Source organism: Pseudomonas sp. FW507-12TSA (assembly GCF_058781435.1).
Genome location: NZ_JBYSWT010000001.1, coordinates 131,197 through 243,199, shown reverse-complemented (window position 1 = coordinate 243,199; position 112,003 = coordinate 131,197). Strand labels below are relative to the sequence as shown.

Annotated in this window: 101 protein-coding genes and 1 pseudogene (2 of these 102 running past the window's edge); 45 read left to right on the top strand and 57 right to left on the bottom strand. The window is 64.7% G+C overall.

All coding sequences use genetic code 11. The annotated features are described in order from the left end of the window. A protein-coding gene (locus AC3WK8_RS01145) for a hypothetical protein (protein ID WP_103324372.1) crosses the window boundary here: on the bottom strand, window positions 1–38 show its 5' portion. 148 nt of this gene lie to the left of the window's left edge; only the first 38 of its 186 coding nucleotides appear in the window; the start codon lies at window positions 36–38; the stop codon falls past the left edge of the window. Window positions 39–652: 614 nt separating this feature from the next. Here AC3WK8_RS01145 and AC3WK8_RS01140 point away from each other — a divergent pair. The 6 genes from AC3WK8_RS01140 to AC3WK8_RS01115 all read left to right on the top strand — a co-directional run bounded on the left by AC3WK8_RS01140 (window position 653) and on the right by AC3WK8_RS01115 (window position 8,246). Beyond that, the gene (locus AC3WK8_RS01140) at window positions 653–973 is read left to right on the top strand and encodes a hypothetical protein (protein WP_103324371.1); all 321 of its coding nucleotides are present in this window, start codon (window positions 653–655) and stop codon (window positions 971–973) included. Window positions 974–1,043: 70 nt separating this feature from the next. Further along, window positions 1,044–1,946: a LysR family transcriptional regulator gene (locus AC3WK8_RS01135; protein WP_103324370.1), complete on the top strand. Its 903-nt coding sequence runs from the start codon at window positions 1,044–1,046 to the stop codon at window positions 1,944–1,946. Between the two features lie 126 nt (window positions 1,947–2,072). After that, window positions 2,073–2,702 carry a glutathione S-transferase family protein gene (locus tag AC3WK8_RS01130; RefSeq protein ID WP_022641981.1) on the top strand — a complete coding sequence of 210 codons (630 nt, stop codon included), beginning with the start codon at window positions 2,073–2,075 and terminating at the stop codon, window positions 2,700–2,702. Between the two features lie 21 nt (window positions 2,703–2,723). After that, window positions 2,724–4,766 (top strand): pyridoxamine 5'-phosphate oxidase family protein, encoded by a 2,043-nt coding sequence (locus AC3WK8_RS01125; RefSeq protein ID WP_103324369.1) that lies wholly within the window; start codon window positions 2,724–2,726, stop codon window positions 4,764–4,766. Window positions 4,767–4,927: 161 nt separating this feature from the next. Next, the gene (locus tag AC3WK8_RS01120) at window positions 4,928–6,130 is read left to right on the top strand and encodes a DUF3142 domain-containing protein (protein WP_103324368.1); all 1,203 of its coding nucleotides are present in this window, start codon (window positions 4,928–4,930) and stop codon (window positions 6,128–6,130) included. After that, window positions 6,117–8,246, top strand: coding sequence for a hypothetical protein (locus AC3WK8_RS01115; protein WP_103324367.1), 2,130 nt, complete (start codon window positions 6,117–6,119; stop codon window positions 8,244–8,246). The genes AC3WK8_RS01120 and AC3WK8_RS01115 overlap by 14 nt, the downstream gene beginning before the upstream one ends. Before the next feature lie 107 nt (window positions 8,247–8,353). Here the strand turns inward: AC3WK8_RS01115 and AC3WK8_RS01110 are convergent, their stop codons facing one another. Further along, a complete protein-coding gene (locus tag AC3WK8_RS01110) occupies window positions 8,354–8,983 on the bottom strand; it encodes a LysE family translocator (protein ID WP_031320755.1) in 630 nt (209 codons plus the stop codon). Window positions 8,984–9,128: 145 nt separating this feature from the next. Here AC3WK8_RS01110 and AC3WK8_RS01105 point away from each other — a divergent pair, with 145 nt between their 5' ends. Then, window positions 9,129–9,602 carry an Lrp/AsnC family transcriptional regulator gene (locus AC3WK8_RS01105; RefSeq protein WP_085594606.1) on the top strand — a complete coding sequence of 158 codons (474 nt, stop codon included), beginning with the start codon at window positions 9,129–9,131 and terminating at the stop codon, window positions 9,600–9,602. Between the two features lie 60 nt (window positions 9,603–9,662). On the opposite strand, the gene AC3WK8_RS01100 is transcribed toward AC3WK8_RS01105, so the two are convergent. Genes AC3WK8_RS01100 through AC3WK8_RS01075 form a run of 6 tightly spaced genes read right to left on the bottom strand, consistent with a single transcriptional unit; the run spans window position 9,663 to window position 15,421 of the window. After that, the gene (locus AC3WK8_RS01100) at window positions 9,663–10,595 is read right to left on the bottom strand and encodes a phosphatidate cytidylyltransferase (RefSeq protein ID WP_053137755.1); all 933 of its coding nucleotides are present in this window, start codon (window positions 10,593–10,595) and stop codon (window positions 9,663–9,665) included. A gap of 1 nt (window position 10,596) precedes the next feature. Next, window positions 10,597–11,220 carry a lysophospholipid acyltransferase family protein gene (locus AC3WK8_RS01095; RefSeq protein ID WP_085594020.1) on the bottom strand — a complete coding sequence of 208 codons (624 nt, stop codon included), beginning with the start codon at window positions 11,218–11,220 and terminating at the stop codon, window positions 10,597–10,599. A 9-nt stretch (window positions 11,221–11,229) separates the two neighbouring features. After that, window positions 11,230–11,694, bottom strand: coding sequence for a hypothetical protein (locus tag AC3WK8_RS01090; RefSeq protein WP_085594022.1), 465 nt, complete (start codon window positions 11,692–11,694; stop codon window positions 11,230–11,232). Continuing rightward, a complete protein-coding gene (locus AC3WK8_RS01085) occupies window positions 11,675–13,030 on the bottom strand; it encodes a phosphatase PAP2/dual specificity phosphatase family protein (RefSeq protein ID WP_103324446.1) in 1,356 nt (451 codons plus the stop codon). The genes AC3WK8_RS01090 and AC3WK8_RS01085 overlap by 20 nt, the downstream gene beginning before the upstream one ends. Continuing rightward, the gene (locus tag AC3WK8_RS01080) at window positions 13,030–14,787 is read right to left on the bottom strand and encodes a bifunctional alpha/beta hydrolase/class I SAM-dependent methyltransferase (protein WP_103324366.1); all 1,758 of its coding nucleotides are present in this window, start codon (window positions 14,785–14,787) and stop codon (window positions 13,030–13,032) included. Before AC3WK8_RS01080 ends, AC3WK8_RS01085 begins: the two co-directional genes overlap by 1 nt. 10 nt (window positions 14,788–14,797) lie before the next feature. After that, the gene (locus AC3WK8_RS01075; RefSeq protein ID WP_103324365.1) at window positions 14,798–15,421 is read right to left on the bottom strand and encodes a CDP-alcohol phosphatidyltransferase family protein; all 624 of its coding nucleotides are present in this window, start codon (window positions 15,419–15,421) and stop codon (window positions 14,798–14,800) included. Window positions 15,422–15,667: 246 nt separating this feature from the next. On the opposite strand from AC3WK8_RS01075, the gene hflK (AC3WK8_RS01070) reads away from it, so the two are divergent. The 8 genes from hflK (AC3WK8_RS01070) (at window position 15,668) to cfaB (ending at window position 24,942) form a co-directional block, all read left to right on the top strand. Beyond that, window positions 15,668–17,608: a protease modulator HflK gene (gene hflK / locus AC3WK8_RS01070; protein ID WP_103324364.1), complete on the top strand. Its 1,941-nt coding sequence runs from the start codon at window positions 15,668–15,670 to the stop codon at window positions 17,606–17,608. Then, a complete protein-coding gene (gene hflC, locus AC3WK8_RS01065; RefSeq protein WP_103324363.1) occupies window positions 17,605–18,654 on the top strand; it encodes a protease modulator HflC in 1,050 nt (349 codons plus the stop codon). Before hflK (AC3WK8_RS01070) ends, hflC begins: the two co-directional genes overlap by 4 nt. Then, window positions 18,651–19,709: a protease modulator HflK gene (hflK, locus tag AC3WK8_RS01060; RefSeq protein ID WP_103324362.1), complete on the top strand. Its 1,059-nt coding sequence runs from the start codon at window positions 18,651–18,653 to the stop codon at window positions 19,707–19,709. Before hflC ends, hflK (AC3WK8_RS01060) begins: the two co-directional genes overlap by 4 nt. Then, on the top strand, window positions 19,706–21,607 hold the full coding sequence (locus AC3WK8_RS01055) for a heavy metal translocating P-type ATPase (protein WP_103324361.1): 1,902 nt from the start codon (window positions 19,706–19,708) through the stop codon (window positions 21,605–21,607). The genes hflK (AC3WK8_RS01060) and AC3WK8_RS01055 overlap by 4 nt, the downstream gene beginning before the upstream one ends. A 124-nt stretch (window positions 21,608–21,731) precedes the next feature. After that, window positions 21,732–21,983, top strand: coding sequence for a BufA2 family periplasmic bufferin-type metallophore (gene bufA2, locus AC3WK8_RS01050; protein ID WP_085594036.1), 252 nt, complete (start codon window positions 21,732–21,734; stop codon window positions 21,981–21,983). Window positions 21,984–22,045: 62 nt separating this feature from the next. Continuing rightward, window positions 22,046–22,891 (top strand): MNIO family bufferin maturase, encoded by an 846-nt coding sequence (bufB, locus tag AC3WK8_RS01045; protein WP_085594039.1) that lies wholly within the window; start codon window positions 22,046–22,048, stop codon window positions 22,889–22,891. Further along, on the top strand, window positions 22,882–23,664 hold the full coding sequence (locus AC3WK8_RS01040; protein ID WP_103324360.1) for an HvfC/BufC N-terminal domain-containing protein: 783 nt from the start codon (window positions 22,882–22,884) through the stop codon (window positions 23,662–23,664). The genes bufB and AC3WK8_RS01040 overlap by 10 nt, the downstream gene beginning before the upstream one ends. A gap of 90 nt (window positions 23,665–23,754) precedes the next feature. After that, a complete protein-coding gene (cfaB, locus tag AC3WK8_RS01035) occupies window positions 23,755–24,942 on the top strand; it encodes a C17 cyclopropane fatty acid synthase CfaB (RefSeq protein ID WP_085594043.1) in 1,188 nt (395 codons plus the stop codon). Window positions 24,943–24,951: 9 nt separating this feature from the next. On the opposite strand, the gene cls is transcribed toward cfaB, so the two are convergent. Continuing rightward, a complete protein-coding gene (cls, locus tag AC3WK8_RS01030) occupies window positions 24,952–26,391 on the bottom strand; it encodes a cardiolipin synthase (protein ID WP_085594045.1) in 1,440 nt (479 codons plus the stop codon). Between the two features lie 142 nt (window positions 26,392–26,533). Between cls and AC3WK8_RS01025 the strand changes: the two genes are divergently transcribed. Then, the gene (locus AC3WK8_RS01025; RefSeq protein WP_022641960.1) at window positions 26,534–27,058 is read left to right on the top strand and encodes a DUF3617 domain-containing protein; all 525 of its coding nucleotides are present in this window, start codon (window positions 26,534–26,536) and stop codon (window positions 27,056–27,058) included. A 16-nt stretch (window positions 27,059–27,074) separates the two neighbouring features. On the opposite strand, the gene AC3WK8_RS01020 is transcribed toward AC3WK8_RS01025, so the two are convergent. From AC3WK8_RS01020 to folE2, 7 genes are read right to left on the bottom strand one after another with little or no spacing between them, the layout of a single operon-like run. Next, window positions 27,075–28,409 (bottom strand): dihydroorotase, encoded by a 1,335-nt coding sequence (locus tag AC3WK8_RS01020; protein ID WP_103324359.1) that lies wholly within the window; start codon window positions 28,407–28,409, stop codon window positions 27,075–27,077. A 2-nt stretch (window positions 28,410–28,411) separates the two neighbouring features. Further along, a complete protein-coding gene (locus AC3WK8_RS01015; RefSeq protein ID WP_022641958.1) occupies window positions 28,412–28,972 on the bottom strand; it encodes a gamma carbonic anhydrase family protein in 561 nt (186 codons plus the stop codon). After that, window positions 28,962–29,405, bottom strand: coding sequence for a phosphoribosyl-AMP cyclohydrolase (hisI, locus tag AC3WK8_RS01010; protein ID WP_103324358.1), 444 nt, complete (start codon window positions 29,403–29,405; stop codon window positions 28,962–28,964). The genes AC3WK8_RS01015 and hisI overlap by 11 nt, the downstream gene beginning before the upstream one ends. Further along, window positions 29,402–30,286 carry a metal ABC transporter substrate-binding protein gene (locus AC3WK8_RS01005; protein WP_053133458.1) on the bottom strand — a complete coding sequence of 295 codons (885 nt, stop codon included), beginning with the start codon at window positions 30,284–30,286 and terminating at the stop codon, window positions 29,402–29,404. Before AC3WK8_RS01005 ends, hisI begins: the two co-directional genes overlap by 4 nt. Before the next feature lie 11 nt (window positions 30,287–30,297). Further along, window positions 30,298–31,164, bottom strand: a complete 867-nt coding sequence (locus AC3WK8_RS01000; protein WP_103324357.1) for a metal ABC transporter permease — start codon at window positions 31,162–31,164, stop codon at window positions 30,298–30,300. Next, window positions 31,164–31,832: a metal ABC transporter ATP-binding protein gene (locus AC3WK8_RS00995; protein ID WP_103324356.1), complete on the bottom strand. Its 669-nt coding sequence runs from the start codon at window positions 31,830–31,832 to the stop codon at window positions 31,164–31,166. Before AC3WK8_RS00995 ends, AC3WK8_RS01000 begins: the two co-directional genes overlap by 1 nt. Continuing rightward, window positions 31,832–32,725 (bottom strand): GTP cyclohydrolase FolE2, encoded by an 894-nt coding sequence (gene folE2 / locus AC3WK8_RS00990; protein WP_103324355.1) that lies wholly within the window; start codon window positions 32,723–32,725, stop codon window positions 31,832–31,834. Before folE2 ends, AC3WK8_RS00995 begins: the two co-directional genes overlap by 1 nt. A 129-nt stretch (window positions 32,726–32,854) precedes the next feature. On the opposite strand from folE2, the gene AC3WK8_RS00985 reads away from it, so the two are divergent. Next, window positions 32,855–34,075 (top strand): N-acetylmuramoyl-L-alanine amidase, encoded by a 1,221-nt coding sequence (locus tag AC3WK8_RS00985; protein WP_103324354.1) that lies wholly within the window; start codon window positions 32,855–32,857, stop codon window positions 34,073–34,075. Between the two features lie 7 nt (window positions 34,076–34,082). Here AC3WK8_RS00985 and AC3WK8_RS00980 read toward each other — a convergent pair whose 3' ends face one another. Beyond that, the gene (locus AC3WK8_RS00980) at window positions 34,083–34,457 is read right to left on the bottom strand and encodes a hypothetical protein (RefSeq protein WP_053133470.1); all 375 of its coding nucleotides are present in this window, start codon (window positions 34,455–34,457) and stop codon (window positions 34,083–34,085) included. Window positions 34,458–34,577: 120 nt separating this feature from the next. Between AC3WK8_RS00980 and dksA the strand changes: the two genes are divergently transcribed. The 4 genes from dksA to AC3WK8_RS00960 all read left to right on the top strand — a co-directional run bounded on the left by dksA (window position 34,578) and on the right by AC3WK8_RS00960 (window position 38,037). Then, complete coding sequence (gene dksA, locus AC3WK8_RS00975; protein ID WP_103324353.1) at window positions 34,578–34,982, top strand: RNA polymerase-binding protein DksA; 405 nt, start codon at window positions 34,578–34,580, stop codon at window positions 34,980–34,982. Window positions 34,983–35,012: 30 nt separating this feature from the next. Further along, the gene (gene zigA / locus AC3WK8_RS00970; protein ID WP_103324352.1) at window positions 35,013–36,221 is read left to right on the top strand and encodes a zinc metallochaperone GTPase ZigA; all 1,209 of its coding nucleotides are present in this window, start codon (window positions 35,013–35,015) and stop codon (window positions 36,219–36,221) included. Then, window positions 36,221–36,922, top strand: a complete 702-nt coding sequence (locus AC3WK8_RS00965) for a DUF1826 domain-containing protein (protein ID WP_103324351.1) — start codon at window positions 36,221–36,223, stop codon at window positions 36,920–36,922. The genes zigA and AC3WK8_RS00965 overlap by 1 nt, the downstream gene beginning before the upstream one ends. Window positions 36,923–37,074: 152 nt before the next feature. After that, a complete protein-coding gene (locus AC3WK8_RS00960; RefSeq protein WP_103324350.1) occupies window positions 37,075–38,037 on the top strand; it encodes a CobW family GTP-binding protein in 963 nt (320 codons plus the stop codon). Between the two features lie 30 nt (window positions 38,038–38,067). Here the strand turns inward: AC3WK8_RS00960 and AC3WK8_RS00955 are convergent, their stop codons facing one another. Then, window positions 38,068–38,457, bottom strand: a complete 390-nt coding sequence (locus AC3WK8_RS00955) for a DUF3301 domain-containing protein (protein WP_103324349.1) — start codon at window positions 38,455–38,457, stop codon at window positions 38,068–38,070. 117 nt (window positions 38,458–38,574) lie between these two features. Between AC3WK8_RS00955 and pdxY the strand changes: the two genes are divergently transcribed. Next, the gene (gene pdxY, locus AC3WK8_RS00950) at window positions 38,575–39,447 is read left to right on the top strand and encodes a pyridoxal kinase PdxY (RefSeq protein ID WP_022641947.1); all 873 of its coding nucleotides are present in this window, start codon (window positions 38,575–38,577) and stop codon (window positions 39,445–39,447) included. 12 nt (window positions 39,448–39,459) lie between these two features. Here pdxY and AC3WK8_RS00945 read toward each other — a convergent pair whose 3' ends face one another. Next, window positions 39,460–40,866, bottom strand: a complete 1,407-nt coding sequence (locus AC3WK8_RS00945; RefSeq protein WP_103324348.1) for an APC family permease — start codon at window positions 40,864–40,866, stop codon at window positions 39,460–39,462. A gap of 253 nt (window positions 40,867–41,119) precedes the next feature. Next, a complete protein-coding gene (locus AC3WK8_RS00940) occupies window positions 41,120–41,605 on the bottom strand; it encodes an acyl-CoA thioesterase (protein WP_031320745.1) in 486 nt (161 codons plus the stop codon). A gap of 351 nt (window positions 41,606–41,956) precedes the next feature. Here AC3WK8_RS00940 and AC3WK8_RS00935 point away from each other — a divergent pair, with 351 nt between their 5' ends. Further along, window positions 41,957–43,720, top strand: coding sequence for a cation:proton antiporter (locus AC3WK8_RS00935; protein WP_085594071.1), 1,764 nt, complete (start codon window positions 41,957–41,959; stop codon window positions 43,718–43,720). A 72-nt stretch (window positions 43,721–43,792) separates the two neighbouring features. On the opposite strand, the gene AC3WK8_RS00930 is transcribed toward AC3WK8_RS00935, so the two are convergent. The 4 genes from AC3WK8_RS00930 to uvrD form a co-directional block, all read right to left on the bottom strand. Continuing rightward, window positions 43,793–44,200 (bottom strand): SMI1/KNR4 family protein, encoded by a 408-nt coding sequence (locus tag AC3WK8_RS00930; RefSeq protein ID WP_053133490.1) that lies wholly within the window; start codon window positions 44,198–44,200, stop codon window positions 43,793–43,795. A 136-nt stretch (window positions 44,201–44,336) separates the two neighbouring features. Further along, the gene (locus AC3WK8_RS00925; protein WP_103324347.1) at window positions 44,337–45,212 is read right to left on the bottom strand and encodes a Tim44 domain-containing protein; all 876 of its coding nucleotides are present in this window, start codon (window positions 45,210–45,212) and stop codon (window positions 44,337–44,339) included. A gap of 179 nt (window positions 45,213–45,391) precedes the next feature. After that, window positions 45,392–45,832 (bottom strand): EamA family transporter, encoded by a 441-nt coding sequence (locus AC3WK8_RS00920; RefSeq protein ID WP_053133496.1) that lies wholly within the window; start codon window positions 45,830–45,832, stop codon window positions 45,392–45,394. A 90-nt stretch (window positions 45,833–45,922) separates the two neighbouring features. Next, window positions 45,923–48,106 (bottom strand): DNA helicase II, encoded by a 2,184-nt coding sequence (gene uvrD / locus AC3WK8_RS00915; RefSeq protein ID WP_085594073.1) that lies wholly within the window; start codon window positions 48,104–48,106, stop codon window positions 45,923–45,925. 246 nt (window positions 48,107–48,352) lie between these two features. On the opposite strand from uvrD, the gene AC3WK8_RS00910 reads away from it, so the two are divergent. Together AC3WK8_RS00910 and hexR are read left to right on the top strand one after the other, a co-directional pair. Next, on the top strand, window positions 48,353–51,217 hold the full coding sequence (locus tag AC3WK8_RS00910) for a putative bifunctional diguanylate cyclase/phosphodiesterase (RefSeq protein ID WP_103324346.1): 2,865 nt from the start codon (window positions 48,353–48,355) through the stop codon (window positions 51,215–51,217). A gap of 168 nt (window positions 51,218–51,385) precedes the next feature. Then, complete coding sequence (hexR, locus tag AC3WK8_RS00905) at window positions 51,386–52,252, top strand: transcriptional regulator HexR (protein WP_022641942.1); 867 nt, start codon at window positions 51,386–51,388, stop codon at window positions 52,250–52,252. Window positions 52,253–52,268: 16 nt separating this feature from the next. Here hexR and AC3WK8_RS00900 read toward each other — a convergent pair whose 3' ends face one another. Beyond that, entirely contained in the window at window positions 52,269–52,730 is a 462-nt protein-coding gene (locus AC3WK8_RS00900; RefSeq protein ID WP_103324345.1) for a hypothetical protein, read from the bottom strand. Between the two features lie 135 nt (window positions 52,731–52,865). Here AC3WK8_RS00900 and AC3WK8_RS00895 point away from each other — a divergent pair, with 135 nt between their 5' ends. Together AC3WK8_RS00895 and AC3WK8_RS00890 are read left to right on the top strand one after the other, a co-directional pair. Further along, entirely contained in the window at window positions 52,866–54,602 is a 1,737-nt protein-coding gene (locus tag AC3WK8_RS00895) for a hypothetical protein (RefSeq protein ID WP_103324344.1), read from the top strand. Window positions 54,603–54,722: 120 nt separating this feature from the next. Then, complete coding sequence (locus AC3WK8_RS00890) at window positions 54,723–54,935, top strand: PA3496 family putative envelope integrity protein (RefSeq protein ID WP_053133504.1); 213 nt, start codon at window positions 54,723–54,725, stop codon at window positions 54,933–54,935. Here the strand turns inward: AC3WK8_RS00890 and AC3WK8_RS00885 are convergent. After that, window positions 54,877–55,839, bottom strand: a complete 963-nt coding sequence (locus tag AC3WK8_RS00885; RefSeq protein WP_053133507.1) for a LysR family transcriptional regulator — start codon at window positions 55,837–55,839, stop codon at window positions 54,877–54,879. The two genes, AC3WK8_RS00890 and AC3WK8_RS00885, sit on opposite strands and share 59 nt — an antisense overlap. 189 nt (window positions 55,840–56,028) lie before the next feature. On the opposite strand from AC3WK8_RS00885, the gene AC3WK8_RS00880 reads away from it, so the two are divergent. Both AC3WK8_RS00880 and oadA read left to right on the top strand, forming a co-directional pair. Next, window positions 56,029–57,444 carry an acetyl-CoA carboxylase biotin carboxylase subunit gene (locus AC3WK8_RS00880; RefSeq protein ID WP_022641940.1) on the top strand — a complete coding sequence of 472 codons (1,416 nt, stop codon included), beginning with the start codon at window positions 56,029–56,031 and terminating at the stop codon, window positions 57,442–57,444. Between the two features lie 99 nt (window positions 57,445–57,543). Next, window positions 57,544–59,352, top strand: a complete 1,809-nt coding sequence (gene oadA / locus AC3WK8_RS00875) for a sodium-extruding oxaloacetate decarboxylase subunit alpha (protein WP_085594083.1) — start codon at window positions 57,544–57,546, stop codon at window positions 59,350–59,352. Between the two features lie 124 nt (window positions 59,353–59,476). Here oadA and AC3WK8_RS00870 read toward each other — a convergent pair whose 3' ends face one another. From AC3WK8_RS00870 to AC3WK8_RS00855, 4 genes are all read right to left on the bottom strand, one after another. Then, a complete protein-coding gene (locus AC3WK8_RS00870; protein WP_103324343.1) occupies window positions 59,477–62,584 on the bottom strand; it encodes an autotransporter family protein in 3,108 nt (1,035 codons plus the stop codon). Between the two features lie 160 nt (window positions 62,585–62,744). After that, entirely contained in the window at window positions 62,745–63,416 is a 672-nt protein-coding gene (locus AC3WK8_RS00865; protein WP_103324342.1) for a GNAT family N-acetyltransferase, read from the bottom strand. A 20-nt stretch (window positions 63,417–63,436) separates the two neighbouring features. Then, window positions 63,437–63,883: a GNAT family N-acetyltransferase gene (locus AC3WK8_RS00860; protein ID WP_103324341.1), complete on the bottom strand. Its 447-nt coding sequence runs from the start codon at window positions 63,881–63,883 to the stop codon at window positions 63,437–63,439. A 24-nt stretch (window positions 63,884–63,907) separates the two neighbouring features. Next, window positions 63,908–64,531, bottom strand: coding sequence for an FMN-binding negative transcriptional regulator (locus AC3WK8_RS00855; RefSeq protein WP_103324340.1), 624 nt, complete (start codon window positions 64,529–64,531; stop codon window positions 63,908–63,910). 104 nt (window positions 64,532–64,635) lie between these two features. Here AC3WK8_RS00855 and pdxR point away from each other — a divergent pair, with 104 nt between their 5' ends. Beyond that, a complete protein-coding gene (pdxR, locus tag AC3WK8_RS00850; RefSeq protein ID WP_103324339.1) occupies window positions 64,636–66,186 on the top strand; it encodes a MocR-like pyridoxine biosynthesis transcription factor PdxR in 1,551 nt (516 codons plus the stop codon). Window positions 66,187–66,224: 38 nt separating this feature from the next. Then, on the top strand, window positions 66,225–67,436 hold the full coding sequence (locus AC3WK8_RS00845; RefSeq protein ID WP_103324338.1) for a YeeE/YedE family protein: 1,212 nt from the start codon (window positions 66,225–66,227) through the stop codon (window positions 67,434–67,436). Window positions 67,437–67,578: 142 nt separating this feature from the next. On the opposite strand, the gene AC3WK8_RS00840 is transcribed toward AC3WK8_RS00845, so the two are convergent. The 4 genes from AC3WK8_RS00840 to AC3WK8_RS00825 form a co-directional block, all read right to left on the bottom strand. Further along, on the bottom strand, window positions 67,579–68,679 hold the full coding sequence (locus AC3WK8_RS00840) for a polyamine ABC transporter substrate-binding protein (protein ID WP_103324337.1): 1,101 nt from the start codon (window positions 68,677–68,679) through the stop codon (window positions 67,579–67,581). 12 nt (window positions 68,680–68,691) lie between these two features. Beyond that, on the bottom strand, window positions 68,692–69,723 hold the full coding sequence (locus tag AC3WK8_RS00835; protein ID WP_103324336.1) for a histone deacetylase family protein: 1,032 nt from the start codon (window positions 69,721–69,723) through the stop codon (window positions 68,692–68,694). Window positions 69,724–69,886: 163 nt separating this feature from the next. Further along, window positions 69,887–71,800: an ankyrin repeat domain-containing protein gene (locus tag AC3WK8_RS00830; RefSeq protein ID WP_085594097.1), complete on the bottom strand. Its 1,914-nt coding sequence runs from the start codon at window positions 71,798–71,800 to the stop codon at window positions 69,887–69,889. A 71-nt stretch (window positions 71,801–71,871) separates the two neighbouring features. After that, window positions 71,872–72,864 carry an AraC family transcriptional regulator gene (locus tag AC3WK8_RS00825; protein WP_085594100.1) on the bottom strand — a complete coding sequence of 331 codons (993 nt, stop codon included), beginning with the start codon at window positions 72,862–72,864 and terminating at the stop codon, window positions 71,872–71,874. 198 nt (window positions 72,865–73,062) lie between these two features. On the opposite strand from AC3WK8_RS00825, the gene AC3WK8_RS00820 reads away from it, so the two are divergent. Continuing rightward, the gene (locus AC3WK8_RS00820) at window positions 73,063–73,608 is read left to right on the top strand and encodes a hypothetical protein (protein ID WP_246195893.1); all 546 of its coding nucleotides are present in this window, start codon (window positions 73,063–73,065) and stop codon (window positions 73,606–73,608) included. Window positions 73,609–73,680: 72 nt separating this feature from the next. Here AC3WK8_RS00820 and AC3WK8_RS00815 read toward each other — a convergent pair whose 3' ends face one another. The 4 genes from AC3WK8_RS00815 to AC3WK8_RS00800 all read right to left on the bottom strand — a co-directional run bounded on the left by AC3WK8_RS00815 (window position 73,681) and on the right by AC3WK8_RS00800 (window position 79,636). Next, window positions 73,681–74,685: an asparaginase gene (locus AC3WK8_RS00815; protein WP_085594105.1), complete on the bottom strand. Its 1,005-nt coding sequence runs from the start codon at window positions 74,683–74,685 to the stop codon at window positions 73,681–73,683. 104 nt (window positions 74,686–74,789) lie between these two features. Beyond that, window positions 74,790–76,229: an alanine/glycine:cation symporter family protein gene (locus tag AC3WK8_RS00810; protein WP_022641923.1), complete on the bottom strand. Its 1,440-nt coding sequence runs from the start codon at window positions 76,227–76,229 to the stop codon at window positions 74,790–74,792. Window positions 76,230–76,608: 379 nt separating this feature from the next. Further along, entirely contained in the window at window positions 76,609–77,838 is a 1,230-nt protein-coding gene (locus AC3WK8_RS00805) for a hypothetical protein (protein ID WP_207245022.1), read from the bottom strand. A gap of 565 nt (window positions 77,839–78,403) precedes the next feature. Further along, a complete protein-coding gene (locus tag AC3WK8_RS00800) occupies window positions 78,404–79,636 on the bottom strand; it encodes a hypothetical protein (protein ID WP_085594109.1) in 1,233 nt (410 codons plus the stop codon). Between AC3WK8_RS00800 and AC3WK8_RS00795 the strand changes: the two genes are divergently transcribed. Further along, on the top strand, window positions 79,625–79,882 hold the full coding sequence (locus AC3WK8_RS00795) for a hypothetical protein (RefSeq protein WP_143494491.1): 258 nt from the start codon (window positions 79,625–79,627) through the stop codon (window positions 79,880–79,882). The two genes, AC3WK8_RS00800 and AC3WK8_RS00795, sit on opposite strands and share 12 nt — an antisense overlap. A 195-nt stretch (window positions 79,883–80,077) precedes the next feature. Here AC3WK8_RS00795 and AC3WK8_RS00790 read toward each other — a convergent pair whose 3' ends face one another. From AC3WK8_RS00790 to aspA, 17 genes and pseudogenes are all read right to left on the bottom strand, one after another. Beyond that, the gene (locus tag AC3WK8_RS00790; RefSeq protein WP_103326188.1) at window positions 80,078–81,037 is read right to left on the bottom strand and encodes a PDR/VanB family oxidoreductase; all 960 of its coding nucleotides are present in this window, start codon (window positions 81,035–81,037) and stop codon (window positions 80,078–80,080) included. A gap of 53 nt (window positions 81,038–81,090) precedes the next feature. Then, a pseudogene (locus AC3WK8_RS00785) lies at window positions 81,091–82,125 on the bottom strand (Rieske 2Fe-2S domain-containing protein). A 21-nt stretch (window positions 82,126–82,146) separates the two neighbouring features. Beyond that, the gene (locus AC3WK8_RS00780; protein WP_085594115.1) at window positions 82,147–82,374 is read right to left on the bottom strand and encodes a recombinase-like helix-turn-helix domain-containing protein; all 228 of its coding nucleotides are present in this window, start codon (window positions 82,372–82,374) and stop codon (window positions 82,147–82,149) included. Between the two features lie 26 nt (window positions 82,375–82,400). Further along, window positions 82,401–83,366 carry a VOC family protein gene (locus AC3WK8_RS00775; protein ID WP_103326189.1) on the bottom strand — a complete coding sequence of 322 codons (966 nt, stop codon included), beginning with the start codon at window positions 83,364–83,366 and terminating at the stop codon, window positions 82,401–82,403. Beyond that, window positions 83,363–84,859, bottom strand: coding sequence for an aldehyde dehydrogenase (locus AC3WK8_RS00770; RefSeq protein WP_085594120.1), 1,497 nt, complete (start codon window positions 84,857–84,859; stop codon window positions 83,363–83,365). The genes AC3WK8_RS00775 and AC3WK8_RS00770 overlap by 4 nt, the downstream gene beginning before the upstream one ends. Window positions 84,860–84,951: 92 nt before the next feature. Further along, window positions 84,952–85,755, bottom strand: a complete 804-nt coding sequence (locus AC3WK8_RS00765) for an aspartate dehydrogenase (RefSeq protein ID WP_103326190.1) — start codon at window positions 85,753–85,755, stop codon at window positions 84,952–84,954. Between the two features lie 10 nt (window positions 85,756–85,765). Next, window positions 85,766–87,448 carry a thiamine pyrophosphate-binding protein gene (locus tag AC3WK8_RS00760; RefSeq protein ID WP_103326218.1) on the bottom strand — a complete coding sequence of 561 codons (1,683 nt, stop codon included), beginning with the start codon at window positions 87,446–87,448 and terminating at the stop codon, window positions 85,766–85,768. Then, window positions 87,441–88,238 (bottom strand): SDR family oxidoreductase, encoded by a 798-nt coding sequence (locus tag AC3WK8_RS00755; protein ID WP_085594125.1) that lies wholly within the window; start codon window positions 88,236–88,238, stop codon window positions 87,441–87,443. Before AC3WK8_RS00755 ends, AC3WK8_RS00760 begins: the two co-directional genes overlap by 8 nt. A gap of 1 nt (window position 88,239) precedes the next feature. Then, window positions 88,240–89,073, bottom strand: a complete 834-nt coding sequence (locus AC3WK8_RS00750) for an IclR family transcriptional regulator (protein WP_085594127.1) — start codon at window positions 89,071–89,073, stop codon at window positions 88,240–88,242. Then, window positions 89,070–89,948, bottom strand: a complete 879-nt coding sequence (locus AC3WK8_RS00745) for an alpha/beta fold hydrolase (protein WP_085594130.1) — start codon at window positions 89,946–89,948, stop codon at window positions 89,070–89,072. The genes AC3WK8_RS00750 and AC3WK8_RS00745 overlap by 4 nt, the downstream gene beginning before the upstream one ends. 4 nt (window positions 89,949–89,952) lie before the next feature. After that, window positions 89,953–90,489, bottom strand: a complete 537-nt coding sequence (locus AC3WK8_RS00740) for a cupin domain-containing protein (protein ID WP_085594132.1) — start codon at window positions 90,487–90,489, stop codon at window positions 89,953–89,955. 12 nt (window positions 90,490–90,501) lie between these two features. Beyond that, a complete protein-coding gene (locus tag AC3WK8_RS00735; RefSeq protein ID WP_103326219.1) occupies window positions 90,502–91,266 on the bottom strand; it encodes an SDR family oxidoreductase in 765 nt (254 codons plus the stop codon). Further along, window positions 91,266–92,045 (bottom strand): ABC transporter permease, encoded by a 780-nt coding sequence (locus AC3WK8_RS00730; RefSeq protein WP_085594135.1) that lies wholly within the window; start codon window positions 92,043–92,045, stop codon window positions 91,266–91,268. The genes AC3WK8_RS00735 and AC3WK8_RS00730 overlap by 1 nt, the downstream gene beginning before the upstream one ends. A 29-nt stretch (window positions 92,046–92,074) precedes the next feature. Then, window positions 92,075–93,067, bottom strand: a complete 993-nt coding sequence (locus tag AC3WK8_RS00725) for an ABC transporter substrate-binding protein (protein WP_085594137.1) — start codon at window positions 93,065–93,067, stop codon at window positions 92,075–92,077. A gap of 31 nt (window positions 93,068–93,098) precedes the next feature. Then, entirely contained in the window at window positions 93,099–93,935 is an 837-nt protein-coding gene (locus AC3WK8_RS00720) for an ABC transporter ATP-binding protein (protein WP_256592375.1), read from the bottom strand. 435 nt (window positions 93,936–94,370) lie between these two features. Continuing rightward, on the bottom strand, window positions 94,371–95,096 hold the full coding sequence (locus tag AC3WK8_RS00715; RefSeq protein ID WP_103326192.1) for a hypothetical protein: 726 nt from the start codon (window positions 95,094–95,096) through the stop codon (window positions 94,371–94,373). A gap of 336 nt (window positions 95,097–95,432) precedes the next feature. Beyond that, window positions 95,433–96,857, bottom strand: a complete 1,425-nt coding sequence (gene aspA, locus AC3WK8_RS00710; RefSeq protein ID WP_068578453.1) for an aspartate ammonia-lyase — start codon at window positions 96,855–96,857, stop codon at window positions 95,433–95,435. 181 nt (window positions 96,858–97,038) lie between these two features. Here aspA and AC3WK8_RS00705 point away from each other — a divergent pair, with 181 nt between their 5' ends. The 5 genes from AC3WK8_RS00705 (at window position 97,039) to AC3WK8_RS00685 (ending at window position 100,943) form a co-directional block, all read left to right on the top strand. After that, window positions 97,039–97,956: a LysR substrate-binding domain-containing protein gene (locus AC3WK8_RS00705; RefSeq protein WP_022641920.1), complete on the top strand. Its 918-nt coding sequence runs from the start codon at window positions 97,039–97,041 to the stop codon at window positions 97,954–97,956. A 376-nt stretch (window positions 97,957–98,332) separates the two neighbouring features. Further along, a complete protein-coding gene (purE, locus tag AC3WK8_RS00700) occupies window positions 98,333–98,824 on the top strand; it encodes a 5-(carboxyamino)imidazole ribonucleotide mutase (protein ID WP_022641919.1) in 492 nt (163 codons plus the stop codon). 11 nt (window positions 98,825–98,835) lie between these two features. Continuing rightward, complete coding sequence (locus AC3WK8_RS00695) at window positions 98,836–99,918, top strand: 5-(carboxyamino)imidazole ribonucleotide synthase (protein ID WP_103326193.1); 1,083 nt, start codon at window positions 98,836–98,838, stop codon at window positions 99,916–99,918. A 106-nt stretch (window positions 99,919–100,024) separates the two neighbouring features. Next, window positions 100,025–100,270: a GlsB/YeaQ/YmgE family stress response membrane protein gene (locus AC3WK8_RS00690; RefSeq protein ID WP_022641917.1), complete on the top strand. Its 246-nt coding sequence runs from the start codon at window positions 100,025–100,027 to the stop codon at window positions 100,268–100,270. Window positions 100,271–100,406: 136 nt separating this feature from the next. After that, window positions 100,407–100,943, top strand: a complete 537-nt coding sequence (locus AC3WK8_RS00685; protein ID WP_103326194.1) for a DUF3299 domain-containing protein — start codon at window positions 100,407–100,409, stop codon at window positions 100,941–100,943. Between the two features lie 54 nt (window positions 100,944–100,997). Here the strand turns inward: AC3WK8_RS00685 and AC3WK8_RS00680 are convergent, their stop codons facing one another. Both AC3WK8_RS00680 and AC3WK8_RS00675 read right to left on the bottom strand, forming a co-directional pair. Further along, entirely contained in the window at window positions 100,998–101,897 is a 900-nt protein-coding gene (locus AC3WK8_RS00680; RefSeq protein WP_103326195.1) for a D-hexose-6-phosphate mutarotase, read from the bottom strand. A 56-nt stretch (window positions 101,898–101,953) separates the two neighbouring features. Continuing rightward, a complete protein-coding gene (locus tag AC3WK8_RS00675; RefSeq protein ID WP_003229628.1) occupies window positions 101,954–102,358 on the bottom strand; it encodes an acyl-CoA thioesterase in 405 nt (134 codons plus the stop codon). Window positions 102,359–102,845: 487 nt separating this feature from the next. Between AC3WK8_RS00675 and AC3WK8_RS00670 the strand changes: the two genes are divergently transcribed. The 7 genes from AC3WK8_RS00670 to AC3WK8_RS00640 form a co-directional block, all read left to right on the top strand. After that, window positions 102,846–104,135, top strand: a complete 1,290-nt coding sequence (locus AC3WK8_RS00670; RefSeq protein ID WP_178088058.1) for an MFS transporter — start codon at window positions 102,846–102,848, stop codon at window positions 104,133–104,135. A 177-nt stretch (window positions 104,136–104,312) separates the two neighbouring features. Continuing rightward, on the top strand, window positions 104,313–105,296 hold the full coding sequence (locus tag AC3WK8_RS00665) for a phosphate ABC transporter substrate-binding protein PstS (RefSeq protein WP_022641895.1): 984 nt from the start codon (window positions 104,313–104,315) through the stop codon (window positions 105,294–105,296). 179 nt (window positions 105,297–105,475) lie between these two features. Beyond that, window positions 105,476–107,761: an ABC transporter permease subunit gene (locus AC3WK8_RS00660; RefSeq protein WP_085594147.1), complete on the top strand. Its 2,286-nt coding sequence runs from the start codon at window positions 105,476–105,478 to the stop codon at window positions 107,759–107,761. Window positions 107,762–107,776: 15 nt separating this feature from the next. Then, complete coding sequence (gene pstA, locus AC3WK8_RS00655) at window positions 107,777–109,447, top strand: phosphate ABC transporter permease PstA (RefSeq protein WP_103326197.1); 1,671 nt, start codon at window positions 107,777–107,779, stop codon at window positions 109,445–109,447. Between the two features lie 94 nt (window positions 109,448–109,541). Then, window positions 109,542–110,375 carry a phosphate ABC transporter ATP-binding protein PstB gene (gene pstB, locus AC3WK8_RS00650; protein ID WP_016964959.1) on the top strand — a complete coding sequence of 278 codons (834 nt, stop codon included), beginning with the start codon at window positions 109,542–109,544 and terminating at the stop codon, window positions 110,373–110,375. Between the two features lie 118 nt (window positions 110,376–110,493). After that, entirely contained in the window at window positions 110,494–111,255 is a 762-nt protein-coding gene (phoU, locus tag AC3WK8_RS00645) for a phosphate signaling complex protein PhoU (protein WP_022641892.1), read from the top strand. Window positions 111,256–111,421: 166 nt separating this feature from the next. Beyond that, window positions 111,422–112,003 carry the 5' portion of a response regulator gene (locus AC3WK8_RS00640; protein ID WP_103326198.1) on the top strand. Its footprint extends 360 nt past the window's final position, so only the first 582 of its 942 coding nucleotides appear in the window; its start codon is at window positions 111,422–111,424; its stop codon lies beyond the right edge, outside the window.

Sequence of the window (112,003 nt, the reverse complement as noted above, 5' to 3'; positions counted from 1 at the left end):
ATCAGCAGCGGCATCAACAGGGGGTTGATCTTGTTCAAGGGGAACGCGCTCCATGCGGGGTAAATGGCCCCGGCGGCCTTGCCCCGGGCTGAGGTGGCGGCGAGTCTACCTCCGGTGGGCCGGTTATCGCAGGAATCCGCCACTCGCCGCGGATCTTCTGCAGGCTGGCCTTCTCTTGCCTGTGGCTCTTGCCCACCCGCGGGCTTTGTGAAAGCCGCGTTGGTTTCTGGCTGCGACAGTTTTAATTCTCTAGAAAATGTGATCGAACGGGGTTATTGGAAGCTGCGACAGTTTTGCGTTTCCTCAAAGCAAAGCTGAAGGCCCCGGAAAATGGGACCCTTTAGCGACAGTTTTTATTCACTAAATTCACCCGGCTGTAGATAACGGCAACTGCTGCAACCAACAGGGAGCCTGTCCAGGCTCCCTTTTTTGTCCATGCGCCTTTACCTCTCCCTGGGCTTTTTCACTGAACCCCATGGATTCACGCCGCTACCCGGGCTCTGGATAATCCCGGCCGGCCCCTGCCAAAAGACCTGCTTGAGTGGCGCAGGATCGACTTACGCCGGGTTTTCGCAAAAACTAGGCAGCTTCACAGCTGTTGCGCCCTGGCCTGCTCCCAGGTCGATACTTTTATCCAGCGGATGGAAAACCAATGAAGCTTCGCTTGATTCATGGATGGATAATCGTGCTGATCCTGGTTGTCCTGGGGCTGGGGACGCTGACGCCGGTGCTGTCCAATGGCCTGTTGCTGCTGATGGATCGGGACAACTTCATTCCGGCGGAGTCCTCGATCTGGACCTTTGAACCGACCCTGATCAACCAGGGCTCATCTTCCTACTGGGTGTACGGGGAGGATCGGCAGTACTACTTCTACTTTTCCTATGCTGAAGACCAGCCGTATAGGTTGATCGCCAAAAACAACCGGTGCCCGGGATTCCATCGGCACGATGTGCAGACCTGGTGCGCCCCCTGACGCCATGGCGGTGGATTATGCTGCTGGCTCGTGGCGCCCGTCGGCTGGGCGCCGCCATTCGAGATAAGCCATGGACAGATTTCAGGAAATGCAGGTGTTCGTCTGTGTCGCCCAGGAGCAGGGGTTCGCTGCCGCGGCGCGGCGCCTGAACCTGTCGGCGGCCAGCGTCACCCGGGCCGTGGCGGCCCTGGAGCAACGCATCGGCACCCAGTTGCTGGTGCGTACCACGCGCAATGTGCACCTGAGCGAAGCCGGGCAACGCTACCTGGAGGATTGCCGACGCATCCTCGCCGAGGTCCAGGATGCCGAGGCCTCGGCTGCCGGCATCCATGCCCAGCCCCGGGGCCAACTGAGCCTGACTGCGCCGGTGCTATTCGGCGAACTCTTCGTCACCCCGCTGCTGGTGCGCTACCTGCAACGTTATCCACAGGTCAGCGTCAACGCCTTGTTGGTGGATCGGATGGCCAACATGGTGGACGAGGGCATCGACGTGGCAGTACGCATCGGCGAGCTGCCGGACAGCGGCCAGCACAGCATCCGCGTCGGTGAGGTACGCCGGGTGATCTGCGCCTCTGCGGCATTCCTGGCCAACCATGGCCGACCGCAGCACCCCGAAGACTTGCGCCAGGCGCCGGTGATCGCTCCGTCTTCCATTGGCCAGGCGCGCAACTGGCAGTTCAACGTCGCCGGCCGCGCCTTGAGCATTCGCCCCGAGCCTCGCTTGCTGGTGAGCGCCAGCCAGGCCGCCATCACCGCCGCCGGCCTGGGGCTGGGCCTGACCCGGGTGCTGTCATATCAAGTGGCCGACAAGGTCGCGGCAGGGCAGCTGGAAATCGTCCTCGAGGCCTTCGAGCAGCCTCCCTTGCCCATCCATGTGGTGTACCAGGGTGGGCGCAAGGCGCCAGCGCGGGTGCGCAGCTTCGTCGATTTCGCGGTACAGGCCCTGCGCGAGCATCCATCGCTCAATCCTTGAGCAAGATTGTTTCATCAGATGAAATGATGGTTTGTGATTTCTGGTGATTCTGTTGTTTTTGCCCTGGCAGGAAGATAGCCCCTCCAGCGCGGCGCTTCGACCGTGCACCTGCCCGTGGAGTCGTCCATGTCCCAGCCCGCCATCAAGTTCTACAACTTTCCTCGCTCCGGCCATGCCCACCGCGTCGAGCTGATGCTGTCCCTGTTGGAGTTGCCGGTCGAAACGATTTTCGTCGACCTGGCCAAGGGTGCCCACAAGCAGCCCGAGTTCCTGGCCCTCAACGCCTTTGGCCAGGTGCCGGTCATCGACGACCAGGGCGTGGTGATCGCCGATTCCAACGCCATCCTGGTGTACCTGGCGCAGCGCTATGGCGATGGTCGCTGGCTGCCCACCGATCCAGTGGGAGCGGCGCAGGTGCAGCGCTGGTTGTCGGTGGCCGCGGGGCCGATCGCCTTCGGGCCGGCGGCGGCACGCTTGATCACCGTATTCGGCGCAACCTTCAACCCCGAGGAAGTCATCGCCCGCGCCCATGTCCTGCTCAAGGTCATGGACCAGGAACTGGCCGGCAGGCCGTTCCTGGTCGGCCAGCAGGCGACCATCGCCGATGTCGCCGGCTACAGCTACATCGCCCACGCGCCGGAGGGCAACGTGTCGCTGGCCGACTACCCCCATGTGCGTGCCTGGCTGGAACGCATCGAAGCCCTGCCGGGTTTCGTCGCCATGCCATCCACGGCGGCGGGCCTGAAAAGCGCCTGAGGCGCCCCGAGGGAGGTTTGCATGAGCACCCAGTCGCCCTGGCACGCCGGTGAACGGCAGTTGCAGGCCCAGGCCGGGGTGGCCGAGCGCATGGAAGCCTTCGGGGCCAAGGTCATCCGCCAGGCCATGCCCGACCAGCATCGGCAGTTTTACCAACAGCTGCCGTTCATCCTGGTGGGCGCGGTGGATGCCGATGGCAGCCCGTGGGCGAGCATTCTCGAAGGGCCCCCCGGTTTTGCCCGGGCCCCGCAGGACACCCGGCTGCGCCTGGACCGCCTGCCGGCCAGCGATGACCCGTTGCAGTTGCACGAGGGCGCGGCGCTGGGCCTGTTGGGGATCGAGTTGCATACCCGGCGGCGTAACCGCCTCAACGGGCAGATCGCCACCCTCGACGCCCAGGGGTTCGAGGTGAGGGTGCAGCAGTCCTTCGGCAACTGCCCGCAGTACATCCAGCTGCGCGAGCTGCAACAGGTGCCCCTGGGCGACCCCGCCAGCCGCCCGGCCCAGCATCACCGGGGCCTGGACGATGCGGCGCGGGCATTGATCGCTGCCGCAGACACCTTCTTCGTCGCCAGCTACGTCGATTTGGAGGGCCAGCGTTCGGTGGATGTATCCCACCGTGGCGGCCAGGCCGGTTTCGTCCGGGTCGAGGGCGATTGCCTGACCATCCCGGATTTCGCCGGCAACCTGCATTTCAACACCCTGGGCAACCTGCTGCTCAACCCTCGGGCCGGCCTGTTGTTCATCGATTTCCACAGCGGCGAGCTGCTGCAGCTCACCGGCTCCACCCAGATCATCCTCGACGGTCCACTGGTCAGTGCCTTCCAGGGGGCCGAGCGGCTGTGGCGGGTCAAGGTGGAGCGCATGGTGCGGCGCCCGGCGGCCTTGTCCCTGCGTGGGCCGTTGCGCGGGGTGTCCCCCAACAGCCTGCTGACCGGCTCCTGGCTCGAGGCCGAGGCGCGCCTGCGGGCCCAGGCCCTGGGCAAGCAATGGCGGCCGCTGCGGGTGGTGCGGATCGAGGATGAAAGCCGCAACATCCGTTCGTTCTACCTGGAACCGGCGGACGGCGCGGGCTTGCCGTCTTTCCTGCCCGGCCAGCACCTGCCGTTGCGGATCGGGCTCGACCCACAGCCGCTGATCCGCACCTACAGCCTGTCCAGCGCCCCGTCCGATGGATTCCTGCGCATCAGCGTCAAGCGCGAAGGGCGGGTGTCCAGCTACCTGCACGATGGGGTCGAGGTGGGCGACCTGCTGCACGCCAGGGCGCCCCAGGGCCAGTTCAGCATCGACCCCCACGGGCTGCGACCACTGGTACTGCTGGCGGCCGGGGTGGGTATCACGCCCTTGCTGTCGATGCTGCGCGAGGTGGTCTACCAAGGCCTGCGTACCCGGCGCATGCGCCCCACCTGGTTGTTCCTGGGCTCGCGCACTCTTGCCGAACAGCCCTTTGCCGGGGAGCTGCGAACCCTCGGTGAACAAGTCGGGGAGGCGCTGCAGGTGCTGCGCCTGCTTAGCCAGCCGGAGGCGACGGCGCAGCCGGGCGTGACCTTCGATCGGCAGGGGCGGATCGACACCCGGCTGGTGCTTGAGCATCTGCAACTGGATGACTACGACGCCGTGGATTTCGTGCTGTGTGGTCCCGGTGCCTTCACCCAGGCGTTGTACGACCAGTTGCGGGACCTGGATATCGACGATCGGCAGATCCATGCCGAGACCTTCGGTCCCTCGACCCTGCGTCGGCGGCCCGATGCCCAGGCCGTGCCGTTGCAGCAGCCGGCGGCGGCCACGAGCACGGTGCCGGTGCGCTTTGAGCGTTCTGGCCTGGTACATCACTGGCAACCCGCTGGCGGCAGCCTGCTGCAACTGGCGGAGCGCGCCGGCCTGCACCCGGAATTCAGTTGCCGGGGTGGTTCTTGCGGCACCTGCCAGACTCGCCTGCTCAGTGGCCAGGTCAATTATCCACAGCCCCCGGCGCAGTTGCCGGAAGCCGGGCAGGTGCTGATCTGCTGCGCGGTTCCCGCTGCTGTGGATAACTCATCTTCACCCCTGGTGCTGGACCTGTAGAACGAAGAAAAAAATCCTTCCCGACGATTGCCGCCAACCCGCCCCCTGCGTAGGCTGACGCGAATTTTCTCGCCGCTGCCGCAGGCTGCGGGTGGCGGTTGCCGGGCCTATCGACCCGGCGATGTTCCAGGGTTTTCAGCGTTAAAGGGAATCAACGATCCATGCTCCCCCGGGTTCTGCTCCGTCTCTGCGCCGTGTTCCTTTGCGGGCTGTCGCTCAGCGCCTGCCGCCGGGAGCAGGCGCCCGCGCTGGATCAACAGCTGTACATCTGGCAACGCCAGTGGACCCAGGCCCACGCTGCGGCCCTGGCGGGGTCCCGGGCAGACTTTTCCACAGTCCGGGTGCTGGCCTTGCAGGCTTTTCCACAGGCTGGCTGGAGTCGGGCGCGGATCGATGCCGATATGCTGCGCCAGGATGGCCGGCGGCTGATCGCGGTAGTTCGCCTCGATGGGCAGTTGCCAGCGCTGGACCAGGACGAAATCCTCACCCAGGTGCAGCAACTGCTGGCCGATTGGCAAGGGCAGGGCCTGGTCCTGGCCGGCCTGGAGATCGATCACGATGCCGCCACCGCGCGGCTGCCGGGTTATGCCGCGTTGCTGGCGCGCTTGCGGGCCCGGTTACCGGCGTCCCTGGCCCTGAGCATCACCGCGCTTCCGGCCTGGCTTGGCAGCTCTGAATTGCCGAGGCTGCTGGCCCAGGTCGATGGCAGCGTGCTCCAGGTGCATGCGGTGAGCGACCCGCGCAAGGGCCTGTTCGACCCCGGGCAAGCCGAGCAATGGGCCCGGCGCTGGGCGCAGGTCACCGACAAACCCTTCTACCTGGCTCTACCCGCCTATGGCGTGGCCCTGCTGGCAGGCGGTGAGGGCGCGCCGCTGGTGGAGAGCGAGGCGCCCATCGCCCAGCGCGGCGAACGTCGCGAACTGATGGCCGACCCCGAACAACTGAGCCTGCTGGCCAAGACCCTGCGCAACGATCCGCCGGCGCACCTGGTCGGCTTGATCTGGTTTCGCCTGCCGCTCAAGGGTGATGTCCGGGCCTGGAGCCTGGACACCCTCAAGGCGGTGGCCCGGGGCGAGGTATTGGCCAGCCGGCTGGACATCGGCCTGACTGAGCAGGATGGCTTGTTCGACATTCGCTTGAGCAACTCGGGCAACCTCGATCGTCTCCTGCCTGAACAACTGTCCCTGGCCATTGCCCAATGCGACGGATTCGACGGGCTGGGTGGCTATACCGCCCAGTTACGCGACGGCCAGCTGCTACTGACCCGCCAGCAGACCGGCCGCCTGGCGGCAGGTGGCACCCGGGCCGTGGGTTGGGCCCGCTGTACAAAAATTGACCAAGGAGCTGTGCATGTTCGTCCCTAGATCTCGCCACCTGTTGTGCCTGAGTCTGTTCCTGCCCCTGGCTCCGGCCCTGGCGTGCGGGCCGACTTTCCCCATGCGCCTGCTTGCGGACCGTCCGCAAACCCTGGCGGAACTGCCCGAAGGCAGCTTCAAGTTCGAGATCAGCCGCCTGGGCCAGGCCGTTGCCGGGCTCAAGCCGGTGGCCAAGGACGCCTTCAACTCCGACTACAGCCTGCCCGAGAGCTACGAGGTGCAGCAGCGTAACTGGGCGGAACAACAGGGGTTGGACGAGGCGCAGCGGACCCTGGTCGGCCAGTTGCGCAAGCTCGACGACGGCCGCGCCGCCGAGCAGCAGGGCGCCAGCTTGCCGGCCGAGATCCGCCTCTATACCGCCGGTGCGGTGGCTTTCAATGCCGGGGACAGCCAACTGGCTGCGGAGTATTTCCGCAAGGTGCTGGAGCTGCCGACTCAACAGCGCGCATTGCGCAGTACCTGGGCCGCCTATTCCCTGGGCCGGGCCTTTAGGTCCATCCATGCAGAAGCCAACGAACTGGACGAGCAGGGCCGGCGCGAGACCTTGCAGGCGGCGCGCCAGGCATTCATCCAGGCGCGCCAGCTGAGCGTCGACGGCTTCAGCGACCCGCTGGAACTGGGCATCGCCAGCCTCGGCGAAGAGGCCCGGATCCTCAAGGACCAGGGGGACTGGAGCCAGGCCATCGACCTGTATGCCAGCCAGAGCCTGCAGGGCTCGGAGGTTGGCTACAGCTCCCTGAAACAAGTGGTGAACGAGCTGGGCAGCCTGCCAGACGAGCAGTTGCTGGAGCAACTCAAGAAGCCTGCGGTGGCGCGCCTGCTCACCGCTTCGCTGGTGTCCCACCAGGGATGGTCCTTTGGCGAAAAGCCGGACTCCGAGCGCAACCTGATCAAGCTCTTGAGCCAGGGCACCGCCGGCAGTTTCGACAATGCCGACCGGCTGGCGGCGCTGAATTACCAGAATGGCGATTTCGCCACCACCAAGCTCTTGCTCGAGCACGCCGGCGATGGCGGCCTGGCCTGGTGGCTGCGGGCCAAGATGGCCGTGCGCGACGGTGACAAGGTGGCCGCCGCGGCCGCCTACGCCAAGGCCTCCGCGGCCTTTCCCCGGGATGAGAACTGGGGCTTTCGCGGCGACTACGATGGCAACTACGAAGACCTCAAGCCGGGCTGCCGGGTAGAAGGCGAAAGCGCCGTGCTGGCCCTGGAGCGTGGCGACTACGTGCAGGCGTTCGAGTTGCTCTACCGCAGTGGCGAGATCTACTGGCACGACGCGGCGACCGTGGCGGAGCGGGTGTTGACCGTGGATGAACTCAAGCGTTTCGTCGACGCCCAGGTCCCGGCGCCGCCACCGACGCCCAAGCAGGCGGACGACTACTACGAGCACTTGCCGATCGCCGCGCAGCTACGCGAGCTGCTGGGACGGCGCCTGCTACGCGAAGGCCGTTACCAGGAAGGCTGGGGCTATTTCGACAGTCCCGAGCGCCAGGCCATCGCCAAGGCCTACGGCGAGTATCGCGAGCGGGCCGAGTCGGCCTGGCTTCCTACCCGCCGTGCCGAGGCCTACTATCAGGCCGGCCAGTTGGCGCGGACCTCGGGCATGGAGATCCTTGGCTACGAGATGGGGCCGGATTACCACAGCCTCTGGGGCAGCTATAACCTGGAGATCCCACCGGTGCAGGCCGGGCCTTTCCTCAGCGCCGACGAAGTGCAGCGCCAGCAGGCCAGTACCGCCGAGCCTGATGTGCGCTATCACTATCGCTACGTGGCCGGGGAACTGGGCAACCGCGCGGCGGATTACCTGCCGCACACCAGCCAGGCCTTCGCTGCGGTGCTGTGCAAGGCTGCGCGCTGGACACGGGGCTCGGACCTGGAGATCGACTACTACAAGCGCTACGTGGAGCACGGGCCGTTCGTGGAGTGGGCCGGCAACTTCGGCATGAACTGCCAGGAGCCGGACTTCGGCAGCGCCAACAAGCGCTATGTGACCCAGTGGATCGACGCCACCCGCTCCAGCCTCGGGCAGCACAAGCTGGCCAGCGCCGGTGGCGCGGCGCTCCTGCTGCTGGGCGGCGCCTACCTGATCCGCCGCCGGAAGGCATAGCCGCCAGATCGGGTTGCGCGGTATGCCTGTTGGATCGCGGTGCCTGGTTTTAAGGGCGCTGCGCGCCAGGCCAGGTCGTACGGTTTGCCTGATGCCCTATGGCCAAATCAGGCTTGCTGGACGAAGGTCAGGCGCAGGGCGAAGCCGATCAGCAGGCTGCCGAACAGCCATTGCTGCAGGCGTTGCGCCGAAGGGCTGCGTTGCATCCAGCGACCCAGCCCGGCGCCGGCCAGGGCGTAGCAGCAGTCGAACAGCCCACCGACGCCCACCAGTAACACGCCCAGGGTAATGAACTGTGGCGCCACCGCCCCGGCCTGGGGATCGACGAACTGCGGCAACAGCACCGAGCAGAACAGCAGGGCCTTGGGGTTCAGCAGGTTGGTCAGCACTCCGCGCTGGATCGCCTGGCGCCAGCGCAAGGGCGTGGCCGCCGCGCCGCTGCCGTCCAGCGCGGGCAGCAGGTTGCTCCTCAGGCACTGGATGCCGATCCACAGCAGGTAGGCCGCACCGGCCAGGCGCACCACGTCGAAGGTCCAGGGCGCGGCCTTGAACAGCGCCGCCAACCCCAGGGCCGCCAGGGCCACATGGCAGCCCCGGGAGATGGCCAGGCCCAGGGCCGTGGCCAAGGCCTGGGCCTTGCCCTGGCGGGCGCCGGTCTGCAACAGCAGGATCATGTCGGGCCCGGGCAGCAGGTAGACCACCGCCAGGGCCAGGAAAAACATCCACAGTTGCGCCACCTTGCACCCCCATTCGTTGTCGAGTCGGTGCCCACAGTTTAGGGCTGGAGGGCAGGGCAGGTGCTTGCGTAATCAGCCAGCAAAGAAGCAGAAGTTGGCATAATCTTCCAGGATTCAGCCAAGGGACCAGCCAGATATGCCAAACATTAAACTCGACGCCTACGACCGCAAGATCCTCGCCGCCCTGCAGCGCGACGGCCGCCTGAGCAATGTGCAACTGGCGCAGGAGATCGGCCTGTCGCCATCGCCCTGCCTGCGCCGGGTACGGATGCTGGAGGAGGCCGGGGTGATCCGCGGCTACCAGGCGGTCCTGGCCCGGGATGAAGTGGGGCTTGGGCTGACGGTGTTCGTCGGGGTCAAGGTCGAGCGGCACAACGATGCGGAAGCCGAAGCCTTCCGCCAGGCGGTGTTGCAGTTGCCGGAGGTGATCTCGGCATTCCTGGTATCCGGCGAGTCGGACTTCCTGCTGCAAGTGGTGGTGCCCGACCTGCGGGGTTACGACCGCTTTCTTACCGGCCAACTGCTGAAGATCCCGGGGGTCAGCGATATCCGCAGCAACTTCGCGATCCACACGGTGAAGACTCCAGGCCCCTTGCCGCTGGGCCACCTGCCGGGCTGACCTGGTTCGTGGCGAGGGTGCTTGCGCACGCTCGCCACAGGGCAAGCTGCTAGTGCCCGGTCAGGTCCACCAGTAGCGCACCAGGTGGAAGAAGATCGGTGCGGCGAAGCACACCGAGTCCAGGCGATCGAGCATGCCGCCGTGGCCTTCGATCATGTGTCCCCAGTCCTTGACCCCGCGATCGCGCTTGATCGCCGACATCACGATGCCGCCGGCAAAACCCAGCAGGTTGATCAGCAGGGCGATGAGGAACGACTGCCAGATGCTGAACGGGGTGATCCACCACAGCGCGCCGCCGATCAGCGAGGCCAGCAGGATGCCGCCGACAAAACCCTCGACGGTCTTGGACGGCGACAGGTTGGGGGCGATCTTGCGCTTGCCGAAGAGTTTTCCACAGACGTACTGCAACACGTCCGAAAGCTGCACCACGATCACCAGGTAGGCGATCAGCAGCAGGTTGCGGCCCTCGTAGCCGGCGATGTCCAGGGTCAGCAGGGCCGGGACGAAGGATACGCAGAACACCGCGATCATCAGGCCCCACTGGACCTTGGAGGCGCGCTCCAGGAAGTGCGTGCTGTCGCCGCCCAGGGAGGCGAGGATCGGCAGCAGCAGGAACACGTACACCGGGATGAAGATCGAGAACAGCCCGTACCAGTCCGAGTAGATCAACAGGTACTGCAGGGGCAGGGCCAGGTAGAACGCCGCCACCAGCGCCGGGTAGTCGCTGCGCCGGGTCGGGGTCAGGGTCAGGAACTCGCGCAGGGCATAGAACGACACGGCATAGAACAGCAGGATCACCGCCGCGGTGCCCAGCCAGAAGGCGATGCCGATCACCAGCACCATCACCCACCAGGCGTTGATCCGCGCGTTGAGGTTGTCGATCACCGGGTTGGGGCTGCCCCGGGTACGCCACTTGAGGATCAATCCGATCAGCGAGGCCAGCACCAGGATGGCGCCAATGCCGCCGAACAACATCAGGGTCTGCTTATCCATTTCAGGCGTGCTCCGGAGCCAGGGCCAGCAGCGCGGCGCGGCTGCGTTCGAGAAAGTCTTCCTTGCTTTCGCCGTCTTCCACCGCCAGGGGCGCGCCGAAACTGGTGGTGCACAGCAGCGGCAAGGGCAGGAAGCGTCCCTTGGGCATGACCCGGTTGAGGTTGGCGATCCACACCGGGATCACCTCCACCTGTGGATAACGCTTGGCCAGGTGATACAGGCCGCTCTTGAACGGCAGCAGGCCATCTTCCGGGTTGCGTGTGCCCTCGGGAAAGATGATCAGCGAATCGCCCTGCCCCAGGGCATCGAGCATCGGCTGCAGGGGGTTGTTATCCACAGCCTCCTTGCGCTCGCGGTCGATCAATACGCCGTTGAACACCCGGTTGATGATGTAGCGCCGCACGCCGCTTTTCTGCCAGTAGTCGGCGCCGGCCACGGGGCGGGTCAGGCGTCGCAGTGCCGGCGGCAGCGAGGCCCACAGCAGCACGAAGTCGCCGTGGCTGCTGTGGTTGGCGAAGTAGATGCGTTGCACCGCCTGCGGCGCCGAGCCCAGCCACAGGCTGCGGGCGCCGGTGATGCTGCGGGCGGCGGAGGTGATGAGATTGGCAACCAGGGGTTCGAACATGGGCATTCCTTATCCGGCAAAGGCCAGCCAGGGGCTGATCAGGATCACGCTCAACAGCACCAGCACTTGGGTCGCCAGCAGCAGCGCCTGGCGCCGCAGCAGGCCCAGGGCACCCTGGCTGCGTTCGTGCCAGGGCCGTCCGCCGCGCTCGGCCGGTTGCAGGCCGAGCGCGCTCAGGGCCTGGTCCAGGGCGCGGGTGCTGTGCTCCAGGGAGGTCGGGGCATCGGCCACCCGCTGGAACAGGTCGGCATCGAAGGCCACTCGCAGTGCCAGGTACTTTTCCACAACCCCCAGGGCCACCAGGGCGAGGCTCAGCAGCAGCCCGGCGAGGGTGACGCTGGCGAGCAGGTACTGGCCCAGGCCATACAAGCCGCCGAGCAGCGTCAGGCCTGTGGATAACTGGTCCAGGGCCTGGCCTCGGCGCAGCAGGCTGGCGACGCTGTACAACTGCATGTCAGTGGTGAGCGCGGGCATGGGCTTGGCTCCTGGCGTTGGCCAGGCTTTCCAGGGCCTGGCGATGGGCGGCATGCAGGACGATTTGCGGCCGCGCCCTGCGCAGCTGGACCAGGGCGCTGTCTACCGTGGCCGCGCGTCCGCTGTGCAACAGCCAGGCGGCAATCGCCGTGGCGCTGCGCGAATAACCCAGGGCGCAGCACACCAGTAGCGGGCCGCACTGGCGCTGGCGCTCGATTGCCTGGGCCGCGGCCAGGCATTGGGCCGGGCTCGGCGCGCACAGGTCGAGCAGCGGCAGGCTCTGGTAGGCCGCCAGCGAGCGGCCGTCCAGGGATAGCTCGGCGCACAGGTCGAGCACCGCGGCGAACGGGCTGGCGCCCAGTTCGGCCGGCGTCGGCAAGCGTCCCAGCCAGACGTTATCCACAACCTGGTCCGGTTGTGGATGATTTCTTGTCCACAACCGCGAGTTGATCCACGCCGCTGCCAGGTAAGGCGCCAGCAGCCAGCGGGCGGCGGGGCTCAGGCGGCCATCGGCGCGTTTCTGGAAGCCGGCGGCATCCAGCAAGGCATAGTTCACCGCCACCAGCAGCAGCGCCACCGCCGGCCACAGCAGCCACAGGCCGATGCCGCCCCAGGCCCAGGCCGCCAGGGTGAATGCCGCAGCTCCCAGGGCATAGCGCAGGGCCAGTCGGCGGCGCTGCGGGTCATGGCTGAAGCGGGCGCTGGCCAGCGGGCTGGGACGATCCAGCGGCCACAACCAGACGCACAGCCAGCCGGCCAGGGCGCCTGTGGGCACATCGATGAAGTGGTGTTGATAAGTGGTCAGTACCGAAATCCCGATCAGCGCGAACCAGCCATGCACCAGCCAGCGCCAGGCTCCATGGATATGCCGCGCATAGCAGACCCACAGCACCACCAGCAGGGCGATGTGCAGGGACGGCGCCTGGTTGAAGGGCTTGTCGAAACCCGCCAGCACCGCGAACAACCAGCCGAACAGCCCGTCCAGTTCCGGCCGGGGGAAGGTGAACCGCAGCGGCCAGAGCAGGAAGCAACTGACGGCGATCACCTGGGCGCTGAGCAGGCGCAGGGCGTGGCGCTTGAGTTCGTCGCGGCTGCGCGGCAGCAGCAATGACAGGCCGTAGAGCAGGTCGATGGACCAGTAGGGGACGATGGTCCAGGCCCAGAACGGCATGTGTCGTTCCCAGTCGAAGACCAGGCTGGCGACGTCGTCGCGCTGCGCAGTGACCCAGGTGGCGAAGCCATAGGTGCCGAAGAACAACGGTGCCAGCAACAGCAGCCAGAGCACCGCGGGCTTGAGCAATCCGGGTTCGCGCGCCGGCAGGGCGCCTGTGGCCATCATTGCACCCGCTGCGCCAGGGATACGCTGAAGATGCCCCATTCATCCACGCGCATCGTCACCTTGCGAAAGCCTGCGGCCTCCACCAGTTGGTCCATCTCTGCCTGGGTCCGGCGGCGCATGACCCAGGCCTGGCCCTCGCGGTGGCTGGTCAGGGCCCGGGCGATCAGCTCCAGCTGCGGGTGCCAGGGCTGGCCGGTGTACACCAGGTAGCCGCCAGGCTCCACGGCGCTGGCCAGCCCGGCCAGGGAGTCGCCGACCATCTGGTTGTCGGCGAACAGCTCGTACAGGCCGGAAACCACCGCCAGGGTCGGCTTGGGGTCCAGGGCAGCGAGATCGTCACGATCGAAGGCGTTGCCTTTGACGAAGCGGGCGATGTCGCCCAGGCCCTTTTCCTGGATCAGGGCGCTGCCGTCGCGCACGTTGATGTCGCTGTAGTCGCGCAACAGGATCGATTCCGGCAGCGGCGCGACGCCTTGCAGGGCCTCGAGGATATAGCGGCCATGGCCGGCGGCGATATCGACGATGCGCACCTCGCTGCCTTGCCCACGCAGCTGTTCCATGGCCAGGCGCAGCAGTTCTTCCACATGCAGCTTGCGCTGGCGAATGCCGCGCCAGCCGATGGAGTTCAGGTAGTTCTGGTCGATCAAGCGCCCCACCGGGGTATGCCCGGTTGGGCGGTTGCGGTAGACGTAGTCCAGGGTGCTGCCGGAGTCGAAGCCGGTGTCGAACCCCAGCTTGACCCCCGCCGATAACTGGCTGCCCAGGCGCATGCTGGCGCGGGTGGCCCGCCAGTACAGGTCGCGCAGCGAGTTGCGCGGCAGCGGCGCGGCCAGGGCCTCGGATTCGGCGCAGGTGGCGCCCAGGCGGTCGGCGTCCAGCAGGGCAGGGCGCTGCAAAGGAAGGGTGAAGTTGTGCAGGATGAAACGGCGGATGCTGGCCATGGCCGGGGCGCGTTCCTTTTCGCCCAGGGTGTCGTGGAAGAAGCCGGGGAGGATGTGCTTTTCCTTGCGCAGGCTGCCCAGGCGCTCGAAGAACTGCTCCTGGGGCTTGCGATGCACCACGAAGTCGGCGCCGGAGATCAGCAGCTGGGTCGGCACCTGGATCGCCTGGGCATCGGCCACCACCCGGTCTGCCGCTTCATACAGGCCCAGCAGGACGTTGACCGAAATCGCCTTGGTGATCAGCGGATCGCTGTCATAGCTCTCGACTCGTTGCGGGTCGTGGCTCAAGAAGCGCGCCTTGACGTAGCTGTTGACGAAGACGTTGCCGCGAAAGCGCCGCATCAGGGCCAGGCCGGGACGGGCGAACGGTACGTAGAGCTTGACCTTGAAGGCCGGGGAGGCCAGCACCAGGGAGCGGATCCGCGGCGCGTAGTCGTGGACCCAGGTGGCGGCAATCACCGCGCCGACGCTCTGGGCCACCACGGCGATGTTTTCCTCGGCGATCTGGTGGGCGCTGCCCAGGTGGTCGCAGAAGGTCTGCACGTCGCGCACGCTGGTGGCGAAGCTCGGGCTGTCGCCCCGGGCACCCGGAGACTGGCCGTGGCCCCGGGCATCCCAGGCGAAGAAATCGATGTGCGGCAGGTCCAGCTCGTCCACCAGGTGGGCGATGCGCCCGGAGTGCTCGTGGCCGCGGTGGAACAGCATCACCGCCTGGCGCGGCTCGCCAGGAGCCACTTCGGTGGCTGGCCAGTGGCGGTAGAACAGTTCGACACCATCATGGGTCCGGAACGTCTGGTGTTGGGCTTCGCGCATAGCCATTTCCTTATGCAGAGGGAGCGTTGTGCTGAACTTCTTTGAGGCCCTGGCGGACCCGGTTGATCAGGGTGTAGACCAGCAAGGCGGCGACCAGCGCCAGCGCGGCGTTTATCCACAGGGCGCCGAGCCAGCCCAGGGCGATGCCGGTGGCCAGCACGCCGAGGACGAAGGCCCGGTCGCTCTTGCCCATGGGGCCGTCATAGCGTCGGGAGGCGCCGACCATCGGCCCCAGTACCCCGGCGTACTCGCTGAACAACGCCAGTAGGGTCACCGCCAGCACCAGCGGCAGGTTGACTCCGGGCAGCAGGGCGAAGGGCAGGATCAGGGCACTGTCGGCCACTACGTCGCAGAGTTCGTTGAGGTAGGCGCCCAGGCGCGACTGCTGGCCGAATTCCCGGGCCAGCATGCCGTCGATGGCGTTGAGCGCCATGCGCAGGATCATCCACAAGGGGATCAGGGCGAAGAGCCAGGCGTGGTTGGCGAACAAGGCCACCAGCGCGCCCACCAGCAGGGAAACCACCGCGGCCAGCACGGTGACCTGGTTGGCCGTGGTGCCGTTGGCGTAGAGGCGTTGCACCAATGGCCGCAGCAGGTTCTGAAAGCGTGGTTTGAGCTGGTAGATCGAAAGCATGATGGGACGTTTCCTTGTCGCACGCGGGAAGCAGGGCTGGATTATTGCCGTAAATGCAGGGGGCCGACATCACAAGTTGTGGCATTTGAGCAAACAGCGATCTTTCGGTTCTACGACGCACGCATTGGATGAAAAGACATGGCGGGCGACAAAAATTTCACCAGAACCGTTATACAGTAACGAGTTGTATCCAAAAATTTCGGCGGTGGGTCCCTCCACAGGGCCGGAGCAGAGCGGCGGGGTGGTATGCAGGTCGATCTTGAGACGCAAAGGGTGGATGTGGCCGGCTTGCCACGCTTCCAGCGCGCGGCGTTCCATGCCGGGCGTTTGCAGCGCTGGGGCGGTGGCCTGCTGGGGTTGGCGGTGTTGGGGCTGGTGGCGGCGCTGTTCGTCGATTTGTTCGCCGCGCTGACCCTTTGGCCAGTAGTGCTGGTGAACCTGTCCTGTGCCTTGCTGGTGGTAGTGGCGGGCCTGCAGTCGGCGTGCTGGGTGAGCCGCTGGCGGGAGGACGTGCTGGCGCCACCCACGCCGGTGGAGACGCCCGAGACGGCGCCTGCCGGGTTCTTCGCTGCCATCCTGGGTGCCCGTGCCCGGCGCCTGTTGCAGCAGATCGGCGCCCCGACCCTGTGGCTCGCTGGCTGGTCGCTGCTGGCCCTGTGCTGCCTGGCGCAGGTCTTCAACCTGGCGCTGCCCGCCACGGCCCTGGGCCTGAGCGCCAGTGTCTTCGCCGTGCTGCTGTTGTTGCTGGCTTTCGCCTTGCTGGTGCTGGAGCGCCAGCTGGCCCAGGAGCACCCGAGTGAATGGCCGGAGGCCGGGGCCGTGGCGCAGCTGCTGCGGGTGGCCATCCTGTGCTTGCTGGTGGGCGCCTTGTGCTTGTTGTTCGGCAGCGACAGCGCGCTGTGGCCGGTGCGCTTGGCGGTATTGATGGGCCTGTTGCCGGCGTTGGTGGCCGGCGAGTTGCTGCTACGGGCGCTGTTGTCGTTGTTCAGTCCCCGGCGTGAGGCCCTTGAGCCACGGCTGTTGGCCCATAGCTTCGTCGCCGACTTGTTGCGCTGGCCACCGCAACCGCTGCTCAGCCTGCAAAACGAACTGCACAACCGGTTCGGTATCGATCTGCGCCAGGTCTGGGCCTTTGCCTACATGCGCCGGGCGTTTCTGCCGGTACTGGGGCTGATCCTGGCGGTAGGCTGGTTATTGACCGGGGTTCATGAGATTTCGCTGCACAATCGCGGTATTTACGAGCGTTTCGGCAAGCCGGTAACGGTTTTCGGCCCAGGCCTGCACCTGGGTTTGCCCTGGCCCCTGGGGCGGGTGCTGACGGTGGAAAACGGCGTGGTCCATGAGTTGGCCACCAGCGTGGGCGAAACCCCGCAACCGATCGAACCGGCAACGGCGGAAGGGCCGGCACCGGCGATTGCCAATCGTTTGTGGGACGCCAGCCACGTGAATGACAAATCCCAGGTGATCGCCAGTGGCGATGACCACCAGCAGAGCTTCCAGATCGTCAACATGGATGTGCGCTTCGTCTACCGCATCGGCCTGGATGACGCAGCAGCGCTGGCAGCGACCTACAACAGCAACGATGTGCCGGCGCTGATCCGCAGTACCGCCAGCCGGGTACTGGTGCACGATTTCGCCTCGCGCACCCTCGATGGCCTGCTGGGCGAAGACCGCACGCGCCTGGCCGAGGATATCGGCCACGCGGTGCAGGCCGATCTGTCCAGGCTCGACAGTGGCGTGGAGATTCTCGCCACCGTGGTCGAGGCCATTCACCCACCGGCTGGTGCAGCCAATGCCTACCACGCTGTACAAGCCGCGCAGATTGGCGCCCAGGCGCTGATTTCCCGGGAGCGTGGAGCCGCGGCTGAACAAACCAACCAGGCGCAATTGCAGGCCAGCGAAGTCAACGACAAGGCGCGGGCCACGGCGCGTGAGATCCAGGCCGAGGCCCAGACGGCCGACCTGCGGTTCGCCGCCGAGCAGAAAGCCTACGCCGGTGCGGGCCAGGCATTCATCCTGGAACAGTACTTCGGCCAACTGATCCAGGGCCTGGGCAAGGCCCAGTTGTTGATCCTCGATCACCGTCTGGGCGGCGACAGTGCGCCAACCCTCGACTTGCGTACCTTCACCTTGCCCGCCGACCCGCTGGCGCCGCGTAAAGCCGCCCAGCCAGGAGCCGCCCATTGAGCCAGTCTTCCCATACCCATTCCCATGATGCGCATGCCGGTCACGATCACGATCACGGTCATCATCACCATCACGGGCATCACCACCATCACCATGGTGCGCCAGCAGAGGCGGGACCGTTTCCCTGGCGGCGCATGGGCTGGGCGGCGTTGCTGGTGGCATTCGCCCTGGCGGCGGCGAGCCTGGTCCAGGTGCGTTCCGGCGAAGCCACGGTGATCACCCGATTCGGCAACCCGGCCCGGGTCCTGCTGGAGCCGGGGCTGAACTGGCGCTGGCCGGCGCCCTTCGAAGCGGCGATCCCGGTGGACCTGCGCCTGCGTACCACGTCCAGTGGCTTGCAGGATGTAGGGACCCGCGATGGCCTGCGGATCATCGTCCAGGCCTATGTGGCCTGGCGGGTGCAGGGCGACCCGGACAATGTGCAGCGCTTCATGCGGGCGGTGCAGAACCAGCCGGACGAAGCGGCGCGGCAGATTCGCACCTTCGTTGGTTCGGCCCTGGAAACCACCGCCAGCAGCTTCGATCTGGCCGACCTGGTGAACACCGATGCCGGCAAGGTCCGCCTTGGCGATTTCGAAAGCCGGCTGCGCCAGCAGATCGACCAGCAATTGCTGTCCACCTACGGTGTGCGAGTGGTGCAGGTGGGTATCGAGCGCTTGACCCTGCCGTCGGTGACCCTCACCGCCACGGTGGATCGCATGCGCGCCGAGCGCGAAACCATCGCCACCGAACGCACTGCCGTGGGCAAGCGTGAAGCGGCGCAGATCCGTTCCGCTGCCGAGCGCGACGCACGCATAGTGCAAGCCGACGCCACGGTGAAGGCGGCTGATATAGAAGCGCAATCCAGGGTCGAAGCGGCGCAGATCTACGGCCGTGCCTACGCCAGTTCGCCACAGCTGTATAACCTGCTGCGCTCCCTGGACACCTTGGGCACGGTGGTCAATCCGAGCACTCGCCTGATCCTGCGTACCGATGCCGCGCCGTTCCGGGTGTTGGTGGACGGGCCGCCGAGTTTGCCGAACAAAGCGTCTGGAACGCGGCCATGAACAGCGTTCCACGTGGAACAAATCAATTGGACAGCCCATGGATCCAGGCGGGGCGCCTGGCATTCATCGGCCTGTATGTGGTGACCATCCTCGCTGCATTGGCTTGGGCCTTGTCCAACGTTCGCCAGATCGATCCGCAAGACCGCGCCCTGGTCATGCATTTCGGTGCCCTGGCCCGGGTGCAGAATGCCGGGCTGCTGCTGGCCTGGCCCCGGCCTTTCGAGCAGGTGGTGTTGTTGCCGGCCGCCGACCGGGTACTGGAGCGGCGCATCGAGGGACTGTTGCGCTCTCAAGCCGCAGTGCAAGGAGACCGGGTGGCGACCCTGGCCACGCCGTTGAACGATACCCTGGCCGGCTCGGGCTACCTGCTCACCGGCGACGCCGGCGTAGTGCAGTTGGACGTCCGGGTGTTCTACAAGGTCAGCGATCCCTATGCCTATGTCTTGCAAGGCGAGCATGTGCTGCCGGCCCTGGACCGCCTGGCGACCCGCAGCGCCGTTAGCCTGGCTGCGGCCCGCGACCTGGACACCATCCTGGTGGCGCGTCCGGAGTTGCTCGGCAGCGATCACCAGGCCGCCGAACGCCGTGAGCGGCTGCGTGGCGATTTGCTCCAGGGGATCAACCAGCGCTTGGCCGAGCTGGCCGCCACTGGCCAGGGCATAGGTATCGAAGCGACCCGGGTCGACGTGCAGTCGAGCCTGCCCGAGCCTGCGGTCAACGCCTTCAATGCCGTGCTGACGGCCAGCCAGCAGGCCGAGAAGGCCGTGGCCAACGCGCGTACCGAAGCGGAAAAACTCACCCAGGGCGCTAACCAGCAAGCCGACCGCAGCCTGCAAGTGGCCCACGCCCAGGCCAGCGAGCGCCTGGCCCTGGCCCTGGCGCAGACCGCCACGGTCCAAAGCCTGGCCCAGGAGCAACGCAATGGCAGCGACCCGCAGATGCTGCTGCGCATCTATCGTGAGCGCCTGCCGCAGATTCTGCGCCAGTCGGGCTCGGTGACGACGGTCGACCCCAAAGACGATTCCCGCTTGATCATCCAGGGAGCTGAACGATGACCGCTTCTACCCATGCGGCGCCTGCCAGCATGTTGACCAGCGCTGAACAGCGCAGCGCCGCCCGCCAACTGACCCTGGCCATGCTCGCCCTCGGCTTGCTGGGCCTGGGCCTGGCATGGCGCTGGCTGGCGCCCGAGCAAGTCGGTGTCAGCCAGTTGTTGCTGGGCGTTGCTTCCTTGCTGGTGGCCGTACCTGTGTTGCGTTCGGCCTGGTTCAGCCTGCGCTATCCGAGCCTGCACGGCATCACCGACCAACTGATCGCCCTGGCCATGCTCGGCGCCTGGGCCACGGGAGACCTGCTGACCGCCGCCTTGCTGCCGATCATCATGATCTTCGGCCATGTGCTGGAAGAGCGCAGCGTGATCGGTTCCCAGGAAGCCATCGATGCCCTGGGCCGCCTGACCCGCAGCCAGGCGCGGCAGGTACAGGCCGATGGCAGCGTGCAGGAGGTGGATAACGCCAGCCTCAGGACCGGCGACCTGGTGGAAGTGCGCGCCGGGGACCGGGTGCCTGCCGACGGCGTGGTGGTATCGGGCCAGGCGAGCCTGGACACCGCGCCGATCACCGGCGAATCGGTGCCACTGGAAGCGAGCGTGGGCATGCAGGTATTCGGGGGCGCGATCAATCTCGATGGCCTGCTGCGCCTGGAAGTGACTCGCACCGGCGAGGAGTCGACCCTGGGCAAGGTGATCGCCCTGATGCAGAGCGCCGAGCGGGCCAAGCCGCCGATTACCCGCCTGCTGGAACGCTATGCCGGCAGCTATCTGGTGCTGGTGCTGCTGCTGGCGGCGGTGACCTGGTTCATTACCAACGATGCCCAGGCCATGCTCGCCGTACTGGTGGCGGCTTGCCCTTGTGCGTTGGTGCTTTCGGCACCGGCTACCGCCATCGCCGGGATCGCCGTGGCGGCGCGGCACGGCATCCTGATTCGCAGCTCGGCGTTTCTCGAAGAGCTGGCGGACCTGACGTCCCTGGTGGTGGACAAGACCGGCACCCTGACCTTCGGCACCCTGCGCTTGCAAGCGCTGGACACCCCCCTGGAGGACCGTCGGGCACTGCTCAGCCTTGCCGCCAGCCTCGGCGCGGCCAGCAGTCACCCGGTCAGCCGGGCGCTGGCAGCACTGGTGCCGCCAGAGCAGCAGTGGACCCTTGGGGATATTCATGAGCGCCAGGGCCTGGGGGTGGTCGCGCGCACCGACGAAGGCCAGGCGGCCCTGGGCCGGCCCGAACTGTTCATCCAGTTGGGGATCGACACCAGTCCGGTGCCGACCCATGACGGGCCGATCGCCGGGTTGGCGCTCAATGGTGAGTTCCTCGGTTGGCTGTTGTTGGCCGACAGCGTCAAGCCCGAAGCGGCCCAGGCCCTGCAAGAACTGCGGGAGTTGGGGTTGGGCCGCCAGTTGTTGCTCACCGGCGACCGGCAAAGCGTGGCGGACAGCCTGGCGCGGGAGGTGGGCATCAGCGATGTCGAGGCCCAGGCTCTGCCCCAGGGCAAGCTCGAGCGTGTGCTGGGAGAGATCGACAAGGGCTTCCGACCCATGGTGGTCGGCGACGGTATCAACGATTCCCTGGCTCTCAAGGCTGGGGTCGTGGGGGTGGCCATGGGGGCGGGCGGTGCCGATATCGCCCTGGCCTCGGCCGACGTGGTGCTGATCGGCAGTGACTTGCGACGCCTGGGCACCTGCGTGCGCTTGAGCCGTGAATGCCGGCGTACCTTGCAGGCCAATGTGGTCATCGGCCTGGGCTGGACCCTGGCCATCGTCGCCTTCGCCGCATTCGGCTGGCTGGGAGCCGCGGGGGCGATGATCGCCGCCGTGCTGCACAACCTCAGCACCTTGCTGGTGCTGGGCAATGCCGGGCGCTTGCTGCGTTTCCAGGAGCCCCTGGCCAAGTCCTGACCAGGCGGCATTTGTTTTTATCCCGGCTGTAACGCCGGGAGCCTTCCTTTCTCTAGTGACATGACGGGGCTGCCCAGGCCGCCCCGGCACCACCCTTGCGATCGACTACTAGAGGAAACCCAAGATGAACATGAAGAAAACCGCTGCCGGCGCCGCCCTGGCTTTCGCTGCTGCTGGCTTGTTCGCCGGCGTCGCCACCCAGGCGATGGCTGCCGATGCCCAGGTGCACTGCTACGGCGTCAACGGTTGCAAAGGCCAGAACGACTGCAAGACCAAGGACCATGCCTGCAAGGGCATGGGCGCCTGCAAGGGCCAGGGCTTCAAGGTCATGACCCAGGCGGCCTGTGACAAGGCCGGCGGCAAGGTCGGCGAGTAAACGGCGATCGAGTGCTGCCGCGGTGGGGACGCCCGCTGCGGCCACTCGGCGAGGAGTTGGCGATGTCCGATGTTCCTTCTTGCCTGGGTTATGGCCTGGGCCTGCGCAGTGCCTATTACCAGCAGATCCTCGATGAGCACCCAGCGGTGGACTGGTTCGAGGTGGTTTCCGAGAACTTCATGGTCCAGGGCGGCAAGGCCCTGTATTACCTGGATGCCATCGCCGAGCGCTACCCCATCGTGATGCACGGGGTGTCGTTGTCCATCGGCGGCCCCCACTCCCTGGACCACGATTACCTGGCGCAGCTCAAGACGCTGGCCGGGCGAGTACGTCCTGCCTGGATCTCCGACCATCTGTGCTGGAGCCGGGGCAATGCCCATCACCTGCACGACCTGTTGCCGTTGCCCTATACCGAGGAAAGCCTGCACTACGTGGCCGGCCGGGTGCGTGAGGTGCAGGAGGTGCTGGAGCGGCCGCTGGTGCTGGAGAACGTCTCCAGTTATGTGCGGGCCGCGAACGACGAATTCAGCGAGTGGCAATTCCTCTCGGCCTTGAGCCAGCTCAGTGGCTGCGAGCTGCTGCTGGACGTGAACAATGTCTATGTCAGCTCGCGCAACCATGGTTTCGATCCCTGGCAGTTCATCAGGGGGCTGCCGCCCAAGCGAATACGCCAACTGCACCTGGCCGGCCACCAGGACCATGGCGACTACGTGATCGATACCCACGACCAACCAGTATGCGATCCGGTCTGGGCGTTGTACCAGCGCACCCTCGAACACCTGGGGCCGGTGGCGACATTGCTGGAGCGTGACGATCAGTTGCCGCCGCTTGAGCAGTTGCTCGCCGAACTGGGCAAGGCCCGGGAGTTGGGGCAGCAGGCCCTGGCCGGGAGGCAGCGATGCGCCTGAACGATTGGCAGCGGGCTTTCGAGCGCTATCTGCTGGGCGGGCAGCCAGTGGCCGAACAAGGGTTGCAGCGCAGCCTGGTGGGTGGGCCGAGCCTGGATGTCGCCAGCGGCCTGGCGATCTACCACCACGCCTATCGAGCCCGACTGCAGGAGGTAATGGATAGCGACTTCCCCAGCATCCGCCACGGGCTCGGCGACCAGCAATTCAGCGTTCTGGTCGCTGCCTACCTGGAGCGTTCGCCGTCCCGGCATTTCAGCCTGCGCTGGCTGGGGCAGGGGTTCGCCGACTTTCTCCAGGAGCATCTGCCGGCCGAGCAGGGCCTGCCCCTGGCTGAGCTGGCGCGCCTGGAATGGGCCTTCACCCTGGCGTTCGATGCCCCTGAAGCGGCGGTGCTGGATGTAGCGGCCATGGCGGCCCTGGTGCCGGGACAATGGCCCGGTTTGCAATTGCGCCTGGCGCCATGCGTGCAGTGGCTGGCGCTGCGCTACAACAGCCTGGCGCAGTGGCGGGCGGTCAAGGACCGGGCGGGTTTCCCCCTGCCTGCTTTACTTGAACAAGAGCAGGTTTGCCTGGTGTGGCGTGCGCAGCGGATCTGCCGGTATCGCAGCCTGGCAACTGACGAGGCCCGGGCATTGCGGGGCATGAGCGCAGGGCAGTGGAGTTTCGCGGAACTCTGTGCCGAGCTGGCCGTCATTTATGAAGAGGGAGCCCCATTGCAGGCGGTGTGCTGGCTGAAACAGTGGGTCGAGGATGGCTTGGTGCAGCACAGCTGATCATAGAAAACCGCTATCAGATCGATAGCCTGCTAATTTTCAGGGATGGTCTACCCTCATTCCAGACGTCTGAACAAGGGGGGATTTTCCATGCTCGCGCAACTTCCACCGGCCTTACAGAATCTGCAATTGCCCTTGCGGCTGCGACTTTGGGACGGCCATGAGTTCAATCTCGGGCCCGAGCCCAACGTCACCATCGTGGTCAAGGACCCACAGCTGGTCGCACAGCTCACCCACCCAAGCCTGGACGCGCTGGGGGGCGCGTTCGTCGAGGGCAAGCTGGAGCTCGAAGGCTCCATCAGCGAGGTCATCCGGGTCTGCGACGAACTGAGCCAGGCCCTGCTGGATGACGACGAAGGCGACCAGCCCGTGCGTTCGCTGCACGACAAGGCCACCGATGCCGCCGCCATTTCCTACCATTACGACCTGTCCAATGCCTTCTACCAGCTCTGGCTGGATAGCGACATGGCGTATTCCTGTGCCTACTTCGAGACCGGCAGCGAGACCCTGGAGCAAGCCCAGCAGGCCAAGTTCCGCCACCTGTGCCGCAAGCTGCGGCTGCAACCGGGCGACTACCTGCTGGACGTCGGCTGTGGCTGGGGCGGGCTGGCCCGCTATGCCGCCCGCGAGTTCGGCGCCAAGGTCTTCGGCATCACCCTGAGCAAGGAACAACTGGCCCTGGGCCGTGAGCGGGTCAAGGCCGAGGGCCTGGAAGAGCTGGTGGAACTGCAATTGCTGGACTACCGCGACCTGCCCCAGGATGGCCGCTTCGACAAGGTGGTCAGCGTCGGCATGTTCGAACACGTAGGCCACGCCAACCTGCCGGAGTACTGCCGGACCCTGTTCGGCGCCGTGCGTGAAGGCGGCCTGGTGATGAACCACGGGATCACCGCCAAGCACACCGACGGCCGCCCCGTTGGCCGGGGAGCAGGGGACTTCATCGAGCGTTATGTCTTCCCCAACGGCGAGCTGCCGCACCTGTCGATGATCTCCGCACAGATCAGCGAGGCCGGGTTGGAAATCGTCGATGTGGAAAGCCTGCGCATGCATTACGCGCGCACCCTGGATCACTGGAGCGAGCGCCTGGAGGACAACCTGGAGGCCGCGGCCAAGCAAGTGCCGGAGCAGGCGCTGCGGATCTGGCGGGTGTACCTGGCAGGTTGCGCCTACGCCTTCGCCAAGGGCTGGATCAACCTGCACCAGATCCTTGCGGTCAAAGCCCACGCCGATGGCAGCCATGAACTGCCATGGACCCGCGACGACCTCTACAACCCATAAGGGCCGTCTTCACAGGATCGGGGAAATCAGCCGCGCGACCCGCATGCCCAGTTGTTGCAGGCGGTGGGTCTGGCGGCTTTCTTCCTTGGCCACTTCCCGCGCCCTGGCGAAGTCGGCTTCCAGCATGTCCTGCACCTGAGTGGCGAAGCCTTCGTCCACGGTCAACAGCATCACTTCGAAATTCAGCCGGAACGAACGGTTATCCAGGTTGGCGCTGCCGATGGCGCTGATCTCGTTGTCGATCAACACCACTTTCTGGTGCAGGAAGCCGGGCTGGTAGCGGAACACCCGCACTCCGGCGCGCACCGCCTCGAAGGCGTACAGGCTGGAAGCGGCATAGACGATGCGATGATCCGGGCGTGCCGGCAGCAGGATGCGCACATCCACATCGCGCAATACCGCCAGGCGCAGGGCGGCGAACACCGCTTCATCGGGTATGAAATACGGACTGGTGATCCACACCCGCTCGGTGGCGGCGTGGATCGCCTCGACGAAGAACAGCGAGCAGGCTTCGTAGGCGTCGGCCGGGCCGCTGGCCAGCACCTGGCAGAGCACGCCGCCGTCGGGATAGGTGTCCGGCAGGATCAGCGGTGGCAGCTCGCGGGTGGCCCAGAACCAGTCTTCGGCGAATGACTCCTGCAGGCAGGCCACCACCGGGCCGCCGACCTGCACATGGGTATCGCGCCAGGGCGCCAGGGGCGGCTTCAGGCCCAGGTACTCGTCGCCCACGTTATGCCCGCCGACGAAACCCAGCATGCCGTCCACCACCACGATCTTGCGATGGTTGCGGAAGTTGACCTGGAAGCGGTTGAGCCAGCCGCTGCGGGTGGCGAAGGCGTGTACCTGGACTCCAGCGTCGCGCAGGGCCTGCACATAGCTGGCCGGTAGCGAGTGACTGCCGATGCGGTCGAACAGCAGGTGGATCGTCACGCCTTCCCGGGCCTTCTCCAGCAACAGGCGCTGCAGGCGCCGGCCCAGTTCGTCGTCATGGATGATGAAGAACTGGATCAGCACCGCCTTGTGGGCGCGGCGGATGGCATTGAAGATCGCCTCGAAGGTGGCATCGCCGTTGACCAGCAGCCGCACCTGGTTATTGGCCAGGCAGGGCATGCGCCCCAGCTTGGGCATGGCCCGCAGTGCGGCGTAGGCCTTGGACGCGCGGGCGGTGAGGGCTTCTTCGACCCAGGGCCGCCAGTTCAGGTCGTTGATGGCCTTGTGCATTTCCACGTTGGCCTGGCGCCGCGCCTGGATGTAGGCATCGAAAGTACTGCGGCCGAATACCAGGTAGGGAATCAGCGTCAGGTAGGGCATGAACAGTAGCGACAGGGCCCAGGCGATGGCGCCTTGGGCGGTGCGGACCGTGAGCACTGCATGGATTGCGGCGATCAGCCCGAGAAAATGCAGCAGTGCGATGAGATAACCGAAAGGGTGTGGGCCAAAATAATCCATGGGGCAGCCATGCTCCTGAAGATTCGATGCCGGGGTATCCGTTAACAGACCACGATCCTGAGCGAATGTCGCTATTTTCTTGCCCATGCAACGCCGGGCCCTGGCCGAAGTCTAACGGCCACTATTGTCTAGGAGTCATTCGATGAAACTTCGTTTACTGGGTTGGGCCTTGGCTGCGGGGTTGGCGCTGCCGGTGGTGGCGCAGGCGCAGGTGCTGCAGCCGGGCTTGTGGGAGCTGACCAGCAGCAACATGAAGATCGATGACCAGAACCTGCCGGACCTGTCGCTGATCCTCGGCCAGTTGCAGCAACAGATGACGCCGCAGCAGCGGGCCATGCTGGAAAAGCAGGGCGTGACCATGGGCGGCAAGGGTATTCGCGTTTGCCTGACCCCAGAGCAGGTGAAGTCCGACACCATCCCGCTGCAGGACCCGCAATCGGGTTGCCAGCAGCAAGTCACCGAGCGCAACGGCAACCAGTGGAAGTTTCGCTTCAGCTGTCCCAAGGCCCAGGGCAGTGGCGTGGCGAAGTTCATCAGCGACCGTGAATTCACCACCAACGTGATCGGCACCTTCAACGCCACCGGCATGCAGCAGAAAGGCAGCATGGATACCCGTGCAGTGTGGCTCGGCCAGGATTGCGGCACGGTCAAGCCGCGCGCTTCCTGAGCCCAGGGCAGGGCGGCTAGCGGGTGAAGCGCAGGGGCAAGCCCTGGCAATCCTCGTTCAAGCGGCCCTGGTGCCAGGCCAGCTGCCCGGAGACCAGGGTGGTACTCACGCTATGCCGCCAGCGCTGGCCACTGAAGGGCGTCCAGCCGCAGCGGGCCAGGATCGGTTGCTCGTCCACCGCCTGGCCTGACGGTTCCGGGCGAACCAGCACCAGGTCGGCCCAGTAGCCTTCTCGCAAGTAGCCACGGTCGGGAATGGCGAACAGGTCGGCCACCCGGTGGCTGGTCTTTTCCACCAGGGTGGTCAACGGCAGCACGCCGTCGGCCACCAGTTCCAGCAGCGCCGGTAGCGCGTGTTGCACCAGTGGCAGCCCGGCTGGGGCGCGGGTGTAGGGCAGTTGCTTCTGCGCCCAGGTGTGGGGCGCATGGTCGGTGCCGATGACATCCAGGCGCTGGCTGTTCAGGGCCTGGCGCAGGGCGTCGCGGTCAGCCTGGGACTTGATCGCCGGGTTACATTTGATCAGGTGCCCCAGGCGTGAGTAATCCCGGTCATCGAACAACAAGTGATGCACGCAGACTTCGGCGGTGATGCGCTTTTGTGCCAGGGGCCGGTCCTCGAACAGCGCCAGTTCCCGGGCGCTGGTCAGGTGCAGCACATGCAGGCGGGTGCCGTGGCGCCTGGCCAGGGCCACGGCCATGGATGAGGAGCGATAGCAGGCGTCGGCGTCGCGGATGCGTGGATGGGCGGCGGCGGGAATCTGTTCACCATACAACTGCTGCCAGCGTTGCTGGCGGACCTGGATGCTCGGCGTGTGTTCGCAGTGGGCCAGGAGAATGGTCGGCACCTGGCGAAACAAGCGATCCAGCACCTGGGGGTCGTCCACCAGCATGTTGCCGGTGGAAGCGCCCATGAACACCTTGACCCCGGCTACGGTAGTGGGATCGAGGGCGGCGATGATGTCGAGGTTGTCGTTGCTGACCCCGAAGTGAAAACCGTAGTTGGCCACCGAGTGTTTGGCCGCGCGGCGTTGCTTGTCTTCCAGCGCCTCGAGGGACAGGGTCGCGGGCGAGGTGTTGGGCATGTCCATGAAGCTGGTGATGCCGCCGGCCACCGCCGCCCGTGACTCGCTGTGCAAGCTGCCCTTGTCCGGCGCGCCGGGTTCGCGAAAGTGCACCTGGTCATCGATCATGCCCGGCAGCAGCCACTGGCCCTGGGCGTCGATCTCCAGCTCGGCGCTCAGGTGGTCGAGGCTGCCGATGGTTTCGATGCGACCGTTGTGCACCAGCAGGTCGGCCTCGAACTGTCGCCCTTCGTTCACCAGGCGGGCGTTGCGGATGAGGATTCGGCCCATGTTCAAAACTCGTTCTGCAGGGCCTTGTAGCCACGCACCAGGTCGACGTTGGTACGCGCCACGTCCTCGGAAAACTCCGAGGCGCTGACGCTCACCGGGGGAAACTGCCCGAGGTCGGTCTTGGGCCCGATACGGGTGGTGGAGGGTACGTAGAAACCCTGGGGCAGGTCGCGTCCGTCCACCACCGAGTTGTGACGCACTACGCTGCCGTCGCCGACCACGCAGTTGAACAGCACGCTGTTGAAACCGATGAACACCCGATCACCGACCACGCACGGACCGTGGACGATGGAGCGGTGGGCGATGGAGCTGTACTGGCCGATGGTCACCGCCGCGCCGGATTTGGAATGGATCACCACGCCGTCCTGGATGTTCGAATTGGCGCCGATGGTGATGGCTTCCATCTGGCCGTCGGCATCCACCTCGTCGGCGCGGATCACGGCATAGGGGCCGACGAAGACGTTCTCGCCGATCACCACCTTGCCGCAGATGATGGCGGTCTTGTCCACGTAGGCGGATTCGGCGATCACCGGCAGGTCGCCGGATGGGTTCTTACGGATCATGGCGCGGGTCCTTCAAGGGAGAACTGATGACTTCCACCGCGCCATCGCGAATGGCGTTGTAGAAACAGTTGGGGCGCCCGGTGTGGCAGGCCGGCCCGCTCTGCTGTACCAGCAACAGCACGGCATCGCCGTCGCAATCCAGGCGAGCCTCCACCAGGCGCTGGCGATGCCCGGAACTCTCGCCCTTGCGCCACAGGCAGCGGCGCGAACGCGACCAGTAGCAGACCTGGCCGCTGGCCAGGGTCTGGGCCAGGGCTTGGCGATTCATCCAGGCCAGCATCAGCACGGCGCCGGTATCGTGGCATTGGGCGATGGCGGCGATCAGGCCGTCGGCGTTCCAGGGCAGGGCATCGAGCACCTCGGTCAATGGCCAGCGGCTGCCCCGGGGTGCAGCTTCCAGGTCCAGCAGCGATAGCGGTGGAGTCGGGTTCATGGCTGGCTCAGGGCCTGGTACAGGGTGTCGAGATTGGCCTGGAACAGGCCGGTGAAGGTGCTCGCCGGGCCACTGGCGGCCAGCGCATCGGAATACAAGGTGCCGCCGATGCGCGCGCCGCTTTCTGCGGCGATCTGCTTGAGCAGGCGCGCGTCCTTGATGTTCTCCATGAACACCGCCTTGACCTTGGCTGCGCGGATCTGGGTGATCAGCGCGGCGACTTCCGCCGCCGAGGGCTCACGCTCGGTGGACAGGCCCTGGGGTGCGAGGAACTCGATACCGTAGGCCTGGCCCAGGTAACCGAAGGCATCGTGGGAGGTAACGATCCGCCGATTGCCCGGCGGCAGGGCGCCGAGCTTGGCCTTGGCTTCGGCCAGCAGCTGGTAGATGCGCTTGAGGTAGGCCTGGCTGTTGCGTTCGTAGTCGCTGCGATGGGCCGGGTCGGCGGCGATCAGCGCCTTGGTGATGTTGTTCACATAAAGTTCGCTGTTGGCCAGGTTGTGCCAGGCGTGAGGGTCGGGGATTTTCTCGCCGTCTTCTTCCAGGCTGCGCGGGATCACGCCACGGCTGGCGGTAATCACGGTGGCCGGGGTAGCGGTACTGGCGACCAGGCGGTCGAGCCAGGGTTCGAAGCCCAGGCCGTTCTTGATGATGAGCCGGGCACCGAGCAGCGCCTTGGCATCGTCCGGCGTGGGTTCATAGGTGTGGGCGTCTTCGTCGGCACCCACCAGGTTGCTGATCCGTACATGCTCGCCACCGACCTCGCGGGTCATGTCGGCGAGAATGCTGAAACTGGTGACCACGGCAATTTTGTCCGCCGCCTGGGCACTGGATAAGCACAGGGAGAGCAGCAGGCTGGACAGCACGAGTAGGGCGCGCATCGGCAAGAACCTCACAGGGATGAAGGCAGGGGCGGGCGGTGCAGCAGGCCGTGGACCGGACCGAACACCACCGACAGCAAGTACCAGCCGCCGGCTATCAGCACGATGGCCGGGCCGCTGGGCAGGGAGTAGTGGAACGACAGCAAGAGGCCGAGCCACACCGACAGGCAGCCCAGGGCTGCGCTGATACCGATCAGTGCTGGCAGGCGCCGGCTCCAGAATCGCGCAGCGGCGGCTGGCAGCATCATCAGGCCCACCACCATCAAGGCCCCGATGGCCTGGAAGCCGATCACCAGGTTGAGCACCACCAGGGTCAGGAACAGTCCATGGGCCAGGGGGCCGAGTCGGCTGACGCTGCGCAGGAACAGCGGATCGAGGGTATCCAGCAGCAGTGGCCTGTAGATCAGGGCCATGGCCAGCAGGCTGACGACCGAGACGATCAACATGCCGTCCAGGGTCGGCCCATCCACTGCCAGGGCTGAGCCGAACAACAGGTGCAGCAGATCCAGGCGCTTTCCGGCCAGTCCGAGAATCAACACGCCGGCGGCCAGGGAGATCGGGTAGATGGCCGCAATGCTGGCGTCTTCCCGTAGCCCGGTGCGCCGGGTGATCCAGGCCGCCAACCCGGCCATGCCCAGTCCCGCGCCAAGCCCTCCGAGGGTCAGTGCCGGCAGGCTCAGGCCAGCGAACCAGAAGCCCAGGGCCGCCCCGGGGAGAATGCCGTGGGCCACCGCGTCGCCAATCAGGCTCATGCGCCGCAGGATCAGGAACACACCCAGGGGAGCGGTGCTACAGGCCAGGAGCAGGCCGCCGAGCAAAGCTCGGCGCATGAACATGAACTCGTTGAAGGGCTGCCAGAGGTGGCTGATGAGGTGCATCAAGCCACCTGCCCGGGCGGGCTGTGGGTGATCAGCTCATGGCTGGGGGCGAACACACAGCCGCTGTGCTTGAGCAGCAGGGCCTGGGGAATATGCTGGCGCACCGCGGGCAGGTCATGGCAGACCACCACCAGGGTGCGGCCCTGGGCGTGCCAACGATGCAGGTGCTGCCAAAGCAGGGCCTGCCCGGACTCGTCGAGGGCGGCATGGGGTTCGTCCAGCAACAGCAAGGGCGCTTCGGTGAGGGTCAACCGGGCCAGCAGCGCGCGTTGCAACTCTCCGCCGGACAGGGCCATCAACGGACGTTTCTCCAGGCCTTGCAGCTGCCAGTCGATGAGCACCTCTTCAAGTTTGTACGCCCGGCGGGCAGCGCTCTCACGTTTGCCCCACAGGCCGGCGAGTACCAATTCCGCCAGGCTGATGGGGAACTGCCGGTCCAGGTGCTGTTGCTGGGGCAGGAAAGCCAGGCCGCCACGGCCGGGCTCGCTGCGCGCCACCTGTCCCGAGAGCGGCTTTTGCAGGCCGGCGAAGACTTTCAGCAAGCTGCTTTTACCCGAGCCGTTGGCGCCAATGATCGCGCTCAGGCTGCCACTCGCCAGATGCAGATCCAGCGGTGGAGTCAGGGGCTGGCCTGGCGGCCCCCAGCGCAAGGCGTGGCAGCGCAGCATCAGGCCTCCCAGTTCCAGCGGCTTTCCGCCACGGCGTCATGGGCGTGCAGGCTTTCTGCATGTACCACTCGCAGGGCGAAGGCGTTGATTCCGGGAGAGCGGCGCAGGGCCAGGTTGAGGCGGCGAGCGGCGTCTTCGCAGAACATCAGGTTCTGTCCGTTGGCCAGGGCAAAGGCCTGCTCGTCGGCCCGTTTGACGGCGGTTTGCACGGCGGTGCCCAGGGCGTTCTCGGCGTCGTCGATCACCGCGATCAGCGGTAATTCGTCGACGAAATTGTCCAGTTGCAGGCGCAGTTCAGCGTGGCTGCGCTGGCTGTGGGGCGTGGCGACGATGCCTTGGGACGACCCCAGCCAGGCCAGGACTTCGGCATGTTGCAAGGTCTTGTTGGCGAAGTCGTCGACGAATTGCTGCTGGATAAGCTGCCGCGCAAGCGCTGCAGAGCAGGGGCACGTTGAGGAATAGGGCACGTCGATTTTTAGTTCCACGTGGAACATCGCATTTTTTAAACGCGCTTCGATGCTCAGCGGATAGCGTTTCCAGCCAGCCAATGGGCTGACCAAGGCTGGGCGCTTGAGCAGCAGGTCCAGGTGAAGGCGCAGGTAGGCGTGTTGCGCCAGGCCTTCGTGGCTGTCGAGGAAGCGTTGCAGCACCCGGCGCAGCAAGGCCGGATTCAGGTTCTGCTGCTCCAGCATCTCCAGGGCCAGGTACAGGCGAGACATGTGGATGCCCCGGGCCTCGCCATCGTCGAGGCTGACCCCGGCGTCGGCCAGGGCGGCGGTTCGCTGGCCATCTATCACTACAGGTAAGGCGATGCCACACATGCCGACCCAGTCCAGTGGCAAGGCTTGGCGTGAGGCCTGCGCGGCGATATCCGGCAGAGTCAGCGCGTTCATGAGCAGGTCCGTCGTTGGAAAAGATTCGACATGTTATATTATAACAATACAGTCGATGAAAAGTTTTTCCTCAACGGTCATTCACCCTGCCTTGTGAGTACGGACGCTCCTTTATCTGCGGTAGTCGCCATGCATAGACGTCAATTGCTCAACCTGTTGTTGGCCGGTACGGCCCTGGTGTTCCCCTGGAGTGTCGGGGCTACGCAGATCCTAAGTGCGCGGCTGTGGAACTCCGCCGACAAGCTGCGCCTGGTGCTGGATCTGAGTGGCCCGGTGCACTACAAGACCTTCACCCTGAGCGCTCCCGAGCGGCTGATCGTCGACCTGAGCGGCGCGCGCCTGAATGGTGACTTCAGCCAGTTGGCCCTGGCCAACACGGTGATCCGCTCGATCCGGTCCGGACACTTCGGCCAGGGCGACACGCGAATCGTCCTCGACTTGAACCAGCCGGTGCAGCTCAACAGCTTCCTGTTGCCGCCCCAGGATGGCCAGGGTCATCGCCTGGTGCTGGATTTGGCCAGTAGTACCCGGGTCGCTCCCGGCATCGCCGCAGCCGCGGTCCCTGCTGCCAAACCCCAGGCCCCGGCGGACCGGGCCCATCCCAAGCGCGACATCATCGTGGTGGTGGACCCCGGGCATGGCGGCAAGGACCCGGGAGCCGTGGGCGCCAGGGGCGAGCGCGAGAAGGACGTAGTGCTGTCCATCGCCCAACTGCTGGCCAAGCGGCTCAAGCGCGAGAAGGGTTTCGACGTGAAGCTGGTGCGCAATGACGACTTCTTCGTGCCCCTGCGCAAGCGGGTGGAGATCGCCCGCAAGCACAAGGCCGACATGTTCATTTCGGTACATGCCGATGCCGCGCCGCGCCTGACCGCTTCCGGGGCCTCGGTGTTCGCCTTGTCCGAAGGCGGGGCGACGTCGGCCACTGCGCGTTTCATGGCCCAGCGGGAAAACGGTGTCGACCTGCTAGGGGCCAGCAGCTTGCTCAATCTCAAGGACAAGGATCCGATGCTGGCGGGGGTGATCCTGGATATGTCGATGAACGCCACCATCGCCGCCAGCCTGCAGTTGGGTGGCACGGTGCTCGATAGCTTGTCGGGGATCACCAGCCTGCACCAGAAGCGCGTGGAGCAGGCCGGGTTCGCGGTGCTCAAGTCTCCGGACGTGCCATCGATCCTGGTGGAGACCGGCTTCATTTCCAACAGTCGTGACAGTCAGCGCCTGGTGACCGCGCGGCACCAGCAGGCGATCGCCGATGGCTTGTTCCAGGGCTTGCAGCGTTATTTCGAGAAGAACCCACCGGTCAACAGCTACATGGCCTGGCTCCAGGAAACCAGGAGCCATCAGGCCTAGGCCGCCCTCAGCAACCAGTGATGCGGCTGCAGGTGAACTGCCCACGGCTGCCGCCGGAACTGGAGAACCGGTTGCGGGTGGTCCAGCCCACCCGTTGGCTGTAGCCGACCCAGGCCTCGCCGTCGGAGGCCAGGCCGGTGAAGAAGGTCAGCTGGCCGTAGCGGCTGCTGGTCTGGGCCCAGTAGCGCTTGCCGATCACTTCGAAGCCCCGCAGGTAGAGGGTGTTGCCGGCGGTGGCGACGCTATAGGCGTTGCCCAGCGGATCGACGCAGGCCAGCAGGTTGGCACTGCGGGTGCAGTTGGCCAGGCTGTCGGGGGCGGCGGCTGCGGCGTGGCCGGTGAGCAGCAAGCCGCAAAGCAGGGCAGGCAGGAATGGACGCATGGCGATTCTCAAGGCGGCAGGAGCGCAGCATCGCGCCCTTCGTCATGTCGGGCAAGAGAAGGTTGGCGAAATTGCATTGTTATAATATAACATAAAAACCAACCCGATCCGTGACCCGCCATGACTGAACAAGACCTGCTCGCCCAGCCCGATACGCACTACATGAACGAAGCCCAGCAAGGCTTCTTCCGCGAACTGCTGCTGGCACAGCGCAATGAATTGCAGGAACGCATCTGCGGCGAATTCGACCTGCTACGCGAGCAGGAGGTCCACAGCGACCCGGCGGATATCGGCAGCGCCGAGGAACAGCATCAATGGCAACTGCGCCTGCTGGAGCGGGAAAAGAAGCTGCTGGACAAGATCGATGAAGCCCTGGAGCGCCTGGTCCGTGGCGAATACGGCTGGTGCCGCGATACCGGCGAGCCCATCGGCCTGCGGCGCTTGCTGCTACGGCCCACCGCCACCTTGTGTATCGAAGCCAAAGAACGCCAAGAGCTGCGCGAACGCCATCAACGGGCGCTTTGAGCCAGCCGCGAACCTGATGAGGAACCACCCATGAACGAACGTCTTCCCGTTACCGTGCTGTCCGGCTTTCTCGGCGCCGGCAAAAGTACCTTGCTCAATCATGTGCTGCGCAACCGCGACAACCTGCGGGTGGCGGTGATCGTCAACGACATGAGTGAAATCAACATCGACGGCAGCGAAGTGCAGCGTGATGTCAGCCTCAATCGCGCCGAAGAAAAACTGGTGGAGATGAGCAACGGCTGCATCTGCTGCACCCTGCGCGAAGACCTGCTGGAGGAGGTGGGCAAGCTGGCCCGCGACGGCCGTTTCGACTACCTGCTGATCGAATCCACCGGTATTTCCGAACCGTTGCCGGTGGCGGAAACCTTCACCTTCCGCGATGAGTCCGGCCAGAGCCTGGCGGACATCGCGCGGCTCGACACCATGGTCACCGTGGTCGACGGCATGAACTTCCTGGTGGATTACCAGGCCGCGCACAGCCTGGCCTCGCGGGGGGAAACCCTGGGCGAGGAAGACGAGCGCTCGATCACCGACCTGCTGATCGAGCAGGTGGAGTTCGCCGATGTGATCCTGGTGAGCAAGATCGACCTGATCAGCAGCCAAGAGCGCCAGGAACTGCTGGCGATCCTGGCGCGGCTCAATGCCCAGGCAGAGATCATCCCCATGGTCATGGGCCAGGTACCGCTGGCGAAGATCCTCAATACCGGCCGCTTCGACTTCGAGCGAGCGGCCCAGGCGCCGGGCTGGTTGCAGGAGCTGCGGGGCGAACACGTGCCGGAAACCGAGGAATACGGTATCGCCTCCAGTGCCTATCGGGCCCGGCGACCGTTTCATCCACAGCGCTTCTTCGATTTCATCAACCGGCCCTGGAGCAACGGCAAGTTGCTGCGTTCCAAGGGCTTCTTCTGGCTCGCCAGCAAGTACCAGGAGGCGGGCAGCTGGTCCCAGGCCGGTGGCCTGATGCGCCATGGCTTCGCCGGCCGCTGGTGGCGCTTCGTGCCCAAGCAGCACTGGCCCCAGGACGAGGAAGGCACGGCGGCGATCATGCACAACTGGACTCCCGCCACCGGCGACTGCCGCCAGGAGCTGGTGTTCATCGGCCAGGACATCGATTTTGCCCAACTCACCGTCGAGCTGGACCAATGCCTGCTGGATGACGGGGAAATGGCCCTGGGCGTCGAGGCCTGGAGCTTGCTGGCCGATCCGTTCGGCCCCTGGCATGACGAGGAGGCCGCCTGATGCTGGCCTTGGGCGCGCCATTGACGCCGTTGGCCAGGCGTCCAGCGGCCTGGCCCCTGCTGGCCGGACGAGCGAGGGCGGCCCGGCGACCGGCGATCGGCTCGACCCCGGCGGTGCTGGCCGAAGTGCTCGCCGATGAGGTCAACCTCGGCCTCTGGCAGCGCCGGTTGCCGGCGCATATAGCAGATTTCGGCGAGCTGCTGCTGTCGTTGAACGAGCCGCTGGCGGAGTCCCTGAGCCTGGAATTGGCCGACGAGGACGCGGTGCCGAATTTGCGCGGGTTGGCGTCAGGGTTCAGCGACTTGCAGGGATATGACGGCTTTATCGCCGATGTTTCCTGGTTGGTCAGTGCTTTTTCCTGCCTGCTGGGCGCCCGCCGCGTAGGTTTGCGCTTGAGGGCGCTGGACAAGGCCATGTGTCCGCGTTTCCACGTCGATCATGTACCGATGCGCCTGATCACCACCTATGCCGGTATTGGTAGCCAATGGCTGCGCGAAGGCGCAATGGATCGCCGGCAACTGGGCCAACCCGAGGCTGAGCCCCGGGATCCGGTGCTGATCCAGCAGATCGCCAGCGGTGCGGTCGCGCTGTTCAAGGGGGAGAAGTGGCATGGCAACGAAGGCTTCGGCCTGATTCATCGCTCCCCGCAGCCAGCGCCCGGCGAGCGCCGGTTGATCCTGACCCTGGACTGGCTGGGCTGACAGGCCGCTGCCGCAGGTTGCGCAAGCTTCGGCGCCGGGGCTGTCCCGGCCCCCAGGCAGCTCCTATGCGCAGAAGGCTACGGGCGAGCGGATTTTCGCCAGGGCCGGGAAGGGCGTAGCATCGCTTCACGGCTTTTTCGGATTTCTCCCCCATGCTGCAGAACATCCCCACCCACGTGATTGCCGGGCCCCTGGGCGCCGGCAAGACCAGCCTGATTCGCCATCTGCTGGAGCAGCGGCCAGCCAACGAGCGCTGGGCGATATTGATCAACGAGTTCGGCCAGATCGGCCTGGATGCAGCCTTGCTCAGCCGTGATGACGACGGTATCGCCTTTGGTGAGGTGGCCGGTGGCTGCCTGTGCTGCGTCAGCGGTGCGCCGTTCCAGGTCGGATTGGGGCGTCTGCTGCGCAAGGCCCAGCCCGATCGGCTGTTCATCGAACCCTCTGGCCTCGGTCATCCGGTGCAACTGCTCAAGCAGCTGGCGCAGGCGCCCTGGCAAGGCGTGCTGGCTTTGCAGCCATGCGTGCTGGTGCTCGACGCCCAGGCCCTGGCTGCGGGCCAGCCGTTGCCGGCGGCGCAGTCGCAAGCGCTGCCCGAAGCGGGCCTGCTGGTATTGAACAAGGATGAACTGCTCAGCGCCGACGATCGGCTGCGGGTGCTGGAGTTGCTGCCGGGGCGGCCGCTGTTCTGGACACGCCACGCGGCTTTGCCGCTGGCCGAGCTGCCGGGGTTGAGCGTCACTGCCCAGGCTGCCCTGGAGCCGCCCGAGCTGCCCCATGGCCTGGCGCAACTACCGGCGGTGTGGAGTGATCCGACGCAGCCGATCTGCCTCAGCCAGGCCCAGGAGGATGGCTGGAGCATCGGTTGGCGCTGGCATCCGGGCCAGCAGTTCGACCTGGCGCGGATCGATCACTGGCTACAGAACCTCGATTGGCGTCGGGCCAAGCTGGTGATCCATAGCGCCGAGGGTTGGCGCTCGGGCAATGGCCTGGATAACTCGCCATTCAATTGGCTGCCCAGCGAGTGGCGGCGGGATTCGCGCCTGGAGCTGATCTTCGCAGAGCCTCAGGATGTGACCGCGCTGCAAGCCAGCCTGGCGCAGTGCCGCGTGTAGGGGCGCGAACGAGGGCTGTTCAAGAAGTGATCAGTTACGCTTGCGGTGCTCTTCGCGCCACTGGCTCAGTTCGATGATCTCGGCGCTGGGCAGTGGCTCCTTGACCTCAAAGGGATAGGGCGCCAGCTCGATATGCGCGCTATGGGCGCCGAATTGGGTGATAGTCCCCGAATGGCGGGTCTCGCCGGTCACCGTGAACTCGAAATTGTAGATCCGCGCCAGGCGCCGGCGGCCCTTGGCATCCTTGACGAAGCCGATGCGCTTGAGGGCCACGTTGCCGTCCAGCAGTTCGATATCGAGCCGGGCGCAATGCTGCTTGACCCGCTCCAGTGCCCGCTCGCGCAGGCCGTGGTTGTGCCACAACCAGGCAGCGCCGGTTGCCAGCAACATCAAGACAAAGATGTTTCCAAGGGTCAGCATGAAGGTGTGCTCCAACGAAGTGACATCAGCTTAACTGCGTCTCCGGTCTGTCGTACAGGCTGCGTTTAGTCGCATACTGCGCGGCTTGAATTCTCCCGGTTCTATGGAAAATCCTGCATGAAACGTACGCCCCACCTGCTTGCGATCCAGTCCCATGTGGTTTTCGGCCACGCCGGTAACAGCGCTGCGGTATTTCCCATGCAGCGGGTGGGGGTGAATGTCTGGCCCTTGAACACGGTGCAGTTTTCCAACCACACGCAGTATGGCCAATGGGCCGGGGAAGTGCTGGCGCCCAGGCAGATTCCCGAGTTGGTCGAGGGCATCGCCGCCATCGGCGAGCTGGGCAACTGCGACGCGATCCTCTCCGGCTACCTGGGCAGCGCGGCCCAGGGCCGGGCGATCCTCAGCGGCGTGGCGCGGATCAAGGCGGTCAATCCCAAGGCCTTGTACCTGTGCGACCCGGTGATGGGCCACCCGGAGAAGGGCTGCATCGTGCCGGAGGAAGTCAGCGACTTCCTGCTCGACGAGGCGGCGGCCATGGCGGATTTCCTTTGCCCCAACCAGCTGGAACTGGACAGCTTCTGCGGGCGCAAGCCGCAATCGTTGTTCGATTGCCTGGCCATGGCTCGCTCACTGCTGGAAAGGGGGCCCAAGGCCGTGCTGGTCAAGCACCTGGACTACCCCGGCAAGCTGGCCGACGGCTTCGAGATGCTGCTGGTGACCGCCGACGGCAGCTGGCACCTGCGGCGTCCGCTGCTGGCCTTCCCGCGCCAGCCGGTGGGGGTGGGCGACCTGACTTCGGGCCTGTTCCTGGCCCGGGTGCTGCTGGGCGACAGCCTGGTGGCTGCGTTCGAGTTCACCGCCGCGGCTGTGCACGAGGTGCTGCTGGAAACCCAGGCCTGCGCCAGCTACGAGCTGGAACTGGTGCGCGCCCAGGATCGTATCGCCCATCCCCGGGTACGTTTCGAGGCTGTGCCGATCGGCATTTGACCGGCCCCTGCCTCAGGCTTGCTCGGAGAATTGCACCGTCGGCGCCGGTTGCCGAAAGCCCCGGGTATGTACGGCCAGGTAACCCAGGCCCAGGGCGAACCAGGCCAGGCCGATGCCCAGGGTCAGGGCCGAGAGGCTGGTCCAGAGCCAGACGATCAGGCCAAAGCCGATCAACGGCAGCAAGCCGTAGCGCAGCAGGTACTCGGCGCTGCGTGGCTGGCCCTGGCCCAGGTGGCTCTTGATCACCGCCAGGTTGACCACGGAGAACGCCACCAGCGCGCCGAAGCTGATCATCGACGCCAGGGTGGTCAGGTCGATCACCACCGCCAGCAGCGATACCAGCGAAATCAGCACGATCGCCGTCACCGGCGTCTTGTAGCGCTCCGAGAGAGTGCCGAACACCTGTGGCGGCAGGATGCCGTCGCGGCCCATGCTGAACAGGATGCGCGAGACCGAGGCCTGGGACGCCAGCGCCGAGCCCGCTGCGCCAGCCACGTAGGTGGCGGTGAAGAACATTTCCAGGAAGCGTCCGCCGGTGCGCAGCATGACTTCGCTGGCGGCCGAGTCGGCGTTGTCGAAACGGCTGCCGGGCAATGCCAGCTGGCTGGCCATGGCCAGCAGGATGAACAGCAGGCCGGCGCCCAGGGTGGTGATGAGGATGGCCCGGGGGATGTCCCGGCGCGGGTCGCGGGTTTCCTCGGCCAGGGTCGACACCGCGTCGAAGCCCAGGAACGACAGGCACAGCACCGCCGCTCCCGCCATCAATGGCAACAGCCCGGGCTGGCTGCCATCGCCGCTCCACGGAGCGCCGAGGTCCAGCTCCGGGGCGCCGGCCAACTGGCGCACCACCAGGGCCAGGAACACCACGACGAATACCAGTTGGGCGCAGACGATCAGGTTGCTCATGCTCGATACCGAGCCGATGCCCCGGATGTTCAACAGGGTCACCAGGGCGATGGTCGCCACCACGAACACCCAGGCGGGCACGGCGGGGAAGGCCAGGTTGAGAAACAAACCGATCACCAGGTAATTGATCATCGGCAGGAACAGGTAGTCGAGCAGCAGCGACCAGCCGGCAAGAAAGCCGATTCCCGGGCCGAAGCTCAAGCTGGCATAGGAGTAGGCCGAACCGGCAATTGGATATTTCTTGACCATCACGCTGTAGGAGCGGGCGGTGAAGAGCATCGCCAGGAGAGTGATCACGTAGGCGGCTGCGGTACGCCCGCCGGTCATCTGGGTGACCACGCCGTAGGTGGTGAAGACGGTGAGCGGCACCATGTACACCAGGCCGAAGAACACCAGGGCCGGCAAGCCGAGGATGCGCCGTAGCGCGGTGCCCTGGGCACTGTGGGTGAAGTCGCCGAGATCGTTGGCAGACGACAGAGACGGACTGCTGGGCAGGGGATCGGCGCTGGGCATTGTTATTGTTCTCACGCGTTCGTTGGCTCGAAGGCTCCCGGGGCAGGGAGTGCGTTTGTGCCTTGCATGATGATTCTGGCAGCGCTATCGGGCCGGTATAACCCTCTAAGTGGTCAAAAAGGGATCGATATGGCCATTCGGGATGACCGCATATACGGCCTTGGGGAAATGGAGGCTGGAGCGAGGGGGGAGAGCGCTGGCTGTTCGGGGGCAGGGGGACCGTCCGTGGTCCGGCGGGATCAGCGGTTGGCGATCATGGGCCGTCGGCCTTGATCTCCTGGTAGCGCTTTTCCAGTTCCTGGCGGATCTGCCGGCGCTGCTGGGCCTGGATGTAGCGGCGCTTGCCGTCGGCGGTCTGTGGTTGCAGCGGTGGAACCGGGGCCGGTTTGCGCTGATCGTCCATCGCCACCATGGTGAAGAAACAACTGTTGGTATGGCGCACCGAGCGCTCCTGGATATTCTCGGTCACCACCTTGATGCCCACCTCCATGGAGGTGTTGCCGGTGTAGTTGACCGAGGCCAGGAAGGTCACCAGCTCGCCGACATGCACCGGCTCGCGGAAGATCACCTGGTCCACCGAGAGGGTCACCACGTAGCGGCCGGCATAGCGGCTGGCGCAGGCGTAGGCGACTTCGTCGAGGTACTTGAGCAGGGTGCCGCCGTGGACATTGCCAGAAAAGTTGGCCATGTCGGGGGTCATCAATACTGTCATCGACAGTTGGGCGTTTCCGGGTTCCATAGCACGCTCACGGGTCAGGGCAGGGGTTGCTGGAGCACCTCTCTCGGGCGCTTGCTCCAAAGGGATTTCAAGCCATCGATAACGGGACGCCGGTCTGTGCCGCGCCGTCACGCTCCGGTGGATCTGTTTCCATATATTGCACCGCCTTCCGCCTGGAAATCGCAGTGTTACCCTGCAAAACACCCGTTCCAGGGGTTTTTCATCGCTCTTGCAGAGCACTTTCTTTCGACAGATCGGACCTTTCTTTTTCAGGGATCACTGACAAGGCAGCGACTGACGCCAGCGCAGGCGGCTTTTCAAACGCTCTCCCCGAGGATGGCCCCCGTCCAACATTCAAGGAGAACCTAGGTCATGCATGCCATCAGTTTCATTCAGGACCTGGCCGTGATCATGCTGGTCGCGGGTGTGGTGACCGTTCTCTTTCATCGATTCAAGCAGCCGGTGGTGCTGGGCTATATCGCCGCGGGCTTCATCATCGGGCCCCATACCCCGCCTTTCGGGCTGATCCACGACGAGCAGACCATCAAGACCCTGGCCGAGCTCGGGGTGATCTTCCTGATGTTCTGCCTGGGGCTGGAATTCAGCCTGCGCAAGCTGTTCAAGGTGGGCGCCACGGCGTTCATCGCGGCGTTCCTGGAAATCGTCCTGATGATCTGGATCGGCTACGAGATCGGCCGCTGGTTCGACTGGAGCACCATGGATTCGCTGTTCCTCGGGGCGATCCTGGCCATCTCTTCCACCACCATCATCGTCAAGGCGCTCAACGACCTGAAGATGAAGAACGAACGCTTCGCCCAGCTGATCTTCGGCGTGCTGATCGTCGAGGACATCCTGGGGATCGGCATCATCGCCCTGCTGTCGAGCATCGCGGTCAGCGGCACGGTGAGTTCCGGCGAGGTGTTCTCCACGGTGGGCAAGCTGTCGCTGTTCATGGTGGTGGCGCTGGTGATCGGCATCCTGCTGGTACCGCGCCTGCTGGCCTACGTGGCGAAGTTCGACAGCAACGAGATGCTGCTGATCACCGTGCTGGGCCTGTGCTTCGGATTCTGCCTGCTGGTGGTACGCCTGGAATACAGCATGGTGCTGGGGGCGTTCCTGATTGGCGCGATCATGGCCGAGTCCCGTCAGTTGCTGAAGATCGAACGCTTGATCGAACCGGTTCGCGACCTGTTCAGCGCGATTTTCTTCGTGGCCATCGGCCTGATGATCGATCCGCAGATTCTCCTCCAGTACGCCTGGCCAATCGCGGTGATCACCGTGGCGGTGGTATTGGGCAAGATGCTGTCCTGCGGCATGGGCGCCTTCATCGCGGGTAACGATGGACGTACTTCGTTGCGAGTAGGGATGGGGCTGTCACAGATTGGCGAGTTTTCATTCATCATCGCCGCCCTTGGCATGACCCTGCAGGTCACCAGCGACTTCCTCTATCCCGTGGCGGTGGCGGTTTCGGCCATTACCACCCTGCTCACCCCCTACCTGATCAAGGCCGCCGACCCGCTGTCGTTGAAGCTGTCGGCGGTGCTGCCCAAGCGACTGAGCCGGGTGCTGGGAATGTACGGCGAGTGGTTGCGCAGTATTCAGCCCCAGGGCGAGGGCGCGCTGTTGGCATCGATGATCCGCAAGATCCTGCTGCAGGTAGGGGTCAACCTGGCGCTGGTGGTGGCAATCTTCTTTTCGGGCAGTTACTTCTCCAGGCGCATCGGCACTTACCTGCAGGACTGGATCAGTGATCCGGGCTGGCAGAAGGCGCTGATCTGGGGTGGTGCGCTGCTGCTGTCGCTGCCGTTCCTGATCGCCGCCTATCGCAAGCTCAAGGCGCTATCGATGCTGCTGGCGGAGATGGGGGTGAAGGCGGAAATGGCCGGGCGGCATACCCAGCGGGTGCGGCGGGTGATCGCCGAGGTGATCCCGGTCTTGTCGTTGCTGGTGATCTTCCTGCTGCTGTCGGCGTTGTCGGCGAGCATCCTGCCGACCCTGGAGCTGCTGGTACTGGTGACGATCGTGGCGGCGGCGGTGGTGGCGCTGCTGTGGCGCTGGTTCATCCGCGTGCATACACGGATGCAGGTGGCGTTGATCGAGACCTTCGACCAGAGCAAGGATGGTGGCGGGCATTGACCCTGCCTCTCGCCAGCAGGGCGCTGGCGAGGGATCCGGCGCCGCGACCGGGCTGGTCACGGCGTCATGGTTTCAGCTTTCCAGCCAGACGTCCCGCACCCAGTGCCACACCGATTCCCAGGAATCCTCGGTGATCAGCTCTTCCTCGCCGGACCACAGCACCACGGTGCCGTCTTCTTCTACGCAGTAGTAATCGTCACCGTCCTGGCAGATCGGGATCAGGTCCCGCGGCACGCCCATGTCCCAGGCGTTCGCCGCCACGTCGGGCAGGTAGGTGTGCGATTGCGGATCGGTGACGGTGACCGGCTCCAGGCTGCCGTAGACCACATCGCTGACCGTCAACAGGAACTCTTTGAAGACGAACGGGATATTGATGAACAGCTGTTCCTCGATTTCCACCAGCAGGTCTTCGTCCGGCAGCTCCAGGGGCACGGGTACCGGTTCGTTGGCTTCTCGGAGTTGTTCGATGACTTCTTCCACGGCCTGGGTCCTCTTAGCTCTATGGCGCGGTTGGTTGACGGCGGTTTATACAGTAGCTCGCTATAAGTGCAATCGGGAAATGCAAAACCCCGACCTGAGTCGGGGTTTTGCATTACAGCTGTGACAGCAGGATGAATCAGCCGTTCTGGCGGATACCTGCCACCAGCCAAGACTGGTTGTCGCCCTGGGCGCGTTCCATGTTCCAGCTTTCGCTGAACGCTTCGCCCTGGTCGAAGCGCGAAGTCTTCGATACACCGCTGAAGGTCAGGGTGGCGATGGTCTTGTCGGCACGGTCGTCCACGCCCTCGAGCTGCACTTGCAGGTTGTCGATGTAGGTCGACTGGAAGCCGTCGCCCAGGTCGGCGCGCTCCTGCTTGAGGAACTGCAGCATTTGCGGGGTCACGAACTCGGCGATCTTGTCCATTTCATTGGCGTCCCAGTGTTGCTGCAGGGACTGGAAGTGGTTGCGCGCGGCTTCGACGAAGCGCTCTTCGTTGAACCAGGCCGGAGCGTTGATCACCGGGCGTGCGGCCGGAGCCGCCGAGCCGCCGAAGATCGAGCCGCCGGCAGGCGCCTGGGGCTGGAAGGCTTCGCGCTGCATCGGCGCGTGGCCAGCCGGGGCGAACTGCTCCTGCTGCTTGCGACGACGGGCGGCGATGAAGCGGAAGATCACGAACGCGATGACCGCCATGATCAGGATGTCGAAGATCTGCATGCCCTGGAAGCCGCCGCCCATGAACATGGAGGCCAGCAGGCCGCCGGCGGCGATGCCGGCCAGAGGGCCGAGCCAGCGCGAAGCACCGCCAGCCTTGGCTGCGGCGCCCGCGGCACCGGCTGCGCCAGCGGTGGCTGCAGCGGCAGGAGCGCCCGGTGCGCTGGGGGCCGCCTGGCGAGTCTGGTGGGTCGGGGCAGCGCCGGCGCTTTTGCCGCCGCCGAAGCGCTTGGCGTTGGCGTCGAGGCTCATCGTCAGGCCGATGCACAACGCCATGGCGATGCTAAGAAAACGTTTCATAAAGGGGATTCCCATTTGTGGATGTCACGCGCGCCATATTGCACAGGTGACGTGTCAGTAGCGAGCGGCATAATGTTTCGGGCTTTTGCCTGGCCAGCTTGCTCCGGTCCGGCCTGGAATCATGCTCGCCGATATGGATTTGTCCGTATGAGGGCGGTCCGGTTCCATCCCGCAGTCGTTCAGCGACGAACCGCCAGCAGCACCACGCCGGCGGTGATCAGGCCGATGGCGCTCCACTGCCGCAGATCGAGCTTCTCTCCCAGCAGGGCCACGCCGATGACCGCGACGATCACCACGCTGAGCTTGTCCACCGGCGCTACCAGCGAGGCGGGGCCCAGTTTCAGCGCGCGGTAATAGCACAGCCAGGAAGCTCCGGTGGCCAGCCCGGACAGCAGCAGGAACAGGTAGCTCTTGGCAGAAATCGATTCCAGGGACTGATATTGGCCCGTTGCGTACAAAATCAAGGCCAGGCTCACCAGCACCACCCCGGTGCGCAGCAGGGTAGCGAAGTCGGAATTGACGTTCTCGATGCCGATTTTGCCGAAGATCGCCGTCAATGCAGCGAAAACAGCCGATAGCAGGGCCCAGAATGTCCACGATGAAAAAAAGCCTGAACCCATGCTCGTGCTTCCTTTATTGCGGTATGGGCCTGGCGTGCCGATGAAGGGGCAGGCTGCGCCTTCACCGGCATGCCGGTTCTTGCCGGGAGATTAGATGGCTTCCAGCTTGGCGTAGCCCAGCATCAGCCACTTGCTGCCTTCGCTGAAGTTCACCTGGACCCGGGCCTGGGCCCCGGAGCCTTCGAAGTTGAGGATCACCCCGTCGCCGAACACCGCGTGGCGTACCGCCTGGCCCAGGCTCAGGCCGGTTTCCGGGATCGCGCTGCCGCTGAACAGGCTGCTGGTGCTCTGGGACTGGCCGCCGCCGAAAGGCCGGCTGACGCTGTTGGACAGGCGCACTTCCTGGATCAGGCCCTTGGGTACTTCGCGTACGAAACGCGAGACCTTGTTGTAGGTCTCGCTGCCGTACAAGCGCCGGGTCTCGGCATAGGTCATGACCAGGTTCTGCATGGCCCGGGTGATGCCGACGTAGGCCAGGCGGCGTTCTTCTTCGAGACGGCCGGGCTCTTCCAGGCTCATCTTGTGGGGGAACAGGCCTTCTTCCATGCCCACCAGGAACACATAGGGGAATTCCAGGCCCTTGGCGCTGTGCAGGGTCATCAGCTGGATGCTGTCTTCGTGCTCGTCCGCCTGGGCGTCGCCGGCTTCCAGGGAGGCATGGCCGAGGAAGGCCGCCAGGGGCGTCAGGTCCTCGTCTTCCTCGGTGTTCTCGAAGTTGCGCGCGGCGCTGACCAGTTCCTCGAGGTTTTCTACCCGGGCCTGGCCTTTCTCGCCCTTTTCCGCTTCGTGGTAGGCAATCAGCCCCGACTGCTCGATCACCGTCTGGGTCATCAGGTGCAGCGGCATGTCCAGGGTCTTGGCCGCCAGGTTCTCGATCAGCTCCATGAAGGCCCCCAGGGCGCTGGCGGCGCGACCGGTCAGGCCTTTGTTGGCCACCAGTTGGCGCATGGCTTCCCACATCGACACATCGCTGTGGCGGGCATGCTCGCGGATCGCCTCGACGGTCTTCTCGCCGATGCCCCGGGCCGGTACGTTGATCACCCGCTCCAGGGCTGCGTCGTTGCCCCGGCCTTCCAGCAAGCGCAGGTAGGCCATGGCGTTCTTGATCTCGGCGCGCTCGAAGAAGCGCTGGCCGCCATAGATGCGGTATGGGATGCGTTCGCGCAGCAGGGCTTCCTCCAGCACCCGGGACTGGGCGTTGGAGCGGTAGAGAATGGCGATGTCGCTGCGGGCCAGGCCGGTCTTGAGCGCGCTCTCGATGGTTTCCACCACGTAGCGGGCTTCATCGTGTTCGTTGAAGGCGGCGTACAGGTTGATGGCCTCGCCATCGCCGCCATCGGTCCACAATTCCTTGCCCAGGCGCCCGGTGTTGTTGGCGATCAGTGCGTTGGCAGCCTTGAGGATGCCGGCGGTGGAGCGATAGTTCTGCTCCAGGCGGATCACCTCGGTGTCCGGGAAGTCGTCGGAGTACTGGTGGATGTTCTCGATCTTCGCGCCACGCCAGCCGTAGATCGACTGGTCGTCGTCGCCCACTACCATCAGGCTCTCGCCGCCCTGGGCCAGCAGGCGCAACCAGGCGTACTGCACGGCGTTGGTGTCCTGGAATTCGTCCACCAGCACATGGCGGAAGCGCTTCTGGTAGTGCGCCAGCAGGCCCGGGTGGTCGCGCCACAGGTCCAGGGCGCGCAGCAGCAGTTCGGAGAAGTCGATGACCCCCGCGCGCTGGCAGGCGGCCTCGTAGGCTTCGTAGATGCCGCGCATGGTGGCCAGGAACAGGTCGCCGCTGGCCTGGATATGCTGCGGGCGCAGGCCCTCGTCCTTCTGGCCGTTGATGAACCACTGGGCCTGGCGGGCCGGCCAGCGCTGTTCATCCAGGCCCAGGTCGCGGATCACCCGCTTGACCAGGCGTTGCTGGTCGTCGCTGTCGAGGATCTGGAAGGTCTGGCTCAGCCCGGCTTCCTGCCAGTGGGCACGCAGCAGGCGGTGGGCCAGGCCGTGGAAGGTGCCGACCCACATGCCCGCCGGGTTGATGCCCAGCAATTGCTCGATACGGTGGCGCATCTCGGCCGCCGCCTTGTTGGTGAAGGTCACCGACAGGATCGAGTGGGGCGAGGCGTTCTCGACCTGGATCAGCCAGGCGATACGGTGCACCAGCACACGGGTTTTGCCGGAACCAGCGCCGGCCAGGACCAACTGACGACCCAAGGAGGCCGCTACGGCCTGGCGTTGGGCATCGTTGAGGGAATTCAACAAGAGGGAGAGATCATCGCGCATCGGCGCATTCTAGGGGCGCGCGCCACACCGGGCAAACCCGGCTTCGCATTAGCCGATAAAACAGCCGTGGGGGACGACCGGCCAGTCACGGGCCACAGCCTCTGGCGCTTCTCGGTGCGAACCCTCGCGGGGCATTTACGGCACCGCCGGTTTTATCGATTTTATGACTTGGGGCAGTTTGGCTCGCGGCTTTGCTTGTGTATGCTCCGGCGACGTTTCAGGCTCACCATTATAAGAACACTGCCTATGACACCTATTCCCGACCTGTCGGGGCCTTTCATGGAGCCCCGGGTCATCCGCCAGCACTATGCCGTGGAGATGGCAGTGGAGCGCACGCGCTTGCTGTACCAGGGCTCGTTGCTGCCAACCCTGTTCATGCTGCTCAACGGCCTGGTCTGCACCTGGTTGCTGTGGAGCCCCGCGCGCTACCTGCTGCTGAGTGTATGGATGGTCTGGCTGCTGGCCCTGGTGGCCTTGCGGGTAATCCAGGTGGCGGCCTTCGATTCGGCGATACCCAGCCGCCAGGCGCAACCGGTGTGGCAACGCATGTTCCTGCTGGGCTCCACGGTCAGCGGCCTGACCCTGGCCTGCGCCGGCATCGCCCTGGTGCCCACCGACAGCTTCTTGCAGCAGGCCTGGGTCTTCGGCCTGATCGGCGCCGCGATCCTTTCCGCCAGCGTGGCCTATGCGGTCAGCTTGCAGGCTTTCCTGTCGTTCACCCTGCCGTGCCTGTTGCCGGCTATCGCCTACCTGTTCTGGGGCGGTGACGAGCAGCAGCGCGGCTGGGGCTGGCTGGGCCTGATCCTGCTGGCGTCCTTGAGCGTGGTGGCCTGGCAGGTCAATCGGCTGATCCAGCGCGGCCTGTTGCGGCGCTTTCAGAACCAGGCGCTGATCGAGCACCTGCAGGATGCGCAGAACCGCAGCGGCCAGCTCAATCGCGAGCTGGCCCGGGAGGTCGAGCAGCGCCGCAACGTGGAGGAGCGGTTGCGCCAGGCCCAGGCCGGGCTGGAGCAGCGGGTGGCCCAGCGCAGCCTGGAGCTGGACGCCGCCAACCAGGCCCTGGGCAAGAGCGAGGCGCGCCTGGCCCTGGCCCTGGAGGCCAGCGAACTGGGGCTGTGGGACTGGAACCTGCAGACCGACGAGGTCCACCACACGCAGCTCAAGGAGTTGTTCGGCCTGGAGCCGGGCGAAGTCACGGCGATGCTCAGCCACCTCAAGCCGCGCCTGCATCCCGAGGACCTGCCGGTGCTCAAGCGGGCCCTGGTGGAACATCTCAAGGGCCGCAGCGAGGATTACCTGGTGGAATACCGGGTGCTGCATGGCGCAGGCCACTGGGTCTGGGTCGAGGACCGTGGCCGGGCGGTGGAGCGCAGCCCCGAGGGCCGGGTCCTGCGCATGGTGGGCACGCGCCGCGATATCAGTGCCGACAAGGAGCAGGAAGTCCAGCGCAACCTGGCGGCCACGGTGTTCGAGGCCGCCAGCGAAGGGATCGTCATCCTCGACCCGGACTATGCGCTGATCGCCGCCAACCAGGCCTTCAGCCAGGTCACGGGCTTCCAGATCGAGGACATGCTCGGGCGCAACGTGGTGGAGCTGTCCTGCAGTCGCGATGCCCGGCGTCATTACCCGCTGATCCACCAGGCCCTGGAGCAGCACGGCAGCTGGCAGGGCGAACTGGTGGAGACCCGCAAGAACGGCGAGCTGTACCCGCAATGGCTGCAACTGAACGTAGTGCGCGACAAGCGGGGAAAAGTCCGGCATATCGTGGGCTTCTTCGCCGATCTCTCGGCCCGCCGGGAATCCGAGGAGCGCATGCGCTACCTCACCCACTATGACGAGCTCACCGGCTTGGCCAACCGCTCGCTGTTTCGCGAGCGCCTGCGCGAGGCCCACCAGCGGGTGCGCCAGGGCGGACGCAGCCTGGCGCTGCTGCATATCAACCTGGATCGCTTCAAGCTGCTCAACGATAGCCTGGGCCATGAAGTGGCCGACCAGCTGCTGCAGAAAATGGCCCGGCGGCTGGTCAATGTCCTGCCGGAAGCCGACACCATCGCTCGTTTGTCCGGGGACGAATTCGCCGTGCTGTTCGATGCCTACGGCAGCCTGTCGAGCCTGACCCGGGTCGCGACCCGGCTGCTGAGCAAGCTGCGCCTGCCGATCACCATCGAAGGCCATGAGTTGGTGGTCAGCGCATCCATGGGCATCAGCATGCTGCCGGACAGCGCCAGGGAAATCGCCGCGCTGGTGAGCCAGGCGAACATGGCCATGGCCCATGCCAAGCACCTGGGCGGCAATAACTTCCAGTTCTATACCGAAAGCCTGCAAGCCAGCACCCTGGAACGCCTGCAACTGGAAAACCAGCTGCGCAAGGCCATCGAGGATGACCAGTTGATGGTCTTCTACCAACCCAAGCTGTGCCTGGCCACAGGTCGGCTCAACGCCGCCGAGGCCCTGGTGCGCTGGGAACATCCGGTGCTGGGGCGGGTGCCGCCGGGGGACTTCATCGGCCTGGCCGAGGAAACCGGGCTGATCGGCCCGATCGGCGAGTTCGTGCTGCGCCAGGCTTGCCGCCAGGCCTGCCAATGGCGGCAGCAGGGCCTGGAGCCGATCCGGGTCTCGGTGAACCTTTCGGTGTACCAGCTGCGCCAGGGCAAGCTGGTGAGCCTGGTGCGCCAGGTCCTGGAGGAAACCGGGCTGGAGCCGCACCTTCTCGAGCTGGAGCTGACCGAAAGCCAGCTGCTGGACAGTGTCGAGCACATCATCGCGACCTTCCAGCAACTGCGCGACCTGGGGGTCAAGCTGGCCATCGATGACTTCGGCACCGGGTACTCGTCCCTGAGCTACCTCAAGCGCATCCCGGTGGACTACGTGAAGATCGACCAGGCGTTCATCCGTGGCCTGGCCGAAGGTGGCGAGGATGCGGCCATCACGCGGGCGATCATCGCCATGGCCCACGGGCTGTCCCTGAAGGTAGTGGCCGAGGGCGTCGAGGACCAGGCCCAGTTGACCTTCCTGCGTACCGAACAATGCGACGAAGTACAGGGTTACCTGATCAGCCGCCCGGTGGACGCCCAGGGCCTTGCGCTGCTGTTGCAGGCCCAGTCCTGCTAGCGGCCGGGGCTACGCGCAAAAACGGCTACATAAGGCGTAGCCGGCTGAATATGGGGGGTAGGCAGGTAATTTCCTGATGCATTGAGCAGGCAAAAAGGCGTTTCCTGTAGTATAACTACAAGCTCGCTACATCTCCCGGCACCTGCCGATAACCATGAGTCCCAGCCCTTGAACCTGTTGCAGCACATCGCCCAGTCTCGTCATCTGTTACGCAAATCGGAGCTCAAGGTCGCCGATCACGTGCTCCTCGATCCTGCGGCCGTGATGCACAGCTCCATGGCGGACCTGGCGCATAGCGTGGGTATCAGCGAGCCGACCATCGTGCGTTTCTGCCGGGCCATCGGTTGCTCGGGATTCCAGGACCTGAAGCTCAAGCTGGCGCAGAGCCTCGCGGCCGGGGCCAGCTTCGGCCAGTTCGCGATCCACGAGGACGACTCGGTCGCCGACTACAGCCTGAAGATCTTCGACACCACCCTGCATACCCTGATGGAGGTTCGCGAGAAGCTCGATCCGGTGGAGCTGCAACGGGCCGTGAGCCTGATGTCCCAGGCCCAGCGGGTAGAGTTCTACGGCTTCGGCGCTTCCGGCGCGGTAGCGGCGGATGCCCAGCACAAGTTCTTCCGCCTGCTGCTGACCGCGGCGGCCTATTCCGACCCGCACATGCAGGCGATGTCGGCGGTGACCTTGAAGCCCACCGACGTGGCGATCTGCATTTCCCAGTCCGGGCGCTCCAAGGACCTGCTGATCACCGCCAACCTGGTGCGCGAGAGCGGGGCCAACCTGATCACCCTGTGCCCGAGCCAGACGCCGCTGGCCGAGCTGTCGACGGTCAACCTGGCCATCGACGTGCACGAGGACACCGAGATCTACACCCCGTTGACCTCGCGCATCGCCCACCTGGTGGTGATCGACGTCCTGGCCATGGGCGTGGCCATGGCCCGTGGGCCGAGCCTGGTCAACCACCTCAAGAGCGTGAAGCGCAGCTTGCGCAGCCTGCGCCTGTCGCCCAAGGCGGTCAAAGCCCTGGACGACTGAGCCGGCAGCATCCCGCCTAGGGCAACTCGGCATCGTCCTGGTCGTCGAGGTCGTCCGGTTTCACTTCCGCCAGGGTCCCCGCCGCATTTTCGCTGAGGCTGCGGGCCTGGCCCAGGGCCGCATTGTCCGGCTGGAAGTCCAGCAGCCGTTGCGCCGCCAACAATTGCTCGCTGGCCTCCTCCAGCCGTACCAGCTCCTCGCCATAACCTTCGTAGTCAGTGTCGTCGTCCGACAGGTCGTCGATGCGCCGCTGCTTGGCGCTCAGGTTGGTATGGATTCTTTCCAGCAGATCCTGTTGCTCGCCGATTTCGTCGATGATTTCGTCGACGTCATCAGGGTCGGCCGCAGCGTCGGGCGCCGGCTCCTGGCTCCGACCGGCGGCGAGGGCGGCCAGGGCGGCGTCTTTGCCCTGGCTGAAGATCGTGGATTGCCTGGCAGGTGCTGCGCTGGGGGCTTTTTCGTGTTCGGGGGTGGTCATGGCGATGCTCTCCAAAAGGAAACAGGGATGGGTTTGTCCAGCTCGGTGCTGCGAGGGCGATAATAGAGAGCGGCTATTTTCCGGTTGACCGGAAATCCGGGGAGGCGATGTCCATTTTTCAGGGAGCGGCAGTCGATGGTCAGGATTCCAGCGTATTTTGAAGTCTTCGAGGTGTTGTGCTGGGGAGCAGGACTGGTTACTTGCACTGCCGATGGTTTTTCCGGGCTCAGGTCCTATGAGGCCAAGCAGAAGCTGTACTACCGGGAATCGAATGGCGTTAAGCAGGGATTGCTAGCGGATTTGCTCAGGTATCTGGTGCAGGATGACCAGGCGCTGGCCGCCAGGCTCCAGCACTATCTGAATCAATACGAGCATCTCTTCTCGATACTGAAATCACGCCCGATCATCACTTACCAGGACTACCCAACGGGAATAGCCCGGTTCCTGGATACGTGGGTGCTACCGCAACTGGCGGTACTCTTGCATCGGTTGGGTGACAAGCTCTCTCCTCGAACGACGCTCCATCATTTCCACACACTGCTGGTCAGCCACGGGGCTGGCGACCTGCAGGCTTGCTCCCTGAAGGCCTACGTAAAAAGCCTGGTTCCAGCCACGGTGGAAGCTGCGGATTTTTTCTATGCCCTGGATAAGACCAGCGACAAATCCCATAAGAAACTCTCCACGATCAACGCCGAGATCGAGAGCCTCGGGGCGGAGATTTCATCCAGCAAGCTGACCGCGGCGCAGCAGCAGGAACTGCTGGACACCATTGGCGGCGCGTACCGGGCGGCGACTGCCCTCAACCGTTTTTCCAAGATGTACAGCGCTGCCCAGGTCGATTCGAAGAGCACGTTGGTCGAACGTTTTCGTCATCACTACGAGGGTGTCTGCGAGCGTCGAAAGCCGGATCGCCTACTGGTTGCGCATATCGGACTGTTCAAGGGGTTCATTGCTTCCCGCTTGCTGGATGCCGATGGAAATCCTTACTTTGAGCACATATTCGATAACTTTTTTCAGCAGATCGCCGCCTGGTCGATCGAGGAATTCGAACCTCTCTACCAGCTTATCCTGGCCACTGAGGAAGTCCCCCGGGACCCCGTGGTGATCGAGCAGGCGTTCGCCAGGCTGCAACGGCATCCGGACTACCCGCTGTTCGCGGCCTTTGGGTTGCAGGTACGGGCCATCCTGGCCCTGGAGGCGTGTGAGACTGCGCGAGCCCTGGAGCTTTATCGGAGCGTCTTGCCGTACGCGGAAAAACAGCAGTTGGGGCATCTGGGGTTCTTCGCCGCGTCCTATGTCATTGCGCTTGAGATTTCGCAGGAAAAGCCCTTGCACTACGGATGCTTGAACCCCTGGATCAGCAAAAGAATTGAATCTGAGCGACAAATCCTTGAACTGCGCATGAACTTTTCCACGGTTTTTCTTTCATCCAATGACTCGCCTGAATGGCAGACCTCGCTACAGGCAGTGTTCTCTTCGATCAGGGAATTCAACAGCGATATGTCTGAACTGACCCGAGTTCCTCTCGAGAGTTTTTGCAACCCGTTGAAAAAGCTCGACGGATTCATGGAAGCGTTCTTCCAGTTGCTTGGAGAGGGGGGCGATGAGGCTCGGTTCGGCAAGCTGATCTGCAAGGCGATCAAGAGCAAGGACAGGGTGCGCTCGGTATTGAGCATGCACACCGCCACGCCCTATGAAGTGCTGCGCGATGAACGCCTGTACGCGCAAACGCTGTTCGGTGGTCCCAAGCTGTACTTCCAGCTGAACCCGCACTTGCATGCGTACTACCGGCTACCGGACGCCCACAAGAAACTCATCCTGCAGGCCCTGAATCCGGAACGTTACCAGCAAGACTCGCAACAGGCCGTTTGAGCCTGGGCAGCGCCGCTCGTCGGGCGCTGCAAGCTTCATCGTTCTGTTACCCCAGTGACGTACAACTGTCATCGGCCTGGCGCATCGTGAAGCCTCCGTACTCGCATTGGGAGACTCGAAATGGCCCGGCCTTACGAAGAGAGCAACAGCGCAGTCAAGACCCGTCGTCAGCAGGAAGACCAACGCCGCATGGAATTTCGTCGTGCGATCGAGCACCGCTTCGAGCTGCGACGCCTGCAACAGGAAATCAACGACTATCCCGAGCAGGATGCCGTCAACTACTGGCAGGCCGCTCCGGCAGCTTCCCGTCAAACCGCTCAACCAGCCCGCTGATCTGCACTCGTTCGCTGCGGATGAATCCCAGGAACGCATGCGCTACCGGTGACAGGCGCTTGGCCTTGGCCTGTACCAGGCACCAGCTGCGCAGCAATGGCAGCTCTTCGACCGGCAGCTCGATCAAGCCGCCGGTCGCCAACTCAAGGTTCAGGGCGTGGCGCGTCAGCAACGCCACGCCCAGACCCGCCCGAACGCATTCGCGCTGTGCTTCGGCCGATGACACTTCGAGGATCTGGGTGAAGTGCACGCGCTTCTCCTTGAAGTATTCCTCGCAGGCCAGGCGGGTGCCGGAACCCTGCTCGCGCAGCACCAGGGTGTAGGGCTCCAGGTCTTGCAGGCGCAGGGCTCCCATGTGGCTCAGGGGATGGTCCGGGGGCGCCACGGCAACGATCGGGTTGTTCAGGAATGGCAGGAATTCCAGTTCCATGTCCTGGGGCACCATGGACATGATCACCAGGTCGTCGCGGTTGTCGGAAAGGCGCCGGATCACCTGGGCGCGGTTGACCACGGTCAGTTGCAAGTGGACTTCCGGGTGCTGGCGCTTGAAGGCGGCGAACAGGTGCGGCACGAAATACTTGGCGCTGGACTCTACCGCCAGCTTGAGCTGGCCTTGCAGCGAGCCCTGCATGTCGGAGAGCTGCATATCGAGGTTCTCCAGGCGCCCGAAAATGTCCCTGCTGGCCCGTTGCAGGGCTTCGGCGGCTTCGGTCATGTAGAGCTTCTTGCCGACATAGTCGAACAGCGGCTGGCCGATCAGTTCCTCGAGTTGGCGGATCTGCAGGCTGACCGCCGGCTGGGTCAGGGACATTTCCTCGGCGGCCCGGCTGTAGGAGCGTAGATCGCAGACTTCGTTGAAGATCTGCAACTGGCGCAATGTCAGGCGCATCAGGGATTTACGCATGCTTCAAGGGCTCGCGCCGGGGCTGGAGGCAAAACTATAAGTCTTTACTTATGGTTATCCCAATAATTATTGATTTTTGTTAATCCCTTCGCGGAGCTAGTGTGTCGCTGCGACTGACTTGAAACATTTGGTCACGCGCCGACTCGGTCTAGCGGGTCGTTTGTTTCAACGGCTCAAGGGAAACTCCAAGTGATAAAAAAGATCCTGATTGCCAACCGTGGTGAGATCGCCGTACGAATCGTGCGTGCGTGCGCCGAGATGGGCATCCGTTCGGTGGCGATCTTCTCCGACGCCGACCGCCATGCGCTGCACGTCAAGCGCGCGGATGAAGCCCACAGCATCGGTGCCGAGCCCCTGGCGGGCTACCTCAACCCGCGCAAACTGGTGAACCTGGCGGTGGAAACCGGCTGCGATGCCTTGCATCCCGGCTACGGCTTCCTTTCGGAGAACGCCGAACTGGCGGATATCTGCGCCGAACGTGGAATCAAGTTCATAGGCCCGGCCGCGGATGTGATCCGTCGCATGGGCGACAAGACCGAAGCCCGCCGCAGCATGATCAAGGCCGGCGTACCGGTGACCCCGGGCACCGAGGGCAACGTCGCCGACATCCACGAGGCCCTGCGTGAAGGCGACCGCATCGGTTATCCGGTGATGCTCAAGGCCACCTCCGGTGGCGGCGGGCGTGGTATCCGTCGCTGCAACAGCCGCGAGGAACTGGAACAGAACTTCCCCCGGGTGATCTCCGAGGCCACCAAGGCCTTCGGTTCGGCGGAAGTGTTCCTGGAAAAATGCATCGTCAATCCCAAGCACATCGAGGCGCAGATCCTCGGTGACAGCTTCGGCAACGTGGTCCACCTGTTCGAGCGCGACTGCTCGATCCAGCGCCGCAACCAGAAACTCATCGAGATCGCCCCGAGCCCGCAGCTGACTCCCGAGCAGCGTGCCTACATCGGCGACCTGGCGGTGCGCGCGGCCAAGGCGGTGAACTACGAGAACGCCGGCACCGTGGAGTTCCTGCTCGCCGATGGCGAGGTGTACTTCATGGAGATGAACACCCGGGTGCAGGTGGAACACACCATCACCGAGGAAATCACCGGCATCGACATTGTCCGCGAGCAGATCCGCATCGCCTCGGGCCTGCCGCTTTCGGTCAAGCAGGAAGACATCCACCACCGTGGCTACGCGTTGCAGTTCCGGATCAACGCCGAAGACCCGAAGAACAACTTCCTGCCCAGCTTCGGCAAGATCACTCGCTACTACGCCCCCGGCGGCCCGGGCGTGCGCACCGACACGGCGATCTACACCGGCTACACCATTCCACCGTTCTACGACTCCATGTGCCTGAAGCTGGTGGTCTGGGCGCTGACCTGGGAAGAAGCCATGGACCGCGGCCTGCGGGCCCTTGACGACATGCGCTTGCAGGGGGTCAAGACCACCGCGGCGTACTACCAGGAAATCCTGCGCAATCCGGAATTCCGTAGCGGCCAGTTCAATACCAGCTTCGTCGAAAGCCACCCGGAACTGACCAACTACTCGATCAAGCGCAAACCCGAAGAGCTGGCCCTGGCCATCGCCGCCGCCATCGCCGCCCACGCAGGCCTATGAACAAGCAGCGGCAAGCGTTTAGCGACAAGCGCCAAGCTAGAGCCGATCGGCTTTTACTTGCAGCTGTCGCTCGCAGCTTGCCGCTATGAGGAGATACCAATGACTAAAAAAATCTTCGTTACCGACACCATCCTGCGTGACGCCCACCAGTCCTTGCTGGCTACCCGCATGCGCACCGAAGACATGCTGCCGATCTGCGACAAGCTCGACAAAGTCGGCTACTGGTCGCTGGAAGTCTGGGGCGGCGCGACTTTCGACGCCTGCGTGCGCTTCCTCAAGGAAGACCCGTGGGAGCGCCTGCGCCAGCTGCGTGCCGCACTACCCAACACTCGCCTGCAAATGCTCCTGCGCGGCCAGAACCTGCTGGGCTACCGCCACTACAGCGACGACGTGGTCAAGGCCTTCGTGGCCAAGGCGGCGGTCAACGGCATCGACGTGTTCCGCATCTTCGACGCCATGAACGACGTGCGTAACCTGCGCGTGGCCATCGAAGCGGTGAAGGCCGCCGGCAAGCACGCCCAGGGCACCATCGCCTACACCACCAGCCCGGTGCACACCATCGAGGCCTTCGTGGCCCAGGCCAAGCAAATGGAAGCCATGGGTTGCGACTCGGTGGCGATCAAGGACATGGCTGGCCTGCTGACGCCGTTCGCCACTGGCGAGCTGGTCAAGGCGCTGAAGGCCGAGCAGTCGCTGCCGGTGTTCATCCATTCCCACGACACCGCCGGCCTGGCCGCCATGTGCCAGCTCAAGGCGGTGGAAAACGGCGCCGACCATATCGACACCGCCATCTCCAGCTTCGCCTGGGGCACCAGCCACCCGGGCACCGAGTCCATGGTCGCGGCCCTAAAAGGCAGTGAGTTCGACACCGGCCTGGACCTGGAACTGCTGCAGGAGATCGGCCTGTACTTCTATGCCGTGCGCAAGAAGTACCACCAGTTCGAGAGCGAGTTCACCGCAGTGGACACCCGGGTACAGGTCAACCAAGTGCCGGGCGGGATGATTTCCAACCTGGCCAACCAGCTCAAGGAGCAGGGCGCCCTCAACCGCATGAACGAAGTGCTGGCGGAAATCCCGCGGGTGCGCCACGACCTGGGTTACCCGCCGCTGGTGACCCCGACTTCGCAGATCGTTGGCACCCAGGCGTTCTTCAACGTGCTGGCCGGCGAGCGCTACAAGACCATCACCAACGAGGTGAAGCTGTACCTGCAGGGTGGCTACGGCAAGGCTCCGGGCGAGGTCGACGAGAAACTGCGGCGCCAGGCCATTGGCAGCGAAGAAGTCATCGACGTGCGCCCGGCCGACCTGCTGAAGCCGGAAATGACCAAGCTGCGCGGCGAGATCGGCGCATTGGCCAAGTCCGAGGAAGACGTGCTGACCTATGCGATGTTTCCGGACATCGGCCGCAAGTTCCTCGAAGAGCGTGAAGCCGGGACCCTGGTGCCGGAAGTCCTGCTGCCGATCCCCGAGGCCGGCGGCGTCAGCAAGCCGGGCGGCGAGGGCGTGCCGACCGAGTTCGTCATCGACGTCCACGGCGAGACCTACCGCGTCGACATCACCGGTGTCGGCGTCAAGGCTGAAGGCAAGCGCCACTTCTACCTGTCCATCGACGGCATGCCGGAAGAAGTGGTGTTCGAGCCCCTCAACGAGTTCGTCGGCGGCGGCAGCAGCAAGCGCAAGCAAGCCAGCGCGCCAGGCCACGTCAGCACCACCATGCCGGGCAATATCGTCGATGTACTGGTCAAGGAAGGCGACGTGGTCAAGGCCGGCCAGGCCGTGCTGATCACCGAAGCCATGAAGATGGAGACCGAAGTCCAGGCGGCCATCGCCGGCAAGGTCGTGGCCATCCACGTGGCCAAGGGCGACCGGGTCAACCCGGGCGAGATCCTGATCGAGATCGAAGGCTGATCCACGGCCTTTATCTGCAACGTTTTACCTCGGGGAGGCTACGGCCTCCCTTTTTTTGCCTGGATTTCCTGGAACTGGCTGCCTGCCGGCGCGCTTGCGACCCCGCAGGCCGCCTGTGGCAGGTTCAGAAACTCATCTGCCACTGGCCCATCCAGCCATGGTTGCGGCTGTTGCTGCCGAACTCGCCGTTGTATCCAACGCTCAGGGTGTGCCGGGCGGAAAGCCCGATATCCAGCCCGGCCTCGACCATCAGGCTGTCACGGTCCAGGGCGCTGCCTTCGACCTTGAAGTCATCGCTGCCCAGCACGAAGGACTGACTGGTATCGCTTTCCAGCTCGCCGTAGGTATGGCGCCAGCCAAGGCTGGCCCGTGGCGTCAGGCTGATACCGTTCTGCAGTTGCTGCAGGTGGGCCAGGCGTACGCCGAAGGTGCTGCTGAAATTATCCTGGTTCTGTTCATTCACGATCAGCGAGGCCGGGCCACCTTTCTCGGTGTAGCGGTCACGGTGGTAGCGCTGGTAGCCCAGGCTGGCGAACGGCTCCACATTCAACCGGCCGCTGCCCAGGGTGTAGCCCAGTTCGACGAAAGCCTGTTGGCTGCTGGCGTCGTAGCTGCCCTTGGGCCTGTCGCTGAAACGGTCGAATTCGACGCTGCGCTTGTTATCGCCGTCATGCCGGCTATATGCCGCGCCCAGGCGCAGGGCCAGGGGACCATCCTGGCGCATGGCATAGGCGCCGATGTGCCAGCTGTGCAGCTTGCCGTCGAGGTCGCGGTTGCTCAGGTCGGTTTTCGAATAACCTCCGAGGATCCCCAGGCGCCACGCCGAGGACAACGACCAGTCCACTCCTAGCACGCTACCGTTGGTACGTTGCTCGAGGCCGGGGTTGCCGTGCTCGCCGTCGAGCTTGCCGTAGCCGCCCAGGGCTTGCAGCCATACCCGGCCACGAGCGTTGGGGTCGTTCAGGTTCCGTGCACTGCCGGGCACGCTGTTAGCGGCCAGGGTCGGGGTCTGCGTCGGGTCGAGCCCAGTCAGCAGGCCGGCGCCGCTGCCCAGTTGCCGCATGGTCGCGAGCATGCTGCTACCCACCTGAGAGCTGGCGTTGAGGGTGGCGATACCGAGGTTGGCGTTGCCACTGCCCGCCAGTTTTTCAATGGCCAGGCCGGCACTGCTTTCGCTGGTCAGGAGCAGGGCGTTATAGACGCTGTTCTCAATGTAAGGGCGGGGGAACCAGGGGCCGAAAACCGGGTCCCTGGGCCAGCCTCTCCAATCTCTCCAGCCGATGGAGTCGATGGCCTCCACCGCCCTGGCGCCATTGGCGGTGCGGGCGTATTCGGTGAAGCTCACGTTGTTGCGGGTGAGGCTCAGGTCCACGGTGTTCTGGCCATAGGTCAGGACTGGGTCGAGGAAGGCATAACCAAGCTGGAGGTCCGATTTGAAGGTACCGGTGATACTGCCAGCCTCCAATAACCGATATTGGCTGTGCCACGGGAATTGGTTTTGCCACGGATTTGGATTGCCGTAGTCAGGAGTGATCAGCAGCGATGCGCCGCTGAGATTGGCATTGCCACTGACCCTCACCGTGCCGACGCCTCCGGTAGCGTGGGGGGAGGCGACCCAGGTGGAGCCGCTACCCATGACCAGGTTGCCATTGACCTGCGGCCCACCCAGCTCCTTGCTGGTTTGCAGGGTGCCGTTGACTGTCAGGTTGCCGCTCGTGCCACCCCCGCGATACTGCGCGTCCTGATCGACCAGGACATCGCCGGCGATACCAACCTGGTTGGTCAATGTTGCATAACGGAAGACGTGGGCACCTTCGCTGAAGTCGCCTTTGCCGGTCAGTGTCCACTGGCCTTGGCGAACTTCCAGTACCTGGAAGTTGCGACTTTCGCCAAAGGTGCCGTCGCCGTATCTGTTGCCTTCACCCATGATCAGGGTGTTGCGGCCAGAACCGCCATCCACCAGGCCTTCGAAGCGACTGCCGGATTGAAGGCGCAAGATGTCGTCACCACCGCCCATGTCCAGGGCAAGGCCATTGCTACCGCTGATCAGGCCGCCGTTAATGACCTCGTCATTGAAGTCGCCAACGAACTTGACTCCAAAACCATCCAGGCCCTGGATGGTGCCGTAGTTGAAAACCCTGATGCTGGAAAATGCCGAGCCACCGTTGCCGTCATCGATCAGGATGCCGTTGTTGGCGCCACTGATAAGGGCAGGGGCACGGCCGATGGAGCCTGGATAAGCGGAGTTGAAGATGATGAAGCCACCTCCAGCGGAGATACCTTCGCTGGTGTTGGCTTGGCCATACTTGTTCAGGCCACTGGCTGCAGTCCCCTGGATGACGCCGTCGTTCCAGACTCCTGCACTCTTGCTGATCCTGATGCCATCGCCATCTGCATCGGGCTGCAAGCCATTGGCGCCACCGGTGATGACACCATTCAGATTGTTGCGCACATCGGCGTCGGCATCGCTGAAGACTCCTGCCCCATTGCGACCGGTGATGGCACCGTTGTTTTCGATCAAGGCATTCTTGCCTACGGCTATGCCATGCCGACCGCCAGAGATTACACCGACTCTGTTGTTTTCGATCCATCCCCTGGTTTCAGGGCCCAGGTCGATTCCATCGAATTCGTCGCCCGCATGATGAGCGTCGCCCGTGGAGATCTCTCCATAGTTTGTGATGCTGGTGGTGAACGTGGTTTTGATAGCGTCATTGAAGGTGGAGTGAATCACTCCACCTTTTTCGTTAGTGATGCGGGCATCCTTGTAGCGTTCCTCGCTACCGACCAGGTTGGCGCCTGCACCATTGAGTGAGGTGATGGTTCCAGAGTTCTTGATATTGAGATAATTGCTCGTGGAGTCCTGGCTATTGAAATGAATAGCATCATCGGCTCCCTGGATCAGGCCGCCTGCGTTATTCAATATTTGGAAGGACTTCGGCCAGGACGGTCGTTCAGAAGGTTCCATGTTGACCGCGCGGCCCTGGGTGGAAGTGATCTGGCCAGAGTTTTCGAGGGTCCACCCATACGGCAGGTGGCTGGTATCTGCATTCAGCGCTGTACCGCTGGCTGTAATGCTCCCCGAACGGGTCACCGTGACCCTTTGGTCATAGCCCAGTTTGGGCGCCTGAGTGACCGGGCTGTCGATCAGGAGTTCTGCCTGTACCGGGGCCGTCAGCCCGCTGGCGATGGTCAAGGCGATACTCAATGCAAGGCGATGGCGCGCAAAAAACATAGAAGAAGTCCCTTTCCAGAAGCGCGCTATCCTCCTATGTAGCGGTTTGCTATTACAAGGGCCATCAGCGTTGCCGCCGGTTATATTTTATCCAGCCCCTCCGGCCTCCGGGCATCGACGTTAGCGGTACCGTCCATGGCCCGAGGGTATGGCGCTCAAGCTACTCCCGGCACTGCGCCAGGCTCCTCAATTGCCCGTGTGGGCCCTGGTTGGCATCGCCCAGCCACTGCTCGAAACCCCTGGCGATGGCCGGCCATTCCGAGTCCAGGATCGAGAACCAGGCGGTGTCGCGATTCTGCCCCTTGGCCACCATGTGCTGGCGGAACACCCCCTCGAAACTGAAGCCCAGGCGCTCGGCCGCATAGCGCGAGCGGGCATTGGCGTTGTTGCACTTCCATTCCAGGCGCCGGTAACCCATGGCGAAGGCCTCCCGGGCCAGCAGGTACACCGCCTCGGTGCTCTTGGGCGAGCGCTGCATCGGTGCGCCGAAGGTCACGTGGCCGATCTCGATGCGACCATGGGCCGGGACGATGGACATCAGGCTGAGCACACCCTGGGCCTGGCCTGTGGCGAGATCGATCACAGTGAAGAAGTACGGGTCGCTGCTGCGTTCATGGCCTGCCAGCCAGGCGTCGAAGGCCGGGCGCTCGGGGTAGGGGCCGTAGGGCAGGAAGTCCCAGAGCACGGGGTCGGCGTCCGGGCCTTGCAAGGCCTGGAACAGCTCATCGCCATGGCGCGCCGGATCGAGTTTCTCCAGGCGGATGAAGCGCCCTTGCAAGAGGGTGGCCGAGGGGGCGGGGACGCCTTGCCAATCGGTGAGGGAAGTCGACATTCAATGGCTCCTGGGCAGGTTCACAGAGGTTTGCGGAACTGGATGAAGCCCGGGCGCTCGGCGATGCGCTCGTAGAGCTGGATGGCCGTGGCGTTGGTTTCGTGGGTCAACCAGTGGACCTTGGCGCAACCGTCCTGCTTGGCCTGGGCGTAGACGAACTCGATCAGCTTGCGACCGACCCCAGTGCCGCGCTGTTCTGGAGTCACCAGCAAGTCTTGCAGGTAGCAGGCGTTCTCGATGCTCCAGTTGGAGCGGTGGTAGATGAAATGCACCAGGCCCACGGCGCGTTCGCCATCCCAGGCCAGGGCGGCATGGGTCGGCTCGCTGGCATCCAGCAAGCGCTGCCAGGTGCTCTGGGTCACGGCATCCGCCAGTTCGGTCTCGTAGAACCGCAGGTAGGCCTGCCACAGGGGCAGCCAGGCGGCGTGGTCGGCGGCGGTGACGGTGCGGATCTGGATCTGGCTCATGAAGGCTCCTTGATTGTTGAAGTATTAGCGCATCAGGTGGGATAGCTGCTGGTCGCGCAGGTCGGTGCTGGCCGCCAGGCCCTCGCGGACCCCGGCCATGTCCCGGGCGTCACGGTTCTGGCTGAGCTTGCGCTTGCCCTCCAGGCGCTGGATCGGCAGGGCGAAACCGACGATGGCCTTGAGCATGCCGTCGATGTAGTCGGCGGGGGCGTCCTCGACCTTCCAGGGCTGCTGGCGGCCAGCTTCGTGGCGCTCGGTGAGGGCCCCGACCAGCTTGAGCAGGCGCTGCGGCTCGTGGAACACCTCGGCCTGGCCGTAGGCATGCACCGCCACGTAGTTCCAGGTCGGTACCACCTTCCCGTGTTCGGCCTTGCTCGGATAGAACGACGGGCTGACGTAGGCATCGCCGCCTTCGAAGATCACCAGCGCCTCGGCACCGGCAGCCAGCTCCGCGCATTGCGGATTGGCCTTGGCCAGGTGGCCGTAGAGGGTGCCATTGGCCCCTTGGCCGGCCTCCAGCAGCAGCGGCAGGTGGCTGGCCTGCAGGCCCAGGGCGCCACAGGTCACCAGGGTTGCCAGGCGGCAGTCATGGATCACCTGGTGCAGGCGGGAGAGGTCTTGGTCAGCGAAAGCGCGAGGTAGGTACATGTGGAAAATCCTTGGCGATTGGCTGCATCCTAGGCAGGCTAATGGTTCATGGTAAGAGCCATTTCCGTTCTATTTCATAGGTCCAATTCCCTGGGTACGCGCCAATGAACAGTGCCTTGCCTCCGCTGTCCTTCAACCCTGCCGGCATCGTGCTGGACCGCCGCCAGGGCCTCAGCCGCCAGCTCTACCAGGCCCTGAGCCAGCGGGTGCTGGACGGGCGCCTGGCTGGCGGTACGCGCTTGCCGGCCAGCCGTGAACTGGCCAGCGCCCTGGGCCTCTCGCGCAACAGCGTGGTCCGGGCCTACGACCAGCTGTATGCCGAGGGCTTCATCGAAGCACGGGTCGGCGACGGCACCTACGTGGCCCAGTTGCCGCAAACCCGATTGCCGGCCAACAAATTATCCACAAAAGTATCCACAGGCTTTTCAACAGGCTTACCCACAGACTTATCCACAAAATCCGCTGATTTAACTGTGGTTACATCCAGTGGATTGGTCTCAAACAGCACTTTGCAGCGCCTGCAAAAACATCATCTGAGCACCCATCCCAGCGGTCCGCCCCGAGCATTCCGGGTCGGCGTGCCGGCCTTCGACCTGTTCCCGTTCGAGGTCTGGGCCAAGCTGAATGCGGCTTTCTGGCGCAAGCCAGAGTTGCGCCACCTGTGCTATGGCGATTCGGCTGGCGAGGCGCGCCTGCGCAGCATGATCGCCGCCTACCTGCGCAGTACCCGGGGCCTGCAATGTACGGCTGAACAAATTGTGATCACCAGTGGCGCGCAACAGGGCATCAGCCTTTGTGCACAACTGCTGGTGGAGCACGGTGACCCCGTGGCTGTGGAAAACCCGGGCTACCGCGCCGCCGGCCACGCCTTCGCCATGGCCGGTGCACAACTGCACGGTATAGCGGTGGACCAGGAGGGCATCGATTGCCGCCAGCTGGCACAGTTGCACAATTGCCGCGTGGCCTATGTCACGCCGGCCCACCAGTACCCCACCGGGGTGGTCATGAGCCTGGCCCGGCGCCTGGAATTGCTGGCCTGGGCCGAGCAGACCCAGGGTTGGGTGGTCGAGGACGACTACGACGGCGAGTACCGCTACAGCGGTGCACCCCTGGCGCCCCTGGCGGCCCTGGATCGCCAGGGGCGGGTGATCTATGTCGGCACCTTCGGCAAGGTGGCCTTTCCGGCGCTGCGCCTGGGTTACCTGGTGTTGCCGCCGCACCTGGTACAGGCTTGTGTGCGGCTGCGGGCAGTGGAAATGCGCCACTCGGAAGTCAGTACCCAAGCGGTGATGGCCGAGTTCATGGCCGCCGGGCATTTCCAGAGGCATATCCGGCGCATGCGGCGCGCGGCCCTGAGCCGGCGCAATACCCTGCTCGAAGCCTGGCCCGAGGCCATCGAGGGGGTCGGGCCGCTGCCCGGGGTGACGGCGGGGCTGCACCTGACGGTGCGCGTCGACAGCCTGGCCCGGGAGCAGGAACTGCAGGCCCAGGCTGCCAGCGTCGATGTCGAGGTCAGCGCCCTGAGTCGTTACTGGTTGCCGGACAGCGTGACGCCCGAGGACCAGCGGGCCGGCCTGGTGCTGGGGTTCGCGGCGGTACCGGAAGCTGACATTCGTTCGGCCATGGCGCGCCTGCGCCGGGCCTGGCGGGTTTGACGGGTATACTTCCGGGCATTTCCCTTTCGAGACCCCCTATGAGCCAGTCCCTTTCCCTGGCGCCTGAACGCAAGTTCGGCGCGCCGTTGTTCGCCTTGCTGCTCCTGGTGGCCGGCGCCCTGTTCCTGCAAGTGGAGGTGGGCGCGCGCCAGGTATTGCTGTTGCTCCTGGGGGCGGCCCTGGGCCTGACCCTCTACCACGCGGCGTTCGGCTTCACCTCGGCCTGGCGGGTGTTCATCCGCGATCGACGTGGCGCGGGCCTGCGCGCGCAAATGGTCATGCTGGCGCTGGCGGTGCTGCTGTTCTTCCCGGCCCTGGGGGCCGGCACGCTGTTCGGCCAGCCGGTGACCGGCCTGGTGGCGCCGGCCGGGGTATCGGTGATCTTCGGGGCCTTCATCTTCGGCATCGGCATGCAGCTGGGCGGCGGTTGCGCGTCCGGCACCCTGTTCACAGTCGGTGGCGGCAACGCGCGGATGCTGGTGACCCTGGCGTTCTTCATCTGCGGCTCGCTGATCGCCACCCAACATGTGCACTGGTGGTTCGCCCTGCCTTCGCTGCCGCCGATCTCCATCGTCCAGAGCTTCGGCGTGGGCCCGGCCCTGGGCTTGAGCCTGTGCCTGTTCGCCCTGATCGCGATGCTGACCCAGGTCTTGGAAAAACGCCGCCATGGCAGCCTCGAAGCGCCCGTGGGCAGTACGCACCAGGGCTGGCGGCGCTTGCTGCGCGGTCCTTGGCCGCTGGTCTGGGGCGCGGTGGCCCTGGCCCTGCTGAACTTCGTCACCCTGGCCCTGGCCGGGCGGCCGTGGGGCATCACTTCGGCATTCGCCCTGTGGGGAGCCAAGCTCGCTGGCGGGCTGGGCCTGGATGTCAGCCAGTGGGTGTTCTGGCAAGGCGCGGCGAATGCCAAGGCCCTGGCGGCCCCGGTATGGCAAGACATCACCAGCGTCATGGACATCGGCATCGTCCTGGGGGCCTTGCTGGCGGCGGGCCTGGCGGGACGCTTTGCCCCGAGCCTGAAGATTCCCACCCGGTCCCTGGTGGCGGCGGTGATCGGCGGCTTGCTGCTGGGCTACGGTTCGCGCCTGGCCTATGGCTGCAACATCGGTGCCTATTTCAGTGGCATCGCCTCCGGCAGCCTGCACGGCTGGTTGTGGCTGGTGGCGGCCTTCATCGGCAATGGCGTGGGGGTGCGGTTGCGGCCCTGGTTCTTCGCCGAGGAACGGGCGCCCCAGGGCCTGACCGGCTGCTGATGGCTGGTGACGGCGAGGGAGCTTGCTCCCGCGCGACCGTGTAGCGCTCGTGAAGCGGTTCTTGCGGGATGTCAGGTACAGGCGGCTAGCCGGCCTTGGCTTGCTGCGCAATCCGCTGCGAGCAAGCCGCAGGGGGTAATGATCAGGTGCCCGACTTGATCTTGGTCCAGGCCCGGGTCCGCGCCCGCTCGGCATCACGGGGCAGCGGCCGGAGCGTATACAGGGTGTTCATGGCTGCTGCGGTGGGGTAGAGGTTGGGGTTGTTGCGGATCGAAGGGGCCACCAGCTCGGTGGCGTCCTTGTTCGGGTTCGGGTATCCGACAAAGTCGCTGACCGGGGCAATCACCTGGGGTTGCAGCAGGTAGTTGATGAAGGTGTAGGCGTCTTCCGGGTTCTTCGCGCCCTTGGGGATCGCCAGCATGTCGAACCAGATCGGCGCGCCTTCCTTGGGCAGGCGCATGTCCACGGTCACGCCGTTCTTGGCTTCCCGGGCACGGTTGGCGGCCTGTGAGAAACTCCCCGAGTAGCCCACCGCCACGCAGATGTCGCCATTGGCGATGTCGGCCATGTACTTGGACGAGTGGAAGTAGGTGATGTAGGGGCGGATCTTCATCAGCAGCGCCTCGGCCTTTTCGTAGTCCGCAGGCTTCTGGCTGTTGGGGTCCAGGCCCAGGTGCTGCAGGGCCAGGGGCAGGATCTCCGACGGCGAATCCAGCAGCGCCACGCCGCACTGCTTGAGCTTGCTGATGTTCTCCTCCTTGAAGATCAGGTCCCAGCTGTCCACCGGCGCCTGCTCGCCCAGGGCCGCCTTGACCTTGTCCGGGTTGAAGCCGATCAGGATGGTGCCGTACATGTAGGGCACGGCGAAGCGGTTACCCGGGTCGTTGGCCTCGATCAGCTGCATCAGCTTGGGGTCCAGGTGGTTCCAGTTGGGCAGCTTGCTGCGGTCCAGGGGCTGGAACACCCCGGCCTCGATCTGCTTGGCCAGGAACACGTTGGACGGCACCACCACGTCATACCCGGAGTTGCCGGTGAGCAGCTTGGCCTCCAGGGCTTCGTTGGTATCGAAGATGTCGTACACCAGCTTGACCTGGCTGTTCTGCGCCTTGAAGTCTTCCAGGGCCTTGGGGGTGATGTAGTCGAACCAGTTGTACACCCGCAGGGTGCGCTCCTCGGCGTGGGCGGCGGTGCCCAGCAGGCAGGCGCACAGGGCGGGAGCGATGAGGCGTTGGAGTCTTGGCATGTTGCGGGTTCCTTACTGGGCGCTCTGGAAGCCTTCGAGAACGTTGACGGCGTTGATGCCGATTTCCGCGACTGCATAACCGCCTTCCATGACGAACAGCGTCGGTTTGCCGAGGGCGGCGATGCGCTTGCCCATGGCCAGGTAGTCCGGGCTGTCGAGCTTGAATTGCGAGATCGGGTCTTCCTTGAAGGTGTCGACCCCCAGGGACACCACGATGACGTCGGCGCCGTAGCGCTCGATTTCCCCACAGGCCTGCTCCAGGGCCGCACTCCAGGCGTCCCAGCCGCTACCGGCGGCCAGCGGGTAGTTGAAGTTGTAGCCTTCACCAGCGCCTTCGCCGCACTCGTCGGCATACCCCAGGAAGAACGGGAACTCGGCTTCCGGATGGCCGTGGATCGAGGTGAAGAGCACGTCGCTGCGCTGGTAGAAGATCGACTGGGTGCCGTTGCCGTGGTGATAGTCGACATCGAGGATCGCCACCTTGCGCTGGCCCTGGTCGAGGAAGGCCTGGGCGGCGATGGCGGCGTTGTTCAGATAGCAGTAGCCGCCCATCAGGTCGCTGGCGGCGTGGTGTCCCGGTGGCCGGCACAGGGCGAAGGCGCTGTGGGCGCCGCGCTGGATCACCGCCTGGGCGGTCAGGGCGACCTGGGCCGCGCTGTAGGCTGCTTGCCAGGTGCCGGCAGTAATCGGCGCGCCGCCGTCGAAGCTGTAGTAGCCGAGCTGGCCGTGCAGGCTGCTGGGGATCACGCTGCGCAGGGTGCGTGCCGGCCAGGTGTAGGGCAGCAGGTCGCCGTCGATGCCCTTGGCTGCCCAACGCTCCCAGGCGCCCTTGAAGAACTCCAGGTACTCGCGGCTGTGGACGCGCTGGATCGGCTCCAGGCCGAAGTCCTTGGGCGCCTCCACCGGCCCCAGGTTGCGGTACTTCACTCGGTCCAGCACGTGGTCGGCCCGGGAGGGCATTTCGAAGCAAGGCATCAGTTGCCCGTCTATCAGTTCGCAACGGCCATGGTGCAGGTGGTGATCGTCCGAGTAGATCGTCAGCATTTTCTTGTTCTCCGCAGGCTGATTCGGTGGCTCACAGTCTTGCGGGGCGCGGGGTTTTGGAGAACGGCGGGAACGGCCAAAAGAGGATCGATATGGCCAGATTGCGTGACCGAAATTCGCCCCTGGAAGGGGCATGGCGCCCCATCGCGGGGCGCCACGTGTTTCAGCCTGCGGGCGCTGTCGGCACGAAGCGTTGCAGGACCTGGAGCATGTCCTCGCGTTTTTTCCGGGCGATGGCCTCCAGCAGCAGGGCGTAGCCCTTTTTCTCGCAGCGCTGGCCGACATTCGGGTCGGCACCTTTTTCCAGCAACAGGGTGAAGACCTCCAGGGTGTCTTGCTGGCTGACGACGCGCGACGTGTCGTCGGCGGAGATCTTGTCGGCCAGTAAAGTCAGCAGGCTCTGCCCCATGGGCTGGTTGTAGCAGGTACCCCCGCCATAGCTCAGGTTGAGGTTGGCACCGGCGTTGATCAACAGCTTCATGGCCGGATAGTTGTTGCCCCAGAAGGCCCGGTACAGAGCGGTTTCCTGGTCTTTTGCGGTGCGCAGGTCCAGGTTCTGCGGGTGTTGCAGCAGCCAGGTGAAGCCCTTGAGGTTGCGCTCCTGCTCCGCCAGTTGCATCAGCGGAGTGCGGCCTTGGTAATCCTGTTCGTCAATGGCGACCCCGGCTTGCAGCAGGAACTTCAAGCGTCCGCCCTGCTCGAGGTCGGGGCCATCCTTGAGGTCGCGGCGCATGGCCAGCATGGCCAGGGTGCTCCAGCGATACTGGCCGCTGGTATGGGCGCCGTTGGCCAGCAACAGCCGGGCGATCTCCAGATGCGGGGCATCCAGGGCATGCAGCAGGGCGCTGCGGCCATCCTCGGCCATGACTTCGCCGCTGACGCCACCGGCCAGCAGGCGCTTTACCTCGGCTTCGTCACCGGCGTGCGCCGCGGCCACCAACGGCCAGAAACCCTGGCACGCCTGTGGGTTGGCAGATTGCAGGCCCAGGCGCTGGAGCACCCGGGGCGGGATGCTCATCTGGCGTTGCAGGCGCATGCCGCAATACAGCCGATAACCTTCGATGGCCCGGCCCTGGGGAATGTTGTCCAGGGGCCGCTGTTCGAACAGCGCCCAGTCCAGGTCGGCCAGGTTGAGGTAGGTCGGCATGCGCGACATGTCTCGGCGCAGCACCTCCACCAGCCAGCCGCGGGCGACCTTCAGCTGGCCGGCCTCGCTGGCCCAGTAGGCGATGTCGTTGAGCAGGCCGGGGTATTCGCTGTGGTCGGTGGCGATGCTGCGGTAGTCATGAACCGCGAAGAAGTCCTCCACCTGGCGGATGCCCGGCCCTTTGTCCTTGGCCTTGCGCAGTTGCGCGTGGAGTTGGCGGAACTGCTTCCAGACAGCGTCCGCGTCCGCTGGCGGGACATAGGCCTTTAGGGTGATCGGGCCGCCGCCGCTGTCGAAAGGCCGGAACCACGGTGGAAACTTCTGCAGGGCTTGCAGCCATTGCTGTCCGGTTTCGGCACTGATGGGCTGCAGCGGAGTGAAGTCCATCTGCGTCAGGTCCTGGCGATGACTGATGGCCAGCAGCGTGCGCTGCGGATCGCGCTGGTCGATCAGCAGGTAGCGTTGGCTGAGGTTCCATTGCGGCGGCACCGAACAGTCGAAGTCCAGGGGCGTCAGGGTGATGCCGGTATCCAGGGTATTGCTGGGAGGCCAGTTGTCCGTGACCTGGATGTCATTGTCCGGCGACACGCAGTTGCGCAGATCTTCCGGGCTGAACAGCGCTATGGGCGGCGACTTGTAGATGCGCTGCCGGTAATCCAGGTCCTGGTAGGCGTTGAGGTAGAACAGCCCGCGATACTGGCTCAGCACGATCCGCGCCGGCAGCTTGGCCAGGCCCGGCAGCGCGAAGGGCTTGATCTGCAGGGTGGCGGTTTCCGGCTCGTCGAGGGCGAAGTGGCTGGACATCTCCCACCACTTGAATTTCGCCAGGTCGAATGCCTGGGCGACGGGTGCTGCGGCGAGCATCAGCAGCGCCAGGCCGACTCGACGAAGGCCGATATGCCTGGCGGCGCTGCCTGTGGATAGATTCAACGTTGCCGTCCCTTGCCGGTATGAAAGGCCGGCAATGTAATGCAATTGGCGCCTTCATGCCGGGGTTTGTGTCAGGGCCGGAACTGGCTCGGCGCCACGCCGCTCCAGCGGATGAAAGCATGGCGAAAGCTCGCGGTCTCGCTGAAGCCCAGGGCCTCGGCGATGCGGTAGATCGGCAACTGGTCTTCGCAGAGCATCTGCTTGGCTCGCTCGAAGCGCAGTTCGTCCAGCAGTTCCTGGTAGCTGCAGCCCAGGTCCTTGAGATGCCGGCGCAGGGTTCGGGCCGAGCAGTTCATCTGCTGGGCCAATCCGTCCAGGCCGGGAGCGGCGTCCAGCTGCGCCGCCAGCAACTGGCGGATGCGCCCGAGCCAGGCCTGGCGCCCGGTGAACTCGGTGTTCTGCTTGCGACAGCGCTCGGCCATGGCCTGGTGGGTGATGGCATCCGCCAGGGGCAGCGGTTGGTCGAGCCAGCGCCGGTCGAAGGCGAAGGCATTGCTGGCGGCATCGAACTCTAGGGGGCAGTCGAAGCGTTCGCGATAACGAGCCTGGTAGTCCGGTGCCGGATAGTCGAAGCGCGCGCCGATCAGCGGCAGCGGATGCCCCAGCAGGTCGTCGCAGATGACCTTCATCGAGACCAGGCAGAACTCGGTGTTGAACGCCGCCAGGGCCGGGCATTCGCGATAGTCGGCGGCCGTCAGCCAGATACGCGGTCCGTCGGCTTCCAGGGTCAGCTCGAAAAGTGTTCCCATCAGCGCCGGATAGCGCAGCGCCAGGCGCAAAGCGTCACCTAAGGTGGCACTGGTGAGCAGCGCGTAGCCGAGCATGCCGTAGGACGACACATGCATGCGCCGGCCCAGTTCCAGGCCGATATCGCGTTGCAAGGCCACGGCATTGGCGCACACCAGCATCTCCTGGCTGGTGGTGATGCGGGTGTCGGCGCGGCTCAGGTCGGTGGGGTTTATACCGCTGCCGGCCAACAACGCGCCGCCGTCCTGCCCCTGGTCCTTGAAGGTGTTGAGGATCAGGGAAACCGCATTGAGGGTGGTGAGGTGCGAGTGCAGCATGCGCAGATTCCGACCAGGGAAAGACCTTTGAGCGGAGCAAGTTGCATGCCGCCTTCGACAGGACCTGCGGTTTGCCAGCCAGCGGCATGGGGCATTTCGGGCGTTGCGTGGTTAGTGACTTGGCGCTTTGATTGGTGCAACCTGCCTGTCATTCACCGCCGGAGGTGGCGGTGCAGCAACCTCGATAAAGGATTATGTATGACCCTCACTCCTGCGCGTTCCCTGCTCCTGGTGTCCGGCTTGCTCCTGAGTTCGCTGTGCCTGGCCGAGACTGGACCAGGCAGCGAAAGCACCCTCAAGGACTCTGCCAAGTCAGCCGTCTCGTCAGCCATTTCGGCAGGCAAGAACCTCTTGGGTGGCGTCAGCGAAGGCGTGCTCGATGGTCGCCAATCGGCGCAAGGCGTCGACGGCGCCTCGATCATTTCCTCCCGCGAGCAAATGAAGGGTCGCGTCGACGTCCAGGTATTGAAGACCGAAGCCGTCGGCGACAGCTTCAACGTCACCCTGGGCTTCAAGAACAGCAGCGACAGCCAGTTGCGGCTGATCAACCTCAAGCAGACCGGTGCCCTGCTGGCGATCGACCAGGACGGTTATGCCAACAACCTGACTGTCAGCCTCGACAACCCGGATGAAGTCACCATCCCGGCCAAGGCGGCAGTGCGGCAGAAGTTCGTGTTCGAAGGGCCGATCGAGAGTTCGAGCTCGGTGCGGGTCTGGGGCCAGGATTACTCGGTCAAGAAGTAACCTGGCCGTCACCCTCTGTTCGTCATCGAGCCGGCAGCTAGCGCAGTAGCTACCGGCTCCCGAGCCTGAGCTTCAGCTCAGCTCGCCACACAGGTCCAGTTCGACCAGGCGCCGTACCTCGGCGGCCGGCAACCCGGCGCCCAGCAAGGCATCGAGCTTGCCGAAGGCGGCTTCGCGGGTCATGCCGCCGCCGGACAGCACGCCCACGCCGCGCAGGCGGCTGCCGGCCTCGTAGATATCCAGCTCGACCCCGCCTTCATGGCACTGGGTTACCGCCACTACGACGATGCCCTGGTCCTGGGCGCGCTTGAGGCTGGCCAGGAACGCCGGGTTGTCGCTGGGGCCGGTGCCGCTGCCGAAGCACTCCAGCACCAGGCCCTGGATGCCGCTGGCGAGCACGCCATCGAGCACGTCGGCGCCGATACCGGGGAACAGCGGCAGCACGCCGACCTTGGCCGGCTGCCGGGCCTGGCGGTAGTCCAGGCTTGGCGGGATGGCCTCGACCTGGGTGCCGCCACCCTTGCGCCGCAAGGCGGCGAACGGGTGCCGGCCGAAGCTGCGGATCTTCGCGCAGCGGGTCGGTGCCAGCAGCTCGCCATGGAAGTACAACTGCACGCCGGGCGCCAGGCCACGGCCGAGGGCCAGCAGGGCGCCGCTGAGGTTTTCCCAGGCATCGCTGTCGGGCACGCCGGCCGGCAGCATCGAACCGGTGAACAGCACCCGTGCCGGCAGGCCCAGCAACTGGAAGCTCATGGCCGCGGCGCTGTAGGCCAGGGTGTCGGTGCCATGCAGGATCAGCACGCTGTCGCAGCCCTCGCTCTGGACGGCCTCGACCACCGCTTCGCGCAGGCGCTGCCAGTACTCGGGGGTCATGTTGGCGCTGTCGATCAGCGGCGCCATTTCACGAAAGCGCCAGGCCGGTACCGGCAGGTCGGGACGGGTGTCGAGGTAGTCGCGCATCCGGGCTTCGAAGCCGGATGCCGGGGCCAGCCCGTCGGCACTGGCCTGCATGCCGATGGTGCCACCGGTGTAGAGCACCATGACGTGCTGGGCGGCAGGGTAGGTCGAAGGGTTCATGGGATTCTCCGAAACGGTGAGTTCCTGTGGGAGCGGGCAAGCCCGCTCGCACATTTATCGAACTGTAACCGACGGGTGCAGAGGATGCGCCCGTCGTTCACCCGTCAGCGTTGCGCTGTGGGCGCGCCTTGCGGCTCGGCCTGGGCGGCGGCCGCAGGTTCGGCGGGCCAGGCCTTCAGGTCCAGGTCCAGGTCGGCGAATTTGCGCGAGTCGAACACAGGCTGGTCGACGCCGGCGCGGCGCTGCTCGTCGTAGTCGCGCATCACGCGCATGCCGACCTTGAACAGCATGGCCAGGGCCACCAGGTTGACGAAGGCCAGGCAGGTCATGGTGATGTCGGCGAAGGCGAACACCGTCGACAGGTCCTGCATCGAACCCCATACCACCAGCGCCAGCACCAGGCCGCGGAACAGCATCAGCACGGTGCGGTTGCGGGTGAGGAACTGCAGGCTGTTCTCGCCCAGGTAGTAGTTGTAGAGGATGCAGGTGAAGACGAACAGCGACAGCGCGACGCTGACGAACAGCCGACCCCAGTCACCGACCACGGCAGCCAGCGAGTTCTGGGTCAGGACGATGCCGTCGCCTTCGAAGCCCGGGGTGTAGAAGCCCGACAGCAGGATCAGCAGTGCGGTGCAGGTGCAGATCACGAAGGTGTCGAGGAACACGCTGAAGGCCTGGACCACGCCCTGGGCGCCCGGGTGCTTCACGGCGGCCACGGCGGCGACGTTCGGCGCACTGCCCAGGCCCGCTTCGTTGGCGAACACGCCACGCTTCACGCCCATGACGATGGCGCTGCCGAGCAGGCCGCCGAAGGCCGGGTCGAGGCCGAAGGCGCTCTTGATGATGGTCTCCAGCATGGCCGGCACTTGTTCGATCTGGGTGCCGATCACGTACAGGGTCACGGCGATGTAGGCCAGGGTCTTGATCGGGACCAGCAGGTCGGACACCGCGGCGATGCGCTTGATGCCGCCGATGAAGGTGATGGCCAGCAGCAGCGCCAGGACGATGCCGGTGTGGCTAGGGTCGAAGGCAAAGGCGTCCTGCAGCGAATGGGTCACGGTGTAGGACTGCAGGCCGATGAAGGCGAAGCCGTAGGTGACCAGCAGCAGGATGGAGAACACCACCGCCATGCCTTTGAGCTTCAGGCCGTGCTGGATGTAGTAGGCCGGGCCGCCGCGGTACAGGCCGTCGCCATCGGCGCGCTTGTAGACCTGGGCCAGGGTGCATTCGAAGAAGCTGCTGGACATGCCCACCAGTGCGGTCACCCACATCCAGAACACGGCGCCCGGACCGCCCAGGGTCACGGCGATGCCGACGCCCGCGATGTTGCCTGCGCCCACCCGGCCGGCGAGGCTGAGCATCAGCGCCTGGAACGAGCTGAGCTGGCCGCCGCTGCTTTTCAGGCTGTCGCGGAACACCGCGAACATATGGAGGAAGTGGCGCAATTGAACGAAACGCGAGCGGATCGTGAAGTAGCCGCCGAGCCCGACAATGAGCACGATCAGCACTTTCCCTGAGAGGAAGTCGTTGATGACTTCGAGCATGGAGTATTCCTCGCTGTTTTTTGTGTAGGCAAAAGCAGAGCGGACAGAAACACCTTGTTACACCGCTGATTGCACGCACGGCAAAGCGGTGGGGCGAGTGTTCGTCCCGGTTCTCTATTCGCGGGTTGTTATTAGTTCGGGTTTCCCGTGGGTTGGAGCCTCGTTACCGACGGCTGTCCACGCGAAGAGGGGGCGCACTATACCGGTGCGCGGGCTTGCCGTCTGCATGTAGCGCGTCGAACCGAGGAACGGCAGGAGGGCGTGAGGCTGAATCGGTTCTTGTGAAATCTCCCCAAACCCTTGCGACAAGGGCCTGGAGAGAGGCTGCCGGCATGGCGGGCAGGCTTGCTCCCGTTCGTCCGCGCAGCGTTGGCGATAGTCAGAAGTAATAACCGATGTTCAGGTTGGTCCGGTAGTACCAGCGATTGCTGCCCGAGGACGTGGCGCTGGTGAAACCGCTGGCGTTTTCCGCGCCGCCATAGGGGTTGGCGTTCCTGGCCCAGGTCAGGTCGAGCCAGGCCATCACCGGCATTGCCAGGAACTGCGCGCCCAGGGTGAACATCTGCGAGTCGTCCCACTCGCGCTGGTCCTTGCGCATCAGGCTGTAGTCGCTGTAGAGCTTGATCTTCTTCAACTGGCCCAGCCGCGGGGTGTGGATGTCGTATCCCAGGTTCAACGCGCCCACGCTGGCGCGGGCGGCGATCAGGTAGGCCGGAGTCAGGCCGTTGCCCCCCATGAGCACCGAATGCTTGCTGACACCTGTGGGATTCTTCGGATCGAACTGGTAGCGGATGGCCTGGCTGGTCAGGGTCCAGGGGCCGTGGTTGACCACGGCATGCAGGCCCACGGCCCAGTAGTCACCGTTGTCCCGGGTGCTGGCGTTGTACAGCCGGGCGCTGGCCAGGGAGGCGCCGATCTCGGTTTTCCAGTCTCCCTGGGTGAGGGTCCTGGCCAACCGGGCATTGAGTTGATGGCGTTTCTCATTGTCCTGGCGCGATTGCACGGCGGCGATGGCGTTGTCGTCCAGGTCGGCGTAGCGGCCCACCTCCGGCGAATAGCGCAGGCTGCTCGGCAGCATGCGCGGGAAGTAGGCCAATTGCAGGTCCCAGTCCGCATCCTTGTAGCTGTACTTCAAGCCACTGCCGGCACTGGAGCCGTAGCCGAGGAAAAACGGGATGTGATAGCTCCAGCCGAACTGCGGGTAAGGCTCCAGCCCGAATGGCTTGAACGGTGCCCCCAGTTGCAGGCTGGCCTGGGGGCTCAGCCGGTAGCCGATGAAGCCGCGGTCGATGGAGCGCTTGCCATCGTCCTGGAACCAGTAGCCCAGGTCGCTGTAGAAGTCGCGGTGCCGGCCCTGGATATCCAGGCGGAAGGTATCGAACAGGAACCGGCCGTTGTTCTCGGTGGTGTCCCAGTGTTCGTCGCGGTAGTTGATGCGCAATGCGCCGCCGATATCCAGGCTGCTGTGACCATCCGCGCTGTTCCAGGAAACATGCGGGAAGGGCTTGTTGGCGGCATTGAGGCGCACCGGCTCGGAAGGTACGGGTTCGGCGGCGAAACCGCTGCAACCGATCATTGCCAGGCAGGCGCCCAGGACATGACGCTTCATCTTGACCTCTCCTTTGATAAGAGCCGCTCTTTTTCCGGCAAACCGCGCCATTGCCCGGGTTCGACGAGGGGCTGGGCGGTGGTTGGTTTTATCGGTGAACCGCTGTTTTCCCCATGAGCCGCCAGGGCCGTGAGCAGAAACCGTGCCAGTGGTTTTGAGTGCCCTGTGCTTTGAATTTATCTTTTAAAAACAATTGTTTAAATGCGAAACGCAAGGCTTGTACAGCCCTTGGAACATGCGCTGCCGGCGGTAACGGCGGCGGCTGCGCAAGTGCGTCTTTATTGCACCTTGGGTGCTACCCCGAGGGCTGGGCGTTTTGCCTGTGAACCAGCGCCGGACGAAGCACAGGCAAGAAAAAGGTCTGGTTCCCGGACCGGCCTGAAGACTTGGCCGGTACGCGGGCCTGGCGCCTGCATATAGCGCATCGAGCCGAGGAGTGGCAGGAGTACGGGACGCTGCATCGGTTCTTGTGAAAGCTCTCCAGACCCTTGCGCCCAGGGCCTGGAGAGAGGCTGCCGGCATGGCGGGCAAGCTTGCTCCCGTGCGTCCGCAGCGCTGGCGAGGGTCAGAAGTAATAACCGATGGTCAGGTTGGTCCGGTGATACCAGCGATTGCTGCCCGAGGACGTGGTGCTGGTGAAGCCGCTGGCGTTTTCCGCGCCGCCATAGGGGTTGGCGTTCCTGGCCCAGGTCAGGTCGAGCCAGGCCTTCACCGGCAGCGCCAGGAAATGCGCGCCCAGGGTGAACATCTGCGAGTCGTCCCACTCGCGCTGGTCCTTGCGCATCAGGCTGTAGTCGCTGTAGAGCTTGATCTTCTTCAACTGGCCCAACCGAGGGGTGTGGATGTCGTACCACAGGTTCAACGCGCCCACGCTGGCGCGGGCGGCGATCAGGTAGGCTGGACTGAGGCCGTTGTTACCCATGAGCACCGAATGCTTGCTGACACCTGTGGGGTTCTTCGGATCGAACTGGTAGCGGATGGCCTGGCTGGTCAGGGTCCAGGGGCCGTGGTTGACCACGGCATGCAGGCCTACGGCCCAGTAGTCACCGTTGTCCCGGGTGCTGGCGTTGTACAGCCGGGCGCTGGCCAGGGAGGCGCCGATCTCGGTTTTCCAATCGTCCAGGATGAAGGTCCTGGCCACCCGGGCGTTGAGCTGATGGTGTTTTTCATTGTCCTGGCGCGATTGCGCGGCGGCATTGGCGTTAGCACTCAGGTCGGCGTAGCGGCCCACTTCTGACGAATAGCGCAGGCTGCTCGGCAGCATGCGCGCGAAATAGGCCAATTGCAGGTCCCAGTCCGGGTCCTTGTAGCTGTACTTCAAGCCGTTGCCGGTACTGGAGCCGTAGCCGAGGAAAAACGGGATGTGATAATTCCTCCAGTCGAACTGCGGCGTGGCATCCAGCCCGAATGGCTTGAACGGTGCCCCCAGTTGCAGGCTGGCCTGGGGGTTCAACCGGTAGCCGATGAAGCCGCGGTTGATGGAGCGCTTGCCATTGTCCTGGAACCAGTAGTGCAGCTCGCTGTAGAAGTCGCGGTGACGACCCTGGATAGCCAGACGGAAGCTGTCGAATAACCAGCGACCGTTGTTTTCCGTGGTCTGCCAATGCTCGTCGCGGTAGTTGGTGCGCAATGCGCCGCCGATATCCAGGCTGCTGTGGCCATCCGCGCTGTTCCAGGAAACATGCGGGAAGGGCTTGTTGGCGGCATTGAGGCGCACCGGCTCGGAAGGTACGGGCTCGGCGGCGAAACCGCTGCAACCGATCACTGCCAGGCAAGTGCCCAGGGCATGACGCTTCATCTTGACCTCTCCTCTGCTAAGAGCCGCTCTTTTGTCCGGCAACCCGCGCCAGCCCACTGGTTCGGCGAGTGGCTGGGCGAGGTCGGTACTGGCGGCTTCAGGTCATGGGCGCTGGTTGGTTTTATGGGTGAAACGCTGTTTTCCCATGAGCCGCCGGGGCCGGAGCAGAAACTGTGCCAGTGGTTTGCAGTGCCCTGTGCTTTGGATTTGTCTTTTAAAAACAATTGTTTAGATACGGAACGCTAGGCTTGTGCAGCCCATGGAGCGAGCGCTGCCAGAAGTAACGGGCGAGGCTGGGCAAGTGCGTCTTTATTGCACCTTGGGTGCTACCCCGAGCGCTGGGCGTTTTGCCGGTGGACCAGCACCGGGCGAGGCACAGGCAAGAAAAAAGGCCGGTCCCCGGACCGGCCTGAAGCCTTGCAGTGAAGCCGGGGCGCTGCTCTACAGGTCCAGCACCAGGCGTTGGCTCTTGCAGCCGGAAACGCAGACCATCATCGAGCGGTTGGTCGCTCGCTCGGTCTTGCTCAAGACCGCATCACGGTGGTCGATCTCACCCTCCAGGACGCGAGTCTCACAGGAACCGCAGACACCCTCCTGGCAGCTATGGTCGATGTCGCAGCCAGCATCCAGCAGCACCTGCAACAAGCTTTGGCCAGAGCCGACCGCGAGGGTACGCCCGGATTTGCGCAGCTCCACGCTGTACTGGCTGCGGGCGTCTTCACTGGCGGCGATCTCGCCGGCACTGAAGCGCTCGATGTGTGCGTGGGCATAACCCAGGCGCTCGCAGGTATTTTCGAAGGCATCGAGCATGGGCGTCGGCCCGCAGCAATAGAAATGCGTGTCGCCCGGATAGCCGGCCAGGTAGTTCGCCAGGTCCGGGGGCAGGCCCTGCTCGACGTCGAAGTGATAACGCACCGTTGCCCCGAGCTGGTCGATGGTCGCCACCAGCGCCGCCTCTTCGCGGGAGCGGGCGCAGTAAAGCAATTCGACGGATTTTCCCAGGGCCAGCAACTGGCGCAACATGCAGTAGATCGGCGTGATGCCGATGCCCCCGGCCACCAGCACGCTGTGCCCGGCGCCAAGGTCCAGGGCGAAGTTGTTGCGTGGCGCCGAGATCGGCAACGTCATGCCTACCCGTAGCTCGCTATGGATGTACTCCGAACCACCGCGGCTGCTGCGATCGCGCAGGATGCCTATGTGGTAGCGGTCCTCGTCGCTGGGGGCGTTGAGCAGCGAGTAGCTGCGCACCAGGCCGTTGCCCAGGTGCAGGTCGATATGGGCGCCGGCCTCGAAAGCCGGGAACCGGGTATCGCCCACCGGCCGCAGCTCGATGCTGATGATGCCCTGCGCTTCATAGTGCAGGCTTTGCACCCGGGCGTTGAGGAGCGGGGATTTGCACATCGTTCACCTCTTTCAGGACGACGGTGGCGGGGTCGCTCCCCCGCCGGCCGGGCTCATGCCAGTTGCTTGGTATCGATCAGTTCCAGCTGGTCCTTGGCGGCGCTCTTCAGGTAGCGCCGCAAGCGCACCACGCCCAGGTCATGCTGGTAGAGGTTTTCCCGCTGGTTGGCGTCGGCCTCCATGAACTCCAGCAGCACCCGGTCCTGCTCCAGCACCACCCAGTGGCGCGCCTCCAGGCGGTTCTTGTAGAGAAAGCGCCAAGTGTCGCGCTGCCAGCCGGTCAGGGGCCGGCAGCGCCAGTGGAAGACTGCGGCCAGGCTGCGGCTGGCCGGGGTGTAGCTGCCGATGATGGTGAAGTTGCCACCCGGGCCGCCGGTCTTCGGATAGGGGATTTCCAGGCGTAGCCAGTGGCAGCCGTTGTCGAGGAACTCGGTCCAGTCGAAGTTGACCCCGCGCTGGCCTTCCTTCTCGAAGACGAAACCCTGTTCGGTATCGCGGGTGATGAAGCGTGCGGTCGCTTCGCCCTCGCTCATGGAGTGGGACATCTTGTGCAGGTAGGTGCCATGCATCGGGTCCATGACGTTGTCCAGCACATAGCGATAGTCGCCTTGCCATTCGGTGTAGCAGAGGAAGCTGCTCTATTCGGGGCTGCTCAACTGCTCCGGCAGCACCAGTTCCGGCGGCTGTTCCAGATGCGGGTCGCTGGCGTTGAACAGGAAGATCGCCCCGGCGGCCTCGCGGGTATGGAACATGCGTGTGGGCCGGCTGCCTTCCAGCTTGCAGCCCGGGCTGCCGGGTACCTTGAGGACAGTGCCATCGCAACGCACTTCGATGCCGTGGTAGGGGCATTGCAGGCGATCGCCCAGCACCGGCCCCTGGGACAGCGGTGCACCACGGTGTGGACAATGATCTTCCAGGGCATGGACGCTGCCATCGTTGTCGCGCCACAGGGCGATCTTGTAGCCCAGGCGGCGGATGGAAACCGGTTTGTCGCCCACCTGGTTCGCCGGCAGTACCGGGAACCAAAGGTCCTTCAGGCCATTGGCCAGGTGTTGTTCAACAGGATCGACGGTCAGTTGCAGGTTCATTTCTTATTGTCCTCCGAAGGGTCATTCGCCCAACCGCGCCATCAGGGTTTTATAGGCATCGGTCGTCCATTGGCCGCTGGTCAGCGGGCACGGCGGTCCGGCCTGGTCCAGATGCGCGAGCAGCGCCGGCAGTTCGCTGATGCCATTGCCGAAGGCGCGTTCGATGGAGTCTCCCAGCAGGTCTTCGAACGGCGTGCTGGGGCGCTTGCGAGCCTGGTGCGGCTCCAGGTACGGGGCAGGGGTGGTCATTGCATGGGCTCCTTTACAGGTTCTGCTCAGGTCTTGGGTTTGTCGGTCAGGAACTTGCCCTGGGGCGCCTCGACGTGCTGCTGGCGCCGGGTGTGGCCGTCGATGCCGCCGGCGATCGCCCATTCGGCGAACACCGTCGGGCCAGGTTCGAAGCTGCGCGGTTGCCATTCGCCGGTCAGCTGGTCTTCGTCGGCGTAGTACTCCACCAGTGCGCCGGCAGGGCTCTTGAAGTACCAGAAGAACGCCGATGAGACCGGGTGCCGGCCCGGACCGATCTCGGTGGCCCAGCCGCTGCGGGAAATGTGCATGCCGCCGCCGAACACCTCATGCACGTCGCGCACGGTGAAGGCCACATGGTTGAGTCCGGCCCTGGGGGCAGGCAGTTGCAGCATGAACAGGTCGTGGTGGCCACCTTCCTCGGCGCTGCGCAGGAAGGTCCCGCGGTTGGGGTAGCGATCCGAGGCCTCAAAGCCCAGGCGCTGGTGGTAGAAGGCTTCGCAGGCATTCACGTCAGTGACGAAGAACACCACATGGCCCACCTCGATCGGGGTCGCGCGTTCGTAGATCGGTGCCGGCTTGTTGATCCGTCCCTTGACCTGCCAGGTGTTGTGGCCGCTGCACTCGATATCCAGGGGGCGCTTGCGACTGACCTGCAGGCGGATCGCCAGGCCGTTGGGGTCGGTGCAGCCGATGCGGCCGTCGCCCTCGACGAACCCCGGATCGTTGGCGATGCGTTGCCGGTACAGATCCAGGTCGGCGGCGCAGGACACGCCCCAGACCACTTCGCGCACCGTGGACCCGGCCTCGATGGCCGCAGGCAGGGCCGGGTCGTCGAGATGTGCCAGCACCACCCGGCAGCCGTTGAGGGTTTCGAACACCGCCCGGTCGCTGCTCTGTTCGACCAGGTCCAGGCCCCAGTCGCTGAAAAAGCGCGTGCAAGTGGCGAGATCCTCGACCCCGTAAGTGACTTCGTCGATGCCAAGAACACTCATGGCGCTACCTCGCGCGACAGGCCGGCCCAGGCCAGCGGTTGTTGATTCATGCCCCAGTACAGGCTCTTCTGCTCCATGTACTGGAGGATTCCCAGGCGCCCCTTTTCCCGGCCCAGGCCGCTGTCACGCCAGCCACCGAATGGGGTGGAAATGGAGAATTGCTTGTAGGTGTTGATCCACACCGTGCCGGCCTGGAGCTTGCGCCCCAGGTCCCAGGCGCGTTTGTAGTCGCGGCTCCAGATGCCGGCGGCGAGGGCGTAGAGACTGTCGTTGGCTTGCTCGAGCAGCTGTGCTTCGTCGGTGAATGGCAGGGCCACCAGTACCGGGCCGAAGATCTCTTCCTGGCAGACCTGCTGGCGGTTGCTCAGGCCTTCGAGAATGGTCGGTGGGTAGTAGAAGCCCCGTTCGTAGGCAGGCCCGCCGAGGCGTTCGCCACCCAGGCGCAGGCAGCCGCCAGCCGCGAGGCCCATGGCCACGTAGCGTTCCACCGATTGACGGTGCTCGGCGCTGATCAACGGTCCCATCTGGGTCCGCTCGTCTGCCGGATCGCCGACCCGCAGCTGGCTCGCCGCGTCCACCAGCCGCTGCATGAACGGGTCGTACAGGTGTTGGGCGACGAACAGGCGCGAGCCGGCGATGCAGGACTCGCCCGAGGAACTGAAGATCCCGTACAGCACCCCGGCCACGGCATGTTCGAGGTCGGCGTCGTCGAGCACGATGGTCGGCGACTTGCCGCCGAGCTCCAGGGATACCGGCATCATCTTGTCGGCGGCGATATGGGCGATGTGCTTGCCGGTGCGGGTGCCCCCGGTGAAGGACACCCGCTTCACCAACGGATGCCGGGTCAAGGCGTCGCCCAGCAGCGAACCCTTGCCCGGCAGCACGCTGAGCAAACCCTTGGGGAGCCCGGCTGCATCGCAGATATGGGCCAGTTGCAGGGCTAGCAGCGGGGTGATTTCCGCCGGCTTGAGCACCACCGCATTGCCGGCGGCCAAGGCGGGAGCCACCTTCTGTGCCTCGCTGGCGATGGGCGAGTTCCAGGGGGTGATCGCCGCGATCACGCCCATGGGCTCGTACAGGCTCATGCTGACGAAGTCCCCCCGGGAAGGGGTGATGGTTTCCTCCAGGGTTTCACAGGCAGCGGCGAAGAACTGGAAGGTACCCGCGGCGCTGGCCACCAGGGCCCGGGTTTCATTGATGGGCTTGCCGTTGTCCTGGCGCTGCAATTGCGCCAGGTCCTCGCCGTGCTGGCGGATCAGCTCGGCGATGCGATACAGCACCGCAGCCCGTTCATGGGGTTTGCGCTGGGCCCAGCCGCTATGCAGGAACGCCTGGTGTGCGCCCTGGATCGCGTCTTCGACATCCTGCAAGTCGGCGGCATTGAGCCAGGCCACGACTTCGCCGGTGGCCGGGTAGCGGCTGGCGTAGCGTTCGCCCCGGCCAAGGCGCCATTGGCCGGCAATGCAAATGGGTAAAGACGAGTCTATGGACATAAAAGAACCTCGTTGTAAGCGGCAAGCGGCAAGCGGCAAGCGGCAAGCGAAAGCCAGGGCCGCGCGGTGCGTTCCTGCTTGCCGCTGCTTGTTCATATCGATATGCCATGGGCGTGATTGCCCAGGGCCCGGATGATGCTGTAGACCGTCAGCGCCGAAGTCTTGGGGTTGGCCGCCAGGGGCCTGCCCCGCAGGTTCAGCTCGAAGCCGCCGAAGGCGCCGCGGGCCTGGAACTGATGAACGTTCTCCTCGCTGTGGGGATCGGCGATCAGGGTCACCCGGGTGCGATCCAGGCCGATCCCGGCCAGGGACAGGGTGGCGGCGACGTTGGCGTTGCGTGGATACAGGCGCGCGGCTTCCCGGGCGCTGCCCTGGAAGATCACCGTGGCTTCGCTGATGTGCTCCAGGTCGCAGGCCTGTTCACCGGGCGTGTTCTTCCAGGCTCGCGGTGGCTTGCGTCCGGTGTAGTCCACCGAGTCCAGGCCACCGACCCTGGCCGCCGATAGCGCATCGATGCCGCCAATGGCTCCGGGCAACAGTTCGATGCGGGTATTGCCGCGTTCGGCCGCGGCTTCCAGGCGCTCCACCAGGCCCGGCTGCGAGAGCGCGCCCACCGAGACGATCAGGCAGGCGATGCCTTTCTCCAACGCCGGCAGTACATGTTCCTCCAGGGCCTGGTGCCCGGCGCATTCGAGCAACAGGTCGGGGCGGGCGTCCTCCGGCAGGGCGGTGACCACCTGGGGTGGGGACGAGCGCCGGGCCAGGCGTTGGCCGATCGCCTCTTCGGAGCCGGGCGGGACTATCACGCGCTCCACCAGCAGGTGCGGGTCTTGTTCCAGCAACTCCAGCACGCCGAGGCCAATGGCCCCGCAGCCGATCATGGTGATATGCAACATGGCGCGCTCCTCAGGCGTTGGTTTTCTGGGCTTGGGTTTCACTATTGGGCGGTCCGGCGAAGCAGGTGGCGAAATTGCCCACGCTGAGCATGTCGACCTCCAGCAAGAACGGGCCGGGTTCGCCCTGGGCCCGGTCCAGGGCCCCGGCGAAGTCCTTGAGGTCGCTGACCAGGGCGTGGCGCAGGCCGATGGCCGCGGCCAGCTGGCTATAGTCCGGGGTGTGCAGGTCGACGTAGCAGTGACGACTGCCGTAGATCGCGTCCTGGATATTGCGGATGACCCCGTAGCGCTGGTCGTTCATCAGCAGGATCACCAGGTTGACGCGCTCCTGGACCAGGGTCGCCAGTTCCCCGAGGTTGAGGATGAAGCCGCCATCGCCGGCCAGGGCGAAGACCTTGCGCCGTGGAGCATTGACCGCTGCGGCCACGGCGGCGCCAATGCCCATCGCCAGGCCCTGGCCGATGCCGCCACCGAGGGCGTGGATCCCGGAGCGCGGGTGACAGAGGGTCAGCAGGCGGTTGCCCCAGATGCTGTTGGACAGGGTCACGTCGCGGACCCAGGTGAAGTCGCGGCCCGTGCCGGCTTGCAGCTGCTCGACCATGGCCGAGTAGGGGCCCAGGTCCGCTAGCAGTTGCTGGCGCGAGGAGGCGCGTACCGCCTTGAGTTCGGCGAGGAATTGCGGGTCGCCCCGCAGGCGTCCCTCGAGCCGCTCGGCCAGGCCTTCCAGGGCCAGGGCGGCGTCGCCGCAGACGAACAGCTCGCTGGCGTAGCTGCGACCTTCGATGGCCGGGTTGGCGTCGATGCGCAGGATCTTGCGCGGCAGTTTCAGGCTGTACTTGAAGGTTTCGTTGCTGCGCAGGCGCGAGCCGGCGACCAGCAATGCATCGCAGCTTTGCAGGAACTGCTCGACCTGCTTGTTCTGCGAGAAGGCGCCCAGGCAGCGTTCATCGTCTTCGTTGACCACCCCCCGGCCCTGGGTCGAGGTGATCACGCCAAGACCGAGGTCCATCAGGCGCTTGACCTGTGGGCCGGCATGCCGCGCCCCGCCACCGAGCCACAACAGTGGACGCCGGGCAGTGGCCAGGCGCTCGGCCAACTGGTCCAGGGCTTCTACGGCGGGCACCGCCAACGCCACCGGCAATGGCGACAGGTCGGCGGGCATGGGAATCAGGCTCGCCTGGATATCGATGGGGATCTCCACGCTCACCGGGCCGGTGGGCGCGGTCAACGCGGTCTGTACCGCCAGCTTCAGGGTGCTCAGGGCGGTTTCCACGCTGCGCACGCGAAAGGCCGCCTTGGATACCGCCTTGAGCATGGTCAGCTGGTCGCGGGCTTCGTGGATGTAGGCCAGCTCCTGGTCCAGATAGGGAGTTTCGATCTGCCCCGTGAGATGCAGGAGCGGAGTCCCGGCGGTGAGCGCCTCCACCAGGGCGCCAGCGGCGTTCCCGGCGGCGGTGCCGGTGGAGGTCAGGCATACGCCCAGGCCGCCGCTGGCCCGGGCATAGGCGTCGGCCATGTTGGTCGCGCCGGCCTCGCCCCGGGCCATCACGAAGCGGATGTTGCCGCGCACGGCGAAGGCATCGAGGATCGGCATGTTGTGGATCGAGATCACGCCAAAGGCGGCCTTGACCTCGCATTGTTCGAGAAAGGCGGTGATGACGGCACCGACGGTGACCATGGGTTCGTTACGCATGACGGCAGAGGCCTCCGGAAACATCGATATGGCTGCCTGTGGTGTAGGCCGACAGGGGCGAAGCCAGGAACAGGATGGCTTGGGCCGCCTCGGTGGGCTGGCCCAGGCGTCCCAGGGGAATCTGTTTGCGCAGGGCCAGCTGGCTGGTCCATTGCTCCCAGTCGAGGTCGTGCTGCTCCCGGGCCTCGAAGCGCCGGCGCCACTGCGCGGACTCCACCAGGCCGATGAGGATGCCGTTGACCCGGATATCCTCGGGTGCGAACTCGGTGGCCATGGAGCGCACCAGGTTCATGACCCCGGCACGCGCCGCGGACGTGGCCACCATGTGCGGTTCCGGCTGGCTGGCCAGCAGCGAGTTGACGCAGACGATGGCCGCCTGGGGCTGGCTGGCCAGTTGCGGCTTGAAGGCCCGCACCGGGTTGATCACCGAGAAGAACTTGAGGTTCAGCTCCTGGTTCCAGGCGTCGTCGCTGGTCTGGGCGAAGGTCGACACCCGACCCTGGCCGGCGTTGTTGACCAGCACGCTGGCCGGCCCCAGGGTCTCAAGGCTAGTGCTGGCGAAGGCGGCCACGGCATCGGCGTCCAGGACGTCGCAGGCCTGGGCGAGCAACGCCGCAGTGGGGAAGCGCCGACGCAGGTGCTCCTCGGCGTTGGCCAGCCGATCCGGGTCGCGACCGCAGAAGGCGACCTTGGCGCCGGCTTGCAGCAACAGTTCGACGCAGGCCAGGCCGATGCCCGAGGAACCGCCGGTAACTATGGCTACACGGTCTTGCAGTCGATAAGGGTGCATTTCAATCCCTCATCAAGGCGGTGACGCGCGGCTGCCCGTCGTGGGCGGCGCTGTTGTAGTTGAGCAGGCGCGACAGCTCATCGGCGCTGCGGCGTACCTGCAGCAGCAATTCGTTGTAGTTCAGATGGCCGACCTGGATGGTGGGAATGGTCACGCCCAGGGCGGCGGCCGTGCTGCCGCTCTGATCGCGAACCGGTGCCGCGACGGTGGAAATGGTCGTTTCGAAGAAACCTTCGCCGCTGACGAAACCGCGCTGGCGGTCGGCCTGGACCATGTCGAACAGTTCCAGCACGGTTTTCGGCGTGCTGGGGGAGTGCTGCTCCAGGTGCTCTTCCGGGTACAGCTCACGCAGCTCCGCCAGGGACAAGTCCCCCAGCAGCACGCGGCCAAGCACCGTGGCATGGGCCGGCAGGCGGGTGCCGACGCTGACCGCGCTGGAGAACACCGAGGGCGGCGAGACCTTGGCCACATAGACGATCGAGCGGCCGTCACGCACCACCAGGTTGCTCGGGTAGTTGAGGCGGTCGCACAGGCGCGCCAGCAACGGTTGCCCCAGTTCGGTGAGCTCCAGGGACGCCAGGTACTCGAAGCCCAGGCGCAACACCGACATGCCCAGGCGGTACTCGTTGCCGTTGCGGGTGACGAACCCCATGGCCTCCAGGGTGGCCAGCAGGCGGAAGATGGTCGAGCGCGGCAGCGCCAGGCGCCGCGCCAACTCAGGCGCGGTAAGGGTACGGTTGCGCCGGCTGAATTCGCATAGCAGCAACAGGCCTCGTTCCAGGCCCGGGACGATGTATTTGTCCTGCGGGTCCTTCAGCAGATCCGAGTCGCTCATGGACAGTCACCTTTCAAGCAGGGAGTAAGGAGGGCAGCCAGGCGCCCGGCGACCTCATGGGGTCGTTCGATGGGGCTGGCGTGACCGGCGTCGGCGATGACCTGGAAGCTGGCCCCCAGTGCCTGGGCAATGAGCCGGCAGCTGACGACGGGGGTGATCTGGTCGACATCGCCGCAATGCACGGTGCATGGCATGGCGGGGGCGCCGTGGCGCAGCAGTTCATCGCCACAGAGCAACTCGATGGCCTGGCGATAACCCTGGGGATTGAGCCGGGCCATGTTCCACTGGGCCCAGGCGCGGGCCTGGGCCGTCGCCCTGGGCGAAACCAGGTCGGGGCCGCGCTGCTGGGCAAGGGCGGCCAGGCCCAGGTACTGCAACTGGTCCAGGCGCTGCTGACGCACTTCCCGACCCACTTGCATGCGTTGCGCCTCGCCATACCCCCGGGCCGGGCTGATCAGTGCCAGGCGCTCGACCCGGCGCGCGCCTTCGGTGCAGGCGTAGGCCAGGGCGGGCAACGCACCCAGGGAGTGACCCACCAGCAAGCAACGCTCGACCTGCAGCGCGTCGAGCATCTGGCCCAGGCGTTCGGCATAGTCCTCGGCCTTCGGGGCCGGGCTGGCCAGTGGACTGGATTCGCCGTAGCCAGGAGCATCCCAGGCGATCACCCGGGCGTGGCTGGCCAACTGCAGGGCCACCTGGAGCCAGGAGGCCGCCGTGGAGCCGATGCCGTGCAGCAGCACCACGACCGGACCCTGGCCGCACTCGCGCAGGGCCTGCTGGCCGCCGGGCAAGGGCAGGCGGCGCAGGGCGAAGTCGGTCTCCAGCCGAGCCTCCAGCTCGGCGGTGAGCGATTGGGAGCGATTAGCGCTATCCATGACCCTATCCGCGCTTGATCGAGGCCAGGGGATGCTCTGGCGGATAGGTGGGAGTGATGGGTTTCTTCGCGCCGAGCATCACGCACATCAGCGCGTCCTCGTCGCCGATATTGATTTCCTCGCGGTAGACCCCTGGCGGTACCGAGACCAGATCGCGCTCGTTAAGGATGGTTTCATACCGCTCGCCGTCCTTTTCCAGCACCAGCTTGAGCTTGCCGCGCAGGACGAAGAACACTTCCTCCACATCGATATGCAGGTGCGGCGGACCTTCGTGGCCAGCGGGAATGACCATGGTGGAGAAGGTGAAGTGCTCGGCCGCCACGGTATTGGCGTCGTTGTTCACCCCGGTGCCACCGGTGCCGATGTAGCGCATTTGCGCGCGCCGGTACTTGGGGTCGTAGTCGGCCTGGAACTTCAGCGCGTTCCAGTCGTACTTGCGGGTCTGGTAGCGGGCGATGCGGGTGTTCATCCAGCTTTCCAGGCTGGCTCCCGCAGGGCGGTCCCAGCTCTTGGCTTGATGGTTCGCGGATAGATCGGTCATGGCGGTCTCCATTCAGGGCATGACGAACCCGCCGTTGACCGGCAGGGTTTGTCCAGTGATGAAGCGGGCAAGGTCGGACAGCGCGAACAGCACCGCGCCGCTGACGTCCTCGGGAAGCTGAGCGCGCTGCAGGGCACGCTGGTCGCGGTACAGGAGGTGGCGGGCGGCAGGCACGTAGGCGGTGGCTTCCACCTGTACCAGGCCCGGGGCGATGGCGTTGACGGTGATTGCGTCGGCGCCCAGCTCCCGGGCCAGGCTGCGGGTCATGGCGATGATCGCGCCCTTGCTGGCGACGTAGGCCAGCAGGTTCGGCGCACCCCACAGCGGGGTATCCGAGGCCAGGTTGACGATGGCCCCGCGTCCACTGGCGCGCAGGGCCGGCAGGCAGCCCCTGGTCATCAGCCAGGTGCCGCGCACGTTGACCTGCATGACCTGGTCCCAGGTCTCGAGGCTCAGTTGTTCACAGCTCTTGCCGCCGGAGTCGGTGATCGAGGCATTGTTCACCAGGCCATCCAGGCCACCGAGCAGATCGATGGTCCGCGCGATGCATGCCTCGACGGCGACCGGGTCGGCCAGGTCCAGCGCCAAGGCGTGGACGTGCAGTTCCTGGCGGCGCAACTCGGCGGCGGCTTGTTGCACCTGCTGTTCGCGGATGTCGGCGATGACCACCCGGGCCCCGGCGCGGCCGATGGCCTCGGCGAAGGCGTAGCCCAGGCCGCGGGCTCCGCCGGTAACCAGGACTCGGCGGCCCTGGAGCAGTCCGGTCGAGGTATTCATCATTGGCTACTCAGCATGGCTTTGGGCAGGTAGTGCAGGACGCGCTTCTCGGCCCAGACCACGGCGCCGTAGGCCACCACCCCGATCAGGGTCAGCATGGCGATGGCGACGAACACCCCGGCGGTATTGCCCTGGCCTTCGGCGTCCACCAGCAGGAAGCCCAGGCCCTGGTTGCCGCCTACCAGCTCGCCGACGGTGACGCCGATCACCGCCAGGGTCGAAGCGATGCGCAAGCCGGAGAACAGTGCGGCCATGGCGGAAGGAAACTCCACCAGGCGGAAGATCTGCCAGCGGCTGGCGCTCATGGTGCGTACCAGGTTGATCATGTCCGGGTCGACGGTACGGATCGCCGACAGCACGTTGATCATCACCGGGAAAAACACGATCAGGATGGCGATCAGGATCTTCGGGTAGACGGTGTAGCCCAGCCACATCACGAACAGCGGCGCGAAGGCCACCTTGGGGGCGATCTGCAGGGCCAGGATGTATGGCGAAAGCACGGCCTCGGCGGTGGGCGAAAGCCCCAGGGACACGCCGATGGCCAGGCCCAGCAGGGCTCCGAGACAGAAGCCGACGATGATTTCCAGGGCGGTGAGCAGCGTGTGCTGCCAGAGGTTGCCGGTTTGCCACATCACCAGGCTTTCCTGAAGCACGCGGCTGAGCCTGGGCATGACGAATTCGGGCATTCCCAGAAGCCCCGGGCCCCATTGCCAGAGCAACAGGAACACCAGGAGCAGGGCGACGCTGCCGAGCACTGAGTTATGGGCAAGGGTTTTCATCCTGGTCGCTACCTCGAAGGTTCCGGCCGTCATTGCGCGGCCATGGGGCTGTCGATGAACTGATTGGTGTAGAGGTCCTCCAGACGTGGTGCCTGGCTGACGATGCCTTCGCTGACGTAGAACTGGCGTATCTGCTCCATGCGCTGCGGGTCGATATGCCCCAGTACCTGCTGGCTGGCGTAGACGTGCTCGACGTAGAGCCGCAGGACCCGCTCCACGGCCTCTTCCTTGCCGGCGTAGGCGGGTACCGCCTTGACGAAGACCCGGGCGGCGTCCCGAGGGTCCTGGATGACGTCGCGCATGCCTTGCAGGGTGGCCTGGACCACTCCACGCACCAGTTCCGGCTGCTCGCGGATCGCCTTGTCGGAGGCGAGGATCGCCTGGGCCATGCTTTCGAAGAGGGGAATCAGTCGCACCTCGACCCCGGCGTTCTCGACATTGGTCACCCAGTCCGGCGACGCCGCCATGGCCTGGGCCTTGCCGGCGGCGAACAGCTGCCAGACCCCGGAGGGGCCGGCGGCCTGGATGTCCACGTCGTTCTTGCCCAGGCCGACTTTGCGCAGGGAGGCGAGCAGGGAGTAGTAGATGTTGTCCGAGTAGGACATCACGGTCATGGTCTTGCCCTTCAGGTCGGCGATGCCGGCGATCCCGGCACCTCGTCGCGTCGCGACCTGGGCCAGCCCGCCGTTGCCCAGCAGCGCCACGGCCCGGACCGGGATGTCGTTGGCCCGGACCACGATGGAGGTCTCGCCCATGGCGCCGCCTATCAGGGCGTTGCCGGCACCGAGTTGCTTGGCGACATCGACTCCGCCCTTGGCGGCGATGAAATTCAGTTCGAGGTCATGGGCGGCGTAGTAGCCTTTCTCCTTGGCGATGATCCAGGGGGCGAAGGCCGGCAGGTTGGGCGGCGCCGGCAGCAGGTAGGTGACCTTCACCGGTGCGGCCAGCACTCCCTGGGCCAGGCTCAGGCCGAGCGCGATGGCTGCGGCCTGGGCGAATCTTTGAAGCAGCGACTTGGGCATGGGGAACTCCTGAAAGCGTTGCTGGGGTGGATCAATGCAATTCGAGGTCTTGGCCGACTTGCAGCAACTCCATCAGGCGCCCCACCAGTGGCCCGATCTGCGGCAACTTGCGGCGTTCCAGCGGGTTGTCCCGCAAGGGCAGGTCGATGGGGATTTCCTCGACGATGGTTCCCGGACGGGCGCTCATGACCAGCAGCCGGTCGGACATGGCGATGGCTTCGATCAAGTCGTGGGTGATGAACAGGGCGGTCTTGTTGCTGTCGGCGAGCATGCGCGCCATGTCTTGCTGCAGGATCATCTTGGTCTGGGCATCGAGGGCCGAGAACGGCTCGTCGAGGAACAGCACCTGGGGATCGACCGCCAGGGTCCGGGCCAGGGCCGCGCGCTGGCGCATGCCCCCGGACAGCTGGAATGGATAGTGTTCGGCGAACCCCTTGAGGTGGCAGCGTTCCAGCAGGTCGTTGGCCACTGTCGCGCGGGTGGCGATGTCCACGCCCTGGATCTCCAGCCCCAGTTCGACGTTGCGGCGGATGCTGCGCCAGGGCATCAGCAGATCCTTCTGCAACATGAAGGCGACCTGGCGTACGGGGCCGGTGACCGCTTCGCCGCCGACCAGGACTTCGCCTTCGCTGGGCAGGTAAAGGCCTGAGCCCATGTTCAGGAGGGTGCTCTTGCCACATCCCGATGGGCCGATGATCGAGACCACTTCGCCCTTGCGGATCTTGAAACTCACATTGCGAATGGCGAAGGCGGAATTGGATTGGCCTTTGTTAGGAAAACTCTTACCAACGTTTCGGAATTCTATTTCCGTAAGTCCCGGTTCTTCTCTAGGAAGTTGCGGATTGCATTGTTGGGCGACGGCATACATCTCTTTCACAGCCATGGGAATTATTCTCTGGTCTGTTTTTTAGGTGATACGCCGTTTAGTGCATGAACAATGCCAGTGAAATACTCTTCGGCTTGATAGTCTGGTTTGGCCTTTTATATCAATTGGTTGTGAGTTTTTAGTTGTATTTTTAATGTTTTATATATGAAACGCTGTTTATTATCTGGCACGAAAATTCCCAGCGCCGCGAGAAACTCTATGAATGGAGGTTGTTCCAGGTAACGCGATTTTATTAATTAATGGGTTATTTGTTTTATATGTGAAACGGCGCAAGTAAGAGTTCTTGATGTTGCAAGCTCAAAGAGTTGTCGGAGGGTAGTTGCCCATTGATGCGCATGAGCTGAACAAGAGGCGCTGGCAGGTTTCCAGCAGGCACTGGTCCAGATTCTGCATTGGCGCCCGCGGCGTGGCGCAGCTTCAGGCCGGGAATTGTTCGAGGTGCTCTTGCACCCACTGCACCAGGCGTTCGTCCAGCTGGGGCAGGTGTTGGCGATAGGCGTCCTGGCAGGCGCAGAACCCTGGGTCCTGGTTGATCAGGTTCGTCAGTTCGATTGGTGCTGTTGCGGGCTTGTGGACAGCGCGTAGGTGGTCTTGGCGCCGGCTGGCCTGCTCCAGGCTATCGGCGAGGGCATGTTGTTGGAGCTGGCGAAATTGGGCGAGGGCTTCGGGCAGGTGGAAGTACAGGGCGCTATCGAAGCCTTCCCAGCTTTCGTAGGCCAGCCACTCGTGGAGCACCATGAAGCAGCGCAGTGCTGGAGGCAGTTGCGCCAGCTGGTCGAAGTCCAGCCAGTATTGGCGGGGCAACGCCTGGGCGGTTTCGATGGCCTGGGCGATCAGGTCCACGGCCTGGCCCGGGTCCCGATGATGCTTGCGCAGGATGCGCTGGGTCAGGGTGAAGCGCGCTTGTTCTATAGCGTGCAGGGCGCGGTTCAGGTCGTACTCGGCGCCATGCAGGTACTCCCGGGCTTGTTCGGCGGGCAGGCCGGACTTTTCCACCAGCACCTGCAGCAGCTCAGTTTTGTAGAGCTCGGCTGCTTGCTGCGGATCGCCTGCGCAGCGTTCCAGCAGGGCCTGGGCGTGGCGCAGGCCGATGGGGATCAGGGCGCGTAGCTGTTGCAGGGCATGGGTGTGCGTCGGGTCCATCGACAGGGTGCCTCGGGGGTGGAGCGGCGGATTATCCACCGTGTTGGCCGATTGTGCTTGGTCAAAACCTGGATCGGTGGCCGTCGTCGCATGCGAGCAGCGTTCTTGCCGAGGGAATCGCGGTACCTGGTTTGCGGCCACTGCGGTGCCGTTCGCAGACTCGCGCTTGGCAGCGGCTACAGGATCGAGGCGCGGTTGGGGCGGGCGAGTGCCGTGGCAGGGAAAATCCCAGGCAAAAAAAAGGGCCTGGAGACGAATCTCCAAGCCCTCAAAAGGTGAGAGGTGTCTAGTCCCTCAACCTGGTGAGCGGTGTTGCATGTTTCGGTGTCGCGGCGGTTACGCCTTCAGCGGAACCAGGCGCGGGGCAATCATGTTTTCCGGACGCAGGATGTCGTCGAGCATGGCGTCGTCCAGCAGGCCTTCTTCGCGAACCAGTTCCAGTACGCCGCGGCCGCTTTCCAGGGCGATGCGGGCGATACGGGTGGCGTTTTCGTAGCCGATGTACGGGTTCAGCGCGGTGACCAGGCCAATGGAGTGCTCAACCAGCTCGCGGCAACGGGTTTCGTTGGCGGTGATGCCGGTGATGCAGTGCTCGCGCAGCATGTCCATGGCGCGTTGCAGCAGGCGGATCGAGTCGAAGATCTTGAAGGCGATCAGCGGCTCCATCACGTTCAGTTGCAGCTGGCCGCCTTCGGCCGCGATGGTCAGGGCCAGGTCGTTGCCGATGATCTGGAACGCCACCTGGTTGACCGCTTCCGGGATAACCGGGTTGACCTTGCCGGGCATGATCGAGCTGCCGGGCTGGCGCGCTGGTAGGTTGATCTCGTTGATGCCGGTACGCGGGCCGCTGGACAGCAGGCGCAGGTCGTTGCAGATCTTCGACAGCTTGACCGCGGTGCGCTTGAGCATGCCGGAGAACAGCACGAAGGCGCCCATGTCGGAGGTGGCTTCGATCAGGTCGGCCGCCGGGACCAGCGGTTGACCGCTGATGGTGGCCAGGCGTTGCACGGCCAGGTTCTGGTAGCGCGGGTCGGCGTTGATGCCGGTGCCGATGGCGGTACCGCCCAGGTTGACTTCGGTCAGCACTTCCGGCGCCAGGGTCTTCAGGCGGGCCAGGTCTTCACCCAGGGTGGTGGCGAAGGCATGGAACTCCTGGCCGAGGGTCATCGGCACGGCGTCTTGCAGCTGGGTACGGCCCATCTTCAGGACGTGGCTGAACTCTTCACCCTTGGCGGCGAACGACTGGATCAGGCTGTCGAGGCTGGCCAGCAGTGCGTCGTGACCCAGCAGCAGACCCAGGCGGATCGCGGTCGGGTAGGCGTCGTTGGTCGACTGCGCCATGTTCACGTCGTTGTTCGGGTGCAGGTACTGGTATTCGCCCTTGCTGTGGCCCATGGCCTCCAGCGCGATGTTGGCGATGACTTCGTTGGCATTCATGTTGGTCGAAGTGCCAGCGCCGCCCTGGATCATGTCCACCACGAACTCTTCGTGGAAGTCGCCGCGGATCAGGCGGGCACAGGCCTCGCTGATGGCCGCGTGCTTGGCCTCGCTCAGGTGACCCAGTTCGCGGTTGGCGTCGGCAGCTGCCTGCTTGACCATCGCCAGGGCCACGACCAGTTTTGGGTAATGCGAAATCGGAACGCCCGAGAGGCGGAAGTTGTTTACCGCTCGCAGGGTCTGGATGCCGTAATACGCTTGAGCCGGTACTTCGAGTACGCCAAGCAGATCTTTTTCTGTGCGGAAAGATGCAGCGGAGGACATGACGGAAATCATCTCGGTAGGGACCCGGTCAGTGCCGGGAGCGCTGCGAATCCTAGGGCTAAGGGAAATTTTGGGCCAATGCTGTTAAACACTGGCCTATGCATATTCGGCATAATGCCCGTGTGACGCCGCGTTGCCGGCAAGCGTGTGACCTAAAATGGTGCGTGTCCGGGAGGACGTGATGAATCTGGAAAGCAAATGGCTCGAGGACTTCAGTGCCCTGGCCGCCACCCGTAGCTTCTCGCAGGCCGCCGAGCGCCGCTTCGTGACCCAGCCGGCGTTCAGCCGGCGCATCCGCAGCCTGGAGGCCGCCTTGGGCCTGACCCTGGTCAATCGCTCGCGCACGCCGGTGGAGCTGACGGCCGCCGGCCAACTGTTCCTGGTGACGGCGCGCACGGTGGTCGAGCAGCTCGGCGAGGTGGTGCGCCATTTGCACCACCTGGAAGGCGGGCAGGGCGAGGTGATGCAGGTGGCGGCGGCCCACTCCCTGGCCCTGGGCTTCTTCCCGCGCTGGATCGCGCAACTGCGCAACGAGGGCCTGAACATTGCCACTCGGCTGGTGGCGACCAACGTCGGTGATGCGGTACACGCCCTGCGTGAAGGCGGCTGCGACCTGATGCTGGCCTTCTATGACCCGGACGCAGCCTTGCAGATGGATTCGGAAATCTTCCCTTCGCTGCACCTGGGGCACACCGAGATGCTTCCGGTCTGCGCCGCCGATGCCCAGGGCAAGCCGCTGTTCGACCTGGAGGGCGAGTCCAGCGTGCCGCTGCTGGCCTACAGTGCCGGAGCCTTCCTCGGGCGCTCGGTCAATTTGCTGCTGCGCCAGCGCAACCTGCGATTCACCACCGTCTACGAGACCGCCATGGCCGATAGCCTCAAGAGCATGGCCCTGGAAGGCCTGGGCATCGCCTGGGTCCCCCAGTTGAGCGTGCGCGCCGAGCTGGCCCGGGGCGAACTGGTGGTGTGCGGTGGTGCGCAGTGGCACGTGCCGCTGGAGATTCGCCTGTACCGCTGCGCCCTGGTGCGCAAGGCCAACGTGCGCCTGCTGTGGCGCAAGCTGGAGAGCGCCGCGGGGCAGGGCACGAGCAACCCGTGACCTTGTAGCCGCTGCTGAGCCGGCGAGGCTGCGACAAGGCCTGCTGGGCCTCCGGGTAGATGGCCGGCTGGACCTTTCTGCGATCGCTGCGCGCCTTTGCGCAGCCTGCGGCAGCCGCTACGAGAAACCGCCAGGGTCGCAGGGATTTCCAATGCGGGGCGGCTGACTTCAAAGTCAATAAAACCGGGCCTTTGGGCAAAAAAGGCCGGGGTGTCGCAGGTGGTCGGTGAGCGTGCGTTGCGAACATTTTTTTGGGTATACTGCGCGGCCTCCAGCCGGTTCGCCTGGCTAGAATTCGTACAACAAGCCACGCCATTCGCGTGGCTTGTTGTTTTTTGACGCGCCTGCGGGCGCCCAGAGAGAAAGAGGCACGACGATGAGTGCACTGGTTGGCGTGATCATGGGCTCCAAGTCCGATTGGTCCACCCTTAGCCACACCGCGGATATGCTGGACAAGCTCGGCATTCCCTACGAGGTGAAGGTGGTTTCTGCACACCGCACCCCGGACCTGCTGTTCCAGTACGCCGAAGAAGCCGAGTCGCGCGGCATCGAGGTGATCATCGCCGGCGCCGGTGGCGCGGCCCACTTGCCGGGCATGTGCGCGGCCAAGACCCATCTGCCGGTGCTGGGCGTGCCGGTGCAGTCCTCGATGCTCTCGGGCGTGGATTCGCTGCTGTCGATCGTGCAGATGCCCGCTGGCATCCCGGTGGCGACCCTGGCCATCGGCAAGGCCGGTGCGATCAACGCCGCCCTGCTCTCGGCGAGCATCCTGGGCGCCAAGCACCCGCAGTTCCATGCGGTGCTGAAAAAATTCCGTGCTGAACAGACAGACAGCGTCCTGGACAATCCAGACCCGCGCGTCGCCTGAGGTCGTTGACGATGAAGATCGGTGTAATCGGTGGCGGCCAGCTGGGCCGCATGTTGGCCCTGGCGGGAACCCCGCTGGGAATGAACTTCGCTTTCCTCGACCCGGCCCCGGATGCCTGCGCAGCCGCCCTGGGCGAACACCTGCGGGCCGATTATGGCGACCAGGACCACCTGCGCCAGCTGGCCGACGAGGTGGACCTGGTGACCTTCGAATTCGAGAGCGTGCCGGCCGAGACCGTGGCCTTCCTGTCGCAATTCGTGCCGGTCTACCCGAGCGCCGAGGCGCTGCGCATCGCCCGTGACCGCTGGTTCGAGAAGAGCATGTTCAAGGACCTGGGGATTCCCACCCCCGAGTTCGCCGACATCCAGTCCCAGGCCGACCTGGACGCCGCAGTGGCGCACATCGGCCTGCCGGCGGTGCTCAAGACCCGGACCCTGGGCTACGACGGCAAGGGCCAGAAGGTCCTGCGCAGCGCTGCCGATGTCGAGGGCACCTTCGCCGAGCTGGGCAGCGTGCCGTGCCTGCTGGAAGGCTTCGTGCCGTTCACTGGCGAAGTCTCGCTGATCGCCGTGCGTGCCCGTGATGGCGAGACCCGTTTCTACCCGCTGGTGCACAACACCCACGACAGCGGCATCCTGCGCCTGTCGGTGGCCAGCAGCGATCACCCGTTGCAGGCGCTGGCCGAGGATTATTCCAGCCGCGTGCTCAAGCAACTGGACTACGTGGGTGTGATGGCGTTCGAGTTCTTCGAGGTGGACGGCGGCCTGAAGGCCAACGAAATCGCCCCGCGGGTGCACAACTCCGGGCACTGGACCACCGAAGGCAGCCAGTGCAGCCAGTTCGAGAACCACCTGCGGGCGGTTGCCGGCCTGCCGCTGGGCTCCACCGCCAAGGTGGGCGAAAGCGCGATGATCAACTTCATCGGCGAAGTACCGCCGGTGGACCAGGTGATCAGCATCGACGACTGCCATCTGCATCACTACGGCAAGGCCTTCAAGGCCGGGCGCAAGGTCGGCCATGCCAACCTGCGCTGCGCCGACCAGGCGACCCTGCAGGCGCAGATCCTCAAGGTCCAGGCGCTGGTCGCCAAGTAACAAATCCACCGGCTGGCGGGAACCTTCGTTTCCCGCCGTTCTCTGATAGCAGGATGCCAAGGCGCTGACTAGGCTTTGGTTTACCCACTCCTACAGAGGAACAGCCATGGGCATTATCGGAACCATTTTCATCGGCTTGATCGTTGGTCTGCTGGCGCGTTTCCTCAAGCCGGGAGACGACAGCATGGGCTGGATCATGACCATCCTGCTGGGTATCGGCGGTTCGCTGGCGGCCACCTACGGCGGCCAGGCGCTGGGTATCTACCAGGCTGGCCAAGGTGCCGGTTTCTTCGGGGCGCTGGTGGGCGCGATCGTGCTCCTGGTGATCTACGGCTTCATCAAGAAGAACTGAGCCGGTGCGTCGGTCCCCCTTCGCCGCTCGCGCGGAGGGGGCGATTTTCTTCATCTGAAACTTCAACGCAGCCCATGGTTTGGGTACTAGAATGCCCGCCTTCTTCCGTCCTTTCCCTTGACCGAGCCCCACCCTCATGCGTCGTCTCTTGTTGACCCTCGTTCTGCTGGGCTGCGGCCTGGTCCAGGCTGCCGAACTGCCGGAAACCGACTGGCTGGAACTGATGCCCAAATCGGACCAGAAAGCCCTGGAACAGATGCCGGAAATCGATCACAACTCGCCTGAAGCCAACGGCACCTTCACCCAGAAAGGTGGCTTGAAGCAGAGCAAGGGCCTACCAGCGGTGATGTATTCGACCAAGACCGTGGCGGCCATGAACGGCAAGCAGATCCGCATCGGTGGCTACCCGGTGCCATTGGAGGCCGATGCCAAGGGTCACAGCACGCTGTTCTTCCTGGTGCCATACCCGGGGGCCTGCATCCACGTGCCGCCACCTCCGCCCAACCAGCTGGTGCTGGTGCGTTTTCCCAAGGGCGTGAAGCTCGATGATATCTACACCCCCCTGTGGGTGACCGGCACCCTGAAGGTCGAGAAGGTCAGCAACGATCTGGCGGACGCCGCCTACGCCCTGGACGCGGCGAAGGTGCGGGTAGTGCAGGATTCGGATCTGTAGCCGATAGGAGGGTTGGCTGCGGGGAAGGAGCGACTCCTTCCCCATGGCCTGCAGTCAGAGCGCGAGGCTGTCGATGCTCACGCTCAAGGTGTGGCTGGCGCCGGGAGCCAGGGTCACGATGTCGTCCATGACGTTGGCGGTCTCGATGCACAGCATGCGCTGCCAGCCATCGTCGGCCATGTCGCTGAACTGCGCGGCGCGAGCGATCCATGGGTTCCAGATCACCGCAGTGCGCGAGCCCTGGCTGGCCAGGCGGATGCGCCGCTGCCACTGCGGGTCGACGATCGCCAGCTGCGCCGGCGCATCCAGGTAGATGCGGTCGGTCTCCCCGGCAAAATGCAGGTCGCCGTCCTGGCGCTTGGTCGTCCAGTCTTCCAGGGTCTCGATGTAGTCCAGCCCGTCCACGCCCTCGACATGCACCTGGCGCACGTCGCTGACCGCGAAGTAGCTGTGCAGCGCCTGGCTGATGCTGACGCTTTGATTGCCCAGGTTGTGGCTGCTCAGGCTGATGTGCAGTTGCTGGTCGAGGCGGATGAGCAAGCTGGGCTCCACCTGGTGCGGCCAGCCGGGAAAACCTCCGGCGGGGCAGGGCAGGTGCAAGCGCACCAGCAGGCTGTCGCCTTCGCTCTCGATGCCTTGCAGTTCCCAGTCGGTGGCGCGTACCAGGCCGTGGGCCGGTGCCGCGTCGTCGCCCTGGCGCATGGCCTGCACGCTTTGCGGATTGCGCGCGAAGTTGCCGAACCACGGCCAGCACACCGGGACGCCGGCGCGGATGCTCTTGCCGGTCTTGAACTGCGCTTCTTCGTTCAGCCAGATCAGCGGCGGTTGCCCGGCCACCTGGTAGCTGAGGATGTGCGCGCCCTGCTGGGCCACCAGCAGTTCGGCATCGCCGTGGCGGATGCGCCAGCAGTTCAGTTGGTCCAGTTGTACTGTTTCAACGTGGGGCGTAGGCATGGCGGTTCTCGTTCAGAAGGCTTGGGCTGCCATGGACTTCCAGGCAGCCTGCGGGTTCAACGTGCCCTGGGCGGGACCGAGCGGGTACGACCGCTGCCGTCGATGGCGACGAACACGAATACCGCCTCGGTGACCTTGCGCCACTCGCTGGACAGCGGATCGTCACTCCACACTTCCACCATCATCTGGATCGAGCTGCGGCCGATCTCCAGGGTCTGGGTGTAGAAGGACAATTGCGCGCCGACGGCCACCGGTACCAGGAACGCCATGCGATCAATGGCCACGGTGGCTACCCGGCCACCGGCGACGCGACTGGCCATGGCGGTGCCCGCCAGGTCCATCTGGGCCACCAGCCAGCCGCCGAAAATATCGCCGAAACCGTTGGTTTCACGTGGCAGGGCGGTGATTTGCAGGGCCAGGTCGCCTTGCGGGATTGGATCTTCTTGTTCGAGCTCTATCATGCCGAGGGGCCTCTGACCCGTGACGCTTCATGGGTACTTCAGGTGAATAGCCGTCTTCAGGAAAAACGATTCAGCCCGAACATACTACGTTCGTCACGTTCTTTCGAAGGCGTGCTAGCGGGAAACTCTGCGAAACCGGCTGCTCATGCACAGGAAGAAGCATTGCGCGCCGGGCACCTGGAGTGGGGCATGCACTGGTATTCCTGTCTGGTCTTGCTGGCGCCGGGCGGTTGCCGGCGGTCATGAGTACAACGACGTTTTCGCACAACAACCCTTGCCGGGAGCGGCTTTGCGCGCCGGGCCCTGCGAGTATATCGGTCGATAGACTCCGCGACGACCCGTCTGGTTCGCAATTTTGTGCGTCATTTGTGCGTCGCTGTGTAGGTATTCGAACAATTTGCTATCGTGCCGAACCTGCCAGGCCCCAACCAGAGCTGTTGCGGCTTCCAGAACCAACTAATAAGAGAAGCCCCTTGCCATGACCACTGTGCCCTCCAGCGCCGCGCAAGCAGCGCCTCCCGCTCGTCCCTTGACTCGTAGTGACTACAAGACTCTTTCGCTGTCCGCCCTGGGCGGCGCGCTGGAGTTCTATGACTTCATCATCTTCGTGTTCTTCGCCACCGTGGTGGGCAAGCTGTTCTTCCCGGCGGACATGCCCGAATGGCTGCGCCTTATGCAGACCTTCGGCATCTTCGCCGCGGGCTACCTGGCCCGGCCCCTGGGCGGGATCGTCATGGCCCACTTCGGCGACCTGCTGGGGCGCAAGAAGATGTTCACCCTGAGCATCTTCATGATGGCGGTGCCGACCCTGATCATGGGCCTGCTGCCCACCTACGAGCAGATCGGCCTGTGGGCACCGGTGCTGCTGTTGCTGATGCGGGTGATCCAGGGTGCGGCCATCGGTGGCGAAGTGCCCGGGGCCTGGGTGTTCGTTTCCGAGCACGTACCGGCGCGGCACATCGGCTATGCCTGCGGCACCCTGACCTCGGGGCTGACTGCCGGCATCCTCCTGGGCTCGCTGGTGGCCACGGCCATCAACAGCATCTATACCCCGGAAGAAGTGACGGCCTATGCCTGGCGCGTGCCGTTCCTGCTGGGCGGGGTGTTCGGCCTGTTCTCGGTGTACCTGCGTCGCCTGCTCCACGAGACCCCGGTATTCGCCGAGCTGCAACTGCGCAAGGCCCTGGCCGAGGAGCTGCCGCTGCGGGCGGTGCTGCGTGACCACCGCGGCGCGATCCTGATCTCCATGCTGCTGACCTGGCTGCTGTCGGCCGGGATCATCGTGGTGATCCTGATGACCCCCACCGTGCTGCAGACGGTCTACAAGTTCTCGGCGATCACCGCCCTCGAGGCCAACAGCCTGGCCATCGTGTTCCTGAGCCTGGGCTGCGTGCTGTTCGGCAGCCTGGCCGACCGTTTCGGCGCCGGGCGGGTATTCGTCTTCGGCAGCCTGCTGTTGCTGGCCTCGTCCTGGGTCTTCTACCACGTGCTGCAGGACAACCCGCACCTGCTGTTCCCGCTCTACGCCCTGACCGGCCTGTGCGTCGGCCTCGTCGGCGCGGTGCCCTACGTGATGGTGCGGGCCTTCCCGGCGGCGGTGCGCTTCAGCGGTCTGTCGTTCTCCTACAACCTGGCCTACGCGATCTTCGGCGGGCTGACGCCGATGGTGGTGACCTGGATGCTCAAGAGCAGCCCCATGGCCCCGGCCTACTACGTGGCGATCATCTGCGGCATCGGCCTGCTCTCGGGGCTGTACCTGTGGAAGAAGGGGCGCTGAAACCTGCTGCGACACCTGCATGAACGGCGCATGGCGGCGCTTGTGAAAAAAAGGCCAGCTCGCGAGTCTCGTGATGCTGGCCTTTCATCTAATTGTCATATTCCGGACATAGAGTGTTCACACGGCCTACAGATACTTGGCCCCGACTTAACACACCCTATCTGCTAGGAGTAAGGCATGAAACTGAAGCGTTTGATGGCGGCAATGACCTTCGTCGCCGCTGGCGTTGCGACTGCCCACGCGGTTGCCGCTGTCGACCCTGCTATCCCGAGCTACACCAAGACCACTGGTGTGTCGGGCAACCTGTCCAGCGTCGGTTCCGATACCCTGGCCAACCTGATGACCCTGTGGGCCGAGCACTACAAGAAAGAATATCCGAACGTAAACATCCAGATTCAGGCCGCTGGCTCCGCCACCGCGCCACCCGCGCTGACCGAGGGCACCTCCAACCTGGGCCCCATGAGCCGCAAGATGAAGGACACCGAGCTGGCCGCCTTCGAACAGAAGTACGGCTACAAGCCAACCGCCATCCCGGTTGCCGTGGACGCCCTGGCCGTCTTCGTGCACAAGGACAACCCGATCCAGCACCTGACCATGGAACAGGTCGACGCGATCTTCTCCTCGACCCGCCTGTGCGGTGCCAAGGAAGAAGTGAAGACCTGGGGCGACCTGGGCGTGAAGGGCGACCTGGCCAACAAGCCAGTGCAGCTGTTCGGTCGCAACTCGGTATCCGGCACCTACGGCTACTTCAAGGAAGAAGCCCTGTGCAAAGGCGACTACAAGCCTAACGTCAACGAGCAGCCAGGTTCGGCTTCGGTCGTGCAGTCCATCAGCTCCTCGCTGAACGGCATCGGCTACTCGGGCATCGGCTACAAGACCGCCAGCGTGAAGACCGTGGCCCTGGCCAAGAAAGGCAGCAGCGACTTCATCGAAGACACCGAAGAAAACGCCCTGAACGGCAAGTACCCGCTGTCGCGCTTCCTGTACGTCTACGTCAACAAGGCCCCGAACAAGCCTCTGGCCCCGCTGGAAGCCGAGTTCGTGAAGCTGGTCCTGTCCAAGCAGGGTCAGGAAGTGGTCGTGAAGGACGGTTACATCCCACTGCCAGCCAAAGTCGCCGCCAAGGCCCTGGCTGACCTGGGTCTGAAAGAGGGCGCATAAGCCGCCGCCGAAGGTCCGGCCTGGCCGGACCTTCTTGCAGCAGCCGGCCACTGGGTCAACTGCCCCGGCCGGCTCCTGTCACCTCCATTTTCTGTCCGCTGCCGGCCCAGCCATGCGGCGGATTTGTTGCGTCACTGCATTGTCATCTTTCTGTCATACAGGATCGCTAGGGTGTGCGCATGAATGATCTGGCCAATTCCACCATGACTACGACTTCTCCCCCCAAGCGCATTGACTTCAATACGCCTGAACTGCAACGCAAGCGCCGCATCCGTGCGCTCAAGGACCGCCTGACCCGTTGGTACGTCCTCGTCGGCGGCCTGGCCGTCCTGGCGGCGATCACCCTGATCTTCTTCTTCCTGGCCTACGTCGTCGCCCCGCTGTTCCAGGGCGCCGAGCTGACCTCCAAGGACCCCCTGACGCCCGCCTGGATGCAAGACGCCGGCAAGCCCCTGATGTTCTCCCTGGAAGAGCAGAACCAGGTCGGCATGCGCGTTTCCGACAAGGGCCAGGCGCTGTTCTTCGATATCGATAACGGCGCCGAGCTGCGCAAGGTCGACCTGCCGATCCCTGCGGGCACCCGCGTCACCTCCATCGGCAAGGACCAGCCCGGTATCCCCATGGTGGTGGTCGGCTTGTCCAACGGCCAGGCCCTGGTGTTGCGCCACACCTACAAAGTCAGCTACCCGGATGGCAAGAAGACCATCTCCCCGGCGATCGAATACCCCTACGGCGAAGCCCCGATCACCCTCAATGCAGAAGGCGGCGCGCTGGAGCACGTCAACCTCAACGCCAGCGATACCACGCTGGTGCTGGCCGGCTCCACCGGCTCGCAGCTGCATGTGCTGAAGCTCTCGCGCGAAGAAAACATGATGACCGGCGAGGTCACCAGCGAGCAGAGCGCCATCGACCTGCCGCAGATGACCGAACCGGTCAAGGCCATGTACATCGACCCACGCCAGCAGTGGCTGTACGTGATCAACGGTCGCGCCCAGGCCGACGTCTTCAGCCTGCGGGACAAGAGCCTCAACGGTCGCTACAAGCTGCTGGAAGACGCCAACACCGAAGTCACCGCCAGTGCCCAATTGGTGGGCGGTATCTCGCTGATCATCGGTACTTCCAAAGGTGGCCTGGCCCAGTGGTTCATGGCCCGCGACCCGGACGGCGAGCTGCGCCTGAAGCAGATCCGCACCTTCCAGATGGGCACCGCGCCCATCGTCGAAATCACCGCCGAAGAGCGCCGCAAGGGTTTCGTCGCCCTGGACGCCGCCGGCAAGCTCGGGGTCTTCCACAGCACCGCCCACCGCACCCTGCTGGTGGACCAGGTGGTGGATGGCCAGGGCCTGTTCGGCCTGTCGCCTCGCGCCAACCGGGTGATCGTCGAGGCCGGTGGCAAGCTGCAACCCCTGGTGCTGGACAACCCGCACCCGGAAGTGTCCTGGAGCGCGCTGTGGAGCAAGGTCTGGTACGAGAACTACGACGAGCCCAAGTACGTCTGGCAGTCCACGGCGGCCAACACTGACTTCGAGCCCAAGCTGAGCCTGTCGCCGCTGACCTTCGGCACCTTGAAGGCCGCCTTCTACGCCATGCTGCTGGCGGCCCCGCTGGCCGTGGCCGCGGCGATCTACACCGCCTACTTCATGGCCCCCGGCATGCGCCGCAAGGTCAAGCCGGTGATCGAGCTGATGGAGGCGATGCCGACGGTGATCCTCGGCTTCTTCGCCGGCCTGTTCCTGGCGCCCTATGTCGAAGGCCACCTGCCGGGCATCTTCAGCCTGCTGGTGCTGCTGCCGATCGGCATCCTGGTGGCCGGCTTCACCTGGAGCCGGCTGCCCGAGTCTCTGCGCCTGAAGGTGCCGGACGGCTGGGAGAGCGCGATCCTGATCCCGGTGATCATCCTGGTCGGTTTCCTCTCGCTGTACCTGAGCCCGTTCATGGAGAACTGGTTCTTCGGCGGCGACATGCGCATGTGGATCTCCCACGACTTAGGCATCACCTACGACCAGCGCAACGCCCTGGTGGTGGGCCTGGCCATGGGCTTCGCGGTTATCCCGAACATCTACTCCATCGCCGAAGACGCCGTGTTCAGCGTGCCCCGTGGCCTGACCCTGGGCTCCCTGGCCCTGGGCGCCACCCCATGGCAGACCATGACCCGCGTGGTGATCCTCACCGCCAGCCCGGGCATCTTCTCGGCCCTGATGATCGGCATGGGCCGCGCCGTGGGCGAGACCATGATCGTGCTGATGGCCACCGGCAACACCCCGGTCATGGAAATGAACCTGTTCGAAGGCCTGCGCACCCTGGCGGCCAACGTCGCGGTGGAAATGCCGGAATCGGAAGTCGGCGGCAGCCACTACCGCGTGCTGTTCCTCTCGGCGCTGGTGCTGCTGTTGTTCACCTTCATCATGAACACCCTCGCCGAGCTGATCCGTCAGCGTCTGCGCAAGAAATACTCGTCGCTTTAAGAAAGGTAGAAGTCTGTGAAACAGAACTCCCTCAAAGACTGGTTCAAGAGCGGCGCCCCCGGCGTCTGGATCAGCGGTGGCGCAGTGTCCATCGCGGTCATCATGACCATCGGCCTGCTGGCGGTGATCGCCGTGCGCGGCCTGGGCCACTTCTGGCCGGCGGACCTGGTGCATGCCAGCTACGACGTGCCTGGCCAGGCCAATTACCTGGTCGTCGGTGAAGTGGTGCAGAAGGAAGAAGTGCCTCGGGCCCGCCTGAAGAGTGCCGGCTTGCCGGTGCCCGACCAGGGCCCCGAGTTCATGACCCGCGAGTTGCTCAAGGTGGGCAACCGCGACCTGAACGGCAGCGATTTCACGTGGATCGTCGGCGAATGGCTGACCAACCAGAGCTACCCCAAGGAACTGATGGCCATCGAGCGCCGTGAGTGGGGCAACTTCTACGGCTACCTGGTCAACGTCAAGGAAAACGGCAAGGTGGTCGCCGAGGGCGAAGCCGCCTGGCCCGAGCTGCAGGCGCGGATCGACCGGGTGAACAAGCTGGCGACCCAGCTCAAGAGTCTGGAGAAGTCCGACATCGGCGCGATCAACGCCGGCCTGGAGCGCATCCGCCTGCACGGTCGCAAGCTGGAACTGGCTGGCAAGCTGGACGCCGCCGCCCAGGCCGACATGGATGCCGAGCGCGCCGAACTCAACGCCCGCTACCAGGACATCGAGGCCCGCTTGAGCGAGCTGCATACCCAGTTCAACCGCGACAGCCTGACCGCCCGCGATGCCAACGGCAAGGAAGTGGAGATCGGCCTGGGCAAGGTGGTGCATGCCTACCAGCCGAACGCCATGGGCACCTTCACCAAGGTTGGCTTCTACTTCAGCAAGGTCTGGGAGTTCCTCAGCGACGACCCACGGGAAGCCAACACCGAGGGCGGGATCTTCCCGGCCATCTTCGGCACCGTGATGATGACCCTGATCATGGCCATGATCGTCACGCCGTTCGGCGTGCTGGCGGCGGTCTACCTACGTGAATACGCCAAGCAGAACGCCCTGACCCGGGTGATCCGCATCGCGGTGAACAACCTGGCGGGCGTACCGGCTATCGTCTACGGCGTGTTCGGCCTGGGCTTCTTCGTCTACGTGCTGGGCGGGTCCCTGGACCGCCTGTTCTTCCCTGAGGCACTGCCGGCGCCGACCTTCGGTACCCCGGGCCTGCTCTGGGCATCCCTGACCCTGGCGCTGCTGGCGGTGCCGGTGGTGATCGTGGCCACCGAGGAAGGCCTGGCGCGGATCCCGCGGACCGTGCGCGAAGGCTCCCTGGCCCTGGGCGCGACCAAGGCCGAGACCTTGTGGAAGATCGTCCTGCCCATGGCCAGCCCGGCGATGATGACCGGCATGATCCTCGCCGTGGCCCGTGCCGCCGGCGAAGTGGCGCCGCTGATGCTGGTGGGTGTGGTGAAGCTGGCGCCGTCGCTGCCGGTGGATGGCAACTACCCGTACCTGCACCTGGACCAGAAGATCATGCACCTGGGCTTCCATATCTACGACGTCGGCTTCCAGAGCCCCAACGTCGAGGCCGCGCGGCCGCTGGTGTACGCCACCGCGTTGCTGCTGGTGCTGGTGATCGCCGTGCTCAACCTGTCGGCGGTATGGATCCGTAACCACCTGCGCGAGAAGTACAAGGCGCTGGATAGCTAAAGCCATTAGCCACAAGCGGCAAGCTACAAGCCGCTTTTGCTCAAAACTTGCGGCTTGCAGCTAGAAGCTTGCAGCTACGAACGGAGTGAGACCCATGCAACACGAAACCCATACCCACGGCATCAACATGTCCGCCCTGGGTCGCGACAAGCAGAGCTTGAGCCTGGAGCAGGAAACCGTGGCGATCGAAGTGCCCGGCCTGAGCCTGTTCTACGGCGAGAAGCAAGCGCTGTTCGACGTCAGCATGAACATTCCCAAGCAGCGCGTAACCGCCTTCATCGGCCCGTCCGGCTGCGGCAAGTCGACCCTGCTGCGCACCTTCAACCGCATGAACGACCTGGTGGACGGTTGCCGCGTGGAAGGCGCCATCAACCTGTACGGCAACAACATCTACCGCAAGGGCGAGGACGTGGCCGAGTTGCGCCGCCGGGTGGGCATGGTGTTCCAGAAGCCCAACCCGTTCCCCAAGACCATCTACGAGAACGTGGTCTATGGCCTGCGCATCCAGGGCATCAACAAGAAGCGCGTGCTCGACGAAGCCGTGGAGTGGGCACTCAAGGGCGCGGCCCTGTGGGATGAGGTCAAGGATCGCCTGCACGACTCGGCCCTGGGCCTGTCCGGTGGTCAGCAGCAGCGCCTGGTGATCGCCCGCACCATCGCCGTGGAACCGGAAGTGCTGCTGCTGGACGAACCCTGCTCGGCCCTGGACCCGATCTCGACCCTGAAGGTCGAGGAACTGATCTACGAGCTCAAGTCCAAGTTCACCATCGTCATCGTGACCCACAACATGCAGCAGGCGGCGCGGGTCTCGGACTACACCGCGTTCATGTACATGGGCAAACTGGTGGAATTCGGCGACACCGACACCCTGTTCACCAACCCGGCCAAGAAACAGACCGAAGACTACATCACCGGACGCTATGGCTAGGAGCAGCTACAAGCCGCAAGCTTCAAGCGGCAAGACAGAAGCGGTAGGCGATATCCGGATCAATATTTAACTGCTTGAAGCTTGCGGCTTGAAGCTTGCAACTTTCGCGGAGCGAACCATGATTTCGAAGGAAGGCTTAACCCATCACATCTCTCAGCAGTTCAATGCCGAGCTGGAAGAGGTGCGCAGCCACCTGCTGGCCATGGGCGGGCTGGTGGAGAAACAAGTCAATGACGCCGTCACCGCGCTGATCGAGGCCGACTCCGGGCTGGCCCAGCAAGTGCGCGAGATCGACGAGCAGATCAACCAGATGGAGCGCAACATCGACGAGGAGTGCCTGCGCATCCTCGCCCGGCGCCAGCCTGCGGCTTCCGACCTGCGCCTGATCATCAGCATCTCCAAGTCGGTGATCGACCTGGAGCGCATCGGCGACGAAGCCACCAAGATCGCCCGTCGGGCCATCCAGCTGTGCGAGGAGGGCGAGGCCCCGCGTGGCTACGTCGAAGTGCGGCATATCGGCGACCAGGTGCGCAACATGGTGCGTGACGCGCTGGACGCCTTCGCCCGGTTCGACGCCGAACTGGCCCTGTCGGTAGCCCAGTACGACAAGATCATCGACCGCGAGTACAAGACCGCGCTGCGCGAGCTGGCCACCTACATGATGGAAGACCCGCGCTCTATCTCGCGGGTTTTGAGCATCATCTGGGTATTGCGCTCGCTGGAGCGGATCGGCGACCACGCGCGCAACATCTCCGCGCTGGTGATCTACCTGGTGCGTGGCACCGATGTGCGCCACCTGGGCCTCAAGCGCATGAAGGAAGAAGTTGAAGGACCGGCTGGCGATTCGGCTAATGTTCCGGGTGAAGCTGACGATAATTAAGATTGCCCGAGAAGAGCGCCCGGCCTTTTGGCCGGGCGTTTTTGTTTGCGGTCCTTGAATTCGAAAAGCAGCACCCGCGAACGAAAAGTCCCGGCGTGACTGAAGAGTTTTGGCAAAGTGCCATCAGCCAGCGTTATGCTTGCCGGGATTTTTAGAGGGGTGGTCGATGAGTAAGGTAAGTGTGTTGGTGGTGGACGACGCGTCGTTCATTCGTGACCTGGTGAAGAAGTGCCTGCGCAACTACTTCCCCGGCATCAAGATCGAAGACGCGGTCAACGGCAAGAAGGCCCAGGCGATGCTCGCCCGCGAAGCCTTCGATCTGGTCCTGTGCGATTGGGAAATGCCGGAAATGTCCGGCCTGGAGCTGCTGACCTGGTGCCGTGGCCAGGAAGCGCTCAAGGCCATGCCGTTCGTCATGGTGACCAGCCGGGGCGACAAGGAAAACGTGGTGCAGGCGATCCAGGCCGGGGTTTCCGGCTATGTCAGCAAGCCCTTCACCAACGAACAGCTGCTGACCAAGGTCAAGCAGGCGCTGAACAAGGTCGGCAAGCTCGACACCCTGATGAACAGCGCTCCGACCAAGATGAACTCCGCCTTTGGCAACGATTCCCTGAGCGCCCTGACCGGCGGCAAGGCCGAGGTGGTCGCCCCGGCAGCCCGGCCAGCCGCTCCGGCAGCCGCTGCACCAGCCCCGGCTGCGGCGCCATCCCGTGGTCTGCTCAACAGCCCACCGGTCAAGGCACCTGCC

Excerpts from the sequence above, each read along its gene's own strand:
- folE2 (WP_103324355.1), bottom strand. The coding sequence starts at position 32,725 with ATGAACGCGCTGACTCTGCCGGATATCGCCGCGCAGGCCTCACGCCAA.
- AC3WK8_RS00705 (WP_022641920.1), top strand. The coding sequence starts at position 97,039 with ATGAATCTGGAAAGCAAATGGCTCGAGGACTTCAGTGCCCTGGCCGCC.
- AC3WK8_RS00980 (WP_053133470.1), bottom strand. The coding sequence starts at position 34,457 with ATGCGTCCATTCCTGCCTGCCCTGCTTTGCGGCTTGCTGCTCACCGGC.
- AC3WK8_RS00855 (WP_103324340.1), bottom strand. The coding sequence starts at position 64,531 with ATGTACCTACCTCGCGCTTTCGCTGACCAAGACCTCTCCCGCCTGCAC.
- AC3WK8_RS01020 (WP_103324359.1), bottom strand. The coding sequence starts at position 28,409 with ATGGGCCGAATCCTCATCCGCAACGCCCGCCTGGTGAACGAAGGGCGA.
- AC3WK8_RS00815 (WP_085594105.1), bottom strand. The coding sequence starts at position 74,685 with ATGAACCCTTCGACCTACCCTGCCGCCCAGCACGTCATGGTGCTCTAC.
- uvrD (WP_085594073.1), bottom strand. The coding sequence starts at position 48,106 with ATGCGCGATGATCTCTCCCTCTTGTTGAATTCCCTCAACGATGCCCAA.
- AC3WK8_RS00995 (WP_103324356.1), bottom strand. The coding sequence starts at position 31,832 with ATGCTGCGCTGCCACGCCTTGCGCTGGGGGCCGCCAGGCCAGCCCCTG.
- AC3WK8_RS00835 (WP_103324336.1), bottom strand. The coding sequence starts at position 69,723 with ATGCTGACGATCTACTCGGACGATCACCACCTGCACCATGGCCGTTGC.
- aspA (WP_068578453.1), bottom strand. The coding sequence starts at position 96,857 with ATGTCCTCCGCTGCATCTTTCCGCACAGAAAAAGATCTGCTTGGCGTA.
- AC3WK8_RS01005 (WP_053133458.1), bottom strand. The coding sequence starts at position 30,286 with ATGCGCGCCCTACTCGTGCTGTCCAGCCTGCTGCTCTCCCTGTGCTTA.
- hflK (WP_103324364.1), top strand. The coding sequence starts at position 15,668 with ATGCAGGTCGATCTTGAGACGCAAAGGGTGGATGTGGCCGGCTTGCCA.
- AC3WK8_RS00665 (WP_022641895.1), top strand. The coding sequence starts at position 104,313 with ATGAAACTGAAGCGTTTGATGGCGGCAATGACCTTCGTCGCCGCTGGC.
- AC3WK8_RS00890 (WP_053133504.1), top strand. The coding sequence starts at position 54,723 with ATGGCCCGGCCTTACGAAGAGAGCAACAGCGCAGTCAAGACCCGTCGT.
- AC3WK8_RS00945 (WP_103324348.1), bottom strand. The coding sequence starts at position 40,866 with ATGCCCAGCGCCGATCCCCTGCCCAGCAGTCCGTCTCTGTCGTCTGCC.
- dksA (WP_103324353.1), top strand. The coding sequence starts at position 34,578 with ATGACTGAACAAGACCTGCTCGCCCAGCCCGATACGCACTACATGAAC.
- cls (WP_085594045.1), bottom strand. The coding sequence starts at position 26,391 with ATGGATTATTTTGGCCCACACCCTTTCGGTTATCTCATCGCACTGCTG.
- AC3WK8_RS00935 (WP_085594071.1), top strand. The coding sequence starts at position 41,957 with ATGCATGCCATCAGTTTCATTCAGGACCTGGCCGTGATCATGCTGGTC.
- AC3WK8_RS00740 (WP_085594132.1), bottom strand. The coding sequence starts at position 90,489 with ATGACCGATCTATCCGCGAACCATCAAGCCAAGAGCTGGGACCGCCCT.
- AC3WK8_RS00790 (WP_103326188.1), bottom strand. The coding sequence starts at position 81,037 with ATGTGCAAATCCCCGCTCCTCAACGCCCGGGTGCAAAGCCTGCACTAT.
- AC3WK8_RS00715 (WP_103326192.1), bottom strand. The coding sequence starts at position 95,096 with ATGGACCCGACGCACACCCATGCCCTGCAACAGCTACGCGCCCTGATC.
- AC3WK8_RS01100 (WP_053137755.1), bottom strand. The coding sequence starts at position 10,595 with ATGGATAAGCAGACCCTGATGTTGTTCGGCGGCATTGGCGCCATCCTG.
- phoU (WP_022641892.1), top strand. The coding sequence starts at position 110,494 with ATGATTTCGAAGGAAGGCTTAACCCATCACATCTCTCAGCAGTTCAAT.
- AC3WK8_RS01125 (WP_103324369.1), top strand. The coding sequence starts at position 2,724 with ATGAGCACCCAGTCGCCCTGGCACGCCGGTGAACGGCAGTTGCAGGCC.
- AC3WK8_RS00770 (WP_085594120.1), bottom strand. The coding sequence starts at position 84,859 with ATGTCCATAGACTCGTCTTTACCCATTTGCATTGCCGGCCAATGGCGC.
- AC3WK8_RS00760 (WP_103326218.1), bottom strand. The coding sequence starts at position 87,448 with ATGCGTAACGAACCCATGGTCACCGTCGGTGCCGTCATCACCGCCTTT.
- AC3WK8_RS00895 (WP_103324344.1), top strand. The coding sequence starts at position 52,866 with ATGGTCAGGATTCCAGCGTATTTTGAAGTCTTCGAGGTGTTGTGCTGG.
- AC3WK8_RS00920 (WP_053133496.1), bottom strand. The coding sequence starts at position 45,832 with ATGGGTTCAGGCTTTTTTTCATCGTGGACATTCTGGGCCCTGCTATCG.
- AC3WK8_RS00820 (WP_246195893.1), top strand. The coding sequence starts at position 73,063 with ATGACCCTCACTCCTGCGCGTTCCCTGCTCCTGGTGTCCGGCTTGCTC.
- AC3WK8_RS00685 (WP_103326194.1), top strand. The coding sequence starts at position 100,407 with ATGCGTCGTCTCTTGTTGACCCTCGTTCTGCTGGGCTGCGGCCTGGTC.
- oadA (WP_085594083.1), top strand. The coding sequence starts at position 57,544 with ATGACTAAAAAAATCTTCGTTACCGACACCATCCTGCGTGACGCCCAC.
- AC3WK8_RS00940 (WP_031320745.1), bottom strand. The coding sequence starts at position 41,605 with ATGGAACCCGGAAACGCCCAACTGTCGATGACAGTATTGATGACCCCC.
- AC3WK8_RS01090 (WP_085594022.1), bottom strand. The coding sequence starts at position 11,694 with ATGCCCGCGCTCACCACTGACATGCAGTTGTACAGCGTCGCCAGCCTG.
- AC3WK8_RS00795 (WP_143494491.1), top strand. The coding sequence starts at position 79,625 with ATGACGCTTCATCTTGACCTCTCCTCTGCTAAGAGCCGCTCTTTTGTC.
- AC3WK8_RS01040 (WP_103324360.1), top strand. The coding sequence starts at position 22,882 with ATGCGCCTGAACGATTGGCAGCGGGCTTTCGAGCGCTATCTGCTGGGC.
- AC3WK8_RS00735 (WP_103326219.1), bottom strand. The coding sequence starts at position 91,266 with ATGAATACCTCGACCGGACTGCTCCAGGGCCGCCGAGTCCTGGTTACC.
- AC3WK8_RS01115 (WP_103324367.1), top strand. The coding sequence starts at position 6,117 with ATGTTCGTCCCTAGATCTCGCCACCTGTTGTGCCTGAGTCTGTTCCTG.
- AC3WK8_RS00730 (WP_085594135.1), bottom strand. The coding sequence starts at position 92,045 with ATGAAAACCCTTGCCCATAACTCAGTGCTCGGCAGCGTCGCCCTGCTC.
- AC3WK8_RS01135 (WP_103324370.1), top strand. The coding sequence starts at position 1,044 with ATGGACAGATTTCAGGAAATGCAGGTGTTCGTCTGTGTCGCCCAGGAG.
- AC3WK8_RS00775 (WP_103326189.1), bottom strand. The coding sequence starts at position 83,366 with ATGAGTGTTCTTGGCATCGACGAAGTCACTTACGGGGTCGAGGATCTC.
- AC3WK8_RS00860 (WP_103324341.1), bottom strand. The coding sequence starts at position 63,883 with ATGAGCCAGATCCAGATCCGCACCGTCACCGCCGCCGACCACGCCGCC.
- AC3WK8_RS00765 (WP_103326190.1), bottom strand. The coding sequence starts at position 85,755 with ATGTTGCATATCACCATGATCGGCTGCGGGGCCATTGGCCTCGGCGTG.
- AC3WK8_RS00885 (WP_053133507.1), bottom strand. The coding sequence starts at position 55,839 with ATGCGTAAATCCCTGATGCGCCTGACATTGCGCCAGTTGCAGATCTTC.
- AC3WK8_RS01085 (WP_103324446.1), bottom strand. The coding sequence starts at position 13,030 with ATGGCCACAGGCGCCCTGCCGGCGCGCGAACCCGGATTGCTCAAGCCC.
- AC3WK8_RS00680 (WP_103326195.1), bottom strand. The coding sequence starts at position 101,897 with ATGCCTACGCCCCACGTTGAAACAGTACAACTGGACCAACTGAACTGC.
- AC3WK8_RS00745 (WP_085594130.1), bottom strand. The coding sequence starts at position 89,948 with ATGGATAGCGCTAATCGCTCCCAATCGCTCACCGCCGAGCTGGAGGCT.
- AC3WK8_RS00965 (WP_103324351.1), top strand. The coding sequence starts at position 36,221 with ATGCTGGCCTTGGGCGCGCCATTGACGCCGTTGGCCAGGCGTCCAGCG.
- AC3WK8_RS00865 (WP_103324342.1), bottom strand. The coding sequence starts at position 63,416 with ATGTCGACTTCCCTCACCGATTGGCAAGGCGTCCCCGCCCCCTCGGCC.
- purE (WP_022641919.1), top strand. The coding sequence starts at position 98,333 with ATGAGTGCACTGGTTGGCGTGATCATGGGCTCCAAGTCCGATTGGTCC.
- AC3WK8_RS01000 (WP_103324357.1), bottom strand. The coding sequence starts at position 31,164 with ATGCACCTCATCAGCCACCTCTGGCAGCCCTTCAACGAGTTCATGTTC.
- AC3WK8_RS01130 (WP_022641981.1), top strand. The coding sequence starts at position 2,073 with ATGTCCCAGCCCGCCATCAAGTTCTACAACTTTCCTCGCTCCGGCCAT.
- AC3WK8_RS00690 (WP_022641917.1), top strand. The coding sequence starts at position 100,025 with ATGGGCATTATCGGAACCATTTTCATCGGCTTGATCGTTGGTCTGCTG.
- bufB (WP_085594039.1), top strand. The coding sequence starts at position 22,046 with ATGTCCGATGTTCCTTCTTGCCTGGGTTATGGCCTGGGCCTGCGCAGT.
- AC3WK8_RS00725 (WP_085594137.1), bottom strand. The coding sequence starts at position 93,067 with ATGCCCAAGTCGCTGCTTCAAAGATTCGCCCAGGCCGCAGCCATCGCG.
- zigA (WP_103324352.1), top strand. The coding sequence starts at position 35,013 with ATGAACGAACGTCTTCCCGTTACCGTGCTGTCCGGCTTTCTCGGCGCC.
- AC3WK8_RS01015 (WP_022641958.1), bottom strand. The coding sequence starts at position 28,972 with ATGATCCGTAAGAACCCATCCGGCGACCTGCCGGTGATCGCCGAATCC.
- AC3WK8_RS00810 (WP_022641923.1), bottom strand. The coding sequence starts at position 76,229 with ATGCTCGAAGTCATCAACGACTTCCTCTCAGGGAAAGTGCTGATCGTG.
- AC3WK8_RS00780 (WP_085594115.1), bottom strand. The coding sequence starts at position 82,374 with ATGACCACCCCTGCCCCGTACCTGGAGCCGCACCAGGCTCGCAAGCGC.
- AC3WK8_RS00840 (WP_103324337.1), bottom strand. The coding sequence starts at position 68,679 with ATGCCAAGACTCCAACGCCTCATCGCTCCCGCCCTGTGCGCCTGCCTG.
- pdxR (WP_103324339.1), top strand. The coding sequence starts at position 64,636 with ATGAACAGTGCCTTGCCTCCGCTGTCCTTCAACCCTGCCGGCATCGTG.
- AC3WK8_RS01120 (WP_103324368.1), top strand. The coding sequence starts at position 4,928 with ATGCTCCCCCGGGTTCTGCTCCGTCTCTGCGCCGTGTTCCTTTGCGGG.
- AC3WK8_RS00925 (WP_103324347.1), bottom strand. The coding sequence starts at position 45,212 with ATGAAACGTTTTCTTAGCATCGCCATGGCGTTGTGCATCGGCCTGACG.
- AC3WK8_RS00695 (WP_103326193.1), top strand. The coding sequence starts at position 98,836 with ATGAAGATCGGTGTAATCGGTGGCGGCCAGCTGGGCCGCATGTTGGCC.
- AC3WK8_RS00955 (WP_103324349.1), bottom strand. The coding sequence starts at position 38,457 with ATGCTGACCCTTGGAAACATCTTTGTCTTGATGTTGCTGGCAACCGGC.
- AC3WK8_RS01080 (WP_103324366.1), bottom strand. The coding sequence starts at position 14,787 with ATGCGCGAAGCCCAACACCAGACGTTCCGGACCCATGATGGTGTCGAA.
- AC3WK8_RS01025 (WP_022641960.1), top strand. The coding sequence starts at position 26,534 with ATGAAACTTCGTTTACTGGGTTGGGCCTTGGCTGCGGGGTTGGCGCTG.
- AC3WK8_RS00805 (WP_207245022.1), bottom strand. The coding sequence starts at position 77,838 with ATGAAGCGTCATGTCCTGGGCGCCTGCCTGGCAATGATCGGTTGCAGC.
- AC3WK8_RS00845 (WP_103324338.1), top strand. The coding sequence starts at position 66,225 with ATGAGCCAGTCCCTTTCCCTGGCGCCTGAACGCAAGTTCGGCGCGCCG.
- pdxY (WP_022641947.1), top strand. The coding sequence starts at position 38,575 with ATGAAACGTACGCCCCACCTGCTTGCGATCCAGTCCCATGTGGTTTTC.
- cfaB (WP_085594043.1), top strand. The coding sequence starts at position 23,755 with ATGCTCGCGCAACTTCCACCGGCCTTACAGAATCTGCAATTGCCCTTG.
- AC3WK8_RS00660 (WP_085594147.1), top strand. The coding sequence starts at position 105,476 with ATGAATGATCTGGCCAATTCCACCATGACTACGACTTCTCCCCCCAAG.
- hflK (WP_103324362.1), top strand. The coding sequence starts at position 18,651 with ATGAACAGCGTTCCACGTGGAACAAATCAATTGGACAGCCCATGGATC.
- AC3WK8_RS00800 (WP_085594109.1), bottom strand. The coding sequence starts at position 79,636 with ATGAAGCGTCATGCCCTGGGCACTTGCCTGGCAGTGATCGGTTGCAGC.
- pstB (WP_016964959.1), top strand. The coding sequence starts at position 109,542 with ATGCAACACGAAACCCATACCCACGGCATCAACATGTCCGCCCTGGGT.
- AC3WK8_RS01140 (WP_103324371.1), top strand. The coding sequence starts at position 653 with ATGAAGCTTCGCTTGATTCATGGATGGATAATCGTGCTGATCCTGGTT.
- bufA2 (WP_085594036.1), top strand. The coding sequence starts at position 21,732 with ATGAACATGAAGAAAACCGCTGCCGGCGCCGCCCTGGCTTTCGCTGCT.
- AC3WK8_RS00910 (WP_103324346.1), top strand. The coding sequence starts at position 48,353 with ATGACACCTATTCCCGACCTGTCGGGGCCTTTCATGGAGCCCCGGGTC.
- AC3WK8_RS00900 (WP_103324345.1), bottom strand. The coding sequence starts at position 52,730 with ATGACCACCCCCGAACACGAAAAAGCCCCCAGCGCAGCACCTGCCAGG.
- AC3WK8_RS00870 (WP_103324343.1), bottom strand. The coding sequence starts at position 62,584 with ATGTTTTTTGCGCGCCATCGCCTTGCATTGAGTATCGCCTTGACCATC.
- AC3WK8_RS00750 (WP_085594127.1), bottom strand. The coding sequence starts at position 89,073 with ATGAGCGACTCGGATCTGCTGAAGGACCCGCAGGACAAATACATCGTC.
- AC3WK8_RS01095 (WP_085594020.1), bottom strand. The coding sequence starts at position 11,220 with ATGTTCGAACCCCTGGTTGCCAATCTCATCACCTCCGCCGCCCGCAGC.
- AC3WK8_RS01055 (WP_103324361.1), top strand. The coding sequence starts at position 19,706 with ATGACCGCTTCTACCCATGCGGCGCCTGCCAGCATGTTGACCAGCGCT.
- AC3WK8_RS00825 (WP_085594100.1), bottom strand. The coding sequence starts at position 72,864 with ATGCTGCACTCGCACCTCACCACCCTCAATGCGGTTTCCCTGATCCTC.
- hisI (WP_103324358.1), bottom strand. The coding sequence starts at position 29,405 with ATGAACCCGACTCCACCGCTATCGCTGCTGGACCTGGAAGCTGCACCC.
- AC3WK8_RS00960 (WP_103324350.1), top strand. The coding sequence starts at position 37,075 with ATGCTGCAGAACATCCCCACCCACGTGATTGCCGGGCCCCTGGGCGCC.
- AC3WK8_RS01075 (WP_103324365.1), bottom strand. The coding sequence starts at position 15,421 with ATGCTTTCGATCTACCAGCTCAAACCACGCTTTCAGAACCTGCTGCGG.
- AC3WK8_RS00720 (WP_256592375.1), bottom strand. The coding sequence starts at position 93,935 with ATGTATGCCGTCGCCCAACAATGCAATCCGCAACTTCCTAGAGAAGAA.
- AC3WK8_RS00985 (WP_103324354.1), top strand. The coding sequence starts at position 32,855 with ATGCATAGACGTCAATTGCTCAACCTGTTGTTGGCCGGTACGGCCCTG.
- AC3WK8_RS00675 (WP_003229628.1), bottom strand. The coding sequence starts at position 102,358 with ATGATAGAGCTCGAACAAGAAGATCCAATCCCGCAAGGCGACCTGGCC.
- AC3WK8_RS00755 (WP_085594125.1), bottom strand. The coding sequence starts at position 88,238 with ATGCACCCTTATCGACTGCAAGACCGTGTAGCCATAGTTACCGGCGGT.